The organism is Kitasatospora sp. NPDC048286 (assembly GCF_043201735.1).
GTDB lineage: Bacteria > Actinomycetota > Actinomycetes > Streptomycetales > Streptomycetaceae > Kitasatospora.
Genome location: NZ_JBICZE010000009.1, coordinates 82,956 through 194,393, shown reverse-complemented (window position 1 = coordinate 194,393; position 111,438 = coordinate 82,956). Strand labels below are relative to the sequence as shown.

General features: G+C 74.7%; 107 protein-coding genes and 2 pseudogenes (1 of these 109 cut by a window edge). 57 read left to right on the top strand and 52 right to left on the bottom strand.

Annotated elements, in window-relative coordinates; all coding sequences use genetic code 11:
• The 3 genes from ACGF13_RS22990 to ACGF13_RS22980 all read right to left on the bottom strand — a co-directional run.
• Positions 1-614, bottom strand: partial view of a (Fe-S)-binding protein gene (locus ACGF13_RS22990; RefSeq protein ID WP_392877952.1) — the 5' portion only. The gene continues 148 nt to the left of window position 1, outside the view; the window shows 614 of its 762 coding nt (coding positions 1-614); the start codon lies at positions 612-614; its stop codon lies off the left edge, out of view.
• A gap of 186 nt (positions 615-800) precedes the next feature.
• Positions 801-1,982, bottom strand: a complete 1,182-nt coding sequence (locus ACGF13_RS22985; RefSeq protein ID WP_392877950.1) for a globin domain-containing protein — start codon at positions 1,980-1,982, stop codon at positions 801-803.
• Between the two features lie 73 nt (positions 1,983-2,055).
• Complete coding sequence (locus tag ACGF13_RS22980) at positions 2,056-2,517, bottom strand: RrF2 family transcriptional regulator (RefSeq protein WP_392877948.1); 462 nt, start codon at positions 2,515-2,517, stop codon at positions 2,056-2,058.
• Positions 2,518-2,782: 265 nt separating this feature from the next.
• Between ACGF13_RS22980 and ACGF13_RS22975 the strand changes: the two genes are divergently transcribed.
• Entirely contained in the window at positions 2,783-4,393 is a 1,611-nt protein-coding gene (locus tag ACGF13_RS22975; RefSeq protein WP_392877946.1) for a beta-propeller fold lactonase family protein, read from the top strand.
• A 242-nt stretch (positions 4,394-4,635) separates the two neighbouring features.
• Here ACGF13_RS22975 and nagB read toward each other — a convergent pair whose 3' ends face one another.
• Both nagB and ACGF13_RS22965 read right to left on the bottom strand, forming a co-directional pair.
• Entirely contained in the window at positions 4,636-5,418 is a 783-nt protein-coding gene (gene nagB, locus ACGF13_RS22970) for a glucosamine-6-phosphate deaminase (protein ID WP_392877944.1), read from the bottom strand.
• 294 nt (positions 5,419-5,712) lie between these two features.
• Positions 5,713-6,120 carry a hypothetical protein gene (locus tag ACGF13_RS22965; RefSeq protein WP_392877942.1) on the bottom strand — a complete coding sequence of 136 codons (408 nt, stop codon included), beginning with the start codon at positions 6,118-6,120 and terminating at the stop codon, positions 5,713-5,715.
• A 265-nt stretch (positions 6,121-6,385) separates the two neighbouring features.
• Between ACGF13_RS22965 and ACGF13_RS22960 the strand changes: the two genes are divergently transcribed.
• The 3 genes from ACGF13_RS22960 to ACGF13_RS22950 all read left to right on the top strand — a co-directional run bounded on the left by ACGF13_RS22960 (position 6,386) and on the right by ACGF13_RS22950 (position 9,879).
• Positions 6,386-7,150 (top strand): serine/threonine protein kinase, encoded by a 765-nt coding sequence (locus tag ACGF13_RS22960; protein WP_392877940.1) that lies wholly within the window; start codon positions 6,386-6,388, stop codon positions 7,148-7,150.
• Entirely contained in the window at positions 7,147-8,688 is a 1,542-nt protein-coding gene (locus ACGF13_RS22955) for a serine/threonine-protein kinase (RefSeq protein WP_392877938.1), read from the top strand. The genes ACGF13_RS22960 and ACGF13_RS22955 overlap by 4 nt, the downstream gene beginning before the upstream one ends.
• Before the next feature lie 90 nt (positions 8,689-8,778).
• A complete protein-coding gene (locus ACGF13_RS22950; RefSeq protein WP_392877936.1) occupies positions 8,779-9,879 on the top strand; it encodes a calcium:proton antiporter in 1,101 nt (366 codons plus the stop codon).
• 432 nt (positions 9,880-10,311) lie between these two features.
• Here ACGF13_RS22950 and ACGF13_RS22945 read toward each other — a convergent pair whose 3' ends face one another.
• Entirely contained in the window at positions 10,312-11,364 is a 1,053-nt protein-coding gene (locus ACGF13_RS22945) for an LPXTG cell wall anchor domain-containing protein (protein ID WP_392877934.1), read from the bottom strand.
• A gap of 433 nt (positions 11,365-11,797) precedes the next feature.
• Here ACGF13_RS22945 and ACGF13_RS22940 point away from each other — a divergent pair, with 433 nt between their 5' ends.
• From ACGF13_RS22940 to ACGF13_RS22930, 3 genes are all read left to right on the top strand, one after another.
• Positions 11,798-13,174, top strand: coding sequence for a geranylgeranyl reductase family protein (locus ACGF13_RS22940; RefSeq protein ID WP_392877932.1), 1,377 nt, complete (start codon positions 11,798-11,800; stop codon positions 13,172-13,174).
• 212 nt (positions 13,175-13,386) lie between these two features.
• Positions 13,387-14,043, top strand: coding sequence for a TNT domain-containing protein (locus tag ACGF13_RS22935; protein WP_392877930.1), 657 nt, complete (start codon positions 13,387-13,389; stop codon positions 14,041-14,043).
• A 123-nt stretch (positions 14,044-14,166) separates the two neighbouring features.
• Entirely contained in the window at positions 14,167-14,766 is a 600-nt protein-coding gene (locus tag ACGF13_RS22930) for a GNAT family N-acetyltransferase (protein WP_392877928.1), read from the top strand.
• A 36-nt stretch (positions 14,767-14,802) separates the two neighbouring features.
• Here the strand turns inward: ACGF13_RS22930 and ACGF13_RS22925 are convergent, their stop codons facing one another.
• Positions 14,803-15,510 carry a DUF4328 domain-containing protein gene (locus tag ACGF13_RS22925; RefSeq protein WP_392877926.1) on the bottom strand — a complete coding sequence of 236 codons (708 nt, stop codon included), beginning with the start codon at positions 15,508-15,510 and terminating at the stop codon, positions 14,803-14,805.
• A gap of 173 nt (positions 15,511-15,683) precedes the next feature.
• Here ACGF13_RS22925 and ACGF13_RS22920 point away from each other — a divergent pair, with 173 nt between their 5' ends.
• From ACGF13_RS22920 to ACGF13_RS22905, 4 genes are all read left to right on the top strand, one after another.
• Positions 15,684-16,130, top strand: coding sequence for a hypothetical protein (locus tag ACGF13_RS22920; RefSeq protein WP_392877924.1), 447 nt, complete (start codon positions 15,684-15,686; stop codon positions 16,128-16,130).
• Between the two features lie 66 nt (positions 16,131-16,196).
• Complete coding sequence (locus tag ACGF13_RS22915) at positions 16,197-16,610, top strand: hypothetical protein (protein WP_392877922.1); 414 nt, start codon at positions 16,197-16,199, stop codon at positions 16,608-16,610.
• A complete protein-coding gene (locus ACGF13_RS22910; protein ID WP_392877921.1) occupies positions 16,607-16,912 on the top strand; it encodes a PRC-barrel domain containing protein in 306 nt (101 codons plus the stop codon). Before ACGF13_RS22915 ends, ACGF13_RS22910 begins: the two co-directional genes overlap by 4 nt.
• Before the next feature lie 11 nt (positions 16,913-16,923).
• Positions 16,924-17,508: a type 1 glutamine amidotransferase domain-containing protein gene (locus tag ACGF13_RS22905; protein WP_392877919.1), complete on the top strand. Its 585-nt coding sequence runs from the start codon at positions 16,924-16,926 to the stop codon at positions 17,506-17,508.
• 24 nt (positions 17,509-17,532) lie between these two features.
• On the opposite strand, the gene ACGF13_RS22900 is transcribed toward ACGF13_RS22905, so the two are convergent.
• The 3 genes and pseudogenes from ACGF13_RS22900 to ACGF13_RS22890 all read right to left on the bottom strand — a co-directional run bounded on the left by ACGF13_RS22900 (position 17,533) and on the right by ACGF13_RS22890 (position 19,908).
• Positions 17,533-18,387, bottom strand: coding sequence for a DNA ligase (locus tag ACGF13_RS22900; RefSeq protein WP_392878204.1), 855 nt, complete (start codon positions 18,385-18,387; stop codon positions 17,533-17,535).
• Positions 18,388-18,501: 114 nt separating this feature from the next.
• Positions 18,502-19,371 (bottom strand): annotated as a pseudogene (gene ligD / locus ACGF13_RS22895) (non-homologous end-joining DNA ligase); the annotation flags it as partial.
• A gap of 102 nt (positions 19,372-19,473) precedes the next feature.
• Positions 19,474-19,908, bottom strand: a complete 435-nt coding sequence (locus ACGF13_RS22890) for a VOC family protein (RefSeq protein WP_392877917.1) — start codon at positions 19,906-19,908, stop codon at positions 19,474-19,476.
• A gap of 222 nt (positions 19,909-20,130) precedes the next feature.
• Here ACGF13_RS22890 and ACGF13_RS22885 point away from each other — a divergent pair, with 222 nt between their 5' ends.
• A complete protein-coding gene (locus ACGF13_RS22885; protein ID WP_392877915.1) occupies positions 20,131-20,565 on the top strand; it encodes a CBS domain-containing protein in 435 nt (144 codons plus the stop codon).
• Positions 20,566-20,689: 124 nt separating this feature from the next.
• Here the strand turns inward: ACGF13_RS22885 and ACGF13_RS22880 are convergent.
• Positions 20,690-21,013 (bottom strand): annotated as a pseudogene (locus tag ACGF13_RS22880) (transglycosylase family protein); the annotation flags it as partial.
• A gap of 711 nt (positions 21,014-21,724) precedes the next feature.
• On the opposite strand from ACGF13_RS22880, the gene ACGF13_RS22875 reads away from it, so the two are divergent.
• From ACGF13_RS22875 to ACGF13_RS22860, 4 genes are all read left to right on the top strand, one after another.
• The gene (locus ACGF13_RS22875; RefSeq protein WP_392878202.1) at positions 21,725-22,159 is read left to right on the top strand and encodes a universal stress protein; all 435 of its coding nucleotides are present in this window, start codon (positions 21,725-21,727) and stop codon (positions 22,157-22,159) included.
• 64 nt (positions 22,160-22,223) lie between these two features.
• Positions 22,224-23,678 (top strand): PLP-dependent aminotransferase family protein, encoded by a 1,455-nt coding sequence (locus ACGF13_RS22870; protein WP_392877914.1) that lies wholly within the window; start codon positions 22,224-22,226, stop codon positions 23,676-23,678.
• A gap of 189 nt (positions 23,679-23,867) precedes the next feature.
• Positions 23,868-24,383: a hypothetical protein gene (locus tag ACGF13_RS22865; protein WP_392877912.1), complete on the top strand. Its 516-nt coding sequence runs from the start codon at positions 23,868-23,870 to the stop codon at positions 24,381-24,383.
• A gap of 544 nt (positions 24,384-24,927) precedes the next feature.
• Positions 24,928-26,334: a family 2B encapsulin nanocompartment shell protein gene (locus ACGF13_RS22860; RefSeq protein ID WP_392877910.1), complete on the top strand. Its 1,407-nt coding sequence runs from the start codon at positions 24,928-24,930 to the stop codon at positions 26,332-26,334.
• A gap of 706 nt (positions 26,335-27,040) precedes the next feature.
• Here the strand turns inward: ACGF13_RS22860 and ACGF13_RS22855 are convergent.
• Positions 27,041-27,415: a hypothetical protein gene (locus ACGF13_RS22855; RefSeq protein ID WP_392877909.1), complete on the bottom strand. Its 375-nt coding sequence runs from the start codon at positions 27,413-27,415 to the stop codon at positions 27,041-27,043.
• 200 nt (positions 27,416-27,615) lie between these two features.
• Here ACGF13_RS22855 and ACGF13_RS22850 point away from each other — a divergent pair, with 200 nt between their 5' ends.
• A complete protein-coding gene (locus ACGF13_RS22850) occupies positions 27,616-28,386 on the top strand; it encodes a hypothetical protein (RefSeq protein ID WP_392877907.1) in 771 nt (256 codons plus the stop codon).
• Between the two features lie 149 nt (positions 28,387-28,535).
• Positions 28,536-29,108: a membrane protein insertion efficiency factor YidD gene (yidD, locus tag ACGF13_RS22845; RefSeq protein ID WP_392877905.1), complete on the top strand. Its 573-nt coding sequence runs from the start codon at positions 28,536-28,538 to the stop codon at positions 29,106-29,108.
• Positions 29,109-29,210: 102 nt separating this feature from the next.
• Here the strand turns inward: yidD and ACGF13_RS22840 are convergent, their stop codons facing one another.
• A complete protein-coding gene (locus ACGF13_RS22840) occupies positions 29,211-31,553 on the bottom strand; it encodes a glycosyl hydrolase family 18 protein (protein ID WP_392877903.1) in 2,343 nt (780 codons plus the stop codon).
• Positions 31,554-31,840: 287 nt separating this feature from the next.
• On the opposite strand from ACGF13_RS22840, the gene ACGF13_RS22835 reads away from it, so the two are divergent.
• A complete protein-coding gene (locus tag ACGF13_RS22835) occupies positions 31,841-32,506 on the top strand; it encodes a class I SAM-dependent methyltransferase (RefSeq protein ID WP_392877901.1) in 666 nt (221 codons plus the stop codon).
• A 112-nt stretch (positions 32,507-32,618) separates the two neighbouring features.
• Entirely contained in the window at positions 32,619-33,698 is a 1,080-nt protein-coding gene (locus ACGF13_RS22830; protein WP_392877899.1) for a TolB family protein, read from the top strand.
• On the opposite strand, the gene ACGF13_RS22825 is transcribed toward ACGF13_RS22830, so the two are convergent.
• Positions 33,685-35,937, bottom strand: coding sequence for a hypothetical protein (locus tag ACGF13_RS22825; protein ID WP_392877897.1), 2,253 nt, complete (start codon positions 35,935-35,937; stop codon positions 33,685-33,687). The genes ACGF13_RS22830 and ACGF13_RS22825 overlap by 14 nt on opposite strands.
• 353 nt (positions 35,938-36,290) lie before the next feature.
• Between ACGF13_RS22825 and ACGF13_RS22820 the strand changes: the two genes are divergently transcribed.
• Complete coding sequence (locus ACGF13_RS22820) at positions 36,291-36,878, top strand: TerD family protein (protein WP_392877895.1); 588 nt, start codon at positions 36,291-36,293, stop codon at positions 36,876-36,878.
• A 28-nt stretch (positions 36,879-36,906) separates the two neighbouring features.
• On the opposite strand, the gene ACGF13_RS22815 is transcribed toward ACGF13_RS22820, so the two are convergent.
• A complete protein-coding gene (locus ACGF13_RS22815) occupies positions 36,907-38,562 on the bottom strand; it encodes an ABC transporter permease (protein WP_392877894.1) in 1,656 nt (551 codons plus the stop codon).
• Complete coding sequence (locus ACGF13_RS22810) at positions 38,559-39,479, bottom strand: ABC transporter ATP-binding protein (protein ID WP_392877892.1); 921 nt, start codon at positions 39,477-39,479, stop codon at positions 38,559-38,561. The genes ACGF13_RS22815 and ACGF13_RS22810 overlap by 4 nt, the downstream gene beginning before the upstream one ends.
• A gap of 96 nt (positions 39,480-39,575) precedes the next feature.
• On the opposite strand from ACGF13_RS22810, the gene ACGF13_RS22805 reads away from it, so the two are divergent.
• Positions 39,576-40,085, top strand: coding sequence for a GbsR/MarR family transcriptional regulator (locus ACGF13_RS22805; protein ID WP_392877890.1), 510 nt, complete (start codon positions 39,576-39,578; stop codon positions 40,083-40,085).
• Between the two features lie 46 nt (positions 40,086-40,131).
• Here ACGF13_RS22805 and ACGF13_RS22800 read toward each other — a convergent pair whose 3' ends face one another.
• A complete protein-coding gene (locus tag ACGF13_RS22800) occupies positions 40,132-41,511 on the bottom strand; it encodes a lytic murein transglycosylase (protein ID WP_392877888.1) in 1,380 nt (459 codons plus the stop codon).
• A gap of 565 nt (positions 41,512-42,076) precedes the next feature.
• On the opposite strand from ACGF13_RS22800, the gene ACGF13_RS22795 reads away from it, so the two are divergent.
• Positions 42,077-42,460 (top strand): hypothetical protein, encoded by a 384-nt coding sequence (locus ACGF13_RS22795; protein WP_392877886.1) that lies wholly within the window; start codon positions 42,077-42,079, stop codon positions 42,458-42,460.
• 18 nt (positions 42,461-42,478) lie between these two features.
• Positions 42,479-42,787: a hypothetical protein gene (locus ACGF13_RS22790; protein WP_392877884.1), complete on the top strand. Its 309-nt coding sequence runs from the start codon at positions 42,479-42,481 to the stop codon at positions 42,785-42,787.
• Between the two features lie 8 nt (positions 42,788-42,795).
• On the opposite strand, the gene ACGF13_RS22785 is transcribed toward ACGF13_RS22790, so the two are convergent.
• The 3 genes from ACGF13_RS22785 to ACGF13_RS22775 all read right to left on the bottom strand — a co-directional run bounded on the left by ACGF13_RS22785 (position 42,796) and on the right by ACGF13_RS22775 (position 46,114).
• The gene (locus ACGF13_RS22785; RefSeq protein ID WP_392877882.1) at positions 42,796-44,370 is read right to left on the bottom strand and encodes an alpha/beta hydrolase; all 1,575 of its coding nucleotides are present in this window, start codon (positions 44,368-44,370) and stop codon (positions 42,796-42,798) included.
• Between the two features lie 134 nt (positions 44,371-44,504).
• Complete coding sequence (locus ACGF13_RS22780) at positions 44,505-45,146, bottom strand: NAD(P)-dependent oxidoreductase (protein WP_392877880.1); 642 nt, start codon at positions 45,144-45,146, stop codon at positions 44,505-44,507.
• Positions 45,147-45,190: 44 nt separating this feature from the next.
• Entirely contained in the window at positions 45,191-46,114 is a 924-nt protein-coding gene (locus ACGF13_RS22775; RefSeq protein ID WP_392877878.1) for an EamA family transporter, read from the bottom strand.
• Positions 46,115-46,223: 109 nt separating this feature from the next.
• On the opposite strand from ACGF13_RS22775, the gene ACGF13_RS22770 reads away from it, so the two are divergent.
• The gene (locus ACGF13_RS22770) at positions 46,224-46,721 is read left to right on the top strand and encodes a MarR family winged helix-turn-helix transcriptional regulator (RefSeq protein WP_392877876.1); all 498 of its coding nucleotides are present in this window, start codon (positions 46,224-46,226) and stop codon (positions 46,719-46,721) included.
• Between the two features lie 42 nt (positions 46,722-46,763).
• On the opposite strand, the gene ACGF13_RS22765 is transcribed toward ACGF13_RS22770, so the two are convergent.
• Entirely contained in the window at positions 46,764-47,618 is an 855-nt protein-coding gene (locus ACGF13_RS22765; RefSeq protein WP_392877875.1) for a methyltransferase domain-containing protein, read from the bottom strand.
• A 29-nt stretch (positions 47,619-47,647) separates the two neighbouring features.
• Here ACGF13_RS22765 and ACGF13_RS22760 point away from each other — a divergent pair, with 29 nt between their 5' ends.
• From ACGF13_RS22760 to ACGF13_RS22740, 5 genes are all read left to right on the top strand, one after another.
• Positions 47,648-49,150, top strand: a complete 1,503-nt coding sequence (locus ACGF13_RS22760; RefSeq protein WP_392877873.1) for a PLP-dependent aminotransferase family protein — start codon at positions 47,648-47,650, stop codon at positions 49,148-49,150.
• 414 nt (positions 49,151-49,564) lie between these two features.
• The gene (locus tag ACGF13_RS22755) at positions 49,565-50,587 is read left to right on the top strand and encodes a glycoside hydrolase family 3 N-terminal domain-containing protein (RefSeq protein ID WP_392877871.1); all 1,023 of its coding nucleotides are present in this window, start codon (positions 49,565-49,567) and stop codon (positions 50,585-50,587) included.
• Positions 50,588-50,883: 296 nt separating this feature from the next.
• Positions 50,884-51,345, top strand: coding sequence for a hypothetical protein (locus tag ACGF13_RS22750; protein WP_392877869.1), 462 nt, complete (start codon positions 50,884-50,886; stop codon positions 51,343-51,345).
• Positions 51,346-51,582: 237 nt separating this feature from the next.
• A complete protein-coding gene (locus tag ACGF13_RS22745; protein WP_049656769.1) occupies positions 51,583-51,924 on the top strand; it encodes a helix-turn-helix transcriptional regulator in 342 nt (113 codons plus the stop codon).
• 43 nt (positions 51,925-51,967) lie between these two features.
• Entirely contained in the window at positions 51,968-52,114 is a 147-nt protein-coding gene (locus ACGF13_RS22740; RefSeq protein ID WP_392877867.1) for a DUF6126 family protein, read from the top strand.
• Between the two features lie 67 nt (positions 52,115-52,181).
• On the opposite strand, the gene ACGF13_RS22735 is transcribed toward ACGF13_RS22740, so the two are convergent.
• Entirely contained in the window at positions 52,182-54,719 is a 2,538-nt protein-coding gene (locus tag ACGF13_RS22735) for a cytochrome P450 (protein ID WP_392877866.1), read from the bottom strand.
• Between the two features lie 341 nt (positions 54,720-55,060).
• Between ACGF13_RS22735 and ACGF13_RS22730 the strand changes: the two genes are divergently transcribed.
• The 4 genes from ACGF13_RS22730 to galE all read left to right on the top strand — a co-directional run bounded on the left by ACGF13_RS22730 (position 55,061) and on the right by galE (position 58,736).
• The gene (locus ACGF13_RS22730) at positions 55,061-55,825 is read left to right on the top strand and encodes a sigma 54 modulation/S30EA ribosomal C-terminal domain-containing protein (protein WP_392877864.1); all 765 of its coding nucleotides are present in this window, start codon (positions 55,061-55,063) and stop codon (positions 55,823-55,825) included.
• 53 nt (positions 55,826-55,878) lie between these two features.
• Positions 55,879-56,367: a hypothetical protein gene (locus tag ACGF13_RS22725; RefSeq protein WP_392877862.1), complete on the top strand. Its 489-nt coding sequence runs from the start codon at positions 55,879-55,881 to the stop codon at positions 56,365-56,367.
• Between the two features lie 574 nt (positions 56,368-56,941).
• Complete coding sequence (locus ACGF13_RS22720; protein ID WP_392877861.1) at positions 56,942-57,592, top strand: hypothetical protein; 651 nt, start codon at positions 56,942-56,944, stop codon at positions 57,590-57,592.
• 127 nt (positions 57,593-57,719) lie between these two features.
• A complete protein-coding gene (gene galE, locus ACGF13_RS22715; protein WP_392877859.1) occupies positions 57,720-58,736 on the top strand; it encodes a UDP-glucose 4-epimerase GalE in 1,017 nt (338 codons plus the stop codon).
• Positions 58,737-58,749: 13 nt separating this feature from the next.
• Here galE and ACGF13_RS22710 read toward each other — a convergent pair whose 3' ends face one another.
• Positions 58,750-59,448 carry a lytic transglycosylase domain-containing protein gene (locus tag ACGF13_RS22710; RefSeq protein ID WP_392877857.1) on the bottom strand — a complete coding sequence of 233 codons (699 nt, stop codon included), beginning with the start codon at positions 59,446-59,448 and terminating at the stop codon, positions 58,750-58,752.
• Between the two features lie 71 nt (positions 59,449-59,519).
• On the bottom strand, positions 59,520-59,726 hold the full coding sequence (locus ACGF13_RS22705; RefSeq protein WP_363387466.1) for an antitoxin: 207 nt from the start codon (positions 59,724-59,726) through the stop codon (positions 59,520-59,522).
• A gap of 268 nt (positions 59,727-59,994) precedes the next feature.
• Here ACGF13_RS22705 and ACGF13_RS22700 point away from each other — a divergent pair, with 268 nt between their 5' ends.
• Positions 59,995-60,609: a DUF6542 domain-containing protein gene (locus tag ACGF13_RS22700; RefSeq protein WP_392877855.1), complete on the top strand. Its 615-nt coding sequence runs from the start codon at positions 59,995-59,997 to the stop codon at positions 60,607-60,609.
• A complete protein-coding gene (locus ACGF13_RS22695) occupies positions 60,602-62,212 on the top strand; it encodes an LCP family protein (protein ID WP_392877853.1) in 1,611 nt (536 codons plus the stop codon). Before ACGF13_RS22700 ends, ACGF13_RS22695 begins: the two co-directional genes overlap by 8 nt.
• A gap of 98 nt (positions 62,213-62,310) precedes the next feature.
• Here the strand turns inward: ACGF13_RS22695 and ACGF13_RS22690 are convergent, their stop codons facing one another.
• Together ACGF13_RS22690 and ACGF13_RS22685 are read right to left on the bottom strand one after the other, a co-directional pair.
• Positions 62,311-62,670 (bottom strand): hypothetical protein, encoded by a 360-nt coding sequence (locus ACGF13_RS22690; protein WP_392877851.1) that lies wholly within the window; start codon positions 62,668-62,670, stop codon positions 62,311-62,313.
• Positions 62,667-63,476, bottom strand: coding sequence for a nucleotidyltransferase domain-containing protein (locus ACGF13_RS22685; protein WP_392877849.1), 810 nt, complete (start codon positions 63,474-63,476; stop codon positions 62,667-62,669). Before ACGF13_RS22685 ends, ACGF13_RS22690 begins: the two co-directional genes overlap by 4 nt.
• Positions 63,477-63,607: 131 nt before the next feature.
• Between ACGF13_RS22685 and ACGF13_RS22680 the strand changes: the two genes are divergently transcribed.
• Positions 63,608-64,045 (top strand): DUF4259 domain-containing protein, encoded by a 438-nt coding sequence (locus ACGF13_RS22680; protein ID WP_392877847.1) that lies wholly within the window; start codon positions 63,608-63,610, stop codon positions 64,043-64,045.
• 7 nt (positions 64,046-64,052) lie between these two features.
• Here ACGF13_RS22680 and ACGF13_RS22675 read toward each other — a convergent pair whose 3' ends face one another.
• Positions 64,053-65,288 carry an MFS transporter gene (locus ACGF13_RS22675; protein WP_392877845.1) on the bottom strand — a complete coding sequence of 412 codons (1,236 nt, stop codon included), beginning with the start codon at positions 65,286-65,288 and terminating at the stop codon, positions 64,053-64,055.
• A gap of 148 nt (positions 65,289-65,436) precedes the next feature.
• On the opposite strand from ACGF13_RS22675, the gene ACGF13_RS22670 reads away from it, so the two are divergent.
• Positions 65,437-65,880: a winged helix-turn-helix transcriptional regulator gene (locus tag ACGF13_RS22670; RefSeq protein WP_392877843.1), complete on the top strand. Its 444-nt coding sequence runs from the start codon at positions 65,437-65,439 to the stop codon at positions 65,878-65,880.
• Between the two features lie 83 nt (positions 65,881-65,963).
• Here the strand turns inward: ACGF13_RS22670 and ACGF13_RS22665 are convergent, their stop codons facing one another.
• A complete protein-coding gene (locus tag ACGF13_RS22665) occupies positions 65,964-67,106 on the bottom strand; it encodes a DUF6777 domain-containing protein (RefSeq protein WP_392877841.1) in 1,143 nt (380 codons plus the stop codon).
• Positions 67,107-67,655: 549 nt separating this feature from the next.
• Between ACGF13_RS22665 and ACGF13_RS22660 the strand changes: the two genes are divergently transcribed.
• Positions 67,656-69,023: a streptophobe family protein gene (locus tag ACGF13_RS22660; RefSeq protein WP_392877839.1), complete on the top strand. Its 1,368-nt coding sequence runs from the start codon at positions 67,656-67,658 to the stop codon at positions 69,021-69,023.
• A gap of 102 nt (positions 69,024-69,125) precedes the next feature.
• Here ACGF13_RS22660 and ACGF13_RS22655 read toward each other — a convergent pair whose 3' ends face one another.
• The 4 genes from ACGF13_RS22655 to ACGF13_RS22640 form a co-directional block, all read right to left on the bottom strand.
• Positions 69,126-69,500, bottom strand: coding sequence for a DUF1304 domain-containing protein (locus ACGF13_RS22655; protein ID WP_392877837.1), 375 nt, complete (start codon positions 69,498-69,500; stop codon positions 69,126-69,128).
• Positions 69,497-70,516, bottom strand: coding sequence for a serine/threonine-protein kinase (locus ACGF13_RS22650; protein ID WP_392878200.1), 1,020 nt, complete (start codon positions 70,514-70,516; stop codon positions 69,497-69,499). The genes ACGF13_RS22655 and ACGF13_RS22650 overlap by 4 nt, the downstream gene beginning before the upstream one ends.
• 62 nt (positions 70,517-70,578) lie before the next feature.
• Positions 70,579-71,169, bottom strand: a complete 591-nt coding sequence (locus tag ACGF13_RS22645) for a hypothetical protein (RefSeq protein WP_392877835.1) — start codon at positions 71,167-71,169, stop codon at positions 70,579-70,581.
• 202 nt (positions 71,170-71,371) lie between these two features.
• On the bottom strand, positions 71,372-73,783 hold the full coding sequence (locus ACGF13_RS22640; RefSeq protein ID WP_392877833.1) for an FHA domain-containing protein: 2,412 nt from the start codon (positions 73,781-73,783) through the stop codon (positions 71,372-71,374).
• Between the two features lie 203 nt (positions 73,784-73,986).
• Here ACGF13_RS22640 and ACGF13_RS22635 point away from each other — a divergent pair, with 203 nt between their 5' ends.
• Positions 73,987-75,336 carry an acyltransferase gene (locus ACGF13_RS22635; protein ID WP_392877831.1) on the top strand — a complete coding sequence of 450 codons (1,350 nt, stop codon included), beginning with the start codon at positions 73,987-73,989 and terminating at the stop codon, positions 75,334-75,336.
• A gap of 19 nt (positions 75,337-75,355) precedes the next feature.
• On the opposite strand, the gene ACGF13_RS22630 is transcribed toward ACGF13_RS22635, so the two are convergent.
• From ACGF13_RS22630 to ACGF13_RS22585, 10 genes are all read right to left on the bottom strand, one after another.
• A complete protein-coding gene (locus ACGF13_RS22630) occupies positions 75,356-76,324 on the bottom strand; it encodes an alpha-ketoacid dehydrogenase subunit beta (RefSeq protein WP_392877829.1) in 969 nt (322 codons plus the stop codon).
• Entirely contained in the window at positions 76,321-77,319 is a 999-nt protein-coding gene (locus tag ACGF13_RS22625) for a thiamine pyrophosphate-dependent dehydrogenase E1 component subunit alpha (protein WP_392878199.1), read from the bottom strand. The genes ACGF13_RS22630 and ACGF13_RS22625 overlap by 4 nt, the downstream gene beginning before the upstream one ends.
• 116 nt (positions 77,320-77,435) lie before the next feature.
• Positions 77,436-79,406 carry a 4-hydroxyphenylpyruvate dioxygenase gene (hppD, locus tag ACGF13_RS22620; protein WP_392877828.1) on the bottom strand — a complete coding sequence of 657 codons (1,971 nt, stop codon included), beginning with the start codon at positions 79,404-79,406 and terminating at the stop codon, positions 77,436-77,438.
• Positions 79,407-79,593: 187 nt separating this feature from the next.
• A complete protein-coding gene (locus tag ACGF13_RS22615) occupies positions 79,594-80,856 on the bottom strand; it encodes a beta-ketoacyl-[acyl-carrier-protein] synthase family protein (RefSeq protein ID WP_392877826.1) in 1,263 nt (420 codons plus the stop codon).
• Positions 80,853-82,538, bottom strand: coding sequence for a class I adenylate-forming enzyme family protein (locus ACGF13_RS22610; protein WP_392877824.1), 1,686 nt, complete (start codon positions 82,536-82,538; stop codon positions 80,853-80,855). The genes ACGF13_RS22615 and ACGF13_RS22610 overlap by 4 nt, the downstream gene beginning before the upstream one ends.
• Before the next feature lie 267 nt (positions 82,539-82,805).
• A complete protein-coding gene (locus tag ACGF13_RS22605) occupies positions 82,806-83,378 on the bottom strand; it encodes a beta-ketoacyl synthase N-terminal-like domain-containing protein (RefSeq protein ID WP_392877822.1) in 573 nt (190 codons plus the stop codon).
• Positions 83,379-83,388: 10 nt separating this feature from the next.
• Complete coding sequence (locus tag ACGF13_RS22600) at positions 83,389-84,474, bottom strand: beta-ketoacyl synthase N-terminal-like domain-containing protein (RefSeq protein WP_392877820.1); 1,086 nt, start codon at positions 84,472-84,474, stop codon at positions 83,389-83,391.
• 68 nt (positions 84,475-84,542) lie between these two features.
• Positions 84,543-84,809, bottom strand: coding sequence for an acyl carrier protein (locus ACGF13_RS22595; RefSeq protein ID WP_392877818.1), 267 nt, complete (start codon positions 84,807-84,809; stop codon positions 84,543-84,545).
• Positions 84,806-85,099 (bottom strand): phosphopantetheine-binding protein, encoded by a 294-nt coding sequence (locus ACGF13_RS22590; RefSeq protein WP_392877816.1) that lies wholly within the window; start codon positions 85,097-85,099, stop codon positions 84,806-84,808. The genes ACGF13_RS22595 and ACGF13_RS22590 overlap by 4 nt, the downstream gene beginning before the upstream one ends.
• Before the next feature lie 92 nt (positions 85,100-85,191).
• Entirely contained in the window at positions 85,192-86,613 is a 1,422-nt protein-coding gene (locus ACGF13_RS22585; RefSeq protein ID WP_392877814.1) for a class I adenylate-forming enzyme family protein, read from the bottom strand.
• 269 nt (positions 86,614-86,882) lie between these two features.
• Between ACGF13_RS22585 and ACGF13_RS22580 the strand changes: the two genes are divergently transcribed.
• Together ACGF13_RS22580 and ACGF13_RS22575 are read left to right on the top strand one after the other, a co-directional pair.
• On the top strand, positions 86,883-87,659 hold the full coding sequence (locus tag ACGF13_RS22580) for a class I SAM-dependent methyltransferase (RefSeq protein WP_392877812.1): 777 nt from the start codon (positions 86,883-86,885) through the stop codon (positions 87,657-87,659).
• On the top strand, positions 87,566-88,645 hold the full coding sequence (locus ACGF13_RS22575) for an alpha/beta hydrolase (protein WP_392877811.1): 1,080 nt from the start codon (positions 87,566-87,568) through the stop codon (positions 88,643-88,645). The genes ACGF13_RS22580 and ACGF13_RS22575 overlap by 94 nt, the downstream gene beginning before the upstream one ends.
• 121 nt (positions 88,646-88,766) lie before the next feature.
• Here the strand turns inward: ACGF13_RS22575 and ACGF13_RS22570 are convergent, their stop codons facing one another.
• From ACGF13_RS22570 to ACGF13_RS22555, 4 genes are all read right to left on the bottom strand, one after another.
• Positions 88,767-89,531: an ABC transporter permease gene (locus tag ACGF13_RS22570; protein ID WP_392877809.1), complete on the bottom strand. Its 765-nt coding sequence runs from the start codon at positions 89,529-89,531 to the stop codon at positions 88,767-88,769.
• 31 nt (positions 89,532-89,562) lie between these two features.
• Complete coding sequence (locus ACGF13_RS22565) at positions 89,563-90,537, bottom strand: ATP-binding cassette domain-containing protein (RefSeq protein WP_392877807.1); 975 nt, start codon at positions 90,535-90,537, stop codon at positions 89,563-89,565.
• A 173-nt stretch (positions 90,538-90,710) separates the two neighbouring features.
• Positions 90,711-91,856 (bottom strand): glycosyltransferase, encoded by a 1,146-nt coding sequence (locus ACGF13_RS22560; protein ID WP_392877805.1) that lies wholly within the window; start codon positions 91,854-91,856, stop codon positions 90,711-90,713.
• Complete coding sequence (locus tag ACGF13_RS22555; RefSeq protein WP_392877803.1) at positions 91,853-92,152, bottom strand: hypothetical protein; 300 nt, start codon at positions 92,150-92,152, stop codon at positions 91,853-91,855. Before ACGF13_RS22555 ends, ACGF13_RS22560 begins: the two co-directional genes overlap by 4 nt.
• Before the next feature lie 142 nt (positions 92,153-92,294).
• On the opposite strand from ACGF13_RS22555, the gene ACGF13_RS22550 reads away from it, so the two are divergent.
• The 5 genes from ACGF13_RS22550 to ACGF13_RS22530 all read left to right on the top strand — a co-directional run bounded on the left by ACGF13_RS22550 (position 92,295) and on the right by ACGF13_RS22530 (position 95,314).
• On the top strand, positions 92,295-93,227 hold the full coding sequence (locus ACGF13_RS22550; RefSeq protein ID WP_392877801.1) for a 3-oxoacyl-[acyl-carrier-protein] synthase III C-terminal domain-containing protein: 933 nt from the start codon (positions 92,295-92,297) through the stop codon (positions 93,225-93,227).
• Between the two features lie 139 nt (positions 93,228-93,366).
• A complete protein-coding gene (locus ACGF13_RS22545; protein WP_392877799.1) occupies positions 93,367-93,660 on the top strand; it encodes a phosphopantetheine-binding protein in 294 nt (97 codons plus the stop codon).
• A 4-nt stretch (positions 93,661-93,664) separates the two neighbouring features.
• Positions 93,665-94,513, top strand: a complete 849-nt coding sequence (locus ACGF13_RS22540) for a hypothetical protein (protein WP_392877797.1) — start codon at positions 93,665-93,667, stop codon at positions 94,511-94,513.
• Positions 94,510-95,187: a 4'-phosphopantetheinyl transferase family protein gene (locus tag ACGF13_RS22535; RefSeq protein WP_392877795.1), complete on the top strand. Its 678-nt coding sequence runs from the start codon at positions 94,510-94,512 to the stop codon at positions 95,185-95,187. Before ACGF13_RS22540 ends, ACGF13_RS22535 begins: the two co-directional genes overlap by 4 nt.
• Before the next feature lies 1 nt (position 95,188).
• Positions 95,189-95,314 (top strand): hypothetical protein, encoded by a 126-nt coding sequence (locus ACGF13_RS22530; protein WP_392877793.1) that lies wholly within the window; start codon positions 95,189-95,191, stop codon positions 95,312-95,314.
• 29 nt (positions 95,315-95,343) lie between these two features.
• Here the strand turns inward: ACGF13_RS22530 and ACGF13_RS22525 are convergent, their stop codons facing one another.
• The gene (locus ACGF13_RS22525; RefSeq protein ID WP_392877791.1) at positions 95,344-96,075 is read right to left on the bottom strand and encodes a hypothetical protein; all 732 of its coding nucleotides are present in this window, start codon (positions 96,073-96,075) and stop codon (positions 95,344-95,346) included.
• On the bottom strand, positions 96,072-96,722 hold the full coding sequence (locus tag ACGF13_RS22520; protein WP_392877789.1) for an RNA polymerase sigma factor: 651 nt from the start codon (positions 96,720-96,722) through the stop codon (positions 96,072-96,074). Before ACGF13_RS22520 ends, ACGF13_RS22525 begins: the two co-directional genes overlap by 4 nt.
• A gap of 246 nt (positions 96,723-96,968) precedes the next feature.
• Here ACGF13_RS22520 and ACGF13_RS22515 point away from each other — a divergent pair, with 246 nt between their 5' ends.
• The 5 genes from ACGF13_RS22515 to ACGF13_RS22495 all read left to right on the top strand — a co-directional run bounded on the left by ACGF13_RS22515 (position 96,969) and on the right by ACGF13_RS22495 (position 101,569).
• Entirely contained in the window at positions 96,969-97,772 is an 804-nt protein-coding gene (locus tag ACGF13_RS22515; protein WP_392877787.1) for an SAM-dependent methyltransferase, read from the top strand.
• Positions 97,773-97,875: 103 nt separating this feature from the next.
• The gene (bla, locus tag ACGF13_RS22510; protein ID WP_392877785.1) at positions 97,876-98,835 is read left to right on the top strand and encodes a class A beta-lactamase; all 960 of its coding nucleotides are present in this window, start codon (positions 97,876-97,878) and stop codon (positions 98,833-98,835) included.
• A 191-nt stretch (positions 98,836-99,026) separates the two neighbouring features.
• Positions 99,027-99,908: a hypothetical protein gene (locus tag ACGF13_RS22505; protein WP_392877783.1), complete on the top strand. Its 882-nt coding sequence runs from the start codon at positions 99,027-99,029 to the stop codon at positions 99,906-99,908.
• Between the two features lie 78 nt (positions 99,909-99,986).
• Entirely contained in the window at positions 99,987-100,802 is an 816-nt protein-coding gene (locus tag ACGF13_RS22500) for an SDR family NAD(P)-dependent oxidoreductase (protein ID WP_392877781.1), read from the top strand.
• Complete coding sequence (locus tag ACGF13_RS22495; protein ID WP_392877779.1) at positions 100,799-101,569, top strand: polysaccharide deacetylase family protein; 771 nt, start codon at positions 100,799-100,801, stop codon at positions 101,567-101,569. Before ACGF13_RS22500 ends, ACGF13_RS22495 begins: the two co-directional genes overlap by 4 nt.
• A gap of 48 nt (positions 101,570-101,617) precedes the next feature.
• Here ACGF13_RS22495 and ACGF13_RS22490 read toward each other — a convergent pair whose 3' ends face one another.
• Genes ACGF13_RS22490 through ACGF13_RS22480 form a run of 3 tightly spaced genes read right to left on the bottom strand, consistent with a single transcriptional unit; the run spans position 101,618 to position 104,813 of the window.
• The gene (locus tag ACGF13_RS22490; RefSeq protein WP_392877777.1) at positions 101,618-102,709 is read right to left on the bottom strand and encodes a hypothetical protein; all 1,092 of its coding nucleotides are present in this window, start codon (positions 102,707-102,709) and stop codon (positions 101,618-101,620) included.
• Between the two features lie 12 nt (positions 102,710-102,721).
• The gene (locus ACGF13_RS22485) at positions 102,722-103,666 is read right to left on the bottom strand and encodes an NAD-dependent epimerase/dehydratase family protein (RefSeq protein ID WP_392877775.1); all 945 of its coding nucleotides are present in this window, start codon (positions 103,664-103,666) and stop codon (positions 102,722-102,724) included.
• A 22-nt stretch (positions 103,667-103,688) separates the two neighbouring features.
• Complete coding sequence (locus tag ACGF13_RS22480; protein ID WP_392877773.1) at positions 103,689-104,813, bottom strand: DegT/DnrJ/EryC1/StrS family aminotransferase; 1,125 nt, start codon at positions 104,811-104,813, stop codon at positions 103,689-103,691.
• Between the two features lie 381 nt (positions 104,814-105,194).
• On the opposite strand from ACGF13_RS22480, the gene ACGF13_RS22475 reads away from it, so the two are divergent.
• The 3 genes from ACGF13_RS22475 to ACGF13_RS22465 all read left to right on the top strand — a co-directional run bounded on the left by ACGF13_RS22475 (position 105,195) and on the right by ACGF13_RS22465 (position 109,784).
• Positions 105,195-107,438, top strand: a complete 2,244-nt coding sequence (locus ACGF13_RS22475; protein ID WP_392877771.1) for an MMPL family transporter — start codon at positions 105,195-105,197, stop codon at positions 107,436-107,438.
• A gap of 265 nt (positions 107,439-107,703) precedes the next feature.
• Complete coding sequence (locus ACGF13_RS22470) at positions 107,704-109,110, top strand: sensor histidine kinase (protein WP_392877770.1); 1,407 nt, start codon at positions 107,704-107,706, stop codon at positions 109,108-109,110.
• Positions 109,107-109,784 carry a response regulator gene (locus ACGF13_RS22465; protein WP_392877769.1) on the top strand — a complete coding sequence of 226 codons (678 nt, stop codon included), beginning with the start codon at positions 109,107-109,109 and terminating at the stop codon, positions 109,782-109,784. Before ACGF13_RS22470 ends, ACGF13_RS22465 begins: the two co-directional genes overlap by 4 nt.
• 32 nt (positions 109,785-109,816) lie before the next feature.
• Here the strand turns inward: ACGF13_RS22465 and ACGF13_RS22460 are convergent, their stop codons facing one another.
• Positions 109,817-110,299, bottom strand: coding sequence for a GNAT family N-acetyltransferase (locus tag ACGF13_RS22460; RefSeq protein WP_392877767.1), 483 nt, complete (start codon positions 110,297-110,299; stop codon positions 109,817-109,819).
• Between the two features lie 254 nt (positions 110,300-110,553).
• On the opposite strand from ACGF13_RS22460, the gene ACGF13_RS22455 reads away from it, so the two are divergent.
• Entirely contained in the window at positions 110,554-110,913 is a 360-nt protein-coding gene (locus ACGF13_RS22455) for a PRC-barrel domain-containing protein (protein WP_392877765.1), read from the top strand.
• Between the two features lie 119 nt (positions 110,914-111,032).
• On the top strand, positions 111,033-111,299 hold the full coding sequence (locus tag ACGF13_RS22450; protein ID WP_392877763.1) for a metal-sensitive transcriptional regulator: 267 nt from the start codon (positions 111,033-111,035) through the stop codon (positions 111,297-111,299).
• Positions 111,300-111,438 lie beyond the last annotated feature (139 nt).

Sequence of the window (111,438 nt, the reverse complement as noted above, 5' to 3'; positions counted from 1 at the left end):
CCCAGCGCGTTGGCGATCTTGTCCTCGGCCATGGCGGCCGACACCGCCGCGTTCTTGACCGCGAAGGTGCCGCCGAAGCCGCAGCACTCCTCCGCCCCGGGCAGCTCGACCAGTTCCAGGCCCCTGACGGCGCCCAGCAGCCGGCGCGGGCGCTCGCCGAGGCCGAGCAGGCGCAGGCCGTGGCAGGACGGGTGGTAGGTGACGGTGTGCGGGAAGTACGCGCCGACGTCCTCGACGCCGAGCACGTCGGTCAGGAACTCGGTCAGTTCGACCACCCGGGGCACCAGCGCGGTGGCCAGGTCGGCGAGTTCGGTGCCCCGGCCCTCGGTGGTGGCCCGGGCGCCGATCCGGGGGTAGTTGTCCCGGACCATCGCCACGCAGGAGCCCGAGGGCGTCACCACGTGGTCGTACCCGGCGAAGGCCCTCGCCATCCGCCGGAGCAGCGGCTCGCAGGCTCTGCGGTAGCCGGTGTTGTACTGCGGCTGCCCGCAACAGGTCTGCCCGGCGGGGAAGTCCACCGTCACGCCGAGTCGTTCCAGCAGCCGGACGGTGGCCACCGCCGTGGCGGGGAACAGCGCGTCGTTGACGCAGGTGGCGAACAGCGCGACCCGCATCCGGGCTCCCTCCTGCCGAGCTCCTGCCGAAATCCTGCCGAACTCCCGGCGGACGTACGGACGTACGCGCGCACGGACGGCGCCGGAAGCCGAACGGCACCGGGCCGCTCGTGATCGTACCGAGCGGACCGGTGCCGCGGTGGGACGTCGGGCGCCGAGCCGGGGCTCAGGCCCGGGGGCCGGGACTCAGGCGCCGAGCCACAGGTCCGGGCCGAACACCTCGTAGTGGATGTCCGCCGCCGGGACGCCCGCGGTCAGCAGCTGCTCGCGGACGGCGCGCAGGAAGGGGAGTGGGCCGCAGAGGTAGGCGGTGGTGCCGGCCGGGACCTCGACGGTGGAGAGGTCCACCCGGCCGGTGCGCTCGGCCGGCCACTCGCCGAGCGGCTGCTCGTAGAAGACGTGCGAGGTGGCGTTCGGCAGCGTGGTGGTGAGCTGCGCGAGCTCGGCCCGGAAGGCGTGGCTCAGCTGGTCGCGGTCACCGTGGACGGAGACGATCCGCCGGGTGGAGCCGGTGGCGGCCAGGTGGTCGAGCATGGCGGTCATCGGGGTGTTGCCGATTCCGGCGGAGGCGAGCAGCACCGGGCCGTCGCCGTCGGCCAGGGCGATGTCACCCAGCGGGGGCGCCAGCTCGATGGAGTCGCCGGCCTTCAGGTGGTCGTGCAGGTGGCCGGAGACCTCGCCGCCGTCCTCGCGCTTGACGCTGAAGCGCAGCGCGCCGTCGGCGCCGCCGGAGAGGCTGTACTGGCGGATCTGGTGGGCGCCGTCGGCCAGTTCGGTGCGCACCGAGACGTACTGGCCGGGGCGGAAGGCGGGCACCGGGTGGCCGTCGGTCGGGCGGACCAGGTAGGTGGTGACGGCCTCGGTCTCCTGGACGCGGGCGACGACGGTGTAGGTGCGCCACAGGTCGGCCGGGTCACCGCCGGCGGCGACCTCGGCGCGCAGCCGGTCCTCGATGGCGATCAGCGCGTTGGCCATCAGCCAGTAGACCTCGTCCCAGGCGGCGGCGACCTCGGGGGTGACGGCCTCGCCGAGCACCTCCACGATGGCGGCGAACAGGTGCTCGTGGACGATCTTGTACTGGTCGTTGCTGATGCCGACGGAGACGTGCTTGTGGGCGATGCGGGCGAGCATCGCGTCCGGCCGCTGGTTCGGGTTGGCGATCAGCGCGGTGGCGAAGGCGGCTATCGAGCCGGCCAGGGCCTCGCGCTGGCTGCCGTTGGCCTGGTTGCCCCGGTTGAAGAGGTCGCGCAGCAGCTCCGGGTGCGCGGCGAACATCCGGTCGTAGAAGCGCGGGGTGATGTCACCGATGGCGGCGCCCACGACGGGCAGGGTGGCCTCGATGACCTCGGCGGACTTCGCGGACAGCATCAGACGGCTCCTAATTGGTATCTGAGATGCGTATTAAAGGCCGCAGGGTGGTACGCGGCCCGGGGTGGGCTGATCAGCCGGTGGGTCCGGCGGTCCCGGTGGGTGCGGTGGTCAGGTTGAGTAGGACCGGACCGGTGGGGGAGGCCACCAGATCGGCGACCGAGAGGTGGTCGAGCGCCGCGAAGAACGCCTCCTGGGCGCCCCGCAGTGCCCCGCGCAGCCGGCACGCGGCCCGCAGCGGACACGGTGGGTCGTCCTCGCAGCCGACCACGTCGCCGACCCCCTCCAGCTCCCGCAGCAGCAGCCCGAGCGAACCGGTCCGCCCGGCGAAGGTGAGCATCAGCCCGCCGCCGCGACCGCGTCGGGCCTCCACCACTCCCAGGTGCTGCAGCCGGCTGACCACCTTCGCCGCGTGGGTGTACGGCACACCGACCGACTCGGCCACCTCGCGGGTGGTCGGGGTCTCGCCCTCGCCCAGGACGGCCAGTCGCATGGCGATCCGGAGGGCGATGTCGGTGCTCTTGGTCAGCCTCACGTTCGAAACGCTATCGAATGCGACTCTCCAACTCCAATTTTCTGCACGACTTCGATCGAGACCCTCGTCACACCGGTTCGAAGGGGGTGCTTGCGATCGAATCTGAACAGTTGGCGACATTAGTGGTCACTCCCTGACGGAATGTCAGGACGGCTCTTACGCTTCCCCCGGCTCCGAACGCCACCACATCCGCACCGTTCGTACCGCCGAGCAGCTGGAGAGATCCGTGAGAACAGCCCGCACACCCCGTCGTACCCGGACGGCCGTGGCCGCGATAACCGCGACCACGGCCGCGCTGCTGGCGCTGCCCGCGACGGCCGAGGCCGTCACGCCGCCGCCGAGCGTCGCCGCGCACGTGGCGGTGGCGCCGTACCCGGCGGGCGTCGCGCTGACGCCGGACGGCCACCACGCCTACGTGACCAGCCAGAGCAGCGGCGTGGTCAGCGTGCTGGACACCGCGAGCAACACCGTTTCCGGCACCTTCACCGCCGGGACGGGTTCGTACGCCGTGGCCGTCTCGCCCGACGGGCACCGGGCCTACCTGACGCACCACCTGGACAACACCGTCAGCGTCGTGGACACCGCCACCGACACCGTCACCGCGACCGTCCCGGTCGGCGCCCAGCCCTGGGGCCTCGCCCTCTCCCCGGACGGCTCCCGCGCCTACGTGAGCAACGCCGCCGCCGGCACCGTGAGCGTGCTGGACACGTCGTCCGCCACCGTGACCGCGACCGTCCCGGTCGGCGCCGAACCGCACGGACTGGCCCTCTCCGTGGACGGCACCCGGCTGTACGTCGCCGCCTCCGGCGCCAAGGCGGTCACCGTGGTCGACACCACAACCGGCACGGTGAGCGGCACCGTCCCGGTCGGCCACAGCGCCTTCGGCCTCGCGCTCAGCCCGGACGGCACCCGGCTGTGGGCCGCCGACGGCGACGACGCCACCGCCGCGGTGATCGACACCGCGGCCGGCACGGTCCTCGGCACCGTCGCGGTCGGCTCCGGCCCCTACGCCGTGGCCCTCTCCCCGGACGGCGCGGCGGCCTACGTCTCCAACTACGCCGACAACACCCTCAGCGTGGTGGACACCGCGAGCCGGACGGTCACCGCGACCGTCCCGGTGGGCGCGAGCCCGTACAGCCTGGCCCTGACCGCCGACGGGCGGCACGGCTACCTCGCCGACTTCACCGGCAACGCCGTCGACGTGGTGAACTTCCCGCTCCCGGTGCCGGACGTGACCGCGATCAGCCCGAACGGCGGCTCCGGGCTGGGCGGCACCACGGTGACCATCACCGGCACCGACCTGGCCGGCGCCACCGGTGTGACCTTCGGCGCGGCCGGCGCCGCCACCTCCTTCAGCTGCACCAAGGCGAGCTGCACCGCGACCGCCCCCGCCACCACCGTCACCGGGCCGGTGGACGTCCGGGTCACCGCGCCCGGCGGTACCAGCGCCGTCGTCGCCGCCGACCGCTTCACCTACACCGCCCCCGCCGCCCACCTGGGTGTCGCCCTCACCGCGACCCCGGTGACCGGGCTGCTCTCCAGCCGGGTCGACTACACCGTCACCCTCACCGGCCAGGGCCCCGACCCGGTGACCACGGCCACCGTCGCCGCCGACCTGCCCGCCGGGCTGAGCGCGACCTCCGGCGACTGCACGATCGCGGGCGGGAAGCTCGGCTGCGCGCTGACCGCGCCGCTGGCCAAGGGCGCGAGCACCACCCGGCACTTCTCGATCACGGTCGGCCTGTTCTCGCTGCTCCGCAGCTGGGACGTCACCGTGGCCCGCACCGCCGGGGTGCCCGCCGACCCGTCGCCCGCCACCAGCCGGGCCACCCGCAGCTGCAGCGCCGTCCTCGGCCTGCTGGTCACCTGCAAGTAGCGTCTGTCGGCCGCGTACGGGCAGCCGCGTCGGGCCCCGCCGAAACCCTTCGGCGGGGCCCGACGCGTCCCGACGCTGCCTGACGCGGACTGGCCGGCGAACACCGACCGGCTCCGCAGGTGCCGAAGCACGTGGAAAGCGGCCGGGGCGCCGGCCGCCGAGGGGATTCGGTGGCCGGCGCCCCGGGTGTCACGGCGTCGGAACGCTCAGAGCCGTCGGAACGCTCAGGACTGTCGGAACGATCAGAGCTTCTGCCAGGCCGGCTTGGCCGCGTAGGTGTCGCGGAAGTAGTCGGCGAGCTTGAGGCGGGAGGCGGCGGCCTCGTCCACCACCACGGTGGCGTGCGGGTGCAGCTGGAGCGCGGAGGCGGGGACGGCCGCGGACAGCGGGCCCTCGACGGAGAGCGCGACGGCCTCGGCCTTGGCCTCGCCGGTGGCCAGCAGGACCAGGTGACGGGCCTCCAGGATGGTGCCGATGCCCTGGGTGATGACGTGGTGCGGGACCTGGTCGATGCTGTCGAAGAAGCGGGCGTTGTCCTCGCGGGTCTGCCGGGTGAGGGTCTTGATCCGGGTCCGGGAGGAGAGCGAGGAGCAGGGCTCGTTGAAGCCGATGTGGCCGTCCGTGCCGATGCCGAGCAGCTGGAGGTCGACGCCGCCGGCCTCGGCCAGCGCGCGGTCGTAGGCGGTGGCCGCCGCGGCGATGTCGGACGCGTTGCCGTCCGGGCCCAGGAAGGACTCCTCGGTCAGGCCGAGCGGCTCCACGACCTCGCGCAGCACCACCGAGCGGTAGGACTCCGGGTGGCCGGCGGGCAGGCCGACGTACTCGTCCAGCTGGCAGATGCGCGCCTCGGCGGCGTCCAGCCGGCCGTCGCGGACCCGCTCGGCCAGGGCCTGGTAGATCGGCAGCGGCGTCGAGCCGGTCGCCACGCCGAGCAGGGCGTCGGGCTTGTCGGTCAGCAGATCGGTGATCGCCGCGGCGATGAGTTCGCCGGCCGCACGGGCGTCAGGGACGATCACGATTTCCATACTGGGTCCACCGTTCTGAGGCGAGTCTGAGGTCTAGACCTCCGAGGTCTAGACCAGTTTGCCGTGTGGGGGTGCCCCAGGTCCACCCGGGTTCGGGCCCGGGTGATCTTCCGACTGTCACGCCTTCTGCCTGGTGGGAACGGTGGGGGCCGTTCGGCCGGGAGGGGAGGTCCCGGCCGAACGGCCCCGGTGGCCCTGCTGTTCACTGCTTCCCGCCCCCGGGTCGTCCGGACGGCTGCCCGGTCGTACGGACGGCGTGGGGGTGGCGGGTGCGGTGCCTCGGCGGCCCCGCGGTCAGAACGGGTTGGTACAGGTGGTGGTCTGCTTGGTGATGTCCAGCGCGGGGCCGGCGGTCGCGCAGATCATGCGCGGGGCGGTCGCGGTGACCCGCGGGGTGACCGCCTTGGCGGAGCCGAACTGCACGGTGGTCGCGGTGGCGACCGTCTCCCACGGGCTGCCCCAGGCGGACTGGGTGCGGACGTCCACCCGAACCATCGTCAACTGACCGGGGTCGGCGCTGACCTGGGCGACGCCCACGATGCCCGCGCCGTCGGCCTGGTGCGAGATGCAGGGTCGGTTGAGCACCGAGGCGCAGACCGCGGCGTCGGTTCCGGTCGTGGTGGTGGCGGCTATCGCCGGAGCCGCGGCCAGGGCGGTGATCCCTGCCGCCGCCAGTGCCACAGCTGCGATCCGAGCGCGCATGATGCGAACCTCCTTGGAAATTAAGGGAATCTCACTCCTTGAGATGAGTCTTGCACACATCATGGACGTCGTGTGTGTGCGTTGCGTCACACTCATGGTGACTGTTCAACTACATCCTGCAACCATTCGGCATTCGTTCAGCACACGGACAACTCCCGTCCTGACGGACGATCAGTTCGTGAGCGTCCTCACTCGTCCGGGTGGTGGGTTTGCCTCCGGGACGAATGGGACGGATACCATCGAGCCGATCCCACGGAGGTGCCGCGTGGACACGGTCATCGTGCAACTTCCCGCCCCGGGGCCCGAGATGGCGCCGCCCGGCGCAGCCCCCGCCCTGCTGCGGATGGGCCCGGGCGAGGCCGCGGTGTTCGGACGCGGGGAGCCCGGCCGGCCGGTCCCCATCCCGCTGCCCGACCAGGGCGTCTCCCGCCGGGCGGGGGAGGTGGTCGCGGCCGAGGACTACTGGCGGCTGTCCAACTTCAGCGCCTCGGCCACCTACGTGGTGGAGAACCTGGAGGGCGCGGGGGAGCACGTCAAGGTGGCGCCCGGCCGGCTCGGCGCGCCCGTCCCCTTCGAACTCTCCCGGGTGCTGCTGCCCGCCCTCGGAGAGCCCGCCGCCTTCAAGGTCTTCGCCCCGCAGCACGCCTACCTCGACGACCGGCCCGGCGGCGCCGACGGCGAACGCACCGTCAGCCCGTTCGCCCTGGACCCGACCGCCAAGTACTTCCTGGTCCTGCTCGCGCTCTGCGAGCCCCGGCTGCGCTCGCCCTCCGTCGCGGCCGTCCCCGGGGTGAGCGAGGTGCTCGCCCGGCTGCGCCCCGTCCCCGGCTGCCGCGGGCTGAGCCGCTCGGCGGTGAACTACCACATCGACTACCTGGTGGAGACCAAGCTGCGGCTGCGCGAGCCGTACGAGGAGGGGGCGGCCGGCGGCAAGCGGGAGGAACTGGTCGCGCTGGCACTGAAGTTCGACCTCGTCCGGGAGGAGCACCTGGCCCTGCTCCCGCCCCGGCGGCCGGCCGCCCGGCCGTGACGCCCGGCGCTCCGCCCGGCGGCCCGCCCTTCCCCGTCCCCGAGGGCTACCCGGTCGCCGGGTACCGGCTCGGCGCCCTCCTCGGCGCCGGCGCCTGGGGCAGCGTGCACGCCGCCGAGGGCCCCGACGGCAGCCCGGCCGCCGTCAAGATCCTCTGCGCGGCCCGGTTCAGCCCCGGCCAGCGCCGGACGGTGGCCCGGATGGCCCGCAGCGAGCAGCGCTTCGGCCGCCGCGCCGACCACCCCCACCTGATCCGCACCCTCGCCGTGGTCACCGTCGAGGACCCGGACCACCCAGCGCTGGACGGCGCCGTCGCCCTGGTGATGGAGCGCGCCGCCCGCAGCCTCCAGGACCTGCTCGCCGAGGCCGGGCCCGGTACGGCGGTGCCCGGCGCCGAGCGCATCCTGACCGAGGTCTGTGCCGGACTGACCCACATGCACCAGGCCGGCTGGGTGCACGGGGACCTGAAACCGGCCAATGTCCTGCTGATGCCCGACGGCACCGCCAAGATCGCCGACTTCGGCCTCACCGCCGAGCTGGAGGGCACCCACGCCTACGCCCCGCCGCTCGGCTCGCCCGACCACGTCCCGCCCGAGTGGTGGTCCGAGCGCACCGGCGCCCGCGGCGTCGCGGTGCGCCCCAGCGCCGACGTCTGGGCCTTCGGCGTGATCGCCCACCAGCTGCTGACCGGCGGCCTGCACCCCTTCCTCGGTGCGACCGCCCGGGCCCGCTCGCTGGCCGCCCAGGCGTACGCCCGGGGCACCGCGCCGCTGCGGCTGGACGAGTCGCTGCCGGTGCGCTGGCGGGCCGTGGTCGCCGCCTGCCTCGCCCCCGGGCGGGCGGAGCGGCCCGGGGCGGAGCTGGCCGTGCTGGTCGCCCGGGCCGCCCGGGCGCCCGTGCCGGCTCCCGCCCCCGCGGCCCGACGCCGCCGCGCCGCCGTCCGGGCCGGCATCGGCCTGCTCGCCTGCGGACTCGCCCTCCTCGGCCTGGCCGGCGGACCGGAGCCCGCCGGACCGCCGGCCGTCGGGTCGGGCGGCGGCGGGCCGGAAGGCGTCCGCGCCCCCGCGCCCCCGCTGCCCGGTGCGATCCCGGCCGGCTCGGACGTCCCGGCGGCCTACCGGGGCATGATCGAGACGGCGGCGCGGCGCTGCCCCGAGCCGGAGGTCACCCCGGTGCTGCTGGCCGCCATGCTGAAGGCCGAGAGCGGCTTCGACCCCAACGCCGCCCGTCCGGAGACCGGCGAGTACGGCATTGCGATGTGGACGCCCTCGGTCTTCGAGGCCTGGGGCAGGGCCGCCACCCACGCCGGGCCGAAGTCCTACTGGGATCCGGGTGACGCGATCGCCGCGATGGGCAACTACGCCTGCTGGCTCGACCAGCAGATGAAGGGCCACGGTTTCACCCGCGACCTGCCCGCCCTGGTCGCGGCGGCGTACCGGACCAGTGACAAGACCGTGGCCGCCGCCGGGGTCGTCCCCGAACGACTTCGGCAACATGTCGACAAAGTGCTTCAGTATCTTCACGACTACGGTGGGTGAGCACCAAAACGGGATGAGTTATGCCACATCCATACGTATCCCGGCGCGGGCACCCGGGTGACGGGGCTGTGGTCTGGGATCCTCGGCGGCATGATCACGAAGCTCCGCGCCGTTGCCGCGCAATGGACCGTCGTCATTCCGGTGGTGTCGTTCCTCGTCCTTGTCCTGACCTGGCACGAGGAGCTGCCCGGCTGGGTGGTGGCGGTGGTCGCCTGCTTCCTGGTGGGCGCCGTGCTGTCCGCCGTGCACCACGCCGAGGTCATCGCGCACTGGTCGGGGGAGCCCTTCGGATCGCTCGTCCTGGCGGTGGCGGTCACCGTGATCGAGGTCGCGCTGATCGTGACGCTGATGGCCGACGGCGGGGACAAGTCCTCCACCCTGGCCAGGGACACCGTCTTCGCCGCCGTGATGATCACCTGCAACGGCATCCTCGGACTGTCCATCGTGGTCGCCGCCGTCAAGTACCGGACCGCCGTCTTCAACGCCGAGGGCACCGGCGCCGCGCTCGCCTGCATCGCCACCCTCGCGACCCTCAGCCTCGTCCTGCCGACCTTCACCACCAGCTCGCCCGGCCCGCAGTTCTCGACCACCCAGCTCACCTTCGCGGCCACCGCCTCGCTGGTGGTCTACGGCCTGTTCGTGGCCACCCAGACCGTCCGGCACCGGGACTACTTCCTGCCCGTCACCCCCGAGGGCCGGGTCCTGGACGAGGAGGAGCACGCCTCCCCGCCCACCATCCGGGCCGCCGGCATCAGCCTGCTGCTGCTGGCCGTCGCCCTGGTGGCGGTGGTGGGCCTGGCCAAGGGCGTGTCGCCGACCATCGAGAAGGCGGTGGACGACGCCGGCCTCCCGCACGCCGTGGTCGGCGTGGTGATCGCCATGATGGTGCTGCTGCCGGAGACCATCGCGGCGCTGCGCGCGGCCGTCCGCAACCGGGTGCAGACCAGCCTCAACCTCGCCCTCGGCTCGGCGCTCGCCAGCATCGGCCTGACCATCCCGGCGGTCGCGATCGCCTCCAGCTGGCTCTCCGGCCCGCTCGTCCTCGGCCTCGACCCGGCGCACATGGTGCTGCTGACCCTGACGATCGTGCTGCTCACCCTCACCGTCATCCCGCGCCGGGCGACCCCGCTCCAGGGCGCGGTGCACCTGGCGGTGCTGGCGGGGTACGTGGTGCTGGCGTTGAACCCGTGAGGGCCCGCCGCCCGTAGTCGAGTACGGAAGCCCCTGGTCGTCCCCCGTGCGGCCAGGGGCTTCCGGCGTTCCCGGGGCCGGACCGGGCGCGGTCCGGCCGGGCGGGGCGCGGGTCGGGCCGAGCCAGGTGGGGCCGGTGGGGCCGGTGGGACTCGTGGTGAACCCGGGGAGAGGCGGCGGCCGTGGTTTCGAGTGAGGGCCCGCCCCCCGTGGCCGGGCCCTCGTCGAACCCGGTGCGACCGCCGGTGAACCCCCGAGGGGGTGCGCACCGTGGAACGGCCGGGAGCCCCTGGTCCCGCAGCTGCTCGCGGGCCAGGGGCTCAGTGGCGTGTCCGACGGTTCCGTTCGGGTGCGCGAATCGCCGGACACGCCCTCGTGGCGCGCCGCGGCGCAGCCGCGGCGCGCGGCCCGGGAGGCCCCGGGCGGGTCAGCTCAGGAGCTGGTGCGGCGACGGCGGGCGTAGACCACCGCGCCCGCACCGCCCAGCAGCAGCACGGTGCCGGCGCCCGCGTAGAGCAGGGTGCCGTCGCTGCCGGTGGTGGCCAGCTTCTTGCCGTCCGTGGTGGCGCCCGGGATCGGGGTGGGAACGCTGACCTTGTCCGGCTTGATCAGCGGCTGCTCCGGGTTGACCGGGGTCTCGGTGGACGGCTTGTGCACCGGCACGGTGCCGGTCGGCGTGCTCGACGGGGCCGGGCTCGGGGCGCCACTGGGCACGGCCGTGGGCTCCTCGGTGGGCTCGCCGGTCGCCGGGGTGGTGGCCGGGGTGGTGGCCGCCGGGCTGGTCGGGGTGGTGGTCGGCGGCACCGGCTTCGGGGTGGCGGTCGGCGTCTCGGCGGGCTTCGTGCTCGCGCTCGTGCTCGGCGTGGCCGAGGGGGTGGCCGGCGGGGTGGTCGGGGCCGGGGTGGTGGCGGGCGTCGTCGCCGGGGCGGACGGGCTCTGCGAGGGCACGGTGGTCGGGCCGGTCGACGGCGTCTTCACCGGGGTCGGCGTCACGGTCGGCGAGGGCTTACCGGTCGGGGTCGGGCTCTGTCCGCCGCAGTCGACCTTGAACACCTTGTGCTTGGGCTTGTTGAGCTCGGCGTTCTCCGGCAGCTGACCGTTCACCAGCTCGACCGACTGCCAGTAGAGCTTGTAGTGGCCGTCCGGCAGGTGGATGTCCTCGGTCCGCACGTGCCCGTGCGGGTCGACCGGGATGTCCCCGTACGCGGCGAGGGTCTCGCCCTTGGGGCCGACGGTGGCGATCGCCCAGATCACGTCCTGGTTGGCGTCGAAGCCGAAGGAGTCCAGGTAGAAGGTGCAGACCTTGGGCTCGTTGCGCACGTCCTCCTGTCCGGTGGCGGCGTCGTGGATCTTGACGGTGCCGTTGTTGCCGGGGGCGCCGCCCTTGCCGCCCGCGACGGCGTGTGCGGCGGGGGCGAGCAGCAGGAGCGCGGCGGCGGTCGGGACGGCCACCAGGGAGCGCGCGGCGGTGGAGCGGAGGTGCATCAGGGTTCCATCGGGTACGGCCGGGCCGGGACGGGCCCGCGCGGTGGGAGAGAGCCTCCGTCGCCGTTCGGCGGGGAGCCGGTGCCGTGCGACGGGAGGGGCACAACAGTCCCCGTAGCGGGAAACGTGACGCAAGGGAGGTTTGGCCGAAATGCATCGCTAACGGCGATTGGTCCGACTAGTTCATTACAACGATCTGATTACCTGGTTGTGATCATTTCACCGATGTCAGAGCCGGTCGAACGGTCAACCCCCGGCCCCGGTCCGGCGGGTGAACCCGCGAGCCCGCGGTGGCCGGTATTGACCGGTCCGTGGCGGCGGCCTGCGTGTCGGGGCGGCGGGCGGGTGCCGGGGTTCTCTATCGTCCGTCCGGAACCGCCCAGTCCGAGGACTCCGTCGTGTGAACAGCCGATCCGACCCGTGGGAGAGTGCGATGCCCGGCCCAGAGCAGACCGTCCGGCCCGAGGAGACCGTCGAGGGCGAAGGGGCCGTCAGGGGCGAGGACAGGAGCGAGGACGCCGTCCGGGACGGCGAGGGGGCCGACGCCCCCGCGGAGAGCGCCGACGTCATCGTGGTCGGCGCCGGGCCGGCCGGCTCCACCGCCGCCGCCCACCTCGCCCGGGCCGGACTGGACGTCCTGCTGCTGGAGAAGTCCGCCTTCCCGCGCGAGAAGGTCTGCGGCGACGGCCTCACCCCGCGCGCCGTCAAGCAGTTGACCGACCTCGGCATCGACGTCTCCGAGGAGGCCGGCTGGCTGCACAACCGGGGCCTGCGGCTGATCGCCGGGCACCGCTCGCTGGAGTTCGACTGGCCCGAGCTCTCCGCCTACCCCGGGTACGGACTGGTCCGGCGCCGCGCCGACTTCGACGAACTGCTCGCCCGCAAGGCCGCCGCGGCCGGTGCCCGGGTGGTCGAACGCGCCAATGTGACGGGCCCGTTGCTGGACGAGCGGACCGGCCGGATCACCGGCGTCACCGCCAAGCTGGGGGAGGAGCGCCGGCCGGCCGCCTACCGGGCCCCGATCGTCGTCGCCGCCGACGGCAACTCCACCCGGCTGTCGGTGGCGATGCGGCGCTACCGCCGCACCGACCGCGCGATGGGCGTCGCCTACCGGACGTACTTCACCACCCCGCGCCACGACGACCGCTACCTGGAGGCCTGGCTCGACCTGCGCGACCCCAACGACCCGACCCGGCGTCTGCTGCCCGGCTACGCCTGGGTGTTCGGCATGGGCGACGGCACCGCCAACGTCGGCCTCGGCGTCCTCGACACCGCCGGGACCGAGGTGGACTGGCGGGAGCTGCTGCGCCGCTGGTGCGACGGCCTGCCCCCGGAGTACGGCTACACCCCCGACGCGGTCACCGAGCCGATCCGCGGCGCCGCCCTGCCGATGGGCCTCAACCGGCAGCCGCACTACGCCGACGGCCTGCTGCTGGTCGGCGACGCGGGCGGCACGGTCAGCCCGGGCACCGGCGAGGGCATCGCCTACGCGATGGAGTCCGGCCGCTTCGCCGCCGAGACCATCGTCCAGGCCCTCGCCCGCCGCACCGACCGCGGCCGCGACCTCGCCCTGCGCGCCTACCCGCAGGCGCTGCGCTCCGCCTACGCGGGCTACTTCGCGCTCGGCCGGGTGGCCGCCGACCTGCTGGGCCGGCGGAAGCTGCTCGGCGCGGCCGGAGCCGCCGGGCTCGGCCACCCGGCGCTGCTGAAGGTGGCGTTCCGGCTGATGGTCAACCTGACCGAGCCCAACTCCAAGGACGCCCTGGACCGGCTGCTCCACCTGCTCGGCAAGGTCGCCCCGGGGCGGTGATCCGGCGGCACCGGACCGCCCATCCTCGCGGACGGGCGGTCCCGGTGTCCCGGCTTCGGTCGAATCCGCGGAGTCGAACGCGCAGTTGTTCTGATCATGTTGACGAATGGTCAGATGATCCGATTGCCTGGTGTCGAACCAGCCACGCAGGGTGAGCACAACGCCCCTCCGTGGCTCCTCTCTCGACCCCTGACCCGTTCGACGGAGACACCGTGCGCCTTCGCCTTCGCCTGCTCGTCGCGCCGCTCGCCGCGGCCGCCGCCCTCACCGCCGTGAGCACCCCCGCCGCCGTCGCGGCCCCCGCGGCCACCCCCTCCGACCAGTGCTCCGCCGCGTTCCGCCACGACGACGCCCGCCTCGGCCCGGCCGACCTCCCGACCACCGGACCGGTCGGCCGCCAGCTCGCCGGCTACCAGCGCACCGGCGGCGCCGGCGAGCAGGACTTCCTGGCCGAGTACTACGACCCGGCCGGCAACGGCGGCAAGGGCGGCTGGATATACCCGCCGGCCGACGGCTACGTCACCCTGCCCGACGGCAGCCCGATCGAGTTCGACCTCACGCTCTACCCGAACCAGAACATCGACCGCTACGGCAGCGAGTACGGCGCCTACCTCGCCCCCGAGGGCCTGCCCTACGCCAACCGGGCGCTCCCGCCGCAGAGCCTGGACGGCAACCCGCCGGCCGCCTGCAACTACCACGACTACAAGGTGGTCAAGGCCTTCACCGTGCACGCCGGCCCGATCGCGCCCTGGTTCAACCAGCCCGGCTGGGGCCTGCAGTACCAGCTCGACGCCACCCTGCTGCCCGGCGGCCCGGCCAAGCTGAACGTGCTCTGGCTGGTGGAGAACGGCTACCTGGCCCGGATCTGACCCCGCCCCGCCCGCCCGGCGGCGCCCGGTGACCGACCGGCCGCCGCTGCGTGGGCTCGGTGACCGACCGGCCGCCGGGAAATTCGCTGGCGGGCCCGGGAGACGTGGGGATAGGAAGACGGGATGACCATCAGCGATCCGGCCACCGACCGCCGCGTCTTCCGCCCCACCGTCCTCGACCTCGGGGACGCCCTGCTGCGCCCGTGGGGGCCTGGCCTCGACGTGGCCGGTGGCATCGGGCCCGCCCTGACCGCCGCCGCGGCGGACCCGGCCGTCGCCCGCTGGAGCCCGCTCGGCGCCGGCGGCCCGGTCGTCGTCGAGACCTACCTCGCCCGTTGCGAACAGCGCTGGGCCGACGGCACCGCGGCCCCCTTCGCCATCGTCGACGCCGCCGACGGCAGCCTCTGCGGCAACGCCTACCTGGGGTGGACCAACCGGGACGACGGAGTGGCCATGATCGGCTACTGGCTGCTCGCCGCCGCCCGCGGCCGGGGCCTGGCCAGCCGGGCCACCACCGCCGTCACCCGCTGGGCGGTGGAGCACGCCGACGTCCGCCGCATCGAGCTGTACCACGCCGTCGCCAACGAGGACTCCTGCCGGGTCGCGGTGCGGGCCGGTTTCCCGTACGAGGGCACCCTGCGCGGCTCCTACACCTACGGCGGGGGCGTCTACGTGGACGAGCACCTGCACGCCCGGCTGGCCTCCGACCCGTTCACGGACTGAGGGCTCCCCGGCGGGAGCCCTCAGTCCGTGAACGGCTCAGCCCCAGACCGTCCCGCCGTGGACCCCGCCGAACACCGGGGTGGCGGACTCGGTGAAGCGCTCCTCCTGCATGGCCGTCAACCGCTGGACGACCAGGACGGCGAAGACCGCGGCCACCACCGACAGCAGGTCGGCGATCAGCAGCCAGCCGACGGCCTCCTGGTAGCCGTCCGCGTACTTCGCCGCGCTCGTACCGAGGTAGTGGCTGCCGAACCGGTCGGCCGCGTTGGAGAGCCAGAAGGTCGCCCACCAGAGGGTGAGCAGCGTCTGCGGGAGCCGCATGCGGATCCCCGAGGCGTCCGGTCGGGCGGTGGCCTGCCAGATGTCGCCCGCGATCTGCCGCGGGAACCAGAGGGCGACCACGGGGGTGAACCAGCCGCCGATCGCCCAGCCGCGCCGGAACCGGTGCCCGTGCGGGTCAAAGACCTCGGCGTTCACCCGCACCCGGTAGAACCAGACGAGGAAGGCGATCGCGGAGGCGGCCAGGGCCACCACCTGGAGGAGGCCGACGCCCTCGTAGAGCTGCGCGGCGTCCATCAGCGCGGATCCGTCGGCTTCGACGTCGTCGGCGAGCTTGCCGGCCTCCAGGTAGAGGCGGAAGCCCGTGCCGAGTGAGGCGAGCGTCGCGGCGCCGGCCACGGCGAGCAGGACGGTGGAGACGGTGGCGGTGGGTCTCGGCGAGCGGTACACGGCGGGCGAGGACATCGGGGTACGGGCTCCTGGACTGGACCAATGTGATGGAGCGACACCCTAGGGCCTGTGGATCATCCGTGACCACTCCCTTTGCGGGCCCCGGCGCAGCCTGCGCGCGCGGCCGGGGAACGACCTAACCTGGAAGGGAACGTTCGGCGCGTCGCCCGCGAACGGAAGCGGTGGTCATGACGGTGGTCTCGGCGGCCCTCTTCGGTACCGACTGGTGGCAGCCCGCGCTGCCCGGCGGTGCCGAGTTGCTGCACGAGTGCGCCGTCCGGGGGTGGACGGTGGTGCTGACCGGCCCAGGGCCGGCCGGCGCCCCGGCGCTGACCGTGGCCGATCCCGGGGACGACCCGGTGCGGGCCGCGCTGGATCTGGTGGACGGCAGGCCCTGGCACGCCGTGGCCGTCGCCGGGAGCGTGCGCGAGGTACGGGCGGCGCGGCGGGCCTGGGTGCCGTGCGTGGCCCTGGCGGCCGGCCGCGACACCGGCCCGCAGCTGCGGGCGGCGGGCGCGGTCGAGGTCCACCGCGACGCCGCCGCCCTGTTGAGCGTCCTGGACGACAGCCTGCTCGCGCGCCCCCGGGCCTTCGGGCCCGTGGGCGCCGGAACAGGCGGTGCCCGGAACGGTTAGCGCCGGTTCGTACCGGGCAACCGCCCGGGTGCGAGCACGTCACCCGAAGTGTCGGAGGTGACCGAGATGGACGGACCCGCGTTGAGCGGATGGGAGCGGCGGCTCCTCGAGGAGATCGAGTCCGATCTGCGCCAGGACACACGGCTCGACCGGAAGCTGAGCACGATGGGCGCCAAGCCGCCCGGTCGGGTCCGGGGCGTGCTCCGCGCAGTGGGGCGCAGGATCTCGGCGGGGGTCGTGCTGACCGCCCTGATGATGACGGCGATCTGCCTCGGCGTGGGCGTACGGACACCCGCCCCCGCGGTGCTGGTCGCGCTCGGTGTGGTCTGGGCGGCCACGGTGGCGGCCGCGGTCGCCGCCTCCGAGCTGCTGCGCCGCCGGCGCACGGCCCGCGGCGCCGCCGGACTGATCGACCCGGCGGAGGCCGGGGAACGTCGGGAGCGCCGCGAGCGGCGCCCATGGGACCGTCCGGAGGCGTGAGCGTGATGACCACCGACCTGTGGGAGTACCGCCCGGGCTCCCATCCCGCCGCCGAGTTCACGCTGGTCGGGTACGAGGTGCGCGCCACCGACGGCCTGGTCGGCCGGGTCGAACAGGACACCGGGGACCACCTGCTGGTCGACGCCGAGCCCTGGGTGCCCGGCACCCGGGTGCTCGTCCCGACCGGACTGGTCGCCCGGCTCGACCACCTCGACCGCGCCGTCCACCTCGACTGCCCGCGCGCCCGGCTCAGTTCCGCCCCGCCCGCGGCCGTCGACCTGACCGCCCCGCACCCGCGCTGAGCGAGGGCGCCATGGGCTGGCCCTCCACCACGCTCACCGGCCGGACGATCGCCTTCCTGGTCGCGCCGTACGGGGCCGAGCAGGTCGAACTGACCGACCCGTGGCAGGCGGTCGCCAAGTCCGGAGGCATTCCGCGGCTGCTGTCCACGGCCGCGGGCCGGGTCCAGGCCGTCCGGCACCGCGCCGCGGGCGACACCTTCGCCGTGGACGCCCTGGTCGCCGACGCCGACCCGGCCGACTACGACGGGCTGGTCCTCCCCGGCGGCGTCGCCAACCCCGACCGGCTGCGCCTGGACCGCCCGGCGGTCGCCTTCGTGCACGCCTGCTGCGCCGCCGGCCGGCCGGTCGCGGCGATCTGCCACGCGGCCTGGACGCTCATCGAGGCCGACGCCGTGCGCGGCCGCACCCTCACCTCCTGGCCCAGCCTGCGCACCGACCTGGTGAACGCCGGCGCGCAGTGGGTGGACGAGCCGGTGCACGTCTGCCACGACGGCCCCGGCCCGCTCGTCACCAGCCGCAAGCCCGGCGACCTGCCGCTGTTCGACGACGCCTTCGTGACGGAGTTCGCCCACGTGACGGCGAAGCGGCGGGGGTGAGCGGGGGCGGGCAGGAGTCGGTGGTCAGTCGCCCCGGAGACGGACGAAGGTGGCGGTGGGCGGCCGGCCGGTGAGGGTGAGTTCGGCCCTGAGCGGGGACGTCAGCGGGTGGACCGGGCCGTGGTCGGGGTCGGTGGCGGGCGGGCCGAGCAGCGGGCGGACGACCTCGGCGACCTCGCGGGACTGGACCGGGGTGAGCCGCGGGGTGGTCAGGAACACCCGGCCGTCGTCGAGCTGGAGGACCAGCGCCTGCGGGTGGGCGGCCGGGCCGGTGACGGCGCGGACGGTGGCGTCGAGGGTGTCGCTGCGACGGTACTTGACCCAGACGCGGCCCGCGCCACGCGGGCGGTAGGGGGCGGCGGCGGCCTTGCAGACCAGGCCCTCCACCCCGGTGTCCGCGAGCCGCTCCATCCACTCCAGCGCCTCCGCCCGGTCCGTGGTGGCCATGACCGGCTGGACCGGCGGCGGGACGTCGGCGAGCGCGGCGAGCAGCAGTCGGCGGCGGTCGGTGAGCGGCAGCCGGCGGATGTCGCGGCCGGGCAGCGCCAGCACGTCGAAGGCGATCAGGCCGAGCGCCACCTCGGGGGCGGCGGCCCTGGCCCGGGGGGTGTGCAGCAACTCGCCGAAGGCGAACCGGCCGTCGCGCCAGGCGACCAGCTCGGCGTCCAGCACCAGCCCCTCCGGCAGCCGGGCGACAGCGGCGGCGATCGACGGGAACTCGGGGGCGAGGTCGCGGCCGCTGCGGGACTGGAGGTACGCGGGACGCTCGCCCCGGGCGAAGGCGACGCAGCGGAAGCCGTCCAGCTTCAGCTCGTACTGCACGCCTCCGCCACCCAGGCCGTCGGCGGGCGGGACGGAGGTCACGGCGGCCGGGCGCATCACCTCGACAGGCGGGTGCAGCACCTGACGCGCCGGTGGTTCCGGTCCGGCGGCGGCTCTCCGTCGGGCGGTCCTCCGTCCGGTCGGTTCCGCTCCGGCCGCCGAGGGCGCGGACGGCAGCGGCCTGGCCCGCCCCGGGTCCAGCAGCGGGGCGAGCAGGTCGCCGTGCGCGGCGAGCCGGCCGGGCACCTCGGCGAGCGTGAAGACCAGGTCCCGCTCGTCGGCGGCCGCGTCGAGTTCCGCCCAGGCCAGCGGGGTGGAGACGGTCGGCAGCGGCCGGGCCCGCAGGGTGTACGGCGCGGCGGTGGTCTTCTTGGCGTTGTTCTGCGACCAGTCGACCAGCACCCGGCCCCGGCGGCGGGCCTTGGCCATGGTGTGCACCACCAGCTCCGGGCGCTCGGCCTCCAGGGCGGCGGCCAGCGCCTTCGCGTACGCGGAGACCCGGGCGCTCGGCGTGGGCTCGATCGGGACCAGCAGGTGCAGGCCCTTGGATCCCGAGGTCTTCACCCAGGCGGCCAGGCCGTCCGCCGCGAGCCGCTCGCGCAGCAGCAGCGCGACCGTGCGGCAGGTGAGCACGTCCGCGCCCTCGCCGGGGTCGAGGTCCAGCACCAGCCGGTCGGCGAGGGCCGGCGTGGCCGCGTGCCACTGCGGGACGTGCAGTTCCAGGCAGCCCAGGTTGGCGAGCGCGAGCAGCGCCGCGCCGTTCTCCAGCACCACCTGGCGCAGCTCGCCGGTGTTGCTCGGCACGTCGACCGTGCGCACCCAGTCCGGGGTGCCGGGCGGCGGGTTCTTGGCGACGAACACCTCCGCCTCGACGCCGTCCGGGCAGCGCAGGAAGGAGACCGGGCGGTCGCGCAGGTGCGGGAGCAGCGCGGTGTGCGCGGCGGCGTAGTAGCGCAGCACCTCGCCCTTGGGGGTGCCGGTGCGCGGGTAGTAGACCTTGTCGAGGTGGGACAGCGCGAGGGTGCGCCCGTCCACCGTCATCTGCGGCACGGTCCGCCTCCGACCGCTCCGCCGGTTCCGGGGCTTCCGGGGCCTCCGGCCCGGTGGCCCCCGGGCGGCCGCTCCGCCGGCGAGCGCACCGCGTCACCCCCGCGGGCGGGCGACCGGCCGGGGCGCGCCCGGGTAGGTGCCGAAGAACCAGCGGTTGCCCTCCGGGTCGGCGGCGGTGAAGTCGCGCGAGCCGTAGTCGGTTTCGTACAGCCCGCTGACGATCCGGGCCCCGGCGGCCACCGCGCGGGCGTGCACGCCGTCCGGGTCGGCGGTGACCACGTACGCGGTGAAGCCGCCCGGCCTGCTCGGCCAGGGCTCGTCGCCCTCGGGCGTCCGGCGGTCGGAGCCGAGCATCACGCCGCCGCCCTCGGGCCAGGCGAGTTCGGCGTGCGCGACGAAGTCGCCCTCGCCGTAGGTGACGACCTCCCGGAAGCCGAAGGCGTCGACCAGGAAGCGGATCAGGGCCCGGGCGTCGGTGGCGCGCAGGTTGGGCCAGACCTGCGGGGCGGGGGTCTCGGTGGCGTCCACGGCTCGCTCACTCCTCGGGAAGCACGGGCGGTTCCGCCTTCCACTCTGCGGCCGCACCGGCCGTCCCGGCCTCCCGGCGCCGGGCCGGGGTCGCGGGCGGGGGCGGGGCTGCTTATGGTGAGGACGCGGTCACCCGGCCTCCGCTCCGCCGGAGGGAGCCCGGGAGCACCGCCGGGGGAGGCGGGGGGACCAGCGGGGGGAACCACCGACGAAGGAGTCCCCGTGACCACTGCCCGAGACATCATGCACACCGGCGCCCAGTGCATCGGCGCCCACCAGACGCTGGCCGAGGCCTCGCGGATGATGCGTGACAAGAACGTGGGTGCGCTGCCGATCTGCGGCGACGACCAGAAGCTGAAGGGCATCATCACCGACCGCGACATCGTGCTGCGATGTATCGCGGAGGGCAAGGACCCGGCCAAGATGACGGCCATGGAACTGGCCGGCCACCTGCACTGCGTGCGCGCCGAGGACAGCATGGAGGTGGTGCTGCGCAAGATGGAGCAGCACCAGATCCGGCGCATCCCGGTGATCGACGGGGACCGGCTGGTGGGCATGATCAGCGAGGCCGACCTGGCGATGGGCCACCGCGACGGCCAGCGGCTCACGGACCAGCAGATCATCGAGTTCATGGACAGCGTCTACATGAAGCACTGACCGCCCCGCACCCCGCCGGACCCGTGCCGAGGTCCGCTGCCGTCGGGAAGCACGACGAGGCCGCCGCACCCCGGGATGGGGTGCGGCGGCCTCGGTGCGCGCGGTCTCGGCGCAGGGGGTCCTACTTGGTCAGACCGGCCTTGCCGGAGCAGATCGGCCAGGCGTTCGGGCCCTGGGCAGCCAGGACCTTCTCGCCGATGGCGATCTGCTGGTCCTTGGTGGCCTGGTGGGCCTGCGGGGCGTAGGCGGTGCCACCGAAGGCGGCCCAGGTGCTCTGGGTGAACTGCAGGCCGCCGGAGAAGCCGTTGCCGGAGTTGATCGCCCAGTTGCCGGTCGCCTCACAGGCGGCGACCTTGTCCCAGACCGAAGCCGGCGCGGCGGAGGCGCTGGTAGCCGTGACGAGGCCGGCCACCGGTAGGGCGGTGACCGCCCCGGCCATCAGAGCCATCCGGACGCGGTTGCGGCGCTTCGGGGTGGCAGTGGTGGTGGCAGCGGCGGTCTCGTTACGGAAGGTCATGGTGTTCCTTTCGGAGGGTTCTGCGAGCGCGCGGAACCAGGCCCTCGGAAGGCCGTCGGTTTCGGGGACACGTCACTCGCGTGGTCCTGCACCGTTGTGCTCGGGGGCGGTCGGCCCGGCCGGAGCGAATCGCTCGGTGCAACAGGTTCGAAGTTACGGGTGCGGTCGGGGCGGTTTCAAGGATTCGAAGGTTTGGCCACGTCAGAGGCCGGTTACCGGGGGTAAGGATCAAAGAAATGTGGCGATTTCACCCGATTTGCCACCATTTTCAAGATCGAAGAGCCCTCTGAAGTGGCCCGCGCCACTCCGGATCCGCCCCGGAACCGCTGTGAGGCCGCCCACACGGTCGACAGCGCGTGACGGTCGGCCAGCCGCCGGTGCCGATTCCGCCGCCGCGGCCGTCCGCCCGGGTGGCCCGGGCCACAGGCCTCACCCGGAGTGCCCGGTGCCGTCACCGTCGGTGGCGGGCATAGCCTCACCCCCATGAGCAACGAGAGCGATGCGGCGGACACGGCGGACGCGGGAGACGTGGACGCCGGTACGGGCGGGACGGCGGACGCCGCTCCCGGAGGGGCCGCCGCGGCGGGGGCGCCGACCGGGGCCGGGGACCACGAGGCCGCGGCCGCGCCCGCGGGCTTCGAGCTGGGCACCGACGGCCCCGGCGTGATCCTGGCGGGCCTGGACGGCTCGGACTCCTCCTGGCGCGCCACCGCCTACGCCGCCGGACTGGCCCGCCGGCAGGGCGCCGTCCTCGCGGTGGCGTACATCCAGCCGATCCTCGGCGCCGCGACCGCCCTGGCCGGGGCCGCGGTGGAGGAGACCACCCGGGAGATCGCCGAGGAACTGCTGGCCGCGCTGCGCGAGGCCGAGCACCGGGTGCGCGAGGTGTGGAAGGTGGAGTGGCGCTTCCTGACCATGCGCGGCGACCCGTACACCGGCCTCGCCAAGCTCGCGGACGAGCTGCGCGCCGACGCCGTGGTGGTCGGCGTCTCCGAGCAGGCCGGGCACAAGGTGATCGGATCGGTGGCGGTCCGGCTGGTGAAGGCCGGCCGCTGGCCGGTCACCGTCGTGCCGTAGCCCCCTGTAGGGGTGGTGGGGCGGCGGGGCGGCCGCCGGGAGGCGGCCGGTAGGGTGCGTGACCATGACGGACACGCGGGGCACGCACCCCTCCGAGCCCGCCCACCCGACCGGGAACGACCTCCACCTCGACCTCCCCGCCACCGGCGGCCGCCGCGCCGCCCTGATGGCGGCCCTGCGCGAGGCGATCCGCAGCGGCAGACTCGCCCCCGGCACCCGGCTGCCGCCCTACCGCACCCTCGCCGCCGACCTCGGCCTGGCCCGCAACACCGCCGCCGAGGCCTACGCCGAACTCGTCGCGGAGGGCTGGCTGACCGCCCGGCAGGGCTCCGGCACCACCGTCGCCGAACGCGCCGAACCCGTTCCGCGCACCCGGGCCCGCCGGCCCTCCCGCCGCCCCGGCCCCATCCACGACCTGCGCCAGGGCCGACCCGACGCCTCCTCCTTCCCCCGAACCGCCTGGCTCGCCGCCGCCCGTCGCGCCCTGACCGCCGCCCCCAACGAGGCCTTCGGCCCCGGCGACTCGCAGGGCCGGCGCGAACTGCGCACCGTGCTCGCCGACTACCTCGCCCGCGCCCGGGGCGTGCGCACCGACCCCGACCGGATCGTGGTCTGCTCCGGCTTCGCCCACGCGCTGCGGCTGCTCTTCGACGGCGCCGCGCCCGTCCTGCCGCCCGCCGAGCACGGCCCGCTGGCCGTCGAGGCGTACGGGCTGGGCTTCCACCGCGGGCTGCTGGCCGCCGCCGGCGTCCCCACCGTCCCGCTGCCGATCGACGAACGGGGCGCCAGGACGGGCGACTTGGCGCAGCACCCGGACGTCCGGACGGCGCTGCTCACCCCCGCCCACCAGTTCCCCACCGGCGGCCCGCTGCAGCCGGGCCGCCGCGCCGCCGTCGTCGACTGGGCGCGCGGGCGCGGCGGGCTCGTCCTGGAGGACGACTACGACGGGGAGTTCCGCTACGACCGCCAGCCGGTCGGCTCCCTCCAGGGCCTCGACCCCGAACGGGTGGTCTACCTCGGCAGCACCAGCAAGAGCCTGACCCCCGCGCTGCGGCTCGGCTGGATGGTGCTGCCCGACCACCTGGTGGACCGGGCGCTCGCCGCCAAGGGGGAACGCGAGGGCTGGGCCAGCGCCCTCGACCAGCTGACCCTCGCCGAGTTCATCGACTCCGGCGGCTACGACCGGCACGTGCGCCGGATGCGCCGCCGCTACCGGGAGCGCCGGGACCAGCTGGTGGCCGCGCTCGCCGCCCGCGCCCCGCACGTCGAGGTGTCCGGCATCGCGGCCGGCCTGCACGCGGTGCTGCGCCTGGAGCCGGGCACCGAGCGCTCGGTGCTCAAGGCCGCCGCCTACCGGGGCCTGGCCGTCGAAGGGCTCGCCGACTACCGGCACCCGGCGGTCGGCGAGGACGCGATGCCCGCCGTCGACGGCCTGGTGGTCGGCTACGCCACGCCGTCGGACCACGCCTACCCGGCGGCGCTCGGCGCGCTCTGCGACATCCTGCCGCCGAGCGCGTGACCGGGCTGTGCACCGAAGGGCGTGGTTCGGGGCCGGGGGAGGGGCGGCGAAGCATAGGCCCCCGGGTCGGCCCGTGGGGCCGGAACGCGGGCGGGCCGGTGCGCGGTGTCCGCTCGCCGCTCCTGCGTCGGTACGGACCGGGGCAGAGGAGCGCAACCCTGGCGGAATCGGCGCCTACGCTCCTTGGTCATGCGCAGAACACACCTGAGTCGCGCCGCGCTCGCCGCATGTCCGGCCCTCGTCGTCGGACTGCTCCTCTCCGCCGCCCCCGCCGCCCGGGCCGACAGCCAACTGCCGCTCACGGCCGTCTCCGACAAGCAGACGACCGTACGCGGCGGCGAGTTCACGCTCACCCTGACGCTGACCAACCCGTACGACACCCCGATCCAGTTCGTCTACCAGAGCGTCCAGGAGACCTACGCCACCAGCCTGGAGACCGGTCTCAAGTTCAGCGCGACCGCCTGCGGCACCCAGACCAACGGGTGCAGTGACAACGTCCACGGCGGCATAGCCCGTTACAACGTGCCGCTCGCCCCCGGTGCCAGCAGCGCCTTCACGGTGACGTACACCGTCGCCCCCGACTCGGCCTGCGGCCCCGCCACCCGGATCGACTTCTACTCCTACCTGTACTACGAGTACAACGGCGGCGAGTCCAACAACTCGGGCATCGTCGGCGTCCCCGGCACCCAGGTCGCCTGCGCCTGACCTCCGCCGCAACCGCGGGCGGCGTCGGAGCCGCGGGCGTCGCCGGACCGACGTCGCCGGACCGGCCTCGCCGCGTGGGATTCCCGGTGCGGACCCCACTGCGCACCCCCGTTCACCCGTCAGGTGCCGGTTTCCCCCGTGCCGGCCCTGGCGGGCCGTTCGTTTGTCCGCGGCCGGAACGGTGTGCCGGGTTGATGCCGGGTGACGGCCTCCGGGTCGTTCGGCAGGGTTCCGGCCAGGGGGAAGGTCGTTGGTAGCACGGGGGCCGCCGGGGCGAACGGATGTTCCCGGAGTTTGTGGGGTCATGGGGGCGGACCGGCCGAGATTCACCCTATCGGGGGGTAGTCGGCCCTCGTACGGGACCGGTCGGGCCCTGGTGATCTAGGGTTCCGGATGAGTCGCCGGGAGACGGTGGCCACACTTCGCGAAACTCGCCAACGCCACCACCAGTAAGCGGATCTGATGATTCGCCATGCCATGCGCCAGGACGGGCCCGTACGCCCCTGGACGTGTGACCCGATCACAGGAATGGAGAGCCCTGCCGATGACCGTGGACACGAGCCCGGAGGCAGTGCAGGCCAAGCAGCAGAGCCTTGCGACGGCTGCTGCCCGGAACCTTGCCACCACGACCAAGTCCGCACCGCAGATGCAGGAGATCACCTCCCGCTGGCTGCTCAAGGTGCTCCCCTGGGTCCAGGCCGCCGGTGGCGCCTACCGCGTCAACCGTCGGCTCACCTACGCCGTGGGCAACGGTGTGGTGGAGTTCATCAAGACGGGCTCCCAGGTCCGGGTGATTCCGGCCGAGCTGGGCGAGCTGGCGCTGCTGCGCGGATTCGAGGACGAGGACGTCCTCACCGCCCTGGCCGACCGTTGCCAGCAGCGGGACTTCGGCCCCGGCGAGGTGCTCACCAACCAGGGCGAGGCCGCCGACAAGATCTTCCTGATCGCGCACGGCAAGGTCAACAAGATCGGCACCGGCAAGTACGGTGACGACACCGTGGTCGGCGTGGCCGGCGACGGCGACCGCTTCGGCGACGACGCGCTGCTGAACCCCGACGCCGTCTGGGAGTTCACCGCCAAGACCGCCACCGCCGGTGTCGCCCTGACGCTGACCCGGGCGGACTTCGCCGCCATCCGGGACAACGCCCCCAGCCTCCAGGAGCACCTCCAGGGCTTCCTGGCCCTGCCGCTCCAGGCGCAGAACGAGCGCGGCGAGGCCGAGATCGCCATGTCGGCCGGCCACCACGGCGAGTTCGAGCTGCCCGGCGCCTTCGTGGACTACGAGCTCAAGCCCCGTGAGTACGAGCTGAGCGTCGCGCAGACCGTCCTCAAGGTCCACACCCGCGTCGCGGACCTGTACAACCAGCCGATGAACCAGACCGAGCACCAGCTGCGGCTGACGATCGAGGCCCTGCGCGAGCGCCAGGAGCACGAGCTCGTCAACAACCCGGAGTTCGGCCTGCTCAACAACGCCGACTTCGACCAGCGCATCCAGACCCACTCCGGCCCGCCCACCCCGGACGACCTGGACGAGCTGCTCAACCGCCGCCGCGACCCCGACTACCTGCTGGCCCACCCGCGGACCATCGCCGCGATCGGCCGGGAGTTCAACGCCCGCGGGCTGTACCCCAGCCACGTCGACCTCGGCGGACAGCAGGTGCCGGCCTGGCGCGGGGTGCCGATCCTGCCGTGCAACAAGATCCCGGTCACCAAGGAGAACACGAGCTCGATCCTCGTGATCCGTACCGGTGAGGACAACCAGGGCGTCATCGGCCTGCACCAGACCGGTATCCCGGACGAGTACCAGCCGTCGCTGTCGGTCCGCTTCATGGGCATCGACGAGAAGGCGATCATCTCGTACCTGGTCAGCGCCTACTACTCGGCCGCCATCCTGGTGCCGGACGCGGTCGGCGTGCTGGAGAACGTGGAGATCGCGAACCGTCCCAGCTGAGCGCGGAGAACGGCGAGCACGGGGCCGTCACCGGTCGGCTCGAAGATCGTTTGACCTGATGGCGGACGGCCCGCCCCCGAAGGCGGGCCGTCCGCCTGACCGTGTCTGATCACTTCTGGTCGTACCCGACGGAGTTCTGTCGGGAATGTGGCCGAGTTCGGTCTCTTCGCCGGTTCTGCCCGTTCAACCCGTTCCTCCGGGGCCGGTCGGCCCGCGGCCGTTCCGTCCTCCCCGGACGATCCGAGAGGTGTGTGGAGCCCATGCCCGTGCGTCGGCAGATCCGCCGGATATCGCCCGGTGGCGGTGGGGGCGCGGCCCGCGGGCGACGGGTACGGCTGCTCGGCGCGTCGGCCGGCGTGGTCGCGGTCTGCGCGCTGGTCACCGGTGCGACCGCGTCCGGCGCCGGCCACCCCGGCGGGTACCCGCACGGCCCGGTGGTGGACGTCTGCGTGTGCGACGAGACCGACGTGTCGATGTCGGTGGGGCCGGACGGTCGGGTGAGCATCGGCGTGGACGTGGACGTCCAGGTCGGGGTCGGCGTCGCGCCGGGCCTCGGCCCGGGGCATCACGGGCACTGGCCCCCGCACGGGCACCACCCCTGCCACTCGCCCACCCCCACGCCGACTCCCAGTACCACGTCGTCGCCGAGCCCGAGTTCAAGCCCGAGCCCGATCCCCACTCCGACGCCGACAATGCCGTCGCCCAGTCAGACACCGGCCCCCAGCCCGTCGCCCGCGTCACCCACGCCCCCGGCATCCCCGGCGCCGTCCGCTCCCGCATCACCGCCGGCACCTGTTCCGTCGCCCGTGCCGCCCGCGCCCGTCCCGGCCCCCGCGCCGCCCGCCCCGGCACCGGCCGTGCCCGCGCCCGATCCGGCGGTCCCCGCGCCCGCGGCCCAGAGCCCCGCGGTGCCCGGCACGTCCGCCCCCGGTTCGGCGGCCTCGCCGAGTGCGGCGCGTCCGAGTCCGCTGTGGCCGACTCCGTCGGCGCAGGCGGTGTTCCACGTCCCCAGGTCGCAGCCCAAGGCCATGGCCAAGCAGCACCAGGGCACCTCGATGACCACCACACTGCTGGTGATCATGGTCCCGGGGGTGCTCGCGGCGGTGGCCCTGCGTCCTGGGCGTGGTGGTGGCCGAGGACGCGGCCGTTCGGGCCCGTCCTGACCTCCTCCTGACGGCCCGCCGGGCGGTTGCCGGCCGACGGCGGGCCACGCTCCCCGGCCAGGGGCGCCCCACCGACCTTTCCGTTACGTCACAAGCCAAGCCAGAGAAGGGAGTTCCCATGTCCGAGTGGGTGGCGGTGGTCATCGCCTTGGCGTCGGCCTGTGCCGTCGTGGTGGCGGTGGTGGTACTCAGGCAGCGCCGGCCGATCGCGGCGGACAGCACCGACGAGACCCCGGACGTCATCGAGTACATCACGATGATGATCGGGGTGGTCTACGCGATCGTCCTCGGTCTCGCCATCGCGGGTGTCTGGGAGGCGCGCGGCGCCGCCCAGGACGACCTGTTCCGCGAGGCGCAGTCGCTGCGCGAGGTGAGCGACCGCGCGGTGATCTACCCGGCGGAGTTCCGTGACCAGGTCCGGGCCGACGTGGACGCCTACGTCTCGTACGTGGTGAACACCGAGTGGTCCTACATGCAGGAGAACGGGGGCATCACCGAGAAGGGCGACCAGCTGCTCCTGAAGCTCCAGAACGACGTCGCCACCCGGTCGCCCGCCTCCGACCTGGAGTCGCAGGGCTACCAGCCGATCATGGACCGGGTCAGCCAGGCCTCCGAGGCCCGCAACTCGCGTGGCCAGAACGCCGGGCCGACGATGCCCGGGGTGGTGTGGTTCGGCCTGATCGGCGGGGCGGTGGTGACCGTCGGCATGCTGTTCGCGCTGCAGATCCGGCGCACGCCCAGGGAGTTGACGCTGGCGCTCTGCTTCAGCGTGCTGATCGCCTTCCTGCTGTTCATGATCTGGGACTTCGACAATCCCTTCTCCCGGAGCGTCTCGGTGACCACCCAGCCGTTCGAGGACCTCTTCCCCGAGCTCAACCTCGGCGGCTGAGCGCGGGGTACGGGGCCACGGGGTTGAGGCACCGAGGCGCCGAGGGGCCAGGCGCCGAGGGGCGGGATCCGGGCGGATGATCTTCGGATAATCTTGCCCGGATCGTCGTGGGTCGGCCCCCGACGGAGAGAACGAGGGGGTCCTCAGCAGTGTCCGACCCGACGCCGGATCTCGGCGCCCACTACCCACCGGCCCGCCCGGAGCGCGCCTGGTGGTGGCTGCCCGCCTCGGAGCGGCTGCGGCGGAAGAAGCAGCGCCGGGTCTGGGAGGACTACCGGGAGCGCTACCGCAAGGAGGACCACGCCAAGGCCCAGCGGCGCAAGCACTTCCGGAACGAGGGCGCGGACTGCTGCTTCGACGGCTGCTGCGAGATCGCCGATCCCTGCCTGATCGTCCTGATCCCGGTGATGATGGTCTCCGGCGTCCGCTTCGCCCTCACCGGGTGGCGCGGGCACCGGACGGCCGACCCGTCCGCCCCCGCCCCGCGCGGGTTCGCGGCCGGGGTGCTGTACGGCGCGGTGCGCTACTACCGCACCGAGGTCAGCCCCCGCCGCCCGGCCTGCTGCCCGTACACGCCGTCCTGCTCGACCTACGCGGTGCAGGCGCTGCACCGGCACGGTGCGGTGCGCGGGGCCTGGCTGACGGCCGGGCGGCTGCTGCGCTGCCGTCCGGGCGCGGGCGGGACGGACCCGGTGCCGCCGGGCCGTGGCCGGACGCGCTGAGGCCGATCGGGCCGCGCCCGGGCGGGACGGGTACGGCAGGACGAGCCGCGGGTGGCCCGCACGGATGCTCCGTGCGGGCCACCACTCGTTTCCGACGGATCGTCAGCGCAGGCTGCTGTCCATCGAGTTGAGCATCGTGCCGGCGGCGTCGTCGTTCTCCAGGGAGAAGGCGAACAGCCCGCCCAGGCCCTTGCTCTTGGCGTACGCCCCGCGTGCCTGGACGGCCTGCGGGGTGTCACCGGTCCAGAAGTTGGTGCCGTCGTAGACCCAGCTGCTCTCGGTGACCGGGTCCCAGTGGGTCTGGGCCGCGGTCGGGTTGAGCTCCTTCCAGGCGGCGAGGCCGGCCTCCTGGCTCAGCGGCTTCTTCGCCGTCGGGCCGGTCGCGCTCTGGTACAGGCCGTAGTTGGAGCCGGCCGGGACACCGGTCCAGCCGCGCCAGTAGAACGGGATGCCCAGCACGATCTTGTTCGCCGGGAAGCCGCCGGGGATGCCGTACTCGGGCAGGCCGGTGGTGTACGCGGCGAGCGTGGTGTCCACGTTGTACTTGCGGGTGCCCGGGGTGATCGGCGTGGTCGGGTCGGCCGGGCTGTCGTGCAGCGGGTCCTGGTGGTTGGTCGGGCCCGTGGCGTCCCAGGCGCCGTGCATGTCGTAGGACATCACGTCGGCGTAGTCCAGGTAGGCGCCGATCTTGTCGGTCTCCAGCTGGGCGATCTTGTCCTGGCCGCTGGGCAGCGCGGCGGTCAGCAGGTACCGCTTGCCCTGGGCGGTGCCGAGGGCGTCCAGCTGGGTGCGGAACTCCTTGAGCAGCAGGGTGAAGTTCTGCTTGTCGGCCGCGGAGTAGTGGTTGCCGGTGTGGCCGCCGGCCGAGCCCGGGTACTCCCAGTCGAGGTCGATGCCGTCGAAGAGGCCGGCCGCCGAGGCCGGACCGCCGGAGGCGTCACCGGCCACGCCGGTCGGCAGGTTCCCCTTGAGGAACATGTCGACGCACGAGGAGACGAAGGCCTTGCGGGAGGAGTCGGTGGCCGCCGCGTCGGAGAAGTACTTGGAGTACGTCCAGCCGCCGATCGAGATGGTGAAGCGCAGGTTCGGGTACTTGGCCTTCAGCTGGCGCAGCTGGTTGAAGTTGCCCTTGAGCGGCTGCTCCCAGGTGTCGGCGGTGCCGTCCACGCTGGTGCCGGAGCCGTAGTCGGCCTGGTAGTCGGCGTAGGCGTCGCCCGCGCCGTCACCGGCGTTCGGGTTGGACTCGTTGGCCGAGTCGGAGGCCTTCACCGCCTGGAAGCAGGTGAACCTGGTCGGGTCGATGTTGGCGAACGCGTAGTGGACGACGTCCAGCTTGGCCGCCGCGCCGCTGGTGTCGACGTTCTTCGCGTTGTACGCGTTCTCGTAGACGCCCCACTGGTCGAAGTAGGCCGAGCGGACCGGCTGTTGGGCGGGGGCCGCCGCGGTCGTGGTGCTCACCGGCGCGGACTGGGCGGAGGCGTGGCTGCCGGAGTAGCCCTGGACGCTGAAGGTGTAGCTCCTGCCCGGCAGCAGCGAGCTGACCGTGACGGAGGTGCCCATCGAGGTGGCGACCAGCTGGCCGTTGGACCACACCTTGTACGCGACCGCGCCGTCACCGCTGGTGAGGGTGGACGGCTGCCAGGTGAGCACCACCGCGTTGGACGTCGTCCTGGTGGCCGCGAAGCCGGTCGGCGTGGTGACCTTGCCGTCCCCGGCCGGGCCGCTCGCGGTGGCCGTCGGGGTCGGGGTGGTGGTCGTGGGGGTGCCCGTCGGGCTTCCGGTGGCGGTGGGGCTGCCCGTCGCGGTGGGGCTCGCCGTGGCGGTGGGGCTGGCCGTGGCGGTGGGGCTCGCGGTGGCCGTCGGGCTGGCGGTCGAGGTGGGGCCGGCCGGGCCGGTCAGCGTGAGGTCGTCCGCGTAGTACGTGCCGGTGCCGTACCAGCCGTGGGTGAAGACCGTCACGGAGGTCGTGGTGGCACCGGTGGTGAAGGTGGTGCTCAGCTGGTTCCAGCCGGTCCCGCCGGGTGTCCAGACCGAGGAGTTGACGCCGGTTCCGGTGGCGCCCAGGTAGACGTAGCTGCCCTGGACCCAGCCGGCCAGGGTGTACGTGGTGTTCGGCTGGACGGTGACGGTCTGCTGGCACTGCGCGGTGTCGCCGGCCGAGGCGGCGCCGCTGAGCGCGTGGGTCCCAGCGTGCACCGGGGTGGTGACGACCGACCCGTTGGAGCAGGTCCAGCCGGCCAGGGTGCCGGCCTCGAAGTCGCCGTTGGCGAGCAGGTTGACCGGGGCCGCCGAGGCGGAGCCGAAGGTCAGGGCGATGGCGGCGCCGCTGGTGGTCAGGGTGGCGGCCAGGGCCAGTGCGGTGGCCCTTCTGCGGTGGGCGGCCCGGCGGCCGGCGCGCTCCCCGGAGGGGTGAGCGGGCCGTGCGGGCAGGACACGGTCGTGCATGCGGTGGGTCCTCCGGATGTGTGGGGGTTTCCGGCGGTGCGGTGGCCCGGGTGGGCCGAGGGGAGCCGGCCCGGGCGCGGTGGGGGCGCGCGGGCAGGGTGACGCGTGCTGACGGGCGGTGCGCGGACACGACGGGCGGCCGACCCGTGCACGTCACGACTGAACAGATTGGACTGGACCAATATTCGCCGTCAAGGGTGTCCGCCCGCTGGACCGCTTCCGGCCGGGTCGGCGGCGGCCCGGTAGGTTGGCCGGTACGAGCAGGCCCGTCGAACGGAGGAGGCGCGATGGACAGCCAGGACTGGGACGACCGCTACGCCGCGAGCGAGCTGGTGTGGGGCGCCGCGCCCAACCAGTGGGTGGTCCGCGAACTGACCGGCCGAACCCCCGGCCACGCCCTCGACCTGGCCGCCGGTGAGGGCCGCAACGCCATCTGGCTGGCCACCCAGGGCTGGGAGGTCACCGGACTGGACTTCTCCGCCGTCGCCCTGGAACGCGCCGAACGCCTCACCGCCGACCTGCCCGACGAGGTCGCCGACCGGCTCACCTGGCGCCACGGCGACGCCCGCGCGCTGGAAGCCCCCGCCGCGGGCTACGACCTCGTCCTGGTCGCCTACCTGCAACTCCCCGCCGCGGACCGCCGGGCCGCCCTGCGCCGCGCCGCCGACGCGCTCGCTCCCGGCGGCACCCTGCTGGTCCTCGGGCACGACCTCAGCAACCTCACCGAGGGCGTCGGCGGGCCGCAGGACCCGGCCGTGCTCTTCACCCCGGAGGACGTCCTGGCCGACCTCGCCGACCACGGGCTGCGCACCGTCCGGGCCGAGCGGGTGCACCGTGTGGTCGGCGGGGAGCCGGGCCACAAGGGCGGCGAGACCGACGGGGGCGGTGGGGCGGCTGACGGTGGCCGGGCCGCGGTGGACGCGCTGGTCCGGCTGGAGCGGAGCACCGGCTGACGCACCCGGCCGACGGGGCCCGCGGCGAGGTCCGCCCGCCCCTGCCGGCCGGCGGCGCCTGATCCGCCTGGCGGCGTACGACAGCTGACGATACGTCAACTAGCTTGTGGGCATGAGGACTCGTGCGCTCGGGGCGGCCGCCGTGGCCGCCGCCCTGCTGCTGGCCGGATGCGGTGGCTCGGGCTCAGGAACCGGTGCGTCGCCGGCCGGCAGCCCGCCGGTCGACGCGCCGTCGGGGGGTGCGCCGCCGGCCGACCCGCCGTCGGCCGGTGCCGAGCGCCGCGCCGACGGCGCCCGGCTGCTCTACCGCCCCGGCGGCGGGCACAGCGCGCAGAACCCGGCCTTCGCCCCGGACGGCCGCTCGGTGCTGCTCACCGAGTTCAGCGGGGGCTACAACAAGGGCGACGCCGCCCTCGGCATCCTCCCGCTGGACGGCGGCGCGCCGCGCAAGGTGGTGGAGGATCCCGACAAGGCGGCCGTCAACCTCCCCGGCACCAGCTGGAACGCCGCCGCCGACGCCTTCGCCTTCGCCACCGACCGGGAGTCGGAGCACGACGAGGTCTGGCTGATGAGGCCGGGCGGCTCCCCTGAGCGGGTGACCAGGCACAGCGACGGCAGCGGCTACAGCGAGCCGAGCTTCTCCCCGGACGGCGAGTGGATCGTCTTCCAGCAGAGCCGGGAACCGGAGCACGCCGCCGGGCAGGGCGACCCGGCCGGGCGGGACTCGATCCGGAAGGTCCGCCGAGGTGGCGGCGAGCCCGTCCTGCTGGTGGACGGCCCGGGCACCGGCACCGACAACCGGCAGCCGAACTGGTCCCCGAAGGGCGACCGGATCGTCTTCCAGCGCCGGAGCGCGGGCCGTGACGACTGGTCACTGTGGACGGTGGGCGCGGACGGCGGCGGACTGCGGCGGGTCACCGACGTCCCGGGCGAGCACACCGACCCGAGCTGGTCCCCGGACGGCCGCTTCCTGGTGTTCTCCTCCAACCTGGGGGACCTGCCGAACGCCCAGGTCTTCGTGGTCGACGCGGAGGGCGGAACCCCCGCCCGGGTGACCCACGACGACACCGCCTACGACGGCGCGCCGAGCTGGTCCCCGGACGGGCGGTGGATCGCCTTCGAGTCCGCTCCGGGCGGCGAGACCAACCCCGCCGCCCTCTGGCGCGTCCCCGCGCCCGCTAACCCGCAGTGATCGTCACCACCGAGTACTGGGCGACGGTCAGCGGTACGCTGACCGTCGAGCCGGTGACGGTGTACGGGACGGCCTTGGGCGCCGGGTCGGTGCCGTCCGGGCTGGCGACCGTGACGGCGGTGACGCTCGCCCCGGCCGGGAGGGCGTAGGAGAGCGTGCAGTTGGCGGGTGCGCTGCGGAACGCCGCCGGGGTGTCGGCGAAGTTGCTGAAGTTCACCAGGTGGACGACGGTGTCGGCGCCGAGCCGTCGGGCGTCCAGGAAGATCCGGCGGTCCCCGGCCAGGGTGACGGCCGGCGGGGCGGACTGCCGTACCGCGGTGAGCAGTTGGTCCGCCGAGGCCTGGTCGGTCTTGGTCAGGTAGCTCAGCCCGGGCAGTGTCTTGACGTACCAGCAGCTGCCACTGCCGTAGGAGTTCTGCCTGGTGGCGGGCAGAGGGTCGGCCCTGCGCAGGCCGAGCACGTCGGAGAGTGCGAACTCGCTGCGCTGACCGCCCAGTTCGTCCAGTGCGGTGGGTGCCGGACCGGTGATGACGATCGTCCCGCCGGCCGAGACGAAGCCGCGCAGCAGCGCCGCCTCGGTGTCCGAGACCGCCTGGAGGTTGGGCAGCAGCAGGACCTTGAACCGGGCCAGGTCCTCGGCGGTCAGGCCGGGGCTGGGCACCGTGTCGAACGGGACGTGGGCGTAGACCAGCGCCTTGACGGCGCCCCGGAACTCGCCGAGCCAGGGCAGCGAGGCGCAGCTCATCTGCGGGTCGTCGCCGCCCCACCAGTCGGCGATCCCGGCCGGGGCCGTGGCGTTGACGTACATCCCGTTGCCCTCGCCCGGGGCCACGTAGTCCCGCGACGGGGCCGAGTGGTAGACGCCGACCTGCGCGATCGAGACCGGGTCGTAGAGCTTCGCCTGGTTGGTGCGCACGAAGCGGTACATCCGGGTGCGCATCGCGCCGTCCACGGTGTCGTTCTTGAACGGGGTCTTCACCTCGTACGGGTTGCACCCGGCCGCGATCAGCTGGGACATCACCAGCGAGGCGTCGTCGGCCTGCCAGCCGTAGGAGAACGCCCAGGCGGGCTTGGTGCCGCTGGCGGCGCGGGCGTACTTGTACATGGAGATCAGGCAGATCCAGTCGGAGGCGGTGGCGTGCCGCATGCCGTCGTAGTTGCCGAGGATGTCCACCTCCCAGACCTGGCTGACGGCGCCCGGCGCCTGGCGCAGGTAGCCGCCGTCCAGGCCGATCGAGGTGGCGTAGCGGTAGTCCATCGACACGGTCTCGACGAAGGTGACCAGGTCGGGGTTGACCGAGCGGCCCGCGTCGGCGATGTCCAGTTGGAACCGGAGCAGGTTGCGGTGGCGCCACTCGACGTAGCGGCGGAAGACCGGGTCGGCGAAGTTCTGGGCCTTGGGCAGGTCGAGGCCGGTGTCGGCCCTGAACGCGGCCGCGCCCCAGGTGGAGGCGTCGCACCAGGAGAGCACGCCGTCGAAGTAGATCGGGACGTCCGGCCAGATGCCGTCCACGCCGGTCGCGGCCACGCCCTTGATCCGGTTGAGGTAGTAGTCCCGCCAGGGGGAGTTGGGGCTGAGCCAGACGCTCTCGTCGCCCGGGTCGACCCAGACCACCACGCTGCCGTAGAACACGTTGGGCTTGCCGGCGAGGTCGCGCTGGACCCAGTTCTTGCCCTGGTCGTTCTTGTAGAAGGAGCGGCCCTTCTCCCCGCCGGGGGAGATCAGTTCCAGCGACGGGTAGTACATGACGACCTTGAGGCCGGCGGCGTGGGCGAGGTTGGTGAACATCTTCACCTCGGCCATGTGGGCGGCGAACTGGGCGTCGGTGAGCCAGTCGGAGAGCAGGGTGTCCAGCTCGATGACGCTGACCTCCTGTGCCTTGAGGGCGTCCACGTAGCTCTGCATGTCGGCGGGCTCGTTGAAGGTGCCGTCGGCGATGCGGGCGTAGCGGGCCCAGTCCGGCCACACCTGTGCGGCGGCGGTGTCGGTGCGCAGGCCGGCCCGCCGCGCCTGCGGCCAGAGGCCGTCGTACTGCGCGGTGCCGTGGTCGGTGTCCGGCGCCGCGGCGGCCCAGGCCGCGCCGCCGGGCAGCAGCCGGGCGGTGGCCAGCGCGCCGCCCGCGCCGAGGCCGGCCCGGAGCAGCCGGCGGCGGCCGAGGCGGGAGCCTCCCGGGCGTCCCGGTGCCGGGTGCTGTGCGGTTCCTTCGTGCCGTTCGGTTCCTTCGTGCTGCTCGGGCATGGTGGTCCCCCCAGCGTGAGCGGGCCGGCGCGGGTCGGCCCCGGCCCGGGAACGGTCGTGAGCACTGCGATGGGTGCGGACGGCGGCGCCGTCCCGGGGCCGACCCTAGACCGCGCGCCGCCCCGGCCGTCCGGTCACGGTCGACGGCTACGCCAGACGTCGGACCGCCGGTTCCCTCAGTGTGCGGACCGTCGTCGGGGGTTCGGAGGTCCGGGGGTGAGGTCTGGGGGCGGCGGGGGTGAGGCCCGGGGGAGTACGGGGTAGGGGTGCTCCCAGGACACCGTCGATGATCATAAATTCTCTACAGTGCTGTAGATTCGCGGCACGGGCGGTGGCAGAACGAGGAGGACGCGATGAGCGTTTCGCTGGCCAAGGGGCAGAAGATCAGCCTGGAGAAGCCGGGCGGCGGGCAGCTGAGCCTGGTCCGGATGGGCCTCGGCTGGAAGGCGGCGGAGCGCAAGGGCTTCCTCGCCAAGCTGCTCGCCGCCGGCCGGGAGATCGACCTGGACGCCTCGGCGGTGCTGTTCGCCCAGGGGCGGCCGGTGGACGTGGTGTTCTTCCAGCACCTCAACAGCAACGACGGCTCGGTCCGGCACAGCGGGGACAACCTGGTCGGCGGCGCGGGCGACGCGACCGACGACGAGTCGATCACGGTCGACCTGACCGCCGTCGCCGCCGAGGTCGACCAGATCGTCTTCACCGTGAACTCCTTCACCGGGCAGACCTTCCAGGAGGTCGAGGCGGCCTTCTGCCGGCTCGTCGACGAGACCACCGGCGTCGAGCTGGCGCGCTACACGCTCACCGGCGGCGGCCCGTACACCGCCCAGGTCATGGCGAAGGTGCAGCGCACGGCGACCGGTTGGCAGATGACCGCGATCGGCCAGCCGGCCGGCGGGCGGACCTTCCAGGACCTGATGCCGGAGCTGGTCAAGTACCTCTGAGCCCCGTGGCGGGGCCCGGCGCCGGGCGTCAGTCGATGTCGCGGCGCCGGAAACCGACCAGGGCCAGGGCGATCAGGGCGGCCGCGACCAGGGTGAGCACGGCGAGTGGCGTCCAGTCCATCGGGGCCGCCGGGAGCCGGGGCACCTGCCCGTACGGGGAGAGCCGTTCCAGGCCTGCGGGGAGGTCGAGCAGCGGGCCCAGGTAGCCGATCACGAACGCGTACGCGGGCACCAGCCAGGCCAGTGGGGTGGCCCTAGGCAGCCAGCCGTAGACCGCGGCGGCGAAACCCACCGTCACCCACTGGGCGGGCGCGAAGGCCAGCGCCGCGCCGGTCAGCCGCAGGAACGCGCCCCCGTCGCCGCTGGACAGCGCCCCGGCCAGGCCGAAGCCCACGCCCGCCGCGAGCAGCACGGCGGTGGAGCCCAGCAATGCCGCCGCCAGGTGCCCGCCCAGCCAGGCCGACCGTGAGACGCCGGTGACCAGCACCGGCACCGCCCGTCCCGCGCTCTCCTCGGCGCGCGGGCGCAGCGTGGCCAGCACCGCGTGGACGCCCGCGACCACCGCGACGACCAGCATGGTCAGCGCGGCGTAGGAGTCGGCGAGGGTGTGCCCGCCGAGCCGGTCCAGCGCCTCCCGGATCCGGTCGACGCCCTTGAGCATCGAGTCGGCGTCGCCGAGCAGCGAGCCGTACATCGCGCCGAGCAGCAGCAGGGCGGCCGCGAAGCCGCCGAGCAGGCCGCGGTGCAGGCGCAGCGCGAGGCCGAGCGGGGTGCCCAGGGCCGGGCTGCCGGTGGCCGGGCCGGGACGGGCGGCGCGCAGGCCGGCGCCGTGGTCCCGTCGGCTGCTGAGCGCGAACCCGGCGGCGGTGGTCGCGGCGGTCAGGGCGAGTGCGGGCAGCAGCGGCCACCAGCGGTCGTCCACGAAGGGGTAGCTGCGCTGCAGCCAGCCGATCGGGGAGGCCCAGGAGAGCGCGCCCGAGCCGGCGTCCCCGGCGGCGCGCAGCGCGTAGGCGGCGCCGAGCACGGTGAGGGCCAGCCCGGAGGCGGTCCGGGCGTGCGCGCTGAGCTGGACGGTGACGGCGGCCACCGCGGCGAACAGCAGCCCGGCGAGGGCGGTCGCGGCGCCGTACAGCGCCGATCCGGCGGCGGTGAGGCCGGGGATGCCCAGCGCGGGCAGGCCGGCCGCGAGCAGCAGGCCGAGTGCGAGGTCGGCGACGGCGGCGGTGGCCAGGGCGGCGGCGAGCGGGGCGTGCCGGCCGACGGCGGCGGAGCGGACCAGTTCGGCGCGGCCGCTCTCCTCCTCGGCGCGGCTGTGCCGGGTGACGGTCAGGACGCTCAGCAGGCCGGCCAGGACGGCCAGCAGGCCGAGCATCCGGTGGCCGAGCATGGCGCCCCAGGTGTAGTCGGCCAGGTAGTGGGCCGGGCCGCTCATGGCGAGCAGTGCCGGGTTGTCCGAGCCGTGCGCGATGGCGGCGCGGTCGGCGGCGGTCGGGTAGACGGAGCGGACGCTGTCGGCGGTGGCCAGGGTGACCAGCCAGAGGCCGAGGACCCAGACGGACAGCCGGAACCGGTCGCGGCGCAGGGCGAAGCGGAGCAGCGTGGCGGTGCCGGCCAGGGTGGTGCCGGCTGGGCGGCGGGGTACGGCGGTGCGGCCGGTGGCCGGTCCGGCGGCGGTGGCGGTCATCGCAGGGCCTCGGTGTGGTGCCCGTTGGCGGCCAGCTCGTCGCCGTAGTGGCGCAGCATCAGCTCCTCCAGGGTGGGCGGGTGGCTGACCAGGCCGCGCAGTCCGGCCGCGCTCAGGAGCCGTACGGCGGCGTCGAGTTCGCTGCTGTCCACGGCGAACCGGACCAGGTCGCCCTCGGTGCGCAGGCCGTGCACGCCGGTCAGCGCGTCCAGTCCGGCGACCGGGCGCAGGGTGCGGGCTTCGACGGTGGTGCGGGTGAGGTGGCGCAGTTCGTCGAGGGTGCCGCTCTGCACGACCCGGCCGTGCCGGATGATGCTGACCCGGTCGCCCAGCTTCTCCACCTCGTCCAGGATGTGGCTGGAGAGCAGGACGGTGCGGCCCTCCTGCTTGGCCTGGCGCACGACGTCCTGGAAGACCACCTCCATCAGCGGGTCGAGGCCGGAGGTCGGCTCGTCGAGCAGCAGCAGCTCGGCGTCGGAGGCGAGCGCGGCGACGATGGCGACCTTCTGCCGGTTGCCCTTGGAGTAGCTGCGGCCCTTCTTGGTGGGGTCGAGGTCGAAGCGCTCGACCAGCTCGTCGCGGCGGCGGCGGTCGAGCCGGCCGCGCAGCCGGGAGAGCAGGTCGATGGCCTCGCCGCCGGTGAGGTTGGGCCAGAGCTCGACGTCGCCGGGCACGTAGGCGAGGCGGCGGTGCAGTTCGACGGCGTCGTGCCACGGGTCCCTGCCGAGCATCCGGGCGCTGCCGCCGTCGGCGCGCAGCAGGCCGAGCAGGACGCGGATGGTCGTGGACTTCCCGGATCCGTTGGGGCCGAGGAAGCCGTGGACCTCGCCGGTCTCGACGGTCAGGTCGAGGCCGTCCAGCGCGGTGGTCCGGCCGAAGGTCTTGCGCAGGCCGGACAGGGTGATGGCCTTGGTCATACTTCTGAAGCTACCGTAGTTTCAGAAAAACGTGAATATTGGGAAGACGTTAAAGTCGACATCGGGGACGAGTGATCACCGGAAAGGGGCGCGGGGATGGTACAGGGAAGCAGGGGGCCGGGGAAGTCGGAGGAGGAGCACGAGGACACGGCGGTGTCCGACTTCGTCGAGCGCTTCGCGGCGGAGCTGGTGGTCGCGGGCATGGGCCGGATGCCCTCCCGGATCTTCTCCTGCCTGATGGCGGAGGAGAGCGGGGTGCTCACCTCCGCCGAACTCTCCGAACGGCTGCGGATCAGCCCGGCCGCCGTCTCCGGCGCGATGCGCTACCTGACCCAGATCGGCTTGGTCGCCAAGGAGCGCGAGCCCGGCTCCCGGCGGGACCGCTACCGGGTGCTCGACGACGTCTGGTTCGCGTCGCTGACCCGGCGCGACGAGAACATGCTGCGCTGGATCCGGGTGCTGCGCGACGGCGAGGCCACCGTCGGCGCCGGCACCGCGGCGGGGGAGCGGCTGGCGGAGAGTGCCGCCTTCTTCGAGTTCATGATCGACGAGCTGCACGGGATGCTGGGCCGCTGGCGCGAGCACCGCGCGGCCCAGGGGCTGTGAACGAGGGGGCGCGGGTTCCCCGGGAGGAACCCGCGCCCCCGTCCGGTCACTTCGTCGGGGCGGCCGACGGTGAGAAGGCGGCGCTGGGGGTGGTGCCGGGTGCCGCGCTCGGGGTGTCCGTCGCGGTGGGGGTGGGGGTGGGGCAGCCCGGCAGCGGCGTCGCCGTCGGGGTGCCGGTGGGCGTGGCGGTCGGGGACGGGGAGCCCGTCGGGGTGGGCGTGCCGGTGGGCGTGGCCGTCGGGTCCGGGCAGGCGGTGGGCGTACCGGTCGGCGTGCCCGTGGGCGTGCCGGTCGGGGTCGCCGTCGGGGAGCTGCCGCCGCCCGGGGTGGTCGTCGGCGTCGCGGACGGCGAGGTCGAACCGCCGGGTGTGGGAGTGGTGGTGGTGCCCGGGCTCGGCGTCGGCTGGGCGCTCGGCGACTGGTCCGGGGTGGGCGTGACCGGAGCGGGCGGCTGCGGATCCGTGGTGGGCGTGCCGCCGGCGCCCGGGCCCGAACCGTCGGCCGGGAGCGTCGGGAGGCCCGGCGCGGGTGGCGAGGTGGGCGGGACCAGCGGCCCCGGCCGGTTCGGGACGGTGGCCACCGCGCCGCTGCCGAAGTGCGCCATCCAGTTGCGGACCGTCCGCAGGTACTCGCCGGAGTTGTTGTAGCTGAGCACCGCCCGGTCGAGCTGCGCCGGGTCGGCGAGGTCGCGGCCGCCGGCGCACAGGTAGCGGCCGGCGGTCTCGGTGGCGTCGAAGACGTTGTTCGGGTCGGCCTTGCCGTCACCGTTGGCGTCCACGCCCCAGGAGGCCCAGGTGGACGGGATGAACTGCATCGGCCCGACGGCGCGGTCCCAACGGGCGTCGCCGTCGTAGCGGCCACCGTCGGTGTCGGCTATCGCGGCGAAGCCGTTGCCGTCCAGCGCCGGGCCGAGGATCGGCGTCAGGGTCGTGCCCGCGGCGTCCACCTGACCGCCGTTGGCCTGGCCGGACTCCACCTGGCCGATCGCGGCGAGCAGCTGCCAGGGCAGGTGGCAGCCCGGCGAGCGCTGCGCCAGCGAGGCCTCGGCCTGGCGGTAGGCGGCGAAGACGGTGGCGGGCAGGGAGGCTCCGGTGGCCGCGAACGGGCCGGCCGAGGGCAGGCCGGGCAGCGCGCCGGGCGGCTGCGGGAGCTGGACGGTGCCGCCGCCGTCGGCCGGCACGCCGGTGCCGAAGGTGCCGGGGGCGTCCGTCGAGGGGCCGCCGCCGGGCAGCAGGCGGCCGGCGCCCTGGCTCGCGGTGTCGTTCGCCGGGCCGGCGTCGGCGACCGCGACCGGGGCGAGCCCGATGCCCGTCACCTGAGAGCCGGTCAGCGCGGCCAGCGCGGCGAAGGCCGCAGCCGTCCCCGTGACCCGCTTGCCGATCCGGAGCTTGCGCCCGCCCGTGGTTTTGCCGATCCGCACCGTCATCCGCTGCCCCTCCCCGTCGCCGTCCGGACCTTCCCCGAACGGTTGAGCTGTCGTCATCGTGCCCGCCCAGTCGAGGACGGGGCCCGCCGCCGGGACGATTAGTATCACGACGATCTGACAGGGACAGGGTGACCGGGAGACGGACCGGAGCCCTCCGAGGGGTTAACTCGGCACTTCAGCCGGGGTGCGGCCCCGCTCCGGGGGTCCGCGACCTGTCGCCTCGTCGGCGCCGCCCGGCGGCAACTCCCGCGGCGAAGCCGAAAGTTGACCGTGGGACCAACTGTGGTGGGACGGGCGCCACCCGGCGCCGGACCGGCGGTTCGGAGCACGGGGGTGGTGCGTGCGCGGTGTTTCGGGCTCCCCGGAGCCGCCGGTGGCCGCCCCCTGCTGACCTGCCGGAACGTCGGGGAACGGGCTCGGCCTGCCTTACCAGGACGGGCGCCGGGGCGCCAGGGAACGGCCCGGACTCGGCCCTGGACGGGTGACGTTCTGGTGAAAGTGGGCATGCCAGGAATCACCGCCCGGCATGCTGTGCCGCGTGATGATGCGGATGGAGGTCCAGACCGTGAGCGCGAACCTGCCGGAGACCCTCGCCGAGGGAGCGGTGGTCCTGCCGGCTCCCCCTCGGGTGGTCGACGACCTGGCCCGTGACCTGACCCAGGCCGCCGCGGCCGTCCGGGCGGTGTCGCGCACCGGCCGCTCCGGCGCGGACGTCGCGGTCGCCGCGTACACCGCCGTGGTGTGCACCGGGCGGTCGGCCGCCCGGGCCCTGGAGGAGGCCGCCGCCTGGTGCCGGCAGGCCCCCGAGGCCGAGGTGCACTCGATGGCGTGGGCGCGGGTGCCGGGGCACCGGGAGGACGTCCACGAGTACCGCGTCACCATGGCCGTCAGCTTCCCCGACGGCGAGACCGGTGAGTACGTCGGCGACACCCATCACGCCTGCCGCTGACGACGTATCATCACCTCCATGACTGAGGGGGGTACGAACGACATGGTGAACGGGCCGACCACCGGTCAGGACGGTGCGGCCGCGGGGGAACGCGCCGACGGCCCGCGGGAGTTGTCGCGGGCCGCCGCCGTCGCGGTCACCGTGCTCGCGGCGGTGTTCGGCGCCGCGGTGCTGCTGGCCGTGTTCCACTGGCTGGGGTGGACCGTCCCGTGGATCGGCTGGATCGTCGCCAAGGCCGGGATCAAGCTCGCCGTCGGAGGGTTCGCCGGGCTGGCCGTCGGCTTCGCCTGGCTCCGGGCCAGGCTGCGGGCCAGGACCGGGAGCTGACCGACCGCTCAACCGGCCTGCGGGGACGGGCAGGTGAGGTCGCGCTCGGGTGCGGTGTCGTCCAGCAGGTAGCGCTCGACCACCCCGCTGACGCAGGCGTTGGACGTGGGGTACTGGCCGTGGTCGCCGTTCCCGGTGACGGTGACCAGCCTGGAGCCGCGCAGCGCGCGGTGGGCGCCGAGCGCCGCCTCGTAGTACGTCGACGGGTCGTGCACCGAGTTGAGCATCAGCGTGGTCGGCAGATGGGCGCCGGTCACCTTGACCTCGGGCGCCGGGGCGACCGGCCAGGCGGCGCAGACCGCGCTGAAGGCGAGCGTCCGGGCGCCGGCCAGCGGCCAGCGGGCGGTGTTCTCCGCGCCGCGCCGGATCCAGGTGCCCAGGTCCCTGGTCCACGGGGTGTCGTTGCAGGTCACCGCGAAGTACTCGGCCGCGAACTCCGGGCTGAGGTAGCTGTTGTAGGCCTTCGCGGTCGCCGCCCGGGTGGCGGGGTCGGCGTCCTGCCAGGTGTCGAGGGTGGCCAGCAGCCGGGCCAGGGCGGGGAAGTCGGACGCCCGGTAGATCGCCGACATGGCGAGGCTGTCCAGCTGGTTCGGGCCGATCGTCAGCGCCCCCTCGACGATGGGGGAATCGTGCAGCGCCGCGCGCCGCTGCTCCCAGTGCGCCCGCACCTGCTCCGGTGTGGAGCCCCAGTGGTAGGTGGCGTCCCTGGCCGCCAGCCAGGGCGTGAAGTCCTCGTCGAAGCGGCGCTGGAAGCTCATCGGCTGGCCCAGCTGGTACTTCTCCCAGGTGCCGTCGAAGCCGATGTTGCTGTCCAGCACCATCCGCTCGACCCGGTGCGGGAAGAGCGTCCCGTAGTAGGCGCCGACCATCGAGGCGTAGGACGGGCCGTAGTAGCTGATCTTGCGCTCGCCGAGCAGGCCGCGGAACAGGTCGATGTCGTGGGCGGTCTGCTCGGTGGTCAGGTAGGGCAGGAGGTCTCCGCTGCGCTCCTGACAACTGGCCGCCAGCTTCCTGGAGTTGGCGATGATCCGGTCGATCGCCGCGGGGGACTGGTCGCGGTAGTCGCCGGCCAGGAACTCCTGGAACTCCTCCTGGGTCTGGCAGACCGCCCTGGTGCTCTCGCCGACGCCGCGCTGGTCGAAGCCGACGATGTCGTACGCGGCGGCGACCGCCGGGGCGCCTGCGGCCAGGTAGGCCGGGCGCGCCAGGCCGGTGCCGCCGGGGCCGCCGGCCGCCATCAGCAGGGTGCCCTTGCGCTTGGCCGGGTCGGTGGCGCGGTGCCGCGAGACGGCGATGGTCAGGTCGCCCCCGGCGCCGGGGTGGTGCCAGTCGCGCGGGGCGGCCATGGTGGCGCAGTCCAGCGTGGGCTGCCCGGCGCAGGGCTTCCAGTCGAGGGTCTGGTGGGTGTAGCGGGTGGGTGCCCGGTCGGCGTCGCCCGGGTCGCGGCCGGTGGCGGCGCCCGCGGTGGCGGGTGAGGCCAGGCCGGCCAGGACGGCGGCGACGGTGAGGGCCAGGGTGGTGCGGCGGGTGCGCCGGGCGCGGGGTGAGGCGGTTCCGGTCTGCCGGGTTGCGGTCTTGGTCACGGGAACGATCCTGCCCCGGGCCCGACCTGATGACCGATCTCGCCAGCCCCCGTCTTCGGGGTGGTGCTGGGTACACCCCCGCCGGGGCGGGGGCTCCAGTAGGCCCGGCGGGCGGCGGGTCAGTAGGCGGCGGGTCAGTAGGCGGCGGTGAAGCGGGCCCGGCGGTGGGCGGGCCGCTCGGCCTCGTCGAGGAGCGCGACGGCAAGGTCCTCCATGGAGATCGCCGAGTCGCCCGCGGCGTCGACCAGCAGTTCGTCGCGGCCGATCCGGAACCGGCCGGTGCGCACACCGGGCTCCAGCACCGCGGCCGGGCTCAGGTACGTCCAGTCGACCTCCGGGTCGGCGGCGCGGTAGAGGTCGAACTGCTCGCCGCAGGCCAGGGCGATCGGCCGGATCTCGTCGGGGAATCCGGGGCTGTCGACCAGGACGGTCCCGCCGCCGCCCGGGACGAGCAGGTTGCCCGCGCCGCCGACGGCCAGCAGCCGCGCGCCGGTGCCGGCGATCCCGGCCAGCAGGCCCCTGGTGGCGACGGCCAGTTCGTGCTCGCTGCCGGGCAGCGGACGGGTGGCGGTGATCACCACGTCCTGCCCGGCAGCGATCCGGGCGACGTCCTCGGGGTCGCGGGCGTCGCCGACGGCCAGGGTGGCGGCGGACGGCAGGCCGTGCGGCTTCGCCGGGTCCCGTACGACGGCGGTGACCCGGTGGCCGCGGGCCAGGGCCTCGGTCACGACCCGGCTGCCGACGTTGCCGGTGGCGCCGAACACGGTGATGCGCATGGGGAACTCCCTGGAGTGGTGGGGAACGGTGGTGGGGGGCGGGGTCAGGCGTTCTCGTGGGCGGGCCGCGGGGCGGCCGCCGGCTCGGTGTCGGCCGCCGGCTTGGCTGCGGTGCGCGGCCGTTGGGTCTGGGCGGCGATCAGCGCGCCGAGCACGACCAGCGCGCCGAGCGCCTGGAGCGGGCTGAGGTCCTGGCCGAGCGCCAGCCAGCCGAGCAGGGTGGCGACGACGGGGCTGAGCAGCGAGAGGAAGGAGACCGAGGTCGGCGGCAGCGCGCGGAGCCCGCGGAACCAGAGCGCGTAGGTGACGGCCGCGCCGATCAGGCACAGGTAGGTGTAGCCGAGCACGTTGGCGAGGCTGTAGTGGGACGGCGGCGCGCCCTCGGCGAGCAGCGTCACCGGCACCAGCAGCAGCCCGCCGGCGGTGAGCTGCCAGCCGGTGGTGGCGAGCATCGGCGCGGGGGAGACCCACCGCTTGGCGAGGACGATGCCGGCGGCCATCACCACGGCGCCGCCGAGCGCGGCGAGCACCCCGACCGCGTCCAGCGCGGCGTTGGCCCGCAGCACCAGCAGGCTGACGCCCGCGACGCCCGCGAGGCCGGACAGCACGGTGCGCAGGGTGAGCCGGTCGCCGAGGAGTAGGGCCGACAGCCCGGCGGTGACCAGCGGCTGGACGGCGCCGACGGTGGCCGCGATGCCGCCGGGCAGGCGGTAGGCGGCGATGAAGAGCAGCGCCTGGAACACCCCGATGTTCAGGGCGCCGAGGATCAGTGAGCGCCACCACCAACTGCCCTGCGGCAGACGGCGGGTGAGGGCTATCAGGAGGATCCCGGCGGGCAGGCAGCGGATGACGGCGGCGAGCAGCGGGCGGCCGGGCGGCAGGAGTTCGGTGGTGACCAGGTAGGTGGTGCCCCAGACCGCGGGGGCGATGGCCGTCAGCAGGACGAGGGCGAGGCGATTTCTTAGCACTAAGGCAATGTATCTCAGCGCTAAGGCATCTCACCGTGCCGAGGGAGTGATGTGGCTCACAGTTATCTCACCGCTAAGGAATTCTTCCGGGATCGCCTACCCTGAACCCGTGGCAGATCATGTGGACCGCGTCGTCGCGCAGTGGGGCGCCGAGCGCCCCGACCTGGACGTCTCCCCGATGGAGGTGTTCGGCCGACTCAAACGCCTCTACCGGCTGGTGGACGCGGCGCTCAACCGCACCTTCGCCGAGCACGGGCTGGACGCCGCCTCCTTCGACGTCCTCGCCACCCTCAAGCGCAGCGGACCGCCCTACCGCCTCACCCCCACCGGTCTGATGCAGTCCGCGATGGTCACCTCGGGCGCCATCACCCAGCGCCTGGACCGGCTGGAGGCCCGCGGCCTGGTCACCCGTACCCGCAGCGACCAGGACGGCCGCAGCCGCGAGGTGGCCCTCACCGCCGACGGCCACGCCCTGATCGACCGCGCGCTGCCCGACCACCTCGCCACCGAGTACCGCATGCTGGCGGGCCTCGACGAGGCGCAGCGGACGGCGCTCGTCGAGGCGATGCGCGCCCTGCTGGCGGACCTCGGGGAGAGTCCGGAGTAGCCCGGAGTGGCCCGCGCCGGGGCCGGTGCCCGTGCCGGTCGGCTACGGCCTGACCGCCACCGCCTTGAAGAAGGCGTAGTGGAACGTCCCGCCCGGCTCGGCGGCGCGGCGCAGCTCGGTGACACCCCGGTCGAAGTCCTCCGGGGTGGTCAGCCCGGCCGCCAGCGCCTCCGCGCGTACGGCCTCGACCATCGCGACGAAGGTCCGCCGGGTGAAGCCCTCCACGAGGGCCGGACGGGAGTCGTCGGCGTAGACCGTGCGCGGGCGGACCGACACCCGGGCGAAGCTGGCCGCCGTCAGCAGCGGATGGAGGCGGCGGCCCAGCAGGCCGTCGCCGCCCGCCCGGGCCTGCAGCCGCACCAGGTGGTCGACGGTGCGGCGGGCCGCCGGGCTCTCCGGGTGGAACAGCGCCGAGCCGTGGTCGCCCTCGATCACCGTGATCGTCCCGCCCGGCCGCAGCACCCGGTGCAGCGCCGCCAGCCCGGCCGTCGGGTCGGGCAGGTGCTCCAGTACGAAGCACAGGAAGACGTGGTCGAAGGAGCCGTCCGGGAACGGCAGCCGGTGCAGGTCGCCGTGGTGCCAGACGACGTCCGCGGCGGGCGCCTGGGCGGCCACCCGGGCGCGGGCCAGGGCCAGGGAGTCCGCCGAGAGGTCCGCCGCCGTCAGCCGTACGCCCGGGCTGGCGGCCAGCAGGTGGACGGTCTGCGCGCCCACCCCGCAGCCCGCCTCCAGCACCCGGCTGCCCGCCGGGTAGGCCGTGCCCGCGTGCAGCAGTTCGGCGAGGGTGTCGGCCTGGTCGCCGAGGCGCCGCGCCTCGGTCCGCGAGTAGCCGTGGACGTAGTCACTGGGGTGCTCCGGCGCCGCGGCAGCCGCGGGTGTGGACGTTTCCGTGGTCATGGCCCCACCCTCGCCGCCACTATGGTCCGGTGAACAGGTCCAAAGCCGAGGCATCCGACCGGTCCAAAGAGGCCGGCGCCGACTTCCTCCAGCTCGACACCGCCGACGCCCCGCCCGGCGGCCTCACCGACTGGCTCGCCCGTCGGCTGCGCGAGGCCGTCGCCGACGGGCGGCTCCCGGCGGGCAGCCGGCTGCCCGCCAGCCGGGTGCTGGCGGCCGAACTCGGCGTCTCCCGCGGGGTGGTGACCGACGCCTACCGGCGCCTCGCCGAGGAGGGGCAGGTGGCCGGCCGCGGGCGCGGCGGCACGGTCGTGGTCGCGGCCGTCGCCGCCTCCTCCTCCGTCGTACGGGGGGAGGAGCCCGGGGCGGACCGGCCCCGTCCGGCGCCCGCGCTGTTCCTGGACGACCCCGCCCCCGAGGTCTTCGACCGACTGCGCGCCGCGCCCGCCCGGATCGACCTCACCCCCGGCGTGCCCGACCTCGCGGCCTTCCCCCGCACCGCCTGGCTGCGCGCCGAACGCGCCGTCCTGGACGGCCTCGCCGCGGCCGACCTCGGCTACGGCGACGTCCGCGGCACCCCCGCCCTGCGCCGGGCCGTCGCCCACTGGCTGGCCCGCAACCGGGGCATCCGCGCCGACCCGGACGAGGTGCTGATCGTCGCCGGCACGGCCCAGGCCCTCGCCCTGCTCGGCCGCGCCCTCGGCCGGGCGGGCGTCGGTGAGGTCGCGGTCGAGGACCCGGGTTCGCTCGGCGCCCGGCAGCACCTCGCCCACTGGCTCGCCGCCACCCCGCCCGTCCCGGTCGACGCCGAGGGCATCCGGGTCGACGCGCTGCGCGCCACCGGCGCCCCGGCCGTCCTGCTCACCCCCGCGCACCAGTACCCGACCGGCGTCGTCCTCGGCGGTGACCGGCGGCGCGCACTGCTGCGCTGGGCCGCCGAGGGCGGCCTGGTCATCGAGGACGACTACGACGCCGAGCACCGCTACGACCGTCCGCCCGTCCCGGCGCTGCGGGCCGCGCTGCCGGAGCAGGTCTGCTACGCGGGCAGCGTCTCCAAGCTGCTCGCCCCCGCGCTGCGCACCGGCTGGCTGCTGGTCCCGGCCCGGCTGCGGGACGCCGTCCTGGACGCCAAGCGCTTCGCCGACCTCGGCAACCCGGTGCTGCCCCAGCTGGTGCTCGCCCGGCTGATGGAGTCCGGTGAGCTCGACCGCCACCTGCGGCTGCTGCGCCGCCGCCACCGGCGACGCCGGGACGCCATGATCGCCGCCATCCGCACCCACCTGCCGGGAGCCACCGTGCACGGCGCGGCGGCTGGCCTCCACCTGATGCTGACGCTCCCGGAGGAGCCCGGTCGCACCGACACCGAGTGGGCCGCCGCCGCGCTGGCCGAGGGGGTCAAGGTGCAGCCGCTGTCCTGGCACGCCCGGCTCCCGTACCCGCCCGGTCTGGTCCTCGGCTACGCGGCGGGCTCGACGGCGGAGATCACCGAGGGCGTGGCCGTCCTGGGCCGGTTGGTCCGGCGGTCGTCCTGACCTCGGCGTCGGCTCCGGCGCGGTGGGGACGTCGTGGTGGGCCCGGTGGGGGCTCGGTCCCCGGCCTCCGGAGTCTCTTGAGCACCCGGTCGGCGTAGGGCGCGGCCCCTGGTGGCTTATAAGTCGGAATATCGGATACACGGATACGGCTGCGCAGAGGGAATGCCGGGCCGTGTCCCGGGGTAAGTTGGCATGCTGTAGTCAAATACTGGCCCGGGAGGCGTGATGGTCCCGTTCCGAAGTGTCGCCCAGTTCGGCGTTGTGCTGGCCGTGCTGGGGGCCGCGCTCGGCCCGGTGCCGCTCGGATCGTCCGCCCGGCCGGGCGGCAGCCCGAGTGCTCCGGGCGGCCCGGGCGCTTCGACCGTATCGACTGCTTCGAGCGCTTCGGGCGCTTCGAACGAGAGGGGCGCGGCGATGGCCGGCCACGAGCAGGAGGACTCCCGGGTGCTCGCCGGGCGGCGGATCGTGCTGTCGTACCCCGGCCCGACACCGCCGCCCGGGGTGCTCCAGGTGATCCGGGAGGGCCGGGCCGCCGGGGTGATCCTGTTCGGTGAGAACGTCACCAGTCCCGAGCAACTCGCCGAGGTCGTTGCCGAGTTGAAGCAGGCCGCGGCCGAGGCGCCGCATCCGCGCACCCTGCTGCTGATGACCGACCAGGAGGGCGGCAAGATCCGCCGGCTGCCCGGCGAGCCCGAACTCTCCGCCCGGCGTGTCGGGGCGGCGGCGAACCCGCTCGCCGCAGCGGCGGAGACCGGGGCCGGTGCCGCCCGGACCCTCGCGGACGCCGGGCTGAACCTCAACCTCGCCCCGGTGCTCGACGTCTACGACACGCCGGACAACTTCATCGACCACTTCGAGCGCTCCTACGGCCAGGACCCCGCCAAGGTGGCGGAACTGGGCAGCGCCTTCCTCGTCGCCCAGCAGGGCCTCGGCGTGGCCGCGACCGCCAAGCACTTCCCCGGCCTCGGCTCAGCTCCCCGGGGTGAGAACACCGACGAGCGCCCGGTCACCCTGAACGTGCCGCTGTCACAGCTCCGCTCCCGCGGCGAGGCCCCGTACCGGGCGGCCATCGCGGCGGGCGTGCGACTGGTGATGGCCTCCTGGGCGGTCTACCCGGCGCTGGACCCGGACCACCCGGCCGGGTTCTCGCCGAGGATCATCCAGGGCGAGCTGCGCGGCCGGCTGGGCTACGGCGGCGTGACCGTCACCGACGCGATGGAGGCCCAGGCGCTCGCCCCGTACGGCGGCACCGGCGACCGCGCGCTGGCCGCCGCCGAGGCCGGGATGGACCTGCTGCTCTGCTCCGCCCGCGACCCCCGGCAGGCCGAGGACGCCACCGAGGCGCTGGCCGCCGCCCTGGACGACGGCCGCCTCGACCGGCACGCCTTCACCGACGCCGTGTCCCGCGTCGACGCCCTGCGCGCCTCCCTGGGCTGAGCGCGCGGGCGCCGGCGAGCGGGGCGAGGGCGGTCGCGGCGGCGGTCCCGGCAGCGGTTCGCATGCGGTTCACCTGGGCTCAAGGCGGGCGTCGCCCAGGCGTGTTCGGAAGTTCTGCCACCCAAGGGTGATTGAGCCATCGAAGGTCTGATTTTGGCCGAGCATTCGGTTCAAAGGGTAAATCGGGCTCTGGGTATATGAATCACATGGCAAAGTTCCTGTCGTGGACCTATGAAATGTCATATGTACCACGTCACCTGTCTCAGTCCGCCCTCGTTCCCCTCAAGGAGGAACCCATGAACCGGATCGCCCGGATCGCCGCCGGTGCCGCCGGCGCCGTCGCCCTGCTCTCGGCCCCCGTCCCCGCCTTCGCCGCGGCTCCGACCCTGGCCACCACCACCGTCACCACCTGCGGGAGCTACAGCCTCCAGGCCGGTCTGGCCACCTACGCCTGCGCCGACGTGACCGGTGACAGCGTCGCGATCTACGGCAAGATCGGCCTGGCCGGCCCGCCGTCCCCGGGCACCCCGTGGCCGCCGGCGCCGAAGGAGCTGGTGACCCACCTGTCGGCCGACGTGGTCGGCGGCACCTCGCTCGGCGCGGTCAGCGGCCGCACCGTGTTCCAGGTGAGCACCGTGCGGGTCGACGGCATCGCGGCCACCGTGGCGTGTGGGTCCACCGTGCACGTGTCCTTCGACGTCGAGGGGTTCTGGAGCGGTCAGGTGCCGGCCACCGCCGATGTGCCTGTAGTCTGCTGACGGCTCGTCACCGTGACTGCCGGGCCCGGGAGTTGGCAGCATCCTGGGCTCGGCTTTCGCCTGTCGTGACCCGGCCGGGGCCCGGTGGTCGATCCCGCGGCCCGGGCCCGTCGGGCGGTCGACGCGCTGTGACGACTTGAAGAAATCTTCATCTGTCGCGATGATGCCTACCGGCCGCGGCGACGATCCCGCCCGGCCGGACGACCACCGAGCCGGACCAGAGGGAGCGCGCGGACGATGCCGGTACCGCTGTACCAGGCCAAGGCGGAGTTCTTCCGCACCCTCGGCCACCCCGTGCGGATCCGGGTCCTGGAGCTGCTCCAGGACGGACCCAGGCCGGTGCGCGAGCTGCTGGCGGAGATCGAGGTCGAGCCCTCCAACCTCTCCCAGCAGCTCGCGGTGCTGCGCCGCACCCAGCTGGTCACGGCGACCCGCGAGGGCAACACCGTGGTCTACGCGCTCAGCACCCCGGACGTCGCCGAGCTGCTGCGCGCGGCCCGGCGGATCCTGACCGAGCTGATCACCGACCAGGGCGCGCTGCTCACCGAGCTGCGCGCCCCCGGCGGTCGGCCCCGCTGAGCCGAGCCCGGTCCGTCCGCCCGATCCGAGGAGAAGCACCACCATGAGCGACAGCACGAGCGACGAGGGTACGAGCGAGGAGAAGCGGCGCCGCAAGGCGATGCTGATCCGCGCGGGCATCTACATCTTCGCCACGCACCTGTTCGCCGGTTTCGTGCTGCTGCTGTTCGCGCTCGGCGGCCGGAAGTAGCGCGCCGCGGGCGGGAGCCTCACCTGCGCCGGGAGCGGGACGCTCGGCTGCGCCGGAGGCGGGACCCTCACCGGCGCCGGCCGCGGTCCGGCACCAGGTAGCGGTTGCTGGTGCTGGTCCAGGCCAGCACGCCGGCGATCAGCTCCCGGGTGCCGTCCAGGTACCAGCGCCCGGCCGGGTGGCGGCACAGCAGCTCGCGGCGCAGCTCCTCGCTCTCCTGCTGCAGCCGCACCACCTGGGCGCGCACCGAGTGGACCGCCCGGCTCCGGGTGCAGCCGTGGGCCCGCTGGAGGGCGATCACGGTGTTGAAGGCGGCCCCGGGCTGTCGTTCCTCGCGCCTCAGCGAGTAGAGGTCGTTGATCAGTGTGGCGGCGTCGGCGGTGTTGGCGCGCAGCCGGTGCAGCGCGGGCTCCGCGTGCAGCGCGGCCGGGGCGTCGGCGCCGTGGACCCGTTCCAGTATGTTCATGAACGGGTAGAGGCAACTGCCGTGCCGGCGCAGGTGCATGGTGTCCGTGAGGTCGAGGCCGAGGGCGGGCACGGTGCCGCGGGCGCGGTGGTCGGCCTCGGCGGGGAAGGTGGCCAGGCAGGCCCGCCACTCCCGGGCCGCCCGGGCGCGCCACTCCGGGGACATCGACGCGGTCTGCCGCTGCCACAACTCCCGCCAGGAGAGCAGCGTGTGGCTCTCGGACGGGCTTCCGCCGGGGGCTCCGTCGAGGACCGCGATCAGCGGGTCGACCAGGGCGCGGGCCTCGTCGGGGTGGCGGCCGGGCGAGCCGTCGAAGCGGTCGTCCAGGATGGTGAACCAGCCCAGCATGTCCACCAGGAGGTCGAGTTCGGCGCCCCGGGTGCGGGGGAAGGCGTGGCCGATCAGCTCGTGCAGCGCGTAGGCCCGGTAGCGGGGCAGCTCGGGTGGGGTGAGCAGGCCGTGGCGGACCACCCAGTCGGCGTGCCGGTCGGCGGCGAGGCGCAGGTGGGTGTGCGGCTGGGGGGCCGCCGGAGCGGCCGGGCTCGTGGGCGCGGCCGAGGTCGTGGCCGGGGCGGGGGCGGTCGCGCGGTCGGCGCCGGTGAACGGACACCGGTCGGGCGGTTCGCCCTGCGAGGAGGCCACCGCGTTCCCCGGTGAGGCGGCGGCGTCGCCGTCGCGGGAGGCCGCCGAGGTGCGCCCGCGTGGGGAGCGCGCGCCGCGTGGCGCGAGCCGCACCCGCAGGCCGTGCGCCTGGACCGTCGTCCACACCACCTCGCGGGCCCGGGAGCCCGGCACGGCCGTCGGGCGCCAGCGGCGCAGGATCGCCGCGGCCGCGACGGTCAGCTCCGCCCAGGCGAAGGCCTCCCCGATGCACTTGTGCTTGCCCGCCCCGAACGGCAGGAAGGAGGGCCGCCCGGTGCCGCCGCCGTCCTGCCAGCGCTCGGGCCGGAAGCTCGTCGGCTCCGGGTAGCGCACCGGGTCGCGGTGCAGCGCGGTGAGGCTGTACAGCAGCTCGGTGCCGGCCGGGACGCGGTACGGACCCAGCTCGACCGGCACCTGGGCGGTGCGCATCAGGAAGGCGTTGGGCGCGTGCAGCCGCACCACCTCCTGGGTGACGCTGCGGGTGTACGTGAGCCGGGCCAGTGCCTCGGGGGTGGGGACGGTGCCGACGGGCAGGTGCTCGTCCAGCTCGTCGAGGATCCGGGCCTCCGCCTCGGGGTGGCGAAGCAGCTCGTCCAGTAGCCAGGTGAGGGTGGTGGAGACGGTCTCGGTGCCCGCGCCGAACATGGTGATCGCCTCGGAGCGGACGTCGGCCTCGGTGAGCGGGCAGCCGGTCGCCGGGTCGGTGGCGGCGCGCAGCAGGGCGGGCAGGGTGTGTCGGGCCCCGGCCCCGGCCCCGGTCCAGGTGCCCGCGGTCGGGGCACGGCCGTTGACGGCCTGGTCGACCACCCGGTTGAGCACCCGCACGGCGTTGTCGAAGCGCCGGTTGACGGGCAGTGGCAGCCGGGCGAGCGACGGCTTCGGGTAGAGGGACTGGACGATCTGGCCCTTCACCAGGTCCGGCAGTGCCCGGTGGAAGGCGATGGTGGCGTCCTCGCTGAGCCGGGCGTCGAACAGCGAGCGGGTGACGATCTCCAGCGCCAGGTGGTTCATCTCCTTGGCCACGTCGAGGACCTGCCCGGGGTGCCAGCGCGCGGCCCGCTCCTCGGTGACCTGCTGCATCACGGCCAGGTACTCGCCCATCCGGTCCGGGCCGAAGGCCGGCTGGATGATCCGGCGGCGGTCGCGGTGGGCCTGGCCCTCGGACATCAGCAGGCCGTCGCCGAAGGCCGTCTTGAGGGTGTCCTGGACGGCGCCGCGCGGGCAGTCGTGGGCCAGTGCGACGAGCAGGGTGTGGACCAGCCGGGCGTCGGTCACCACGCAGACGGTGCGCGGTCCGAGTCGGATGCGGACCACCCCGCCGTGCCGGGAGAGCGAGCCGAGGAAGCCCAGCGGGTCGCGCAGCAGGGCGCCGGCGTGCCCGAGGCCGGGCAGGGCACCGGGGGCCAGCGGGGGGACGGCGGCGCGGGCCAGCGGGGAAGGGCCGGGTGCGGTTCTCGGCGGGACGATCAGCTTCCGAGTCTCGGTCAGCAGGGACATGACACTACCTCTCACCAGAGTGGCCGGTGCGGGCGATACCGGGTGGCAGCGGCGGGCCGGCCGGGAAGCGGGGGACCGCCCAGCGCGGCCCCCGCGCGCGCCCCCGGCGGGAGGGCGCACGTTGAGCAAACGCGCCGGTTTCCCGAGCGTTGCGCCGAATGTGCGGGGATCACTCCAACGGCCGAGTGGATCGACCCTTTCGTGCGTGCTCGAAGCTCCGTGTTGACCTGCGCGGATGTCTTCGCCCGGGCGGCCCGGCGGTTGCCCGGACTGCAGGGTCTTTGGACCCTCGCCGCACAGGCGTGCGAGGGACAGCATGGATGCGAAGAAGGAGGAACCTGATGACCCGTCTGCGCCACCGGCCGGCCCTCGACGTCCGGGTGGAGATCCGCGGCGAGCTGCCGCGTGAGGAGGCCGAGTACGCCCGGGTCCGGGCGCTGGCCACCGCCACGGCGCTCGGCCCCGACACCCACGCGCTGCGACTGCGGCTGACCCGCTCGCGGAACCGGTCGGTGACCCGGCCCGCGCTGGCCCAGGCGGACGTCGAGCTGGCGGGTCTCGGGCCGGTCCGGGTGCAACTGGCCACCGGCACCGCGCGGGAGTCCGTCGACCTGGTACTCGGCACACTGGCCGGCCGGGCCGTCCGGCTGCGCGAGCAGGGCGACATCGGCTTCGCCGCCGCCTACGAGAGCGCCTACCGGCCCCAGTACGCCGACCGCCCGCTCGCCCAGCGGCGGATCGCCCGGCACAAGGCGGTCGTGCTCGCCCGCCGCGGCCCCGAACAGGCCGTGCTCGAACTGCTCGCCCTCGACCGGCGGTTCCACCTCTTCGCGGACGCCGCGACCGGGCGCGACGGCCTGGTCCACCGCTGCTCGCCGGGCGGCACGGTGGAGCTGTGCGCCGCCGGCACCAGCGCGATGCCCCCGCTCGACCTCGCCGAGGCGGCCCGCCGGCTCTGGCTCACCGGCCGCCCGTTCGTCGGCTGGACCGACCCCGGCGACCACCGGGCCCGGGTGCTCTACCGCCGCTTCGACGGCCACTACGGCCTGATAGCGCCGGTGTCGGACGGCCGGATCGGGGCAGGAACCCACTCGGCACAGGACTGACACCACGGCGCGACGACCACACCACGAACTCTCCACGACAAGGGGCCGGGACCATGGACTGCGAAGAAGTCATGCTGACCGTCCGGATCACCGCCGCCGAGCGCGCGCTGCTGCGCGAACTCGCGCGCGGACACGGTGGCGACGTCTCGGACGTGGCGGTGGACGGACTGCTGGAGGTCATCCCCGCGCTGCACGACGACGCCTGCGTCCTGCCGCTGCTGCGCGTGCTGTCCAGACCGGCACCCTTCGCGCTCACCCTGTGGCTGCCCGCCCCGGTCGCGGACCTGCTGCCGCTGCTCGGTGAGCGGCTCGTGCGGACCGGCGGCCCCGCGGCCGGTCCGGCCAGTGCCGCGCTCTCGGCGGCCCTGCGGCTCTGGCTGGCCGGGGACCGGATCGCCCTGGCGGCCGGGCTGGCCCGCCTGCACGGGGGCTGCGGCGCCGGCGCGGTGGCGGCGGTACGGCCCGCGATCGGTGCGGCGGCGGTACGGCCCGCGGTCGGTGCGGCGGCTTTCGGGGCGGAGCGGGTGAAGGTCGCGGCCTGACCCTTCGGTTGTCCTGACTCTTCGTCATGTCCCGGTCCGCAGTGGCGAGTCCGGGGTGGAAGCGGTGTGCCCGGCAGTGGCCGGGCGCACCGCTTTTGCTTGAGTCGGACGGGGGAACTCCGCGGGCGATTTCTGTTATCTCCGGCCGCCCCTCCCGCTCTCCGGAGTGTCGGAAGGTCCGAGCCCCGCGCGTCAGGGGAGCCCGACCCGGGGGTGGTGCATGGCCGTTGAGGTGACCATGAGTCAGATCGCCTGTGCGTCGGCCGTCTTGGGTCGGCGCTGCGGCGGCCGGCGGTCGCCGGGCAAAGGCCCTTGGCAGAACCGGCCGCTGTCGAGGGCCTCGTGAGTCGTTCGGGGTAAGGCTGTTCCTGTGAGTCCGTGAAACCGGTCGGCCCGTGTGCCGGCCGACCCTTCGACCCGAGCTGCCGACGCCGTGAGCCCCGAGGCCCCGCGAGCCCCGAGGCCCGTAGGCCCGTCGCGCCAGGAACGTCGACCGCCCACCCGGCGGCGGCCGTTCCCGGCGCCGGCCGTTCCCAGCGCCCCCGCCCCCACACCGCCCCGAGGACCAGCCCGTATGCGAACCCGCCCCCACCTCGCCGCCCTCGCCCTGGCCGCCGCCGCCCTGCTGCCCGCCGCCGTACCCGCCGCCGCCCACGGCGACGGCGTCCACCTGGACGTCACCGGCCAGCGGAACGGCCGCGTGAGCACCGTCGCCACCTGGGAGAACGACCACGACCCGGTGACCGGGGAGTTCACCGGCACGCTCTTTGCGACGGCCTCCGACGGTCGCACCGTCGGCCCCTGGCGCCTGGTCACCGCCCCCGGCGGCCCCGGCACGTACACCACCCGGGAGGCCCTTCCCGTCGGGCACTGGCGGGTGACGGTGGACTGCGTCGTCCCCGCCCTCGGGCGCGGCGAGCGCGAACTCGACGTCGACACCGTCGCGATCGCCGACCCGACGCCCCCGGAGACGGAGGGCCCGGCGCTGTCCGAAGTCTCGCCGCGGTCCGCCGAGGTGGCCCCCGCCCCGCTCCGGGAGACCGCAACGGCGGGAAGCACCGCGGCGGCGGGGGCCACCGCCGCCGCCGTCGCCGCCCGGGAGGGCTCGCCGCGCCCCGCCCACGCGACCACCTCCGACGCCACCACCTGGGCGGCCATCGGCACCGCCTGCGCGGCCGTGGTGCTGGTCGCCACCGGACTCTGGCTGCGCCGCCACCGCGGCTGAGCCCTCCGGGACCGCCCGGCCGGGTAGCGGGGGCGCCCGGCGGAACCGGCCGGGTGCGAACCGACGTCCCTTTCGGTCACCGGGCGCCACCGCGGGCGCCCGGACGATCGCAAGGGAGCGTCCGCGCATGAAGAAGATCCTGATCACCGGAGGTGCGGGATTCATCGGCAGCACCGTCGCCTCCGCCCTGCTCGACCGGGGGATCACCCCGGTCGTGCTGGACGACCTCTCCCGGGGACGGACCGAGTTCGTCGCGGACCGGGTCTTCTACCGGGGCGACATCGCCGATGCCGCCCTGCTCGACCGGATCTTCGCCGAGCATCCCGACATCGACGCCACCGTGCACTGCGCCGCGAAGATCGTCGTACCGGAGTCGGTGGCCAAGCCGCTGTACTACTACCGGGAGAACGTCGCCAAGACCGTCGAGCTCCTGGACGCCCTCCAGCGCAACGGCTGCACCCGGATCGTCTTCAGCAGCTCCGCGTCGATCTACGCCCCCACCCCCGACGCCCGGGTCGACGAGAGCAGCCCGGTCGACGCCGGCAGCCCGTACGCGCGCACCAAGCAGATGATGGAGCAGGTCCTCCAGGACTGGACCCGGGGCGAGGGCGCCGAGCGCCAACGCGTCATCGCCCTGCGCTACTTCAACCCGATCGGTGCCGACCCGCAGCTGCGCACCGGCCTCCAGGACCTCAACCCCACCCACGCCCTGGGCAAGCTGATCGAGGCGCACACCACCGGCACCCCGTTCACCGTGACCGGCACCGACTGGGCGACCCGCGACGGCTCCGGCATCCGCGACTACGTCCACGTCCAGGACCTCGCCGAGGCGCACGTCGCGGCGCTGCTGCGGTTCGACGAGGTGATCGCCCCGGGCGTGGCGGACCGCTACCGGGTGATCAACGTCGGCACCGGCGACGGGACCACCGTGCGGGAGCTGATCGCGGCCTTCGAACAGGCCGTCGGCGCCGGCCTGGAGGTGCGGGAGGCCGGACCGCGGCCCGGGGACGTGATCGGCTGCTACGCCGTCGTGGACACCGCGCGGGACCTGCTCGGCTGGCAGCCGCGGCGCGGCATCGCCGAGGGGGTCGCCGACGCGCTGGCCTGGCGGCGGGTCTGGTCGGCCCGGGTCGGCGTCAGCTGACCGCCGGAGGACGCTACTTGACGGCCTCGCCGGACTTCGACCAGTTGTCGCGCAGTCGGTCGAGGTAGGACTGCGCCTGGGAGCCGATCTTGACGCCCCGGGCGAAGGCCAGCATGTTGCCCGCGCCCGCGTTGTAGCCGAGGGCGGCCAGTTCGTCCCGGGTGAGCGGCGCGCCCGGGCGGACGGGCAGCTGCGCGGCGAGGTCGTGCAGGTGCCAGGCGGCCGCCTGGATGGCCAGGTCGCGGTCGTCCGGCAGCTCCTCCCACTGCCGGGAGGCGAAGGGGCGGCCGGGCTTGGTGTCGTCGAAGGCGGCCCGGTGCATGTTGGCGATGCCGAAGGAGGCGTCCGGCTTGCTCCGCTGCCAGGCGCGTTCGAGCTCGGGGTCGTGCGGCTTGTACGCCTCGTTGTAGAGGATCGCCATCAGCAGCTGCGGGTTGACCCCGGCCTCGGCGGCGTACCGGCGCACCGGCGCCGCGTAGTCGGCGGGGTCGTAGGAGCCCGACGGCTTCGGGGGCTTCGACGGCGCCGAGGAGGCGCCGGCCGACGGCGCGGCGCCCGAGGAGGCGCCGGACGGGGCGGCCGCGGTCGGGGAGGGGTCGGCGGAGGCCGCGCCGTCGTGGCCGTTGCCGCGGACGAGACCCAGTCCGGCCACCACCACGACGCCGATCACCAGCCAGCGTCCCCGGCCGGACCCCTTCTTCTCCTCGCTCACCGCTGCCGCCCCTCCCCGTTCGCCCGTATGCTCGTTCGACCGCCGTGCGGCTGATCGTGCCCCGCGGCAGGTTACTCGGTGGGCTTCCGGTCGCCGTCGAGGTTGCGCAGGAAGTCCTTCGCCTTCTCGACGCCGGTGTCGATCTGCCCGCTGTACTTGCCGTCCGTGCGGTCGTCGATCGCGTCGCCGACCTTGTCCAGGCCCTGCCCGATCACGTCGCCGTGCTCGCGGGCGAGGTCGGTGGCCTTGTCCGCGATGTTCTTCAGACTCTCAAACATGGTGACGCTCTGCTCCTCTGATGCGTTCCTGATGGTGTGCCGACGTGGCGGGGATCATGACCATCCTAACGACGGCCCACCGGGCGGTCCGTCGCTGCCGGGTGGCAGCGGATGACTTTGCTGAAATGGGTTTGTATGCTCCACCCCATCCTCTACAGCGATGTAGAGGATGGGGTCCCCACCAGGACGCCGGCAGGACCGAGGGCGTCCCGGCACACGCGGCGGTGCGATCGCGCCGCCGCGGCCGCAACGATCGAGGGAAGTGCGCATGGCCGGCCAGCGGGCGAGAACGCCGTACCAGGACGCGGGACCGCGTACCGAGGACCGCGCCCTGCCGGCCCAGCGCTCCCGGGCGGTCGGCGCGGGAGCCGCAGGCGCCCCCGGCGCCGCCGCGGCCCCCGTCGCGCCCCGGCCGCCGCGCCCCGGGGCGGCCCGCCGCCACCAGCAGGCGCGCCGACGGGCCGGGGCGGCGGCCGCGCTCTCGGCGGTCGGGCTGCCGCTGCTCGGCGCGGTCGCGGACGAACTCGACGGGCCGGGCGTCGGCCTCCTCTTCGCGGTGGGCTCGGTGCTCGGGACGGCGGCCGCCGCGGCGCTGTGCAGCCGGGCGGGCCGGTGGTGGGTGGTGACGGCCGCTCCGGTCGTGGTGCTGCTCACCGCCTCGGGCGTCGAGTACCTCGCGCAGCCCGGGAAGTACCAGGGGAAGAACCTCGGCACCGGCGTGCTGCGCTGGGTGGTCGGGGCGTTCCCGGTGATGGCCGCGGCCGTGGCGGTGGCGCTCGCCGTGGTCGCGCTCCGCGCCGTGTCGGCCCGCCGCCGGACGGTGTCGGAGCGCCGGCGAAAAGGCAGGACGGCCGTCCCCGGCGGAAGGGGCCGCCGTGGCTGAGCGCGGCAACAGCCGTACCGGCGGCCGGGGCCAGCGCGGGCACCTCCCGCGCCGCGGGGCCGCCCCGATCACCGTCGCCGGGCGCACCCTGGCCTGCACCGTCTCGATCGCCGTGCTCGGGGCCAGCGGCTTCACCTGGTACGAGTACCGCAGCCTGGACGACGGCATGATCAAGTCCTCCGCGCTGAGCGAGGCCAAGAAGAACGCCCCGCCGCACCTCGACAAGTCCGTCAACCTGCTGCTGATCGGCCTGGACAGCCGCAAGGACATGGACGGCAACGACCTGCCCAGGCAGTTCGTGGAGGACGAACTGCACGCCGGCTCCAGCGAGATCGGCGGGTACAACACCAACGCCCTGATCGTGCTGCACATCCCGGCCGGCGGCGGCAGGGTCACCGCGCTCTCCGTCCCGCGCGACGACTACGTACAGACCGTCGGCGCCGACGGCAGGATGCACAAGGTCAAGGAGGCGTACGGCATCGCCAAGGTGGCCGCGGAGCAGAAGCTGGCGGGCAGGGGGCTCTCCAGGGCGGAGCTGGAACGGCGCAGCCGGGAGGCCGGCCGCTCGGCCACCATCCAGACCGTGCAGTCCTTCCTGGACGTCCCCATCGACCACTTCGCGGAGGTGAACCTGATCGGCTTCTACGACATCGCCAAGGCGGTCGAGCCGATCCAGGTCTGCCTCAACCACCCGGTGGACGACCCGATCACCGCCCGGACCGCCACCCACGAGGGCGGTGGCACCGGCCTCAGGCTCCCGGCCGGGATCAGCTCCCTCGACGCCGCGCAGGCGCTCTCCTTCGTCCGCCAGCGCCACCACCTCGCCAACGGCGACCTCGACCGCACCCACCGGCAGCAGGCGTTCCTCTCCTCCGTCGAGTACAAGCTCAAGCAGCAGGGCATCCTGAACGACCTCGGGCAGATGCAGAAGCTGTTCGCGGTGGTGAAGAAGGACGTGGTCATCGACAACGAGTGGAACATCCTCGACTTCGTCCAGCAGGCGCCCAACCTGACCGGCGGCAACGTGGAGTTCAACACCCTGCCGATCAGCGGCTTCAAGACCGTCGGCGGGCAGGAGGTCAACACCGTCAACCCGGACCTGATCAGGAAGATCGTCCGACAGCTCTTCAACCACGAGGCGGCGCCGGTCGTTCCGGCCGCCCCGCCGGGGGACGCGCCCGTCGAACCGGGCCCGTCGTCCTCCGCCGCCCCGGGTGCGGTGCTCAAGGCCGTGGTCGACGTCAACGCGGCCGCGGGGGCGGGGGTGGCGGCCGACGAGTCCAGGGCGCTGGCCGAACTGGGCTACCAGGTGGGCCGGATCGGTGACGCCCCGGCCAGGACGCGGTCCACCGCGGTCAGCTACGGGACCGGGGCCAAGACCGACGCCCAGCGCCTCGCCGCCCGCTACGGGGTGAGCGCGGTCTACTCGGCGGCCGTCCCGGCGGGCCGCGTGGTGGTCACCCTCGCCCCCGTCCGCACCCCGAGCCCGACGGCGGTGCCGTCGGGTGCCCCGGTGCAGGGCGAGCCCTCCGCCGACCCGGCGGTGGGGCTGCCGATGCAGGGGCCGGCGGTGCGGGCGGGTGGGATCCCGTGCGTGGACTGAGGCTCCTCGGGGCGGCGGACCGGTCCTCGTGGTGCTCGGCCAGGGGCAGGCCCTCGTGGTGCTCAGCCCCGGCCTGGTCCTCGGTCCGGGCCGGGTTCTCAGTCCTGGCCCGGTCCTCGGCCCGGGCCGGGGCGGGTGTCCCGGAGCGGCTCGCGGTCGAGGACCTCGACGTACACGATCCGCCCGTCCACGACGTCCAGGACGAGCATGCCCTCGGCCGGATCGAGCGGGACGCACCGGTGGCCCCGACCGTACGGCCGGCCGTCCGGATGCGGATCCGTCCGGAAGCTCTGGCAGAAGTCGTCCCCGCAGCGGCACTCCGCGACCAGCCGCAGGCTCCAGGCGCGGGCGGCCAGTTCGGGCTCGCCCTCCCGCGTCAGGAGGTCGACCAGCTCCCCGACCAGATCGGGGAAGACCTCGCGGACCAGCGGGTGGCCCGCCGTCTGCGGCGCCGTCACGGGCGGGGCGCCTTCACGCCGTGGACGGCGGCGTACTCGGCGGCGAGCCAGGGGCCCAGGTCGTCGACGAGCACGGCCAGGGCGGCCCGGTCGGCGGTGGGAGTCCGGGCGATGGTGGCGGCGAGGCGCAACTGGGCGGCGCGTTCGGGGTAGTGGGCGGCGAAGGCCTCGGCGGAGGCGGTGAGGTCGCTGGTCCAGCCGCCCCAGCGCGGCATCACCAGGGTGAAGCCGGTGCGGACGAGCCGGCGCGAGATGCCGCGGGCGAGGCCGCGCAGTTCGGCGTCCGTGGCGGCGGTGGCCAGGCGCTCGCGCCACTGCGGGAGGACCAGGGCGAGGTCGCCGTTGGTCTCCCGGGCGAGCAGCGAGGTGGGGCGGTAGCGGGGGAGCCGGGCGGCGAGGTCCTCGCCGAGCAGCGGGGTGCAGAGGCAGGCGACGAACCAGCCGAGGTCGTGGCGCTCCAGCTCGCTGAGCAGCGTGCCGGTGTCGAAGAGCAGCACGCCGACCCCGTTCACCTGCGCGAACTCGGCGTCGAGCGCGGCCTCGACGGCGTCGGCCGCCGCCCGGTCCGCGGCGCTGGGCGCGTGGTGCAGGGCGAGCAGCAGGTCGAGGTCGGAGACGCCGGGTGTCGCGGTGCCGCGCGGAACGCTGCCGTAGAGGTAGGCGCTGTGCAGGCGGTCGGGGGTGAAGGCCGCGGCGATCCGCTCGCGGGCGGCCGCGACCACGGGCGCGAACGCCGGGGGCACGCGCTCGAGCGAGCCCTCCCGTGCGATGAAGCCGTCCCGGTCCAGCCCCTGAGTGGTGGTCATGGCGGCACTATGTCCCAGCGGCGCCCCGCTGACCAGCGAATATCCGTCGGCCCGCGGATTGTCAGTGGGGTGTGCAAGCATCCGTCGCACACGAACACGAAGACGAACACGAACGGCGTGACGGGGACGGCATGGGCACCTGGGACATCGGGCACTTCGACAACGACTCGGCGGCGGACTTCTGCAACGGCCTGGACGACGCGGCGCCGGGCGAGCGCGAGGCGCTGCTTCGGTCGGCGCTGCTGGGCGCCGTCCGGGCGGAGGAGTACCTGGACTCGGACGAGGCCGTGGAGGCGGTCGTCGCCGCCGCGCTGGTGGCGGCGCAGTGCCCCGGCGGCGCGGCGGTGACGAGCGCCTACGGCCCCGAGGAGCCGATACCGCCGCTTTCCGTCGAGCTGCGCCCGCTCGCGGTGGAGGCGTTGGACCGGGTGGTGGCGGAGGAGTCGGAGCTCGCGGAGCTGTGGGACGAGACGGAGAGCGGTCCGGCCTGGCGGCGGGGCATACGGGAGCTGTGCGACGTCATCGATCCGGTGCCGCCGACGATCGACGTGCCGTTGTTCGACATCTGAGCGGAGGTCAGCGGCGGGCCGCCGTCCACCAGTAGCCGAGTGCGGTGAGGCTGGTGGCGGCGCCGAGCAGGCAGACGGCCGTCCAGCCGCCGTGGTCGTAGACGACGGTGGACAGGATCGCGCCGGCGCCGCACCCGGCGGAGTAGAACAGCATGTAGCCGGCGGTCAGGCGGCTGCGCGCCTCCGGGCGGACCTGGTAGAGCAGGTGCTGGTTGGCGACGTGGACGGACTGCAGGCCGTAGTCGATCACCACCATGGCGAGCACCGGCCACCAGACCGAGTGCGGCAGCAGCGCGGCCGGGAGCCAGCCGACCAGCATGGCGAACAGGCCGATGCCGGTGGTGCGTTCGGCCCGGCCGCGGTCGGCCTGGCGGCCGGCGTACCCGGCGCCGAGCGCTCCGGCGGCGCCGGCGAGGCCGAAGAGCCCGATCTGGGTGTGGCTGAGGTCGAAGGGCAGCGCGGCGAGCGGGAGCACCATCGGGGTGAGCAGCACCGTGACGGAGGTGAAGCTGAGCAGCGCGAGGACGGCCCGGGTGCGGAGCACGCGCTCCTGGGCGAAGAGCACGAACACCGAGCCGACCAGGCGCGGGTAGCCGATCCGCTCGACCGTGCGGTGCCGTTCGGACGGGACGGCGGCCGCGACGGCGAGGGCCATGGCGGCGGTCGCGACGGCGGAGACCAGGTAGACGGCGCGCCAGCCGGCCAGGTCGCCGATGGTTCCGGCGACGGTGCGGGCGAGCAGGATGCCGACCACGATGCCGCTGGTCACGGTGCCGACCACGCGGCCCTGGTCGCCCGGGGCGGCGAGTTGGGCGGAATGGGCGACGACCACCTGGGCGACGACCGCGAGGACGCCGACGGCGGCCATCGCGGCGAGCATCAGCGGGGCGGAGGGGGCGAGCGCGACGGCGAGGAGGGCGAGGACGGACAGGCCGAGCTGGGTGGTGATCAGGGTGCGGCGGTTGACGTGGTCGCCGAGCGGTACGAGCAGCAGCAGTCCCAGGGCGTAACCCGTCTGGGTGAGGGTGCCGACCAGGCCGATGGTGGCCGGGGCGATGCCGTAGTCCCGGGCGATCAGGTCGAGCAGCGGCTGTGAGTAGTAGACGTTGGCCACGGCGAGGCCGCAGGCGACGGAGAGCAGCCAGGCGACGGCGGGCGACAGGCCGCGCGCCGGGGCTCCACCGGGGGTGTCGGGCGGTCCGGCCTCGGCGCAGGCGGCGGTTGTGCGGGCGGGAGAGGACATGGTGGGACTCCCTCGAAGGGCATGATGGTTTCAAAGTGCTACCGGGAGACCATGGCATATTCTGGTTTTAATAAGCAACCACGCTCCGGTCGGTACGCTGGGCGCCGACCGGTGAGAGTCCGGAGCCGAGAGCCGAGAGGTGGGAGAAGTGCCGAAACGCACCACGCACGAGGAATCGAGCTGCCCCGTCGCCCGTCCGCTCGACGTCGTCGGCGACGGCTGGACGCTGCTGATCGTCCGTGACGCCTTCGACGGGCTGCGCCGCTTCGGACAGTTCCAGAAGAACCTCGGCCTGGCCAAGAACATCCTGTCGGCCCGCCTGGCCAACCTGGTCGCCAACGGCGTGTTCGAGCTCGCACCGGCCGCCGACGGCAGCCCGTACCAGGAGTACGTGCTCACCGAGAAGGGGCGCGCGCTGTTCCCGGTGATCACGGCGCTGCGGCAGTGGGGCGACGAGTGGTTCTTCGAGGAGGGCGAGCCCCGGGCCCGCCTGGTGGACCGCGAGTCCGGCGCGCCCGTCGCACCGGTCGAGGTGCGCTCGGCGGACGGCCGGGTGCTCGGACCGCAGGACGCGCGGGTGCTGCTGCCCTGAGCCGTGCCGCCGCCACCGGCCGGGTGGCCGCTGGTGGTGGCGGGTGGCCGGTGCCAGCGGTGGGCGAGGTTGCGGACGTCGGGTCAGCTCGGTGTGGCGGCGCTCGTGGTCGCGGATCTGGTCCCGGTTCCGGTGGCCGTCGTGACGGCGGTGGTCGTCGCGGGGCCCGCCGTCGTCGTGCCGGTCGCCGGATGGGTGGGCGTCGCCGTCGTCACGGTGGACGTGGGGGTGGATGTGGCCGTGGGCGGGGACGGGGTGCCGGTCGTCATGGTCGTCCCGGACGGCTGACCCGAGCCGGTCGACGGCGTGGCCTTGGAGGTCGTCGTTCCCGAGCTCGTCGCACCGGAGGCCGTGGTGCCCGGCGACGTCGTACCCGGGCTCGTCGCCGTGCCGGGTGAGGTCGTGCCGGGCGACGTGGAGGAGGTGGTCGTGGGCGCGGACGGCGCCCAGGGCGCCGGCGGCGGGATGCCGGGGGCCAGCGGCCCCGTCGGCGGTTCGACGGTCCGGTCCACGACCTCGTCCCGCCCGGTCAGCCGGGAAAACCACCCGCCGGTCTGGACGTTCACCAGGACGATCTCGGCCACCGGCTGCGGTGCGGGCACCACCACGATCAGCGCGGTCGGCTGGAAGCCCGCCCAGGCCTTCCCGGTGTACCGGGCGTCGCTCACCGGCGTCGGCGGCTTCAGCGGATTGCCGCACGAGCAGCGCACCCGGGGCACGCCCCGGGCGTCCACCAGGACGGCGGTGCCCGCCTGGAGCACGGACTGGTACGCGACCACCGCGCCGCTCCGGTAGCTGTGGTTGGTCACCCGGGTGTCCACCCGCAGGTAGGCGGAGGTGAGCGAGCGCAGGTAGCCCGGGATGTCGGCCTGCGCGATGCCGGCGGCCGAGGCCCAGGCACGCCCGGCGTCCCCGGTCGAGACCATCCCGATCAGGCGCTCGGTGTCGCAGCTCGGCTTGCTCATCGTCCCGGCGTACAGCCCGGCCGAGCTGCCCTCGACGCTGTGGAGAACCGCCGTGGGGGCGCTTCCGGGCGAGGTGCCGCCCGGATGCTGCGCCGTCGGGGTGACGGGGGCGGGCGCGGGGGCGCTCACCGCCTGGGTCTCCACCGACGGGGTGAACGGGTCCGGCCCGGGATCGGCCGGGGCCTGCAGGGCGACCTCGTTCGCCGTCGGCACGGTCGAGTGGTGGCCGCCCTGGTTGCCGGCGATCAGAACGGCGGCCACCGCGGCCACCGCCACCGTGCCCGCCGCCAGGGCCAGCCCCTTCCCGGAGCGCCACCAGGGCCTGTGCGCACCGGGCCCGGGCCCGCCGGCTCCGCCTGGTCCGCCCGTGCCGCCGGGGCCACTCGCACCCCCGGCACCACCCGTCCCGGATGCCTCGTACGGGCCCGAAGGCGGAGGAGGTGTGGACGGCGGTCCGGCCGCGTCACCGCCGGACGGCGGCCCGGCCAGCGGTCCGGAGGGCGGCCCGGACGGGGGTGTGGACGGAGGCCCGGACGGCGGACCCTGCGAAGGCTCGCCGGGCGGACCGGACGGAGGCGGCTGGGAGGACATCGAGGCTCCGTTTCGCAGGCGGTCGGCCGACCGGGGCCGGCCCCGGAGGCTCCGGCCGTCGGCTTCCCTTTCTCCCCCGCGGCCCCGTCCGCCGCAACAGCAGGTGAGCCGGGCGTCGCCGAGCGTGCCCGCCGACCGTCGGCCACCCTGGAAGCCCCACCGGCAACCGGTCGGCTGCCGGCCGGACCCCAGGCACCCCGCGCACGACGAGGAGGCGGCATGCAGCAGCCCACCACCCGGGCCGCCGGCCCACCCGGTGCCGTCCGCGGCTGGCTGGAGGCGCTCGCCGTCGTGGTGGCCGGGCTGGTGGCGATGGCGGCGGTCGCCGCACTCGGCCTCTGGCTGGCCGGCGCCGACGACCTCCCGGACGGCGGCGTCCCTGCCGTGCTGGCCGCGACGCTGGCACTCGCCGTCGGCGGCACCGTCCGACTCGACGGCGGCGCGGGAGACTTCGCGGCCGTCGGGGCCGAGATCAGCGCGATGCCGCTGAGCGTCTCGGTCGCCGGCGCGGTCACCATGGCCGAGGTGTTCCTGCGCCAACTGCGCTTCCGCGCCGTCGCGGGTGGCGGAGAGCTGCTCGGGCGGATCGGCCGGACGGTGCTGCTCTGGCTGCTCGCCCTGGTGCTGATCACCCTCGGCGCCCGACACACCTTTGTCGTCCCGCTCGGCGACGACCTGGCGCAGTCGATCGGCGGCGCGCTGGGGCTCACCCCGGAGGTCGGCTTCCACGCGGACGGCCCGACCACCGTCGGCGTCGGGCTGGCCTGGCTGCTGGTGGTGCTCGCGCTCACCTTCGCGGTGTCCCGGCGGGCCCCGCTGCCGGCCGCCCTGGTGCGCCACCAACTCGCCGTCCGCCCGGCGGCGTTCGCGCTCTGGCTGGTCCTGCTGGCGTACCTGGCGATCGGCGCGGTGGTCGGGGTGCTGACCGTGATCGTGCACGGCAACGCCCGGCAGACCCTGGTCGTGCTGCTGCTCGCACTGCCCAACCTGGCCTGGCCGGCCTTCGGCGTCGGGCTCGGCGCCGAGTGGCACGGGCGGCTGATCGGCGCGCTCGGCCTGCCCGTCCCCGAGCCGCTCAGCGCCGTGCTGCGCACCTCCGAGGGCGGGCAGGCGACCGTCGACCTCGGCACCCTCGCGGAGCAGGACGCGCGCAGTTGGTGGCTGCTGCCGCTGGCCGCCGTCCTGCTGCTCGCGGCCGCGTTCCTGGCGGCCGCCCGCTCACCGCGCACCGTCCGGCTCTGGCAGCACGCCGTCCGGTTCGCGCTCGCCGCTGCCGTCACCATGCTGCTGGTGGGCCTGTGGACCCGGGTGGACGCCGACTACGGGCTCTCGGTGCTCGGCGTCGGTCTCGGCCTGGGCGGCCTGGGCGACCTGCTGGGCGCCGTGCTCGGCGGCACCAGCCCGCCGGCCGCGCTGGGCAGCGGCAGCCTCACCCTGAGCCCGGTGCTCTGGACGGCGGTGCCGCTCGCGGCGGGTTGGGGGCTGGTGACCGGCGCGCTCGGTGCCGTGCTCGCCACTCGGGTGCGGCACCGCGGCGTGGTCGCCGGAGCGGGGGAGGAAGCGCCCACGGGTGGGCCTGCCGGTTGACGGGATCACCCGGGCGGTTCACGTCGGGGGCCTGCTCCGGGTGGGGGCGCGCCAGCGGTCGGTGGGCGCCCCGGCTGCGGTGCCCGCCCGGGGCGGCCGGGTTCAGAACGCCTCTGCCAGGAGGATGACGGCCGCCGGTACCGCCTGGCCGAGCGCGCCCCGCCAGAGCTTCGGCTCGGAGCAGAACAGGGTGATCCCGCCCGCGAGCACGAACGCGGCGACGTAGAGCACCAGCGCCCGTCCGGCCCCCGGGTGGCCGGCGTGCAGCAGGACCAGGCCGGTGACCAGGCCGAGTGCCAGGAACAGGTTGTAGAAGCCCACGTTGACGCGCCACAGCCGGACCTCCGGGGCGTCCGCCGTGCTGCCGGTGAGCAGCCGGCGCACCCGCGGGTGCCCGTACAGGAAGCTCTCGAGCGGCCAGACGATCAGGTGGATCGCCGCGGCGACCACGGCGAAGACCTGGCTCACGGCGTTCACGGCGGACGGCTCCCTCCGGGCGGGGACGACCAGGACGGTTGGACGACCGGTGCGGCCCAGGCGGGCGGCCGGGGCACCGCCGGCGGGTCGGGGGCGAGTGCCGGGACGACCCGGGTGGGCGGCCCGTCCGCGTGCCACGGCTCCGGTGCGGCGGCGGTGGCCGCCGCGCGCAGTTCGGTGACGAAGCCGAGGCAGCTCGGGTACCGCTCCCCGGGCGTCTTGGCGAGCGCCCGGGAGACCACCGCCCCGACGGCGGCCGGCAGGTCGGGCCGGTGTTCGCGCAGTGCGGGCGGCGGGTCGTTGAGGTGTGCCCAGAGCAGCGCGAGGTCGCTCTCGCGGCGGAACGGCGGGGCGCCCGCGAGCATCTCGAACACCACGCAGCCGAGTCCGTACTGGTCGCAGCGCCCGTCCAGCGGCTTGCCGGAGATCTGCTCCGGCGCCGCGTAGTCGAGCGTGCCGACGATCTGGCCGACCCCGGTCAGCCCGCTGAGCGACAGGGACTTCTTGGTCAGCCCGAAGTCCGCCAGGTACAGGTGCTCCGGGTGTTCGATGTCCGTCCCGGCGGCGACCAGCACGTTGCCCGGTTTGACGTCCCGGTGCACCAGGTCGTGGGCGTGGGCGGCGTCCAGTGCCGAGGCGATCTGGAGGGCGAGCCGGACGGCGCGCTCGGCCGGGAGCGGTCCGGAGCGGGTCATCAGGGCGCGCAGGTCGCCGCCCTCGACGTAGCGCATCGCGAGGAACAGGATGCCGTCCTGCTCGCCCGCGTCGAACACCGGGATGATGTGCGGGTGGTCGATCGCGGCGGCGGCCTCCGACTCGTGCATGAAGCGCTGCCGGAACACCTCGTTGCGTGCCAGTTCGGGGGCGAGCAGTTTGACGGCGACGGTCCGCCCGAGCCGCAGGTCCTTGGCCCGGTAGACGACGGCCATGCCGCCGCGCCCGATCTCGGTCTCCAGCCGGTAGCCGGCGACCTGCCGCCCGACCAGCCCGACCAGCCCGGCGGGCAGGCCGGGCAGACCGGACGGCTCGGCGGGCGGCTCGTCGGAGGGCGGCCCGGTGGGTGGCAGCTCGGCGGAGGTCACGGCTCACCGGTCCGGGTGGGGGCGGACGGGCTGTGCGCGGACGGGCCGTTCGCGGCTGGGCCGGGCACGGGTGGAGGGCCCGACCACGGGGAGGTCGGCGGCACCGGCCGGTCGGTGGCCGCGTACGTCTGGAGCTGGAGCCCGTCGCCGTAGCACCAGCGGTCGTGCAGCGGGTCGAACAGCCAGAGCGCCCCGCCGTCCACCACCAGGCCGATCCGCAGGCCGCGGGTGCGCTCCCGGAAGGTCTCCAGGTCGAGGGCGCCGGTGGCGAGGTCCTCCAGGAGGGCGCGGTAGCGGTCGAGTGCGCCCCCGGCGTCGGCGAGCGCCGGGCGCGGGTCGGCGGTCCGCGCGGGCGGGCCCCCGGCGGCGGGCGGCGGCTGCGGCAGGGCGACCAGCAGCCGCCCGTCCACCCAGGCGGTCCAGCCGTTGGAGCAGAGGATCCGCGCCCAGTCCCCCCGGCGGTCGAGCAGTCGCAGCGGCAGCAGCGCGTCGAGCCGGGCGGTGGGTTGGGTCGGGTCCGGCGCCGCCCAGGAGGCCATCCCGTCCGGTGGGGCGACGTGGGTGGGGCGGAACGCGAACTCGTCCATGGGCGGCTACATTTCCTCCGCCGCGCGATCCCCGCCACGCGCGGCACGACTCGCACCACAGGTCGCCTCCCACTCTACCGGCGGCGGCCCGAGCCCGCGGGGCTCACCGGTCACTGGTCACTGCCCACTGCCCGATGCCATGTGCCCAACGCCCGTTGTCCGTCGGGCCCGTCGGGCCCGGCAGGCCCGGGCGTCGAGGCCGTCAGCGCCGCATGATGCTCGGCTCGTGCCGCCGCAGCAGGACCAGCACCACCAGGCCGTACAGCAGCGAGAGCGCGGGCAGCAGCACCATGCTCAGCACCCAGCCGGACCGCTGGTGGCGGAACATCGGGTCGGCGGTGATCGCGTTCGGGAAGATGCCGTGCAGTTCGACGGTGCGTGCCATCGCCGACATGCCCCAGCGGGACGGGATCAGCCAGGCGAACTGCTCCAGCCCCGGCACCCCGTGCAGCCTGAGCATCAGGCCGCTGAAGACGATCTGCACCACCGAGAGGAGCACCAGCAGCGGCATGGTGGCCTCCTCCTTGTCCACCAGCGCCGAGACCACCAGGCCGAGCATCATCGCCGAGAAGGCGAGCAGCGCGACCGCGATGATCAGCTCGGGCAGCTGCGGCATCACCACCCCGGTCGGCACCGCGAAGGACAGGTTCACCCCGGCCAGGCCGACCACGGTCAGTACCGCGGCCTGGGCCACCGTGACCGTGCCCAACACCACCACCTTGGAGACCAGGTAGGCCGATCTGGACAGCCCGACCACCCGCTCCCGCCGGTAGATCGCGCGTTCCTTCACCAGTTCGCGCACCGAGTTGGCGGCGCCGGTGAGCAGACCGCCGATGCAGAGCGTGAGCAGGCAGTTGACGGCGTTGTCGGGGGAGAGCCGGGAGCCGGCCATCGCCCGGCACATCAGGCCGATGACGAAGGGCAGCACCACCATGATGGTCAGGAAGAGCCGGTCGGCGGCCAGCACCGAGGTGTACCGGCGCACCAGCGTGCCGAGTTGGGAGAACCAGCCCTGCGGCTTCTCCCAGGCGATCGGGGGAGTGGCGGATACCGGCGGGCCCTGGTCCGCACCGGGGTGCAGTGCCTGACCGACGTACGGGGCTTGACCGGCGCCCGGTGCCGGACCGTGGTGCGGCGCGGGCCAGGCCTCGGCCGCGATGTAGTGCGCGTACTGCGGGGAGTCGCGGAAGCGCTGCTGCCAGGCGGCGTGGTCCTCGTGCTCGAAGGCCTCGAAGGCCTCCGGCCACTCGTCGAAGCCGAAGAACTCCAGCGCCTCGCCGGGCGGCCCGTAGTACGCCGTCCGCCCGCCCGGGGCCAGCACCAGCAGACGGTCGCAGACGTTCAGGCTCAGCACGCTGTGCGTCACCACGACCACCGTCCGGCCGTCGTCGGCCAGCCCGCGCAGCATGCGCATCACCGAGCGCTCCATTCCCGGGTCCAGACCGGAGGTCGGTTCGTCGAGGAAGAGCAGGGACGGCTTGGTGAGCAGTTCCAGGGCGACGCTGACCCGCTTGCGCTGACCGCCGGAGAGGCTGGCGATCACCTGGTCGGCCCGGTCGTCCAGGCCCAGCTCGTGGATCACCTCGCGGACCCGGGCCGCCCGCTCCTGCGGGTCGGTGTCGCCGGGGAAGCGCAGCTCGGCGGCGTAGGACAGGGCGCGGCGGACGGTGAGCTGGGTGTGCAGGATGTCGTCCTGCGGGACGAGGCCGATCCGGCGGCGCAGCTCGGCGTAGTCGCGGTAGAGGTCGCGTCCGTCGTACAGCACCGTGCCCAGGTCGGCGGGGCGCAGCCCGGTGAGGGCGTTGAGCAGGGTGGACTTGCCCGCGCCGCTCGGACCGGCCACCGCGAGCAGCGCCTTCTCGGCGAGCGGGAAGCCGACGTCGTCCAGCAGCACCCGGTGGTCGGGGCCGACCCGGACCACCAGGTGTCGGACGTCCAGGGAGATCTCGCCGGTGTCGGTGTACTCGACCAGCCGGCCGTCGGCCAGGCAGAACGCGGAGTGGCCGATGCCGACGATGTCGGCCGGGCCGACCGGGGCGCGTTGGACGGGGCGGCCGTTGAGGTAGGTGCCGTTGTGGCTGTCCAGGTCGACGATCTCGTGCCCGCCGCCGGGCAGGGCACGCAGTTCGGCGTGGTGGCGGGAGACCACCAGGTTGTCCAGGACCAGGTCGTTGTCGTCGGAGCGGCCGATCCGGACGCTGTGACCGAGCAGCCGGTGGACGGCGCTCGGGCGGCGGAAGGTGCCGGAGGCGTGCGGGGCGACCAGTGACGGCCGCCGGTGCGCGGTGGGGGCCGGGAGGGCGGCGAAGGTCGCGGACAGGCCGTCGGCCGGATCGCCGAAGCGCAGCCGGGTGCCCGGGCCGACGTTCTCCTGGTGGACGCGGCGGCCCTCGTCGTAGGTGCCGTTGGTGCTGCCCACGTCCTCCAGCAGCCAGTGGCCGTCGTCGGCGCGCAGGATCGCGTGGTGCCAGGAGACCCGGGGGTCGTCCAGCACGATCTCGCTGGTCGGGTCGCGGCCGAGGTGGTAGGCCCGGCCCGGGTCGATCAGCTGCGAGTCGCTGTCGGTGACCAGCACGAGGGGCGGCGCGGTGGGCGCGCCGGGGCGCTCTCCCATGATGCGCATTCTATCGCCGCCGCTGTCGCCGCGGCGGTCGAAGTGCCGTTCCGGAGTGCGGGATTGGACTGGACCACTGCCTTCGCGCAGCACTATCGTTCGGCGTGCCCGCGGATCGCGCGCCGCCGCGACGGCCTGCGTGCTGCCCCGCGCGCCGCCCCCGCGCGTCGCCGGACGTCGTCGAGTGCTTCGGAACGGAACCCATGAGCATCTGGCCGCAGTTGCGAAGATCCCGGACCGTCCGGGCCGGGCGCGCCACCGACCGGGTGCTGCGCTGCGGGCTGATGGACACCATGCTCGCCGACCTCGCCGTCTCGGTCGTGCTCTGCTTCGAGCAGCCGCTGGACGACGACCGGCTCGCCGCCGGCCTGGCCCGCGCGCTGGAGCGGGTGCCGGTCTTCGCCGGTCGGCTGCGCACCGTCGAGGGCGTCCTGGAGGCGGTCTGCGGCGACACCGGCGTGCCGTTCGAGGTCTACACCGCGGAGGGCACGCTCGCCGAGGCGATGGGCCGGGCGACGGCGGCCGGCTCCGAACTGGTCGCCCCGCTGGACGCCCCCGCCGCGCGCGAGGGCGGCGTCCCGCTGCTCACCGTACGGGTGACCCGTACGGCCGACGGCGGCACGGTGCTCGGCTGCTCCTGGCACCATGCGATCGGCGACCTGCACAGCTTCATGCTGCTGCTGCGGATCTGGTCCGCGGCGGTCGAGGGGGAGCCGCTGCCGGAGGCCGAACTCGTGGACGACCAGGACGAGTTGATGGCCGAGGTGCTCCCCGACGAGGACTGCGGTCGGCCCGGATTCCGGGTGCCGACGGCGGCAGAGGCGGAGCTGCTGGCCCGCGAGGTGGCGGCCGGTCCGCGGGCCAACCGGATCGTCCAGATCGCCTTCACCGACGCCGAAGTGGCCCGGATGCGCGCGGAGTTCGGTGCGGCGACCGGGCGGCGGCTCTCCTCCGGGGACGTGCTCTGCGCCCACCTCCTCAGCACCCTGCGGGAGTTGGACGGGGACGACGCCGAGCGGATGCTGACCGTTCCGGTCGACGCGCGCCGCCGGCTGGGCCTGTCGCCCGCGCTGGTGGGCAACCTGCTGAGCGAGATCCACGTACCGCACCGGCCCGAGGAGGGCCCCGCGGTGCTGGCGGGCGCACTGCGCGCGGCGGTCGAGGAGTTCCCGACCGCGCACCTCAACCTCCGGGCCAACCTGTGGTTCCTGGCCACCCTCGGCCGCTCGCGGCTGCGCGACTGCGTGCCGCTGGGCTTCGACCCGGGGGCGCGCCGGTTCAGCTTCTCCAACTGGAGCGGCTTCGGCGCCTACGCGGTGAGCTTCCAGGGGTGGCGTCCGGTGTTCTTCAGCCCGGCCGCCAACTATCCGATCCCCTGGGTCAGTTGGACGGTCGAGGGGTTCCGGGGCGAGGGCCGGCTGGCCACCGTGGTGCTGCCGGCCCGGCTCGCCGCCCGGGTGCGCGGGGCGGAGGGCCGGGCGGCGGTGCACCGCTTCCGGCGGGCCGAGGACCGGCCGCCCGCGTCGGCGGCCGTCCTGCCCAAGGTGCTCTGAGGGCCTCTCCTGCGTACGGTCAGCGGTGCCTCGTCACGAGGTCCAGTGCGTGCCGCAGCTGCTCGCGGCCGGGCTGGACGGCGCGGTCGAGGGCGGGGGCGAAGGGCAGCACGGCGCCGTCCGGGCGGGTGATCCGGCGGGGCGGGGCGACCAGGCGCATCTCCTCGGCGGCGGTGGCCAGCACCTCGGCGCCGAAGCCGCAACTGCGGTTGGAGTCGTCCAGGACGACCAGCCGTCCGGTGCGCTCCAGCGACTCGGCGAGGGCCGGCCAGTCGAAGGGGTACACCGTGCGCGGGTCGAGGACCTCCACCGAGAGGTCCGGTGCCAGCTCCTCGGCCACCGCGAGGGCGTCGTGCACCAGGTGCCCGAGGGCGACCACGGTGACGTCGGTGCCCGGCCGGTGGATCCGGGCCCGGCCGAGCGGGACGGGGACGAGGTCCCAGGTCACGGTCTCGCGCACCGGCATCGCGGCGGCGGGCGCGAACACCACCACCGGGTCCGGGTCGCGGATCGCCGAGCGCAGCAGCCCGTAGGCGTCGGTCGGGGTGGCCGGCACCACGGTCTTCACCCCGGCGTGCGCGAACAGGCTGTACGGGTGGTCGGAGTGCTGCCCGGCCCAGCCGTCCCGGGAGCCGGAGCCCGGTACCAGGCAGGTCAGCGGGACGGCGGCCTGACCGCCGGTCATCAGCGAGAACTTGTGGGCCTGGTTGACGAGTTGCTCGAAGACCAGGAACAGCAGGGAGGGGATCTGGAACTCCAGCACCGGGCGCCGGCCGGCCAGCGCGGCGCCGACCGCCATCGAGGTGAAGGCCTGCTCGGACAGCGGGGTGTCGACGATCCGCCCCGGGCCGAAGCGGTCCAGCAGCCCGAGGGTCGGCCCGGCCAGACCGGCGCCGATGTCCTCGCCGAAGACGCAGACCGCCGGGTCGGCGGCGAGCTCGTCGGCCAGCGCCCGGTTGAGCGCCTTGGTGTACGAGAGCCTGGTCACGGCGCCACCCCCGCCCGGGGCCGGAGCCCGTCGGCGTACAGGTGGTCCAGCGCCCCCGCGGGGTCCGGGTGCGCCGAGGCGAGCGCGAACTCCTCGGCGGCGGAGAGCTGTTCGGCCACCGACCGGTCCAGCTCGGCGACCGCCGCCGGGGCGAGCAGGGCGGCGGCCCGGGGGAGCGGGTCGCGCTCGCGCCAGGCCCCGACCTCCTCGGGGGAGCGGTAGCGCAACTTCATCCGGCGCTCCATGGTGTGGTGGCCCTCGTAGCGGTAGGTGCGGCAGGCCAGGAAACCGGGGCCGCCGCCGTCGCGGGCCCGCTGGACGGCGCGCAGCGCGGCGGCGTGGACGGCCTCGGTGTCCATGCCGTCCACCTCCTCGGCGGGGATGCCGAAGGCGGCCGCCCGGCCGGTGGCGCTGCCCGCGACGGCGGTGGCGGCGGGCAGGGTGGTGGCGTAGCCGTTGTCCTCGCAGACGAACAGCACCGGAAGGCGCCACATCGCGGCGAGGTTGAGCGACTCCAGCAGGACGCCCTGGTTGAGCGCGCCGTCGCCGAAGAAGGCCACCGCGACCGGGGCCCGGCGGACCGGGTGTCCGGCGGCGGGGCCGTCGGCCGTCGCCCGTTCGGCGGACACCCGTTCGGGGGAGGCGGCGGCCCAGGCGGCGCCGACCGCGATCGGGGCTCCGGCGCCGACCATGCCGTTGGCGCCGAGGATGCCCAGGGAGAGGTCGGCGGCGTGCATGGAGCCGCCCCGGCCGCCGTTCGACCCGCCGACCCGGCCCAGGAGCTCGGCGAGCAGCCGGTGCGGCGCGGTGCCCCGGGCGAGCACGTGGCCGTGGCCGCGGTGGGTGCTGGCGAGCCGGTCGCCCGGGCCGAGCGCCGAGCAGACGCCGACCGCGACGGCCTCCTGCCCGATGTACGGGTGGATGCCGCCGGGGATCGCGCCGGACTTCACCAGGTCGAGCGCCAGCTCCTCGAAGCCGCGGATCAGCCGCAGCATCCGGTAGCGCTCGGCGGGAGTGTCCAGCGGGGCGGGGCGGCCCTGGGCGGGGCGGCCCCGGGCGGCGGGGACACCGGGCGGTGTCGCGCCGTCCCCGGCCGGGTGCGCGGGAGCGGTCACGGCCGTCCCCGCCAGATGGCCGGGCAGAACCGCGGGTCGGCGTAGTCCGGCCGGCCGTCGTCCGTTCGGCGAACCAGCACGTCGTGGTTGTACACCACCGGCTCGCCGTCCGGCCGGTCGTGCCGGCGGTACTCGTTGGCGCCGTCCTGGAGGTGCAGCGAGATCGCCCGGCGCGGGTGGGAGGCGAGGTTGGGGCCGCTGCCGTGGTAGGTGCGGCAGTGGTGGAAGGACACGTGGCCGCGCGGGATCCGGATCGGGACCTTGTGCACCCGCTGCCCGTTGTGGGCGGCGTTGGCGGCCAGGATCTCCTCCAGCTCGGCGCCGTCGCGGTCGGCGAAGTGCCGGGTGGAGTCCTCGCCGGAGGGCAGCTCCCGCCAGCGGTGGCTGCCGTCGACCATGGTGATGGTGCCGTTCTCCTCGCGGCAGTCGTGGAAGGGGATGAAGGCGGTGAGCATCTCGTCCGAGGTGCAGGTCTGCCAGTAGTGCTTGTCGAAGTGCCACGGCACCCGGTTGCTGGGCTCCTCGGGCACCGGGGGCTTGTAGATGAGGGTCGACTGGAAGATCCGGATCTCCTCGGTGCCGGCCAGCAGCGCGGCCACCGCGCCGATCAGCGGCTTGCGCAGGATCGCGCCGATCGCGTCGCTCTCGTGGTGCACGTAGTCGTTGTGCCGTTGGACCGGCCCGTCCTCGGGCCGCCAGGAGGCCAGCCGGGGCGGCCGGACGGGCAGCTCGTGGTCGCGGTGGCCGGCGTAGTACTGCTCGGTGGCGGCCTGGAGGCTGTCCAGTTCCTCGTCGCTGAACAGCCTGCGGGAGAGGTACCAGCCGTGCTCGCGGTAGTGCGCCACCTCTTCGGGGGTGGGCAGCAGGGCGCGTTCGGCCTCGGTGAGCCGGAACTCGCGGGGTGCGGTCATCGGACGGGCCTCCTTCGGATGTGCGGGGGCGGGCCGGTCGGTGGCCGTGGGCCGGTCGACGGCGCCGGACCGGTCGTCGCCGGTGGGGCTGTGCCGTTCGACGGCCTCGTAGAGGGCCTTGATGTTCGCGGTGCCGAAGGTACCCGCTCCGCGCCGTTCGATCAGTTCGAGGAAGAAGGTGCGCCGGGGGTGCGTCGAACGGGCGAAGATCTGGAACAGTCGGCCGCCGTGGTCCTGGTCGACCAGCACGTGCAGCTCGCGCAGCGTCGCCACCGGGACGGCCGCGCCGCCGAGGCGCTCGGCCAGGGCGTCGAAGTAGGCGCCCGGGGTGGTCAGGAACTCCACGCCGTGCTCCCGGGCGGTCCGGACGGCGCGGGCGATGTCACGGGTGCCGAAGGCCAGGTGCTGGACGCCGGCCCCGCCGTGGGCGGCGAGGAACTCGTCGATCTGGCCGGGACGCCGGGTGGAGTCGGGCTCGATCAGGGTGAAGGTGACGGCGCCGGAGGCGCTCTGCACCACCGCGGAGTCCATCGCCTGCTCGCCGACCTCGATGTACTCCTCGAAGACCGTACGGAAGCCCAGTGCCGCCTCGCAGAACCGCACGGCGTCCGCGAGGGCGCCGGCCGGCAGGCAGATCGCGACGTGGTCGAGGTCGTCCAGGAGACGGGGTTCTGGGGTGGGCTCGGCATCCGGCAGGTGCACTAGGCGCAGCGCGGTGTCGCCGAAGCCCTCGATCAGGGCGCCGGCCCGGTCGAGCACCCGGGCGCCGTGCCGTTCGGCCCGTTCCAGCGCGGCCGCCGGGTCGGCGCAGCCGAGCGCGAGCACGGCGACGCCGTCCCCGTGCCGGGCGACGTACGCGGCCACCGGGTGCTCCGGGTCGGCGGCGGAGGTCAGGTGCAGTCGGATGGTGCCCTGACGCACCGCGACGGTGCGGGCGCCGTCCGGTGCGGTGACCGGGGCGTCGGCGGTGAAGCCGTGGTCGGCGCTGAGTCCGGCCGCGGTCTTGTCGGCGTCCGCGCAGTGGAACTCGACGTGGGTGATGGTCTGGATGGACAACGGGATCTCCCCCCGGAGGGATGGTGGATCGGGGATCGGCGCGCTGCCACCGCACGGTGGTGTGCGGCGACGGGTGGCGGTGCGCGGCGGTGCGCGGCGGTGCGCGGCGACGGGTAGCGGTGCGCGGCGATGTGTGGCGACGGGTAGCGGTGCGCGGCGATGTGTGGCGGTGCGTGGTGGGTGGCCGCTAGCGGGCGGCCCGGGTGGAGGCCGGGCCGAGGATCAGGCTGAGGTTGTGGCCGCCGAAGGCGAAGGCGTTGCTCAGCGCGGCGCGCACCGGGCCGGGCCGGGCGGCGCCCCGGACGTGGTCCAGGTCGCAGGCCGGGTCGGGGTCGGTCAGGTTGAGCGTCGGCGGAAGCGTGCCCCGCGCCACCGCCAGGGCGGTCACCGCCGCCTCCAACGCCCCCGCGGCGCCGAGGAGGTGGCCGGTGGCGCCCTTGGTGGAGCTGACCGCGGGCGGCTGTGCGCCGAACACCGCGCGCAGCGCCGCGGTCTCGGCCGCGTCACCGAGCCTGGTGCCGGTGCCGTGGGCGTTCACGTAGTCGATGTCGCCCGGGGCCAGGCCGGCGTTGCTCAGCGCGGCGCGCATCGCGTCGGCGGCTCCGGCGCCGTCCGGGCGGGGCATGGTCGGGTGGTGGGCGTCGGTGGAGGCGCCCCAGCCGAGGACGTCCGCGTACCCGGCGGCGCCGCGGGCCTCGGCGTGCTCGGCCCGTTCCAGGACCAGGACGGCGCTGCCCTCGCCCAGCACGAAGCCGTTGCGGCGGGCGTCGAAGGGACGGCTGGCCTGCTCGGGATCGTCCCAGCCCTGCGCCAGCGCACGGGCGTTGGTGAAGGCGGCGGCGATGGTCGGATGCAACGAGGACTCGGTGCCGCCGCACACCACCACGTCGGCGTCGCCGGCCCGGATCAGCCGTAGTCCTTCGGCGATCGCCTGGGCGCCGGCCGCGCAGGCCGTCACCACGGCGGAGCTGTAGCCCCGGATGCCGTGCTTGATGGCGATCCGGGCGGCGGCCATGTTGGAGAGCATCCCGGGCAGCAGGTACGGGCTGACGCCGGGCCGGCCGCGCTCCAGCCGGCGGTGCGACTGTTGCTCGAAGGTCTCCAGCCCTCCGCCGCCGGTGGCCAGCACCACGGCGGTGCGGTGCGGATCGGCGTCCCGGCCGACGGCCAGTCCGGCGTCGGCGAGCGCGTCGTCGGCGGCGGCCAGGGCGAGCAGCACGAAGCGGTCCACGCACCGGGTCTCGGTGGGCGGCAGCACCTCCCGGCCGTCCACGGCGGGGGCGATCCCGGCGGCGGGCAGCCAGCCGTGCGCGGCGTGGCCCTCGGGGACGGCGCGCAGGCCGGAGCGGCCGGCGGTGAGCGCCTCGAACACCTCGGCGGGCTCGCGGCCGAGCGGGGAGACCAGGCCGATGCCGGTGACGACGGCGCCGTGGCCGCTGCGCCGGCTCATGCCCCCACCGCCGCGAGGTGGAGCTGCCGCAGCAGGACCTTGCGGACCTTGCCGGTCGGGCCGAGTGGGATGTCCTCGGGGGAGACGACCAGCACCCTGCGGACGGTCGCGGCGGCGGCCTCGTCCAGCGCGGCGAGGACCGCCTCGGTGCGGGCCGCCTCGGTGCGGTCCGCGGCCTCGTCGGTGTCCGCGGCTTCGTCGGCGTCCGGGGCCTCGTCGCCGTCCGTGGCTTCGTCGGCGTTCGCGGCGAGGAGCAGCAGCACGTCGGTGACCACGCGCTCGCCGTCCCGTACGGCGACCACCGTGCAGTCCAGCACGTCCGGGCAGGCGGCCAGCACCCGCTCCTCCGACATCGCGGTGAACAGCCGCTTGCCGCCGTCGAGTTCGACCGAGTCGACGGCCCGGTCCACGTGGTAGTAGTAGCCCTCCTCGTCCCGGTACATCAGGTCCCCGGTGAGGAAGCGGCCGCGCAGCCGGGTGCGGAAGGTGGTGGCCGAGTCGTTCCAGTAGCCGAGCGCCAAGGTGGGTGAGGCGGTGGCGAGTTCGCCGACCTCGCCGGGGCCGAGCGGCTCGCCGTCCGGGCCGACCACCTCGCAGTCGACGAAGGCGTGCGGCCGGCCCACGCAGCGGCCGTAGCGCTCGGTGCCGGGGCCGTGGGTGATGAAGAAGTGCGAGTGGCCCATCTCGGTGGAGCCGAGGCCGTCCACGAACTGCGAGCCGGGGAGCCGGGTGCGGCCGGCCCGGGTGACGGTCTCCCGGCTGCCGGTGGCGATCAGACGGCGGATGTGCACCTCGTGGGCGCAGTCGCCGGTGTTCCACCAGAGCGCGACGGAGGTCAGGTCGCGGGCGGCGAGGTCGTGCCGGGCGAGGTCGGCCCAGGTGGCCGCGAAGCCGACCACCCCGGTGGGCCGCCACCGCTCGACGGCCGCCAGCACGCCGCCGCCGGACTGCCGGGAGAGCAGGGCGAGTTCGGTGTGCGAGCTGAGCGCGAGGTTGAGCGCGATCAGGGTGGCCGCGTGCGGGGCGGGCAGCGCGCTGAGCATCCGGTCCTGGCCCTGCGGGCGGGGCAGCCGCAGCCGGTGGCGGATCGCCGCGTACAGGCTCGCGTGGGAGTGGACGACGGCCTTGGGCATGCCGGTGGTGCCGGAGGAGTGGGTGATCGCCACCGGGTCGCCGGACCAGTGCCGGTACGGCTCGGGGGCGGTGTCCGGGTCGCCGGAGCCGAGGGCGGCGATCTCCGGCAGCAGCGGTGCGCCGGGCTCGTGGCCGGCCAGTGCGGCCAGGTGGGCGGCGTCGGCGAGGACGCCGGCCGCGCCGAGGCGGGCGATGTAGCGGGCGGCGCGCTCACCGTCCAGGTTGGGGTTGAGCAGCGCGGGGATGGCGCCGAGCCGGGCCAGGGCGAGGAAGCAGAGCACGTGGTCGGCGGCGTCGCTCGCGTACACCACGACCGGGTCGCGGCGGGTGATGCCCAGGCGGTGCAGGGCGGCGGCGCGGGCCCGGACGGCGCGGTCCAGCTCGCGCGGGGTGAACGGCTGCCAGGCGGGGTGGTCGTCCACCGGGGTGTCGAAGCTGAGCAGCGGCACGTCCAGGTCGAGCCCGAGGGCGATCCGGGCGGTCAGGACGTTGCCGGCGCCCACGTCGGGGTCGTCCGCGAGCTGGGTGCGGAGGCTGCGGATGGTCACGGGGGTGGATCCCTCCCTCGGGGCCGGTGGACGGCCCGGGCGGCTGGTCGGGTGGCGGGGCGGGCCGCGCGGGCGCGGCGGCGGGGTCGGTCGGCCGCACCCGCGGGAGGCGCGGTCGGCCGCTCGGGCGACGGGTGTCGGGTGACGGGCGATGGGCGACGGGTGTCGGGAGCGAGGCGATGCCCGGGAGGGGCGCTGGTGTGCCGGGTGCGGCTGCGTCAGGCGCCGGGCCTCGATGGTTCCTACGGCCGGTGGTGGCCGGCGGGTTCAGTCCGAGCGGGTTCCGTGGCCGGCGGGTTCGGTCCGTGCGGGCTCCGTGGCCGGACCGGCGAGCAGGGCGGCTGCGGCCCGGTCCCCGTCGGGTGTCCGCTCGACGGCCACGGCCAGGACGAGGTCGGCGTCGCCGTCCGCGAGCAGCAGCGCGGCGAGTTCGAACGCCTCGGCCGGTACGCGGCCCGGTTCGGCCTCGGCCGGGCAGATCGCCACGACGGGGCCGGTCAGGCCCCAGCGTGCGGCGATGTGCCCGAGGACGGCGTTGGGGTTGGACTGGAAGAACAGCAGTGGGCCGGTCCGCTGTCCGGCCTCGGCGCTGCGCTCGATGGCCCGCGCGGTGTCGAGGTCGCCGCTCGCGCTGGCGAGCAGCAGGGCGGTCCGCCCGGGGGCGGGCGGCTCGCCGTGGTGGGCGCGCAGGCAGTGCTCGGCGGTGTCGGCGACGAGCGGGTTGAAGCGGGAGGCCGCGAAGCCGGGCAGCGGTGGCGGGGGGCCGTCACGGCCGGGCGCGGGGCGGCGGGCCTCGGCGAGGATCCGCAGTCCGTGGGTGTGGGCGGCAGGGGTGGTCATGGCAGGGCTGTCATCCCGGGGACAGCAGCAGCGCGGTGTTGGCGCCGCCGAAGGCGGAGTTGAGGCTGAGGGCGTACGACGGGCGGGCGGCGTGCGGGCCGTCCAGGACGAGGTGCAGCGCGAGGTCCGGGTCCGGGCCGAGCCAGCCGGCGTTGACCGGGAGCAGTCCGCTTCCCAACGCGCCTATGGTGACGGCGAGTTCGAGCAGGGCGGAGGCCTCCAGGGCGTGCCCGTGCACGGACTTGCCGGAGCTGACCGGCAGCCGGTCGGTGTGCGGGCCGAACACCCGCCGCAGGGCGTTGGCCTCGGCCCGGTCGGCGAGGGTGGAGCCGGTGCCGTTGGCGTTGACGTAGCCGACCTCGGCCGGGTCGACGCCGGCGCGGGCGAGCGCGGCCTCGATCGCCCTGGCCGGCCCGCCGCCCTCCGGCTCCGGGCGGCAGACGTGGTGGGCGTCCCCGGACCGGCCCCAGCCGGCCAGCCGGGCGAGCGCGGGCGCACCGCGCCGTTCGGCGGCCGGGGCGGCCTCGACCAGGACGGCGGCGGCCGCGTCGGCGAGCAGGGTGCCGGTGCGGCCGGCGCTGAACGGGCGCACCTCGCCGTCCCGGGCCAGTGCCCGTCCGGCGTCGAAGACCGCGAAGACGCCCGGTTCGACCAGGTGCCCGGCCGCGACCAGGACCCGCTCGTGCCGTCCGGCGGCCACCAGGGCGCCCGCGTCGGCGACGGCGGTCGAGGCGGCCACGCAGGCGCCGTTGTACACCCGGGTGACACCCGGCGCGCCCCAGCCGGAACGGACCCCGGCGGCCACCGCGTCGGCGGTCGCGCGGGTGCGCTCGTCACTGTGCAGGGCGAGCAGCACGGGCAGCCCGGCGCCCTCGGCGGCGGTCAGTCCGGCCTGCCGGCAGGCCTGGTCGATCGCGTCGAGCACGGCCCTGGCCAGCGGGAAGGTGCCGGCCGGTGGCACGGTGTCGGGGAACAGCGCGGCCCGGGTGGTGCGGCGGGCGCTCACGTCGAAGCGGGTGACGGGGCCGAACAGGGCCTTGCCGTGGGTGGCGGCCTCGGTCAGCGCGGCGAGCCCGCGCCCGGCGGCGCTGAGCACCCCGACGCCGGTGAGTACCGGGTGCCCGGCCGCCCGGCCCGGTGGGCCTGTGCCCGTGCCGGCGGGGATCACGGCCGTGCGCCCACACGGTCGGCGAGGACGGCCTCGCGCAGCAGCTCGGTGGCGTCGTCGACGGTGCGCACCGCGCCGAAGCGCTCGTCGTCCAGGTCCAGAAGGAGCTCGTAGCGTTGCTCGAACTCGGCGACGAGCCAGGTGAGTTCGAGCGAGCCGAGTTCCTCGGGCACGGTGTCGACGGCGCGCTGCCCGAACGCCGCCAGCATGGCCAGGACCTCGGCCCGGTCCGGCAGGGCGTCGGGGAGCGGGGAGCCGGTCACGCGGCGCTGCCGGAGGTGACGGAGGCGGCGGAGGTGGCGGCGAGGGCGTCGATCCGGCGGGCGACGTCGGCGGTGAACTCGTCCAGTGTCATCAGCGCGGTGGTCTCCATCTCGTCGAGGTCGAACTTGATCCCGAACTCGTCCTCGACCTGCACCGAGAGGTCGGCCAGCGCGAGCGACTCGAGGTCCAGCCCGGCCGGGCCGAGGTCGGTGTCCCCGGTGACCTCGGAGACGTCGTACTGCATCTCGGCGAGTGCCGCCAGGACGAAGGCGCGGATGCGGTCCTGCATGGTGGTGGGCTCCTTGTCGGGTGGTGCGTGTCGGGGTGGTGGTGCGGGCGGACCGGGGTGAGTCCGTGCCGTGGTGGCCGTGGTGGCCGCGGTCAGCCGGCGGCGGTCGCGCGCAGGGCGGCCGGGTCGCGCAGCAGCTTTCCGGTGGCGGTCCGGGGAAGCCGGTCCAGTCGGGCGAGCCGACGCGGCCGCTTGTAGGCGGCCAGGCGGCGGGCCAGCCCGTCCTGGACGGAGGCGAGGTCGGCCTCGGACTCGGTGGCCAGGTAGGCCTCGATCGCGCCGCCGTCGAAGACCACCACGGCCTCGCGGACCTCCGGCAGCGCGGTGAGCGTCTGCTCGACCTCGGTGAGGTCGACCTTCAGGCCGCCGATCGAGACCTGGGAGTCCAGTCGGCCCAGGACGGTGACCAGGCCGTCGGCCTCCAGCCCGGCCGCGTCCCGGGTGTGCAGCCAGCCGTCCGACCAACGGGTCGGATCGTCCGGCCCGGGGTACGGGGAGGAGGCCGCGCCGATCTGCAACTCGCCTTTCACCAGGCGGAGTTCCATGCCGTGCACGGGCTGTTTGGCGGGGTGGAGCGTACCGGAGAGGTCGGTGGCGATCACCCCGGTCTCGGTCATGCCGTACATGGTGCCGAGCGGGACGCCGTAGCGCTCGGTGAACAGCGCGGGCAGTCCCGGGCGGACGAGTTCGCCCGCCACGACCATCCGCCGCAGCCGGGGCAGCGGCGGGGGAGCGACCGCCCCCGCCAGCAGTTCGGCGTGGAAGGGCACCCCGATCACGGTGGTCGGCCGGTCGCTCGCGGCGACCTCGGCGAGGATGCCCGCCGCCGTCATCCGCTCCGGCACGGTGAGCGCGATCCGGGCGTGCAGGCTGTTGAGCAGCCCGCCGACCAGACCGAGCACGTGCACCACCGAGGAGAGCAGGACGACCCGCTCGCCCTCGCCGGGAAACTCCACGAGCCTGCGGTAGCAGTCGAGTTCGCGCAGCAGGTCGGCCGCGGTGCGGGCGATGACCTTGGCCGGACCGGTGGATCCGGAGCTGAGCTGGATCAGTGCGTGTCCGGTGTGGGCCGGGCGTCCGTCCGCCAACGGGACGGCCACCGGATCGACTTCGGAGAAGCCGCGCAGGGCCGCCGCGGACCGATGGGCGGAGCCTACCAGCACCTGCGGGGCCAGCCGCGCCACCGCCGCGTCGACCTCGTGGTCGGTCAACCGGTGGTCGAGCAGGGCGACTTGGGCGCCGAGGCGCCAGCATGCCAGCAGCACCGCGACGAACGCCACCGAGGGCGGCAGCCGCAGTGCCGCCGTCCCGCCGGGGCCTAGCCCGGCGGCCGTCAGCCGGTCGCACTGCTCCTCGACCAGGGCGCGCAGGGCGTCCCGGTCGAGCGGTGCGCCGAGGTGCAGGCACTCCTCACCGCCGGGGCCGGCCAGCAGCAGCCGGTCGACCCAGGAGTCCGGGGCGTCGGAGTGCGGCAGGAGGGCAGCCGGAGGTACGGAGGGGGAAAAGCCGGTCAACGCGGCTCCACACGAGTGAGGGGATTTGACATGACCGTCGCTGACAAGCCCGAACGGCCGATTCCGTGGCCAGACCTTGGCACAGACGTTTGGTCAAATCAAGGTCTATACCAATGCGGTTGTTGCTCCTACGCTGCCCAGCCGGGAGATGTCCGGACGCCACACGCCGTGCCCGTGCCCTGCCGGTCGGCGCCCGGCCCTCCGGCCCCCGCGCGGCCGTTGAACCGCGCCGCACCCGCACCGCGTTCTCCCACCAGGAGGTCCGACAGATGACCGAGCAGAACCGAGGATTCCCGGGCTGGGACTGGGACGACCCGGACGGGCTGGCACCGCGCCTGGACGCCTTCAGCGCGCAGGTCGCCACCTGCGACACGCTCGAAGCGCGCCCGGGCGCCCTGCCGCACACCCGCGCGGAACTCCGCGAACTCGGCATCACCGGAATCGAGTTCGCCGCCTTCAGGACCGCCCACCCGGAGGGCCTCGGCACCGACCTCGCCACCCTGCGCAGCCCCGGCACCGCCACCGAACCCGGCACCCTCTACCGGGTCGACGGAGACCGCTGGTTCACCCAGCTCGACATCGCCGAACCACTGCCCCTCGCCGACGCCAGCGTCGACTGGGTGTACGCCGAGCACCTGATCGAGCACGTCACCATGCCCGTCGCCGTCGGCTGGCTGCGCGAGGCCCGCCGGGTGCTGCGGCCCGGCGGCGTCCTGCGTCTGACCACCCCCGACCTCGCCCGCTACCTGGTCGGCTACGCCACCGGCGACGGTTTCCTCGCCAGGCACCGGCGCCGGCTGACCACCCTCGGCTTCGGCCCGCCGATGCCCGCGCGCCCCGCCTTCCTGGTCAACCAGATCTTCCGCCACTTCGGACACCAGTGGATCTACGATGTGGACGAACTGCGGCACGTCCTCACCCAGGCCGGCTTCGACCCCGACCGGATCCGCCCGTGCGCCTACCGGCAGGGCACCCGTCCGGACGTCGCCGACCTCGACACGGCCTTCCGCACCGACGAGACCGTCTACGTCGAGGCGGACCGCTGAGCCCGTCGCCTGATCCGCCGCCGAGCCCTGCGCACCGAACGGACCCGCCCATGCCCCTGCACCCCCAGGCCGAGGCGCTGCGCGCCCGGCGCGCGAGCAGCGGTGCCCCACCGCTCTACACCCTGACCCTCGCCGAGGCCCGGGCCGCCGACCTTGCGGACATCCGCGCGGCGGCCGGCGCGCCCGAGCCGGTCGCCGCCGTCGAGGAGCACCGCATCCCCGGCCCCGGCGGAGAACTCGCGCTACGGCTCTACCGCCCCGAGCCGCCCGGCCGCCGACTGCCCGCCCTGCTCTACCTGTTCGGCGGCGGCTGGACGCTCGGCTCGCCCGACACCAGCGACGCGATCTGTCGTCGGCTCACCAATGCCGCCGGCTGCGTCACCGCCTCCGTCGGCTACCGGCTCGCCCCGGAGCACCCGTTCCCCGCGGCGCTGCACGACTGCCGCGCCGCACTGCTGCAACTCGTCGAACGCGCCGCGGAGTTCGGCATCGACCCGGGCCGGCTCGCGGTCGGCGGCGACAGCGCCGGCGGCAACCTCACCGCCGCGCTCACCCTCCTGCTGCGCGCCGACGGCGGCCCCGCCCTGCGCCACCAGCTGCTGGTCTACCCCAACACCGACCACGGCGCCGACACCCCGTCGCTGCGCGAGAACGACGACCCGGCGCTGTTCAACCGCCGTTCGGTGGCCTGGTACTGGGGCCACTACCTGGCCGACGAGGGCGAGGGCGCCAGCCCGTACGCCTCCCCGCTGCGCGCCGCCACCCTGGCCGGCCTGCCGCCCGCGACCGTCCTGACCGCCGAGTACGACCCGCTGAGGGACGAGGGCGAGCAGTACGCCGAGGCGCTGCGCGCCGCCGGGGTCCCGGTGGAACTGCGCCGCTACCGGGGCATGCCGCACGGCTTCTTCGCCATGACCGGCACCCTGGACGCCGCCGCCGAGGCCCAGGACTTCGCGGCCGACCGGCTCCGGGCGGCGCTGTGGTGAAGCCCGCCCCGGACGACCTGCACGCCTCACCGGCCGATCCGCTGCCGGACGCCGTGTTCTGAAGGCGCGGAACGCCGCCGAGGGGCCCGGCTCGTCGCGAGCCGGGCCCCTCGGCGGTCCGTCAGCGCACCCGGGTGGAGAACAGCCGGGCCGACCAGTACACCGCCAGGACGGTCATCAGCACGACCACCAGCAGCCCCTGCCACACCACGCTGTCCCCGGCGTGGCCGGAGAACAGTGCGCGCATGCCCTCCACGGCCCAGTAGAAGGGGTTCCACCTGGCCGCCTGCTGCAGCCACTGCGGCGCCAGGGTGAGCGGCAGCAGCACCCCCGACAGCAGCGCGATCGGCTGCGCGATGGTGTTGACCACCGGCGACATCGCCGCGTCGGTCGGCACCATCAGCGCGATGCCGAAGGAGATCGCCGAGGTCATCAGCGCCAGCAGGCCCAGCAGCAGGTAGGCGAGCAGCAGGTTCAGCGGGCTCACCCGCAGCCCGAACGGCAGCGCGATCAGGGTGATCAGGACGGCCTGCACCAGCAGCGCCACCATCTCCCGCATCGCCCGCCCGAGCAGCAGCGCGAGGCGGCTCACCGGGGTCACCCGGGAGCGCTCGATGATGCCGGCCTTGAGCTCGCCGAGCAGGCTGAAGCCGGTGAACAGCCCGCCGAAGATGCACAGCACCGCCAACAGGCCCGGCACGTACACCTGGTAGGCGTCGGCGTAGCTGTTCGCGCCCTGCGGGGCGAGCACCTTCTTCAGCAGCGGGGCGAACAACAGGAGGTAGAACACGGGCTGGATGATGCCGACGGCGATCCAGACCGGGGTGCGGATCATGAGCAGCAGCTGGCGCTGGAAGACCAGCCAGGTGTCGCGGGCGAGCTTCACGGTCTCCCCAGGGGGTTGTGCGGGGTCGGGGTCAGGACTGCCGCAGCGAGCGGCCGGTGCGGGCCAGGAACACGTCGTCCAGGCTGGGTCGTTGGAGCTGTACGGTGCCGGGCCTCAGGCCGGCCGCGTCCAGGGCGCGCAGCAGCTGCGGGATGGCGGCGGCGCCGTCCTCCAGGTACAGCCGTAGGCCCTCGTCGCCGTTCAGCTCCAGCCGGTGCAGGTACGGCTGGGGGCGCAGCACCTCGGCCGCGCGCTCGAGGGCGGCCGCCCCGGCGTCCAGCCCGACCAGCACGACGTCGCCGGAGATCTCGCGCTTGAGCGCCTCGGGGGCGCCCTCGGTCACCACCTGGCCGTGGTCGACGATCGCGACCCGGTCGCAGAGCGCGTCGGCCTCGTCCAGGTAGTGGGTGGTGACGACCACCGTCATGCCCTCGGTGCGCAGTCGGCGGATCTCCTCCCAGACGTACGCCCGGCTCGCCGGGTCCAGGCCGACCGTGGGCTCGTCCAGGAACAGCACCCGCGGCTGGTGGATCACCCCGAGCGCGATGTCCACCCGGCGGCGCTGGCCGCCGGAGTAGCCGGCGCACGGGCGGTCGCCGAACTCGGTGAGGTCGAAGGCCTTGAGCGCGTCCGCGGCGGCCCGGACGGCCCGCGCCTTGGCCGCGCCGTACATCCGGGCCTGGAGCACCAGCTCCTCGCGGGCGCTGACGTTGTCGGTGGTGCCGCCGCCCTGGGCGACGTAGCCGATCCGGCGGCGGACCCCGGCGGGGTCGGTGAACAGGTCCGCCCCGGCGATGGTGGCCCGTCCGCCGTCCGGGCGGATCAGGGTGGCCAGCATGCGCAGGGTGGTGGTCTTCCCGGCGCCGTTGGGGCCGAGGAAGCCGTAGATCTCGCCGGCGGCGACCGACAGGTCGATGCCGCGGACGGCGTCGACGGTAGGGTTCTCGCCGCTGCGGCGGGGGGTCTTCTTGCGGTAGGACTTGCGCAGTCCCGTGGTCTCGATCAACCGGAACTCCCGTGCGGGGATGGGCTGCCACGGCGCCCGGGAAGGCGGGGCTCGGCACCTGCGGAGGGCGGTGCTGCTGCGACACCCTAGGGTCAACCCCGCCCCGGAAACAATGGCCTAGACCAATGGACGTGCGAACTCCCGGTCTGCTAGAGGCCGTCGGCGGGCCCCGCTCAGCCGAGCGCCTCCAGCCGGTTTGCCGCGGCCGCCGCACCGCCCCCGGCCAGCAGTTCCCCACCGACCTGAACCGCCCGCTCCCGGTGGTCCGTCGAATCGAGTACGGCCCGCAGCGCGTCCGCCAGCCGCTCCGGCGTGACGCGCGCGAACGGCACCCGCAGCCCGGCGCCCGCCGCCGCCACCTGGGCGGCGACGACCGGCTGGTCGTGCCGGATCGGCGCGGTGACCAGCGGCAGGCCGTGCGCCAGCGCCTCGCCGACGGTGTTCATGCCACCGTGGCAGAGCACCGCGTCCAACTCGCCGCGCGCCATCAGCTCCAGCACCGGCGCCCGGTCCACCGCCACGGCGCGGGAGGGGAGTTCGGGCAGCAGCTCGCGCGGCGCGGCGAACACCGGCTGAACGTCGCCACCGCACAGCTCCAGCGCCCGGACGGACCGGGCCAGGAAGTCCGCGCCCAGCCCGCCGGCCAGCGTGCCCATGGTGACCAGCACCCGCTGCCGGCCGGGCAGCAGCCGCTCCCACGGGAAGTCCGGATCGTGCGGCCGCGCCGACAGCACCGGCCCGACCAGCGCCTGCTCCGGCGTCGGGGCCGCGCCGGTCAGCGCCGGTCCGGTGGTCGCCAGCACCAGGGTGGGGGAGAAACGCGGGTCCCGGTACTCCTCGGCGGGCAGTGCGGCGCGCTCCCACAGCCCGCGCAACAGCCCGGTCATCCAGGCCTCGACCTGCGGCAAGGCCCGGTAGGGGCGGCCCAGTTCCATCGCCCCGGGCGCGAACGACGCCCACGGCAGGCCGTGCCGGTGGGCGACCAGCGCGCCGGCCGGGGTGTGCTGGTCGACCAGCAGGACGTCCGGCCGCCACTCCCGCACGATCGCGTCCAGCGGCCTCGCGGTGAACCGCGCGTACGGGACGATGAAGCCCTCCCAGAGCGAGCGCAGCGCGGCGAGCCCGTGTCCGCCCTGGGCCCGGAACGCCCGGGTCCCGGTGCCGAAGACCAGGGCCCGCGGGCCGAGCAGTGGGCGCAGCGCCGACTCGGTGCCGGTCCAGGCGACCTGGTGGCCGCGCGCGGTCAGCTCGGCGGCGATGCCCGCGGCCGGGTTGACGTGGCCGGTCAACGGCGGCACCACCAGCAGGAACCGGGTCATCGGGCGCACTCCTCGGGGATCAGTCGCTGCACGTCGCCGACGGTCAGGGCCTCCAGGGCGGCCAGGTCCAGTCCGGCGCGCAGGGCGGCCAGGTCGGCCGCCGGGCCGAAGCGCCCGCGCAGCCGATCGGCGAGTTCGGCGAGTTCGCCCTCGTCCAGCAGCAGGTCGCCGTCCAGTCGGGCGTCCGGCGTGACCTGCCGAGTCCAGCCGGGCGGCGCGCCGGCCACCTCGACCAGCAGGGACACCAGCGCCGGACTCAACGGGCTTGCGGGGGTGGACGGTTCAGGATTCGACATGAGAGATCTCCCACCTGCTCGACGGCACGGGGATGAACGCGGCCGTACCGGAGCGCAGTTGGCGGCTTCCGGGGAACGGCGGCGACGGAGAAGGGCCCGAGATCACTTGTGCGACCCGGCGGGCGTCGGAATACTAGCCCGCGTGACCGCACTGGAGGCAGTGGCCGTTCACCTCCCCCCACACGCCGTGCCCATCGAGGCGGTGGGCGAGCGCATCGGCCTGACCCCACGTCAACTCCGTCTCTTCCGCCGCTTCCACGGCCTGGACCAGCTGCGACTGGACCCGGCCGGGACGCTGCCCGACCTGCTCGAAGCCGCCCTGGACAACCTTCCGGAGCTGCGCGGACGCGAACACGACATCCGCTTCGTGATCCACGCCCGCAGCATGCCGGTGGCGGTGCCCCACCCGCTCAACCCGCTGCACGACCTGCTCGACGCCCGTGGACTGGCGCATGCCAACGCCTTCACGGTGACCCACCACGCCTGCGCGGTGGGCCTGCTGGCCATCGACCTGGCCGGCCGGCTGCTCGCGGGCGACCCCGACCCGGCGGCGCTCGCGCTGGTGCTGACCGGCGAGAAGACCTTCACCAGGGACGCCCAGGTGGTGCCCGAGACGGGCATCTTCGCCGAGGGCGCGGCCGCCTGCCTGGTCAGCGCCGGCGGCGGGCGTCACCGGGTGCTGTCCTTCGTGGTGCGCCAGCGCCCGGAGTTCGACGGCCGGCTGGCCGAGGACCCGGACCTGCTCGCCCGCTACCAGCGCGAGTACCCGAACGTGATGGTGGAGGCGATCGAGGCCGCCCTGGAGGAGGCCGGTCTGGACCTCTCCGACCTGGCCGCGATCCTCCCGCACAACGTCAACCAGGCGTCCTGGCGGATGATCGCGCGCCGGATCGGCTACCCGGTCGAGAAAGTCGTGCTGGACAACGTGCGGTCGGTGGGGCACAGTTTCGCCTCGGACGGCCTCATCAATCTCCACACCGCCACCACGCGGGGGCTGCTCCGCCGCGGCGACCACTACCTGATCGCCGCCGCCGGTGTCGGGGCCACCTTCTCCGCGATGGCGATGCGGTACTGACGGACCGCCGATTCCACCGGGAACCGCCGTCCGCACGCTGACGCCGCACCCCCGGACCACCCCTCCAGGCCACCTCAGAACCCCGGCGCACCCGCAAGCCCCGGGGCACACATCCCACGAACGACGGGACGGGACACCCATGTCAGAAGCCGCGGCCCAGACCGCCACCGACCCCGAACTGCGCGAGCGCGTCCTGCACGGCATCGGCGAGCTCCTGCCGCGCGTCCTCAAGCGCGAACTGCCCGAGATCCCGCAGGACGCCTGCCTCTTCGACGACCTCGGCCTCACCTCGGCCGGCACCATCGAGCTCATCCTGGAGCTGGAGGAGTCGCTCGACATCCAGGTGGACGTCGAGCAGATCACTGAGGACGACCTGCGGTCGGTCACCAGGCTGGCCGACTACGTCGCCGGGCACGTCATCCCCGAGGACTGACCGGGTGGCCCCCGGCCCCACCGGCCTGCGGATCACCCGGGCGCTGGCCCGCAGCTTCGACGGCCGCTCGGAGACCTCGCTCGACCCGGACCTGCGGGTCTTCGTCTCCGACCTCGTCCGCCCGTACGGCCTGCCGCTGCGTGAGGACCTGCTGGGCGCGGGCGTCGGCCACTCCTACGAGGAACTGGCCGCGGGCCCGCTGCGCGAGGCGCTCGCCGAGGACGAGCCGGCGGACCTGCTGATCCTGGCCTTCGACACGCCGGACGTCCGGCCCGGAGCACCGTCCTCGCTGGCGCTCAGCCGGTCCGTGCCGGGTGGTCCGCTCGCCTTCGCGGTCTGCGACCAGGGCGGCGCGGCGGCCTTCACCGCGCTGCGGCTGGCCGCCGGCCACCAGCGCACCGGCGCCTGCCGCCGGGCCGTGGTGGTGCTCGCCGAGCAGAGCGCGCTGCACTACGAACCGCCCGCGCCGGTGCCGTTTCCGGAGCGGCACGCGGTGGTGGTGCTGGTCTGCGAGGAGGCTCCGGGCGAGGGCCTGGCCGTCCGGCAGACCCGGGGCGTGGCCGCACCGGCGGAGACCGTCCGGGCGGAGGCCGAGCAACTGGGCCCCGGGGTGGCGCTGCTGCTCGGCCCCGGCTTCGGCGGCCCCAGTGGCTCCAGCGGTTCCAGCTCCGGCGGCTCCGGCTCCGGCTCCGGCGGTTCCGGCGCGGAGGAACCCCCGTCGGCCCAGCCGTTCACCGGGCTCTGGGCAGAGCTCGCCGAGCACCTGCCGCAGTGGCGGGCGGAGGGCCGGCCCGCCCTGCTGGCCGGGTACGACCGGCGGCTCGATGTGCTCAGTACGCTGGTCCTGCCGTGACGGCGACCGACCTCTGGTTGATCAATGCGCGTCAACCGGAGGCCATAGCAGCGGAGTTGGGGCAACTGCTCGACCCGGACGAACGGGCCCGGGCGGCGCGGATGGGCCCGGGCCCGGGCGACCGCTTCACCGTGGTGCGCGGAGCCGTCCGGCAGGTGGTCGCCGCCCGGCTCGGCGTGCGCCCGGCCGAACTGGTCTGGGAGTACGGGCCGCACGGCAAGCCCGAGGCCGCCGAGGCCGGTGGGCTACGGGTCAGCTGGTCGGCCTCGGGCGCGCTCGCGGTGCTGGCCCTCGCCGAGGGTCGGGCGGTCGGCGTCGACGTCGAACGGCTCCACCACCCGCGCACGGCCGAGCGGATGGCCGCGCGCTGGTTCCCGTTCGAGGAGGCGCGGTTCGTCGCCGAGCCCCTCGAACCGGCCGAGCGGGCGGCGCGGTTCACCGCGCTGTGGTGCCGCCGCGAGGCCTGCGTGAAGGCGTACGGCGGGCGGCTCGCGCAGTCCTTCGGCGTGCCCGTGGCCGGCCCTTCGCCGGTACTGGTGGCCGACCCGGGCGGGCTCGGCGCCGGCCCGTCCCTGCTCTGCGACGTTCCCGTCGCGGAGCCGTTCCGGGCTGCCGTCGCGGCCCTCGGGGAATCGCCGATGCGAGTCAACGTTCGTGAGTGGAAGGTAAATTGACGTGACACCGGAGCCGCCGCTCTCGGCGACGCGATGGACGGTGACCCGGCTGACCGCCGCCGACCCGTCGTTCGGTCCGGCCGAGGCCCACCACGCCGTGGTCGCCAGGCTCTCCGCGCTCACCTGAAGGGATGATCACGGCAGCCCGTGGGCTGCTCACCCCCACGGGGCGTCATGATCGTCCGCCGCCCCCCACGGAACGCCCTCCCAGGAGCAGGCGGAGGTCGCCCCCGAGGTGAGCCCCCACGGGCTCGGCACCTCCTCCTCGTCGCCGTCCTGCACCGGCAGCCGGTCGATCACCGCGGCCAGCGCCGGCGGCAGCTGCGGCGCCAGCCCCCGGTGCACCCGGGAGAGGATGTCCCGCCGCACGTCGTCCGGCAGCAGCGGCCGGTTCATCCGCAACACCCTCGGCCCGGGCGGCCGTTCGGCCGTCGCCAGCTGGTCCGACCAGGCCCGCCAGTAGTCGGCGTCGTCGGTCTCGCCGAGCATCAGGTGGTGCAGGTGCAGGCAGTACGCGGCCGTCCCGCTGCCCGAGCCGGCCGCGAAGCGCCACCAGAACTCGGCGCCCTCCTCCTTGCCCGTGGCGTACAGCAGCGCGCCGAACACCTCGGCCCCCTCCGGCTCGATCCGGCGCGCGTTCACCAGCAGGTCGAGGCCGCGCGAGGCGTCGGGCGCGCCCAGCACGAGGGCCACCACCAGGCCGAGTTCGAAGGCGGCCTGCTCGTGCTCCGACGGCAGGTGGACGGGCGCGGCCGTGAGCCGGGCCCGGCGTACGGTGGCGATCCGTTCCGCATGGGCGCGTTCGGGCCGCGGGACGCGGAACACCGTGCGGACGCCGTCGGCCGGATCCGCTCCGGCCGGGGCCCCCTCCTCGGGTCTCGCCGTCACAGTTCGCCACCACCGTCCGGGAGTTCGCCCACTCCGAGCCGGCGGGCCAGTCGCTCCCGGGCGTGCCGGAGGTTGGAGTGCACGGTCGCCACCGGCCGCCCCAGGTACGCCGCGATCACCTTGACGTGCAGGCCGAGCAGGTACCGCAGGATCACCACGTCCCGCTGCCGGTCCGGCAGTTCGAGGATCGCCGCGTACAGCCGCACCTCGTCCGCCTCGCTGCGCAGCAGCCCCTTCGCGACCTGCTTGAAGGCGCCGATCACCGCGGCGAAGGTGACCGCCTCCACCTCGACCGGCTCCTCGACGGCCACCCAGTCCGAGACGTGCCGGTTGGCCAACCGCCAGGCGTACGCGGCCGGTTCCTCGAACCGCAGCACCTGTGGCCAGCAGCGGGCCAGGTCGGACTTCACCGCCGCGACCACCAGGGCCGCGTCGGCCCGGTTGCCTATGCGGGTCATGGCGAGGGCGCGCCAGGCCGGTTCGTGTGTCTCGCAGAAGGCCACGTACGGCAGGCCCAGGCGGAGTTCGGCCTCGGAGCGGGTACCGGTGTCGGCGGTGGCCGTCGGTTCCGCCTCGGTTCCGCGGAGGTACGACACGGCCGTTGCGCCCCCGTGCCCGCGCTCCGGGGCACCCCTGTCGATCGTCATCGAGCCTGCTTTCCGTGGCCGTCGGCTGCTCGCCCGGGCCACCCGAGGGTCGGGCTGTCTGCGCCCATCCTCATTCCATCAGGCCCGTCACTCCAGGATGCAATCCGAATACAGATTGTCATCTCATGGGAGTCGGTGATTGGTTGAAACACTCGAGGACGGCCGGAACATGACGGTCCGCGCCTATCGTGGGCGGCGGGGACCGGCCGGAAACGGAAGCGGAAGAGGAACCGGAGGGAGAACACGATGGGCCTCTACGACGGGGTGGACCTGCGGCTCAACGTCCCGCACTCGGCCCGGATGTACGACTACTTCCTCGGCGGGTTCACCAACTTCGCCGCGGACCGCGAGGCCGCCGGCCACGCCCTCGCCGTCGCGCCCTGGCTGCGCGCCGCGGCCCGGGTCAACCGGGCCTTCATGCAGCGCTCGACCCGGGCGCTCGCCGAGGCCGGCTTCGACCAGTTCCTCGACATCGGCACCGGCATCCCCACCTCACCCAACCTGCACGAGGTCGCCCAGAGCGTCCGGCCCGACGCCCGGGTGGTCTACGCCGACAACGACCCCATCGTGCTCTCGCACGCCCAGGCCCTGCTCACCGGCACCCCCGAGGGGCGCACCGCCTACGTGGAGGCCGATGCCACCGACCCGGCGCGGCTGCTCGCCGCCCCTGGCCTGCGGGAGACCCTCGACCTGTCCCGCCCGGTCGCGCTCTCCCTGAACGCCCTGCTCCACTTCGTCCCCGACAGCCACGGCGCGTACGGGCTGGTCGAGCACCTCAAGTCCGCCCTCGCCCCCGGCAGCGCCCTGGTGGTGACCCACGTCAGCCCGGAGTTCGCGCCCGCGGACATCGCCACGCTGACCAGGATCTACGAGGCCGCCGGCACCGCGGCCCAGGCCCGCGTCCGGCCGGAGATCGCCCGCTTCTTCGACGGCTGGACCCTCCTCGATCCGGGGCTCGTGCCCATCGCCGAGTGGCGGCCGGCGCCCGGCGAGGTTCCCGGCGCTGCCTCGGAGGTCTCGCTGTACGCGGGGGTGGCCGTCCGGCCGTGAAATCCCGGGCCAATTCGCGTTGCTGACGAACCATCGGCACCCGAACCGCGTCCCTCCGACCGAGAAGGCGGCTCACGCCGCGCCAATCGATCGGAGGAGGAGCATGCACCCGCAGCCTTCGCAGGCCCGTCACAGCCGCCGCGCCGTCCTCGGCCTCGGCCTGGGTCTTGGCCTGGGAGCGGCCGTCGCCGTCGCCGCGACCGGCGGACCGGCCCTCGCGGCCACGGCGACCGGCCCGGCCGTCGACCGCGCCGCCGATCCGGGACTCCACCAGGCCCTCGCCGCCCTCGAACGGGAGCATTCCGGCCGCCTCGGCGTCTACGGCCGCAACCTGGCCACCGGCCGCACCGTCCGCTACCGCGCCGACGAGCTGTTCCCGATCTGCTCGGTCTTCAAGACCGTCGCCGTCGCCGCCGTCCTGCGGGACCTCGACCGCGACGGCGAGTTCCTCGCCAAGCGGATCCGGTACACCACCGCCGACCTCGTGCGGTCCGGCGGCGGGCTCATCACGGTCAAGGACGAGAACCTGGCGAACGGCATGACCGTCGCCGAGCTGTGCGCCGCCACCATCGAGTACAGCGACAACACCGCGGCCAACCTGCTGCTGCGCGAACTCGGCGGACCGACCGCCGTCACCGACTTCGCCCGCTCGATCGGCGACCGGGTCACCCGCCTGGACCGCTGGGAGCCGGAGCTCAACAGCGCCGAGCCCGACCGCCGCACCGACATCACCACCCCGCGGGCCATCGCCGCCACCTACGGCCGGCTCGCGCTCGGCGACGCCCTGCCGCCGGCCAAGCGGGAGCGGATCACCGCCTGGCTGCTGGGCAACACCACCAGCGTCCGCCGCTTCCGCGCGGGCCTCCCGGCGGACTGGGCCCTCGGCGACAAGACCGGCACCGGCGAGTACGGCACCACCAACGACGTCGGCATCGCCTGGACCCCGGCGGGCGCCCCCGTCCTGCTCGCCGTGCTCACCACCAAGCCCGCGGACCAGGCGGCACCGATGGACGAGCCGCTGGTCGCCCGGACGGCCACGCTGCTCGCGGGCGCGCTCGGCTGACCGAGCGCTCCTGCCACGGCCTGTCCCGGCGGCCGGAACAGTCGTCCCCGTCACGCCTCCCACCCGGTTCACGCACCGCACGGTGCTCATGCCACTGATGCCCGTCACCCCGTTCGTCCCACCAGTGCGACCCCGTCCCGCCGGGCCCAGACTGGTGAGGGACGATGCTGCCCCGCCAGGCAGGGAGAGGCATGCTGCTAGGGCTCACCACCGCGCTGGTCGCGACCGTCTGCTTCGGCTTCGGGGCGGTCTTCCAGGCGCGCGGGGCGCGGTCCGCCCCGCGCGCCGACCGGGTGCGGGCGGGCCTGCTGGCCGCGCTGGCGCGGTCCTGGCAGTTCGTCCTCGGCACACTGCTGGACATCGTCGGCTTCGTGCTGAGCGTCGTCGCCCTGCGCACCCTGCCGCTCTTCCTCGTCCAGGCCGTCACCAACTCCGGTCTGGCCGTCACCGCCGTGGCCGCCGTCTGGCTGCTCGGCGCGCGGCTGCGCCGGAGCGACATCGCGGCCATCGTCGCCGTGGTCGTCGGCCTGACCCTGCTGGCGCTCGGCTCCGGCCGGGAGGGCCGCGACCACGCCGCGCCCGCGTTCCACTGGGCGCTGCTCGCCACCACCGCCGCCATGGTGCTCGCCACCCTGGTCCTGGTGCGCCGGCAGGGCAACGCGGCCGCGGCCGGCCTGGGGCTGCTCGCCGGGGTCGGCTTCGGGGTGACCAGCCTGGCGGTGCGGGTCCTGGACGTCTCCGGTCCGCTTGCCGTCCTCACCGACCCGGCCGCCTACGCCCTCGTCGTCGGCGGCCTCGGCGGCTACCTCGCCTACGCCCTGGCCCTGCAGCGCGGCACCGTGACGGCCGCGACCGCCGCCGGGACGGTCACCGAGACCTTCGGACCGGCACTGGTCGGGGTGACGGCGCTCGGCGACGCCGCGCGCCCCGGCTTCGAGTGGTGCGCGCTGACGGGCTTCGCGGTGGCGGTGGGCGGCACCATCGTGCTCTCCCGCTTCGGTGAGCTGGAGGGCGAGTCCGCCGAGCTGTCCGCCCGGCACCGGGGCACCGAGCCCGCCGTCCCGCCCCGGTAGCCCGGACGGCACCGCCATGCGAAGGTGACTTGCCGGACAAAACGGACGGCGACACGGCCACAGAGCGGCAGGTGCCCGATGGCGGAGGAGTCCCACTCCCGACCCCGGCGGTCGGCCCCGAAGGGCCACACGGACCCGACGGACCCGACCGACCGCCCCGTCGCGCTGATCACCGGCGCTTCCTCCGGCATCGGCCGCGCCACCGCCACCCGCCTGGCCGACACCGGCTGGCACACCCTGCTCTCCGGCACCGACCGCCACCGGCTCGACGAACTCGCCGAGCGCACCGGCGGCCGCGCCCTGCCCGAGGACCTGAGCAAACCGGACGGCCCGGCTCGCCTCGCCGAGGCCGCCCTGGCCGAGACCGGCCGGGTGGACGCCCTGATCGCGAGCGCCGGCCTGGGCTGGCGCGGCCCCTACGCCCGGACGCCCGCCGACACCCTGGACCGGATGATCGAGGTCAACCTCGCCGCCCCGCTGCGCCTGGTCCGCCTCCTGCTGCCCGGGATGCTGGAGCGCCGCCACGGCCGGATCGTGCTGATCGGCTCGATGGCCGGCCAGGTCGGCGTGCGCGACGAGTCGGGGTACGCCGCCACCAAGGGCGGGCTGACGATGTTCGCGGAGAGCCTCTGGTACGAGCTGCGCGGCACCGGGGTGGGGGTGCGCCTGGTCCTGCCCGGGGCGGTCGACACCCCGTTCTTCGACCGGCGCGGCACGCCCTACCAACGCGAGCGGCCCCGCCCGGTCCCGGCGGAGCGGGTCGCGGACGTCGTGGTCGCGACCATCACCACCGAGCGGGACCGGCTCTACGTCCCGCACTGGCTCGGCTTTCCGGCCCGCATCCACGGCGCGGCCCCGGGCGTGTTCCGCCGGATGGCCTCGCGCTTCGGGTGAGCGCCGCCGTCGGGCACCGCCCGGCCACCGTCGCCGCCACGGCCCTCGCCGTCGCCGCCGGGATCGAGTTGCTGCACCTCGCCCCGGCCGCCGTGCGCCTGCCGCCGCTGCGCCGCACCCTCGCCCGCCGCACCGCCGGTTACGGCACCGCGCCCGGCCACGTCGCCCTGACCTTCGACGACGGACCCGACCCGCGCAGCACCCCGTACGTCCTCGACGCGCTGGACGCACTCGGTGCCCGCGCCACCTTCTTCCTGCTCGGCGCGATGCTGGAACGAGCCCCCGCGCTCGGCCGCGAACTGGTGCTGCGCGGCCACGAGGTGGCCGTCCACGGCTGGCACCACCGTCAGCAGTGGTACCCGGCCCCCGCCCGCGACCTGCGCGAACTGCGCCGCGCCACCGAGGCCGTGACCGAACTCTGCGGTGCCCGTCCGCTCTGGTACCGCCCGCCGTACGGGGTCCTGACCGCCGGCCCGGCGCTGGCCGCCCGCCGGCTCGGCCTGCGCAGCGTGCTGTGGACGGCCTGGGGCCGCGACTGGACGGCGCGGGCCACCGGCGAGTCCGTCCACGCGACCGCCCGCCCCGGCCTCACCGCCGGCGCCACCCTCCTGCTGCACGACTCCGACTGCACCTCCGCCCCCGACTCCTGGCGCGCCACCCTCGCCGCCCTCCCCCTGATCGCCGCCCACTGCCGCACCCACCACCTCACCCTCGGCCCCCTGCGCGACCACCGCGTCCCGGCGCCGGGCGGGAGTCGCCGGCCGTGACGGGCGCGCCACCCGCCCGGGCGGCGTCGGCGCGCACCGGACCAGCGGCTACCCCAGCCCGACCCGCCGCAGCGCCGCCCCGAACCCCGCCTGCCAGGCCGCCGGTGTCGCGCCGGCGGACGGCGCGGGCTCGGGGCGGCGGAGGGCGGCGAGGGCGTTGCGGACCACCTCGGCGGGGTGGGCGGTGGCGACGTCGGCGTGGCCGAGTTCCAGCTCGTGCTGGAGGTTGTCGCGCCCGTGCCCCTGCACCACGTCGAGGAGCAGCAGCCGCCGGCCCAGCGCCCTGGCCTCGCTGCAGGTGTCGCCCGAGCTGGTGACCACCAGGTCGGCGGCGGCCATCAGGGCGGGGACGCGGTCGGTGTAGCCGAAGGGGTGCAGCCGGGGCTCCCGGCGCGCGGCGGCCCGCAGCCGGCGCTCCAGCTCCAGGTTGCGCCCGGCCACCGCGAGCACGTGCGGCCCGGCGGCGGCCAGCGAGGCGGCGGTGCGGGCGAGCGGGCCGAGCCCCCAGGAGCCGGACATCAGCAGCACGCACGCGGCGCCCGCAGGCACGCCCAACTCCGTGCGTGCCGCGGCCCGTTCCGGCGGCCGGTAGAACAGCTGGCGCAGCGGCGCCGGGACGACGGCGATGTCGGCGTCCGGCCGGTACCGCCGCACCGCGCACGCGGCGACCTCCGAGGTGACCAGGAACAGGTCCGTCCCCTCCTGCACCCAGAGCCGGTGCGGCGTCACGTCGGTGCAGAACACGAAGTGCCGGAACTCCCGCTCCGGGGCCTGCCGCAGCAGCCGGTTGACGGCTGAGGTCGCGGTGGCGAACACCGAGACCACCAGCTGCGGCCGCTGCGCCGCGATCAGCTCCCGCAGCGCCGGGACCAGTCGGGTGCGGGCCGCCGCGTCGGCGAGCAGGGCGAGCCGGGCACCGGGCCGCAGCGCCGAGAAGTGGAAGGCGTCGTACACCCCGGGCAGGTCGAGCAGCCGGCGGAACACCGCCTCCCCGGCCGCGCCCGAGCGCTGCCCGAGCAGCGCCATGGCGTCGACGGTGCGGGTGGTCCAGCCGCGTTCCCGCAGGGTGTCCGCGCAGGCCTGCGCCATCACGTCGTGGCCCTGCCCGAGCGAGCCGGAGACCAACAGGGCGTGCGGCATCGGGCGGCCCCGTCAGGCGCCGGCGGCCGAGCCGACGGCGGCCCGGTACCAGTCCGCGTACCGCCGCACCCCGTCGGTGAAGTTGGTGTGCGGTGACCAGCCCAGCAGCCGCTTGGCCTGCGCCGAGGAGATCCGCCGCCCCGCGTAGTCGGCCTTGCGCCCGTCGATGTGCTCGATGCTGACGGGCCCCAGCAGGCCGTCCACGGTGTCGGCGATGTCCCGCACCGAGACGGCCGTCGAGCCCTCCAGTGCGAAGGTCTGGTCCTCGGCGGCGGGGGACAGGGCCCGGACGTGGGCGTCGGCGAGGTCCTCGACGTAGACGAAGTTGCGGCTCTGCCGGCCGTCCCCGGCGATGGTGATCGGCCGCCCGGCCAGCGCGGCCTGGACGAACCGGGCGACGACCAGCTCGTCCCGCATCCGGGGGCCGTACGGGATGCCGTAGCGCAGGATGGTGAAGTGCTGCCCGTAGAGCTCGCGGTAGCTGTGCACCAGCATCTCGGCGGCCAGCTTGGTGGCCACGTAGAGATGGCCGCTGTGCTCCAGCTCGATCGGCACGTGTTCGTCCAACTCCTGTTCCCCGCTATCGAGTTGGCCGTCGGCGAGGGCGGCGCCGTAGACCCAGACGGTGCTCGCCAGCACGATCCGGCTCAGGCCGCCGCGCCGGGCGGCCTCCAGGACGGCCTCGGTGCCGTCGATGTTGGTCCGCACCGCGCGGACCGGGTCGGCGGACACCTGCTCGACGTCGGCCATGGCGGCCAGGTGGTAGACCACCTCGCTGCCGGCCAGGGCCGCGGTGAGGGCCTCGAGGTCGAGGACGTCGAGCCGCGCGTGCTCGGCGTCCGGGTTGAGGTACTTGTCGGTGGTGTCCACCGCGAGGACGTCGTGGCCGGCCGCGATCAGGTGGTCCACGACGTGTGAGCCGATGAACCCGCAGCCCCCGGTGACGGCTATCCGCACGATCTTGCTCCCTTCGCTCCGGCTATCCGGCCAGTCGCCGGTACACCGTGGAGACGGCGTCGACCACCTGCTCCGTCTCGTCCTCGGTCATGTCGGAGTGCACCGGCAGGCAGACCTGCCGGGCGCAGACGTCCTCGGCCACCGGCAGCGGCCCGCGCCGGTACGGGGCGAGCACCGGCTGGAGGTGCAGCGGCAGGTCGTAGACCTCGCCGGACAGCCGCACCCCGTGCTCCTCGGCCAGCGCCCGCTTGAACGACGCGCGGTCCACCCCCGACGGCAGCAGCGCCACGTACTTGTAGTAGTTACCGCGGCAGCCGGGCGGTTCGAGCACCGGGTCGAGGCCGTCCAGCCCGGCCAGCGCTGCGTCGTAGCGGCGGGCGACGGCCCGGCGGGTCTCGATGAACTCCTTCAGCCGGCGCAGGTGCACCGTACCGATCGCGGCGTGCGGCTCGCTCATCCGCCAGGAGTAGCCGAGCTCCACGTGGTGGTTGGTGGTGAAGGACCCCTTCCCCTGGTCGCGGTGGATCCGGGCCGAGTCCCGCAGCTCCGGCGACTCGGTGAGGATCATCCCGCCCTCGCCGCTGGTGGTGACCTTGGTCGGGTAGAAGGAGAAGGCCCCGGCCAGGCCGAAGGTGCCGGCGGCGCGGCCGTCGAAGCTGCTGCCGTGGGCGTGCGCGGCGTCCTCGACCAGCGGGATGCCGCGCCGGTCGCAGAGCGCGCGTACGGCGTGGACCTGCGGGCCGACCAGCCCGCCGATGTGCACCAGGACGACGGCGGCGGTGTCCGGGGTGAGCGCCGCCTCCAGGGTCTCGGGGGAGAGCGCGAGGGTGGCCGGGTCGACGTCGGCGAAGACCGGACGGCCGCCCGCGTGCACCACCGCGCCGGCGGTCGCGTAGAAGGTGACGGCGGGGACGACCACGTCGCGGCTCTGGACGTCGATGCCGCGCAGGATCACCTCCAGTGCCGCCGTGCCGCTGCTCACCGCGACGGCGTGCGAGGCGCCGTGCTCGGCGGCGAAGGCCTGCTCGAAGCGCTCGGTCCACGGGCCGAGGGTGAGCGCGCCGGTGGTGAGCATCTCGGTCACCGCTTCGGCGACCGCCGCTCGGTCTCTCTCGTCGAACACGATGCGGGCGGCTGGAACGCCCATGGGGCACCTCCGGCGGCGGGCTGCGAAAGCAGCACCGATCGGGTCGGATCCTCCCGAACCGCACGTCAGCGGACGGGTCAGGCACATCACGCTACTTCGCCCACCGGTCCGCGGCCCGCCGTCGCGGCCCGCACGGGTGACCGAATCTGCTTCCGCCGCAGGTCCGGGCGCTGCTTCCGGTGCGGGGCGTGCGCTCCTCCGTGCGGGGGAGGGCACTACTGCGTCCGCAGTACGCAAACGGCCTGCGCAGGGACGACGACGGAGCAGGGGTCGGCGATCAAGGATTGGTCATGCTGCGGCGGACCGCGTCCACCAGGACGTCCCGGCCGGCCGCGGCACGTTCCGTACCCGAGAACCGCATCCGAAGGAGTCCGCTCTCCCGTGGCCACGTTCCTCTACCGTCTGGGCCGATGGACCTTCGTCCGGCGCCGCCTGGTGACCTTCCTCTGGGTCGCCGTGCTGGCCGCCGTCGGGGTCCTGGCGGCCAAGGCGCCCGCCGCACCCGACGACGGCTTCTCGATGCCCGGCACGGAAGCGCAGAAGGCCTTCGACCTGATGAACGAGCGCTTCCCCGGCGGGCACGCCGACGGGGCCTCGGCGCGCCTGGTGTTCGTCGCCCCCTCCGGCCAGAAGATCACCGCCGCACCCAACCAGCAGGTGGTCGAGCGGACGGTCGACGAGGTCGCCCGCTCCGAGCAGGTCACCGGTGCGGTGAACCCGTTCAAGATGCAGGGCGCCGTCTCCGCGGACGGCACCACCGCATACGCCACGGTCAACTACTCCGCCAAGGCGGGCGAGGTGTCCAAGGGCGCCACCGACGCCCTGGAGCAGGCCGCCCAGCACGGCCGGGACGCCGGGCTCAAGGTCGAGATCGGCGGCAACGCGCTGATGGCCAAGCCCGAGGCGGGCGGCAGCAGCGAGGCGATCGGCATGGCGCTGTCCGCCGTCGTCCTGGTGATCACCTTCGGCTCGCTGGTCGCGGCCGGCCTGCCGCTGCTCACCGCCGTCGTCGGCGTCGGCCTCGGCATGGCGCTGATCGCCGCGCTCGGCAGCACGCTGGGGCTCTCCACCACCACCGGCACGCTCGCCATGATGCTCGGCCTCGCGGTCGGCATCGACTACGCGGTGTTCATCGTCTCCCGCTACCGCGCAGAGCTCTCCGAGGGCCGCACGCCCCAGGAGGCGGCGGGCCGGGCCGTCGGCACCGCCGGGTCCGCGGTGGTCTTCGCCGGCCTCACCGTGGTGATCGCGCTCGCCGGCCTCTCCGTGGTCGGCATCCCGATCCTGGCCAAGATGGGCATGGCCGCCGCCGGTACGGTCGTCATAGCCGTGCTGGTCGCCCTCACCCTGGTCCCCGCGCTGCTCGGCTTCCTCGGTCGCAAGGTGCTGCCCCGCAAGGCCCGCAAGGCCCGCAAGGCCCGCAAGGCCCGCAAGGCCCGCAAGGCCCGTACGGACCAGGGCGAGGCCTCGGGCGGGAAGGAGAACGGCGGTGCCCGCTGGGCCCGCTTCATCCTGCGCCGCCCGCTCGCGGTGCTGCTCGGCGGTGTGATCGGCCTCGGCGTGCTCGCGGCCCCCGCGCTCGACCTCAGGCTCGGCCTGCCGGGCGACGAGTCCAAGCCCACCTCCACCACCCAGCGCCGCGCCTACGACCTGCTCTCCGAGGGCTTCGGCCCCGGCTTCAACGGCCCGCTGACGGTCATGGTGGACGCCAAGGGCGTCGCCGACCCGAAGGCCGCCGCGGCCGAGGTCGCCAAGAAGGTCTCCGGTCTGCCCGGGGTCGTCGCGGTGACGCCGCCGATGTTCAACCCGGCCGGCGACACGGCCCTGCTCAACGCCGTCCCGGCGACCGGCCCGAGCGAGGCCGAGACCAAGGACATCGTGCACGCCATCCGCGGCGACGCGGCCGGCCTCAAGTCGGCCACCGGGGCGACGGTCCTGGTCAGCGGCACCACGGCGATGAACATCGACGTCTCGCAGAAGATGTCCGACGCGCTGGTGCCCTACCTCGCCGTGGTCGTCGGCCTCGCCGTCATCCTGCTGATGGTGGTCTTCCGCTCCGTCCTCGTCCCGCTGAAGGCGGCCCTGGGCTTCCTGCTCTCCGTGGTCGCCGCGCTCGGCGCCGTGGTCGCGGTCTTCCAGTGGGGCTGGCTGGCCGACCTGATCGGCGTGGAGCAGACCGGCCCGGTGATGAGCATGATGCCGATCTTCATGATCGGTGTGGTCTTCGGCCTCGCCATGGACTACGAGGTGTTCCTGGTCACCCGGATCCGCGAGGGCTTCGTCCACGGTGAGGAGCCCGGCGAGGCCATCGTCACCGGCTTCCGGCACAACGCCCGGGTGGTCACCGCCGCCGCGTTCATCATGATCGCCGTCTTCGCCGGCTTCATCGGGATGAGCGAGCCGATGATCAAGATGATGGGCCTGGGCCTCGCCGCGGCCGTCGCCTTCGACGCCTTCATCGTCCGGATGACGGTCGTCCCGGCCGTCCTCGCCCTGCTCGGCCGACGCGCCTGGTGGCTGCCGCGCTGGCTCGACCGGCTGATACCGGACGTGGACGTCGAGGGCAGCAAGCTGGAGACCGCGGCCCCCGAGCCGACCCAGGCCCGGGAGTCGGTCACCGTCTAGGCCGGTACCGTCCGGGCCTGGCCCGGCACCACCGAGGCCAGGCCCGGTCACCACCCCGGGCCTGGCCTCGGTGGTGACCGTCCGGTCCGCCGCCGATCGGCTCGGACACCGGTTCGAACTCCAACCGTTACCGTTGCTGTCGGGGGCCACCGCCCGTGCGGAGGCCCCCTGCCCGGCCCGCCGCCCCCACCGCGGCCGGCGCGGCGCGAACTGGCGTGGCCCGGCGAGGGTGCGGCCAGGGCACCCCGACCCGGAGACCACGACCATGAGTGACACCTGGCAGCGCCTGCGCCGAGACCACCCCCGGCTGCTCGACTTCGCCGGCGGCCTGGCCCTGATCGCGGTCACCGCCCTCGGCGCCACCACGGACCAGAGCGCCGGGCGGTTCGTCAAGGCCGACCCGACGACCTGCGTCCTCGCGCTCATCGCGGCCGTCGCCGTCTTCTTCCACCGCCGCCGGCCGCGCGGCGTGGTCGCCGTCACCCTCTTCTGCACCATGCTGCTCGCCTGGAGCACCCCCCGGCTCACCCCGATGCTGGCCGCCCCGCTGCTGCTCGCGCTCTACTTCCTCGCCGTCCGCAGCGACCGTGCCACCGCCTTCCGCGCCTCCATCCTCACCGCCGTCCTGCTCAGCGGGATCTCCCTGCTGCTCGGCCCCAGCGGCCCGCTCGGCGAACGGATCGGCGTCCTGGCCTGGGCCCTGCTGCCCGGCGCCCTCGGCGACTCCATCCGCAACCGCCGCGCGCACCTCGCCGCCATCGAGGAACGCGCCGAACGCGCCGAGCGGACCCGCGAGGAGGAGGCCCGGCGGCGGGTCGCCGACGAGCGCATCAGGATCGCCCGCGACCTGCACGACGTCGTCGCCCACCACATCGCCCTCGCCAACGCCCAGGCCGGCATCGCCGTCCACCTCATGGACAGCCACCCCGTCCAGGCCCGCGAGGTGCTCAGCCACATCACCGACGCCACCGGCTCGGCCCTCCACGAACTGCGCGCCACCGTCGGCCTGCTGCGCCGCGCCGAGGAGCCCGCCCCGCTCGAACCCGCCCCCGGCCTCGACCGGCTGCCCGAGCTGATCACCACCTTCGAGCGGGCCGGCCTGCCGGTGCGGCTCACCGTCGAGGGCGAGGCCCGCCCGCTGTCGCCCGGCGTCGACCTCACCGCCTTCCGGATCGTCCAGGAGTCGCTGACCAACGTGGCCAAGCACGCCCACGGCGCCGACGCCGAGATCACCCTCGCCTACAGCGGCAGCCGGGTCGCGGTCAGCGTCGCCAACGGCCGCCCGACCGTCACCGGCCGCCCCCGCGCCGTGTCCCCGCCCCGGCAGGCCTCCAGCGGCAGCGGCTTCGGGCTGATCGGCATGCGCGAGCGGGCCGGCGCGGTCGGCGGCCGGCTCAGCGCCGACCGGCGGCCCGGCGGCGGCTTCCTGGTCACCGCCGAACTGCCGCTGCGCACCGGCGCCCGCGACGACGGCCCCGAGACCGCGGGCGCCTTCACCGCCGAGGACGTCGCCCGGGCGGCCCGGGCCGTCCGCACCGTCCGTGGCGATCGTCCGACGACCGATCGTCCGACGACCGACCGCCCGACGACCGACCGCCCGACACCAGCCGAAGGACAGGAGCGCGCCGCCCGAGCGGACGGCGCCGTTCGAGAGGACATGGACCACGCATGACCATCCGGGTACTGCTCGCCGACGACCAGGCCCTGCTGCGCGGCGCCTTCCGCCTGCTGATCGACGCGGAGGAGGACATGGAGGTGGTCGGCGAGGCCGCCGACGGCCGGGAGGCCGTCGCGCTCGCCCGGGCCACCAGGCCCGACCTCGTGCTGATGGACATCCGGATGCCCGGCGTCGACGGCCTCGGCGCCACCGCCGAGATCTGCGGCGACGAGGAGCTGTCCGGCACCCGGGTGCTCATCCTCACCACCTTCGAGATCGACGAGTACGTGGCCCAGGCGTTGCGCGCGGGCGCCGGCGGCTTCCTCGGCAAGGGCGCCGACCCCAAGGAGCTGCTCGCCGCGATCCGCACCGTGGCGGCGGGCGAGGCGCTGCTCTCGCCCGCCGCGACCCGGGCGGTGATCGACCAGTTCCTGGCCCAGCCCGAGCCGGCGTCCGGAACCCCGACCAGTGAGCGGCTCGCCGTCCTCACCGCCCGCGAGCGCGAGGTGATGTCGATGGCCGCCACCGGCCTCACCAACGAGGAGATCGCGGAGCGGATGTTCGTCAGCCCCTTCACCGTCCGCACCCACGTCCACCGGGCGATGAACAAGCTCGACGCTCGCGACCGCGCCCAGCTCGTCGCCATCGCCTACCAGAGCGGCCTGGTCCCGCCCGGCCGCCCGGCCTGAGTCGCCGGGGACCGGGTCAGGGCTCGATCGGCTCAGCCCGCGATCGGGCCCGGTCGCGCCTCGGCCCGCTCCGCGCCCGGGCGCGGAGCCCGGACGCGGGGGAGACCGAAGGCGGACATCTCCTTCTCCTCGTAGGAGAGGAACCCCAGCGAGCGGTAGAAGGCGTGGTTCCGCACGCCCTCCGGGGTGGACTCGTGGTCGGTCGAGAGCAGGAAGAACCGGCAGTGGGCGTAGCGGTCCATCAGGTGCTCCATCAGTGCGCGCCCCACGCCCTTCCGGTGGTGGCGCGGGTGCACCAGCACGTCCTGGACGTAGCAGACCGCCTCGTCGTCCGAGACGGTGCGGGCCAGCCCGAGCAGTTCCCCGGACTCGTCGCGCGCGGTCACGACCAGGTGGGAGTTGGCCAGGCCGCGCAGCAGCTTGTCGACGTCGCCGGTGTAGCCCTCCCACCCCACCGCGTCGTACAGCTCGAACATCTCGTCGCGGTCGAACTCCACCTCGCGGGCGATGATCACATTGCCTCCCCGATCATGCGGCTCTCCCCGGAGCCGCCGTTCCTGACGTCCTCGAACCGCCCATCCTTCATCGGACGCCCCGCTCCGCTCAAGGTGGTCTGGACCGCTCGGACCACAGCGTCTGCGGGCCACCCCGTCGTACCTGCCGACGTGGTCGGCGCCGGGGCCCGTGGGCCCGTCGTGCGCCCCCGTCGCTCCCGACGGAGGATGGGGGGATCCGGGCCGTGGAAGAGCCGGAGGCGGGAGGCCGGGCCATGGGCATCGCAATGGCGGACATCCGGGAGTGGCGCGGCCACGCCGTGGTCGACGAGAAGAGCCGCCGCATCGGTTCGCTGGAGTCGGTCTACGTGGAGACGGCCAGCGACGAGCCGTTCTTCGCGACCGTCGCGGTCGGGTTCGCCGGCCGTCGCCGCCTGGTGTTCGTCCCGCTGGAGGGGGCGGTGGCCGGACCGGACTACCTCCGGGTGGCGTACCCGCGCAACGTCGTCAAGCAGGCTCCGGCGATCGGCACCGACGACGTGCTGCCCGCCGTGGACGAGCCCGCCGTGTTCGCGCACTACGAGCTTCCGTACGCGACCGGCGCCGGCGGGGAGCGCCGCCTGGCCCGCCGCTGACCGGTCCCCGGTTCCGCCGCTGACCTACCCCAGGCCGGGTACGACTTTCGCCACCCGGGAATGAATACCCCGCCGGGTACACTTGTCCATCGACAGTCGATATGAAAGGCGGCCCTGACATGCAGGTGGACGAGGAGGCGGTCGGCGCGGTCCTGAACCGGCTGCGCCGCGCGCAGGGCCAGTTGGCCGGAGTGATCGCGATGATCGAGGCGGGCCGGGACTGCAAGGACGTGGTCACCCAGCTCGCCGCCGTCTCGCGCGCGCTCGACCGGGCCGGGTTCAAGATCGTCGCAAGCGGCATGCGCCAATGCATGGCCGCCGCCGACGAGGACGCCCCGCCGATGAGCGAGGCCGAGCTGGAGAAGCTCTTCCTCGCCCTGGCCTGACCGGCGGCGCACGCCCGGGGAGCACGGAACGGCGGGGGCTGTGGTGGACCGGTCCACCACAGCCCCCGCCGCATGCCCCCGGGGGCGGCCGCGGGGGCGGACGGGGGGGGGCGCCCAGACACCGCGGCGGTGGCGCCCG

Excerpts from the sequence above, each read along its gene's own strand:
- ACGF13_RS22985 (WP_392877950.1), bottom strand. The coding sequence starts at position 1,982 with ATGCTGTCCGCGAAGTCCGCCGAGGTCATCGAGGCCACCCTGCCCGTC.
- nagB (WP_392877944.1), bottom strand. The coding sequence starts at position 5,418 with ATGGAAATCGTGATCGTCCCTGACGCCCGTGCGGCCGGCGAACTCATC.
- ACGF13_RS22965 (WP_392877942.1), bottom strand. The coding sequence starts at position 6,120 with ATGCGCGCTCGGATCGCAGCTGTGGCACTGGCGGCGGCAGGGATCACC.
- ACGF13_RS22950 (WP_392877936.1), top strand. The coding sequence starts at position 8,779 with ATGATCACGAAGCTCCGCGCCGTTGCCGCGCAATGGACCGTCGTCATT.
- ACGF13_RS22945 (WP_392877934.1), bottom strand. The coding sequence starts at position 11,364 with ATGCACCTCCGCTCCACCGCCGCGCGCTCCCTGGTGGCCGTCCCGACC.
- ACGF13_RS22940 (WP_392877932.1), top strand. The coding sequence starts at position 11,798 with ATGCCCGGCCCAGAGCAGACCGTCCGGCCCGAGGAGACCGTCGAGGGC.
- ACGF13_RS22930 (WP_392877928.1), top strand. The coding sequence starts at position 14,167 with ATGACCATCAGCGATCCGGCCACCGACCGCCGCGTCTTCCGCCCCACC.
- ACGF13_RS22925 (WP_392877926.1), bottom strand. The coding sequence starts at position 15,510 with ATGTCCTCGCCCGCCGTGTACCGCTCGCCGAGACCCACCGCCACCGTC.
- ACGF13_RS22920 (WP_392877924.1), top strand. The coding sequence starts at position 15,684 with ATGACGGTGGTCTCGGCGGCCCTCTTCGGTACCGACTGGTGGCAGCCC.
- ACGF13_RS22915 (WP_392877922.1), top strand. The coding sequence starts at position 16,197 with ATGGACGGACCCGCGTTGAGCGGATGGGAGCGGCGGCTCCTCGAGGAG.
- ACGF13_RS22905 (WP_392877919.1), top strand. The coding sequence starts at position 16,924 with ATGGGCTGGCCCTCCACCACGCTCACCGGCCGGACGATCGCCTTCCTG.
- ACGF13_RS22900 (WP_392878204.1), bottom strand. The coding sequence starts at position 18,387 with ATGCGCCCGGCCGCCGTGACCTCCGTCCCGCCCGCCGACGGCCTGGGT.
- ACGF13_RS22870 (WP_392877914.1), top strand. The coding sequence starts at position 22,224 with ATGACGGACACGCGGGGCACGCACCCCTCCGAGCCCGCCCACCCGACC.
- ACGF13_RS22865 (WP_392877912.1), top strand. The coding sequence starts at position 23,868 with ATGCGCAGAACACACCTGAGTCGCGCCGCGCTCGCCGCATGTCCGGCC.
- ACGF13_RS22860 (WP_392877910.1), top strand. The coding sequence starts at position 24,928 with ATGACCGTGGACACGAGCCCGGAGGCAGTGCAGGCCAAGCAGCAGAGC.
- ACGF13_RS22855 (WP_392877909.1), bottom strand. The coding sequence starts at position 27,415 with ATGATCACCAGCAGTGTGGTGGTCATCGAGGTGCCCTGGTGCTGCTTG.
- ACGF13_RS22850 (WP_392877907.1), top strand. The coding sequence starts at position 27,616 with ATGTCCGAGTGGGTGGCGGTGGTCATCGCCTTGGCGTCGGCCTGTGCC.
- ACGF13_RS22840 (WP_392877903.1), bottom strand. The coding sequence starts at position 31,553 with ATGCACGACCGTGTCCTGCCCGCACGGCCCGCTCACCCCTCCGGGGAG.
- ACGF13_RS22835 (WP_392877901.1), top strand. The coding sequence starts at position 31,841 with ATGGACAGCCAGGACTGGGACGACCGCTACGCCGCGAGCGAGCTGGTG.
- ACGF13_RS22830 (WP_392877899.1), top strand. The coding sequence starts at position 32,619 with ATGAGGACTCGTGCGCTCGGGGCGGCCGCCGTGGCCGCCGCCCTGCTG.
- ACGF13_RS22825 (WP_392877897.1), bottom strand. The coding sequence starts at position 35,937 with ATGCCCGAGCAGCACGAAGGAACCGAACGGCACGAAGGAACCGCACAG.
- ACGF13_RS22820 (WP_392877895.1), top strand. The coding sequence starts at position 36,291 with ATGAGCGTTTCGCTGGCCAAGGGGCAGAAGATCAGCCTGGAGAAGCCG.
- ACGF13_RS22815 (WP_392877894.1), bottom strand. The coding sequence starts at position 38,562 with ATGACCGCCACCGCCGCCGGACCGGCCACCGGCCGCACCGCCGTACCC.
- ACGF13_RS22810 (WP_392877892.1), bottom strand. The coding sequence starts at position 39,479 with ATGACCAAGGCCATCACCCTGTCCGGCCTGCGCAAGACCTTCGGCCGG.
- ACGF13_RS22805 (WP_392877890.1), top strand. The coding sequence starts at position 39,576 with ATGGTACAGGGAAGCAGGGGGCCGGGGAAGTCGGAGGAGGAGCACGAG.
- ACGF13_RS22800 (WP_392877888.1), bottom strand. The coding sequence starts at position 41,511 with ATGACGGTGCGGATCGGCAAAACCACGGGCGGGCGCAAGCTCCGGATC.
- ACGF13_RS22790 (WP_392877884.1), top strand. The coding sequence starts at position 42,479 with ATGACTGAGGGGGGTACGAACGACATGGTGAACGGGCCGACCACCGGT.
- ACGF13_RS22780 (WP_392877880.1), bottom strand. The coding sequence starts at position 45,146 with ATGCGCATCACCGTGTTCGGCGCCACCGGCAACGTCGGCAGCCGGGTC.
- ACGF13_RS22765 (WP_392877875.1), bottom strand. The coding sequence starts at position 47,618 with ATGACCACGGAAACGTCCACACCCGCGGCTGCCGCGGCGCCGGAGCAC.
- ACGF13_RS22755 (WP_392877871.1), top strand. The coding sequence starts at position 49,565 with ATGGCCGGCCACGAGCAGGAGGACTCCCGGGTGCTCGCCGGGCGGCGG.
- ACGF13_RS22750 (WP_392877869.1), top strand. The coding sequence starts at position 50,884 with ATGAACCGGATCGCCCGGATCGCCGCCGGTGCCGCCGGCGCCGTCGCC.
- ACGF13_RS22745 (WP_049656769.1), top strand. The coding sequence starts at position 51,583 with ATGCCGGTACCGCTGTACCAGGCCAAGGCGGAGTTCTTCCGCACCCTC.
- ACGF13_RS22740 (WP_392877867.1), top strand. The coding sequence starts at position 51,968 with ATGAGCGACAGCACGAGCGACGAGGGTACGAGCGAGGAGAAGCGGCGC.
- ACGF13_RS22735 (WP_392877866.1), bottom strand. The coding sequence starts at position 54,719 with ATGTCCCTGCTGACCGAGACTCGGAAGCTGATCGTCCCGCCGAGAACC.
- ACGF13_RS22730 (WP_392877864.1), top strand. The coding sequence starts at position 55,061 with ATGACCCGTCTGCGCCACCGGCCGGCCCTCGACGTCCGGGTGGAGATC.
- ACGF13_RS22725 (WP_392877862.1), top strand. The coding sequence starts at position 55,879 with ATGGACTGCGAAGAAGTCATGCTGACCGTCCGGATCACCGCCGCCGAG.
- ACGF13_RS22720 (WP_392877861.1), top strand. The coding sequence starts at position 56,942 with ATGCGAACCCGCCCCCACCTCGCCGCCCTCGCCCTGGCCGCCGCCGCC.
- galE (WP_392877859.1), top strand. The coding sequence starts at position 57,720 with ATGAAGAAGATCCTGATCACCGGAGGTGCGGGATTCATCGGCAGCACC.
- ACGF13_RS22705 (WP_363387466.1), bottom strand. The coding sequence starts at position 59,726 with ATGTTTGAGAGTCTGAAGAACATCGCGGACAAGGCCACCGACCTCGCC.
- ACGF13_RS22700 (WP_392877855.1), top strand. The coding sequence starts at position 59,995 with ATGGCCGGCCAGCGGGCGAGAACGCCGTACCAGGACGCGGGACCGCGT.
- ACGF13_RS22685 (WP_392877849.1), bottom strand. The coding sequence starts at position 63,476 with ATGACCACCACTCAGGGGCTGGACCGGGACGGCTTCATCGCACGGGAG.
- ACGF13_RS22680 (WP_392877847.1), top strand. The coding sequence starts at position 63,608 with ATGGGCACCTGGGACATCGGGCACTTCGACAACGACTCGGCGGCGGAC.
- ACGF13_RS22675 (WP_392877845.1), bottom strand. The coding sequence starts at position 65,288 with ATGTCCTCTCCCGCCCGCACAACCGCCGCCTGCGCCGAGGCCGGACCG.
- ACGF13_RS22660 (WP_392877839.1), top strand. The coding sequence starts at position 67,656 with ATGCAGCAGCCCACCACCCGGGCCGCCGGCCCACCCGGTGCCGTCCGC.
- ACGF13_RS22645 (WP_392877835.1), bottom strand. The coding sequence starts at position 71,169 with ATGGACGAGTTCGCGTTCCGCCCCACCCACGTCGCCCCACCGGACGGG.
- ACGF13_RS22640 (WP_392877833.1), bottom strand. The coding sequence starts at position 73,783 with ATGGGAGAGCGCCCCGGCGCGCCCACCGCGCCGCCCCTCGTGCTGGTC.
- ACGF13_RS22635 (WP_392877831.1), top strand. The coding sequence starts at position 73,987 with ATGAGCATCTGGCCGCAGTTGCGAAGATCCCGGACCGTCCGGGCCGGG.
- ACGF13_RS22625 (WP_392878199.1), bottom strand. The coding sequence starts at position 77,319 with ATGCTGCGGCTGATCCGCGGCTTCGAGGAGCTGGCGCTCGACCTGGTG.
- ACGF13_RS22615 (WP_392877826.1), bottom strand. The coding sequence starts at position 80,856 with ATGAGCCGGCGCAGCGGCCACGGCGCCGTCGTCACCGGCATCGGCCTG.
- ACGF13_RS22605 (WP_392877822.1), bottom strand. The coding sequence starts at position 83,378 with ATGACCACCCCTGCCGCCCACACCCACGGACTGCGGATCCTCGCCGAG.
- ACGF13_RS22590 (WP_392877816.1), bottom strand. The coding sequence starts at position 85,099 with ATGCAGGACCGCATCCGCGCCTTCGTCCTGGCGGCACTCGCCGAGATG.
- ACGF13_RS22580 (WP_392877812.1), top strand. The coding sequence starts at position 86,883 with ATGACCGAGCAGAACCGAGGATTCCCGGGCTGGGACTGGGACGACCCG.
- ACGF13_RS22560 (WP_392877805.1), bottom strand. The coding sequence starts at position 91,856 with ATGACCCGGTTCCTGCTGGTGGTGCCGCCGTTGACCGGCCACGTCAAC.
- ACGF13_RS22555 (WP_392877803.1), bottom strand. The coding sequence starts at position 92,152 with ATGTCGAATCCTGAACCGTCCACCCCCGCAAGCCCGTTGAGTCCGGCG.
- ACGF13_RS22545 (WP_392877799.1), top strand. The coding sequence starts at position 93,367 with ATGTCAGAAGCCGCGGCCCAGACCGCCACCGACCCCGAACTGCGCGAG.
- ACGF13_RS22520 (WP_392877789.1), bottom strand. The coding sequence starts at position 96,722 with ATGACGATCGACAGGGGTGCCCCGGAGCGCGGGCACGGGGGCGCAACG.
- ACGF13_RS22515 (WP_392877787.1), top strand. The coding sequence starts at position 96,969 with ATGGGCCTCTACGACGGGGTGGACCTGCGGCTCAACGTCCCGCACTCG.
- bla (WP_392877785.1), top strand. The coding sequence starts at position 97,876 with ATGCACCCGCAGCCTTCGCAGGCCCGTCACAGCCGCCGCGCCGTCCTC.
- ACGF13_RS22505 (WP_392877783.1), top strand. The coding sequence starts at position 99,027 with ATGCTGCTAGGGCTCACCACCGCGCTGGTCGCGACCGTCTGCTTCGGC.
- ACGF13_RS22500 (WP_392877781.1), top strand. The coding sequence starts at position 99,987 with ATGGCGGAGGAGTCCCACTCCCGACCCCGGCGGTCGGCCCCGAAGGGC.
- ACGF13_RS22490 (WP_392877777.1), bottom strand. The coding sequence starts at position 102,709 with ATGCCGCACGCCCTGTTGGTCTCCGGCTCGCTCGGGCAGGGCCACGAC.
- ACGF13_RS22480 (WP_392877773.1), bottom strand. The coding sequence starts at position 104,813 with ATGGGCGTTCCAGCCGCCCGCATCGTGTTCGACGAGAGAGACCGAGCG.
- ACGF13_RS22470 (WP_392877770.1), top strand. The coding sequence starts at position 107,704 with ATGAGTGACACCTGGCAGCGCCTGCGCCGAGACCACCCCCGGCTGCTC.
- ACGF13_RS22465 (WP_392877769.1), top strand. The coding sequence starts at position 109,107 with ATGACCATCCGGGTACTGCTCGCCGACGACCAGGCCCTGCTGCGCGGC.
- ACGF13_RS22455 (WP_392877765.1), top strand. The coding sequence starts at position 110,554 with ATGGGCATCGCAATGGCGGACATCCGGGAGTGGCGCGGCCACGCCGTG.
- ACGF13_RS22450 (WP_392877763.1), top strand. The coding sequence starts at position 111,033 with ATGCAGGTGGACGAGGAGGCGGTCGGCGCGGTCCTGAACCGGCTGCGC.